The organism is Pseudomonas sp. 20-5, from assembly GCF_056782835.1.
This window is the reverse complement of record NZ_CM165584.1, coordinates 391,998-504,739: the sequence shown is the minus strand read 5'-3', so window position 1 is coordinate 504,739 and position 112,742 is coordinate 391,998. Positions and strand designations below refer to the sequence as shown.

The 112,742-nt window shown below is 67.3% G+C and carries 102 protein-coding genes and 1 riboswitch (2 of these 103 cut by a window edge); of the genes, 54 read left to right on the top strand and 48 right to left on the bottom strand.

What is annotated here, in order from left to right; genetic code table 11:
* Together AC1RB9_RS02305 and AC1RB9_RS02300 are read right to left on the bottom strand one after the other, a co-directional pair.
* On the bottom strand, window positions 1-115 hold the 5' portion of the coding sequence (locus tag AC1RB9_RS02305) for an acyl-CoA thioesterase (RefSeq protein WP_003084686.1). The gene continues 290 nt to the left of window position 1, outside the view; the window shows 115 of its 405 coding nt (coding positions 1-115); its start codon is at window positions 113-115; its stop codon lies off the left edge, out of view.
* A 152-nt stretch (window positions 116-267) separates the two neighbouring features.
* Window positions 268-1,176, bottom strand: coding sequence for a LysR family transcriptional regulator (locus AC1RB9_RS02300; protein WP_003109731.1), 909 nt, complete (start codon window positions 1,174-1,176; stop codon window positions 268-270).
* A gap of 220 nt (window positions 1,177-1,396) precedes the next feature.
* Between AC1RB9_RS02300 and AC1RB9_RS02295 the strand changes: the two genes are divergently transcribed.
* Both AC1RB9_RS02295 and AC1RB9_RS02290 read left to right on the top strand, forming a co-directional pair.
* A complete protein-coding gene (locus tag AC1RB9_RS02295; RefSeq protein WP_003084682.1) occupies window positions 1,397-2,578 on the top strand; it encodes an acyl-CoA dehydrogenase in 1,182 nt (393 codons plus the stop codon).
* A 119-nt stretch (window positions 2,579-2,697) separates the two neighbouring features.
* Window positions 2,698-3,921 carry a CaiB/BaiF CoA transferase family protein gene (locus AC1RB9_RS02290; protein ID WP_003099921.1) on the top strand — a complete coding sequence of 408 codons (1,224 nt, stop codon included), beginning with the start codon at window positions 2,698-2,700 and terminating at the stop codon, window positions 3,919-3,921.
* 406 nt (window positions 3,922-4,327) lie between these two features.
* On the opposite strand, the gene AC1RB9_RS02285 is transcribed toward AC1RB9_RS02290, so the two are convergent.
* Both AC1RB9_RS02285 and AC1RB9_RS02280 read right to left on the bottom strand, forming a co-directional pair.
* Entirely contained in the window at window positions 4,328-5,611 is a 1,284-nt protein-coding gene (locus tag AC1RB9_RS02285) for a Zn-dependent hydrolase (RefSeq protein WP_003084676.1), read from the bottom strand.
* A gap of 58 nt (window positions 5,612-5,669) precedes the next feature.
* Window positions 5,670-7,160, bottom strand: a complete 1,491-nt coding sequence (locus AC1RB9_RS02280) for an NCS1 family nucleobase:cation symporter-1 (RefSeq protein WP_003084674.1) — start codon at window positions 7,158-7,160, stop codon at window positions 5,670-5,672.
* A gap of 615 nt (window positions 7,161-7,775) precedes the next feature.
* Between AC1RB9_RS02280 and hydA the strand changes: the two genes are divergently transcribed.
* The 5 genes from hydA to AC1RB9_RS02255 all read left to right on the top strand — a co-directional run bounded on the left by hydA (window position 7,776) and on the right by AC1RB9_RS02255 (window position 14,644).
* A complete protein-coding gene (hydA, locus tag AC1RB9_RS02275) occupies window positions 7,776-9,215 on the top strand; it encodes a dihydropyrimidinase (protein ID WP_003099919.1) in 1,440 nt (479 codons plus the stop codon).
* A gap of 94 nt (window positions 9,216-9,309) precedes the next feature.
* Window positions 9,310-10,677 (top strand): NAD(P)-dependent oxidoreductase, encoded by a 1,368-nt coding sequence (locus AC1RB9_RS02270; protein ID WP_481864881.1) that lies wholly within the window; start codon window positions 9,310-9,312, stop codon window positions 10,675-10,677.
* On the top strand, window positions 10,674-11,951 hold the full coding sequence (gene preA, locus AC1RB9_RS02265) for an NAD-dependent dihydropyrimidine dehydrogenase subunit PreA (RefSeq protein ID WP_019484388.1): 1,278 nt from the start codon (window positions 10,674-10,676) through the stop codon (window positions 11,949-11,951). Before AC1RB9_RS02270 ends, preA begins: the two co-directional genes overlap by 4 nt.
* A gap of 181 nt (window positions 11,952-12,132) precedes the next feature.
* Window positions 12,133-13,383 carry a cytosine permease gene (gene codB / locus AC1RB9_RS02260; protein ID WP_003084659.1) on the top strand — a complete coding sequence of 417 codons (1,251 nt, stop codon included), beginning with the start codon at window positions 12,133-12,135 and terminating at the stop codon, window positions 13,381-13,383.
* Window positions 13,373-14,644, top strand: a complete 1,272-nt coding sequence (locus AC1RB9_RS02255) for a cytosine deaminase (protein ID WP_003163399.1) — start codon at window positions 13,373-13,375, stop codon at window positions 14,642-14,644. Before codB ends, AC1RB9_RS02255 begins: the two co-directional genes overlap by 11 nt.
* A gap of 36 nt (window positions 14,645-14,680) precedes the next feature.
* On the opposite strand, the gene AC1RB9_RS02250 is transcribed toward AC1RB9_RS02255, so the two are convergent.
* The 4 genes from AC1RB9_RS02250 to AC1RB9_RS02235 all read right to left on the bottom strand — a co-directional run bounded on the left by AC1RB9_RS02250 (window position 14,681) and on the right by AC1RB9_RS02235 (window position 19,609).
* A complete protein-coding gene (locus AC1RB9_RS02250) occupies window positions 14,681-15,301 on the bottom strand; it encodes a TetR/AcrR family transcriptional regulator (RefSeq protein ID WP_003084655.1) in 621 nt (206 codons plus the stop codon).
* Between the two features lie 84 nt (window positions 15,302-15,385).
* Window positions 15,386-16,864 (bottom strand): PepSY domain-containing protein, encoded by a 1,479-nt coding sequence (locus tag AC1RB9_RS02245; RefSeq protein ID WP_003163400.1) that lies wholly within the window; start codon window positions 16,862-16,864, stop codon window positions 15,386-15,388.
* Window positions 16,865-16,874: 10 nt separating this feature from the next.
* The gene (locus AC1RB9_RS02240) at window positions 16,875-19,067 is read right to left on the bottom strand and encodes a TonB-dependent receptor (RefSeq protein ID WP_003163401.1); all 2,193 of its coding nucleotides are present in this window, start codon (window positions 19,065-19,067) and stop codon (window positions 16,875-16,877) included.
* 125 nt (window positions 19,068-19,192) lie between these two features.
* Complete coding sequence (locus AC1RB9_RS02235; RefSeq protein WP_003160904.1) at window positions 19,193-19,609, bottom strand: DUF2946 domain-containing protein; 417 nt, start codon at window positions 19,607-19,609, stop codon at window positions 19,193-19,195.
* Window positions 19,610-19,787: 178 nt separating this feature from the next.
* Window positions 19,788-19,893, top strand: a riboswitch (S-adenosyl-L-homocysteine riboswitch).
* Window positions 19,894-19,915: 22 nt separating this feature from the next.
* Here AC1RB9_RS02235 and ahcY point away from each other — a divergent pair.
* From ahcY to rhlE2, 5 genes are all read left to right on the top strand, one after another.
* Window positions 19,916-21,325 (top strand): adenosylhomocysteinase, encoded by a 1,410-nt coding sequence (ahcY, locus tag AC1RB9_RS02230; protein WP_003099900.1) that lies wholly within the window; start codon window positions 19,916-19,918, stop codon window positions 21,323-21,325.
* Window positions 21,326-21,365: 40 nt separating this feature from the next.
* Window positions 21,366-21,920: an HD domain-containing protein gene (locus tag AC1RB9_RS02225; protein WP_003118822.1), complete on the top strand. Its 555-nt coding sequence runs from the start codon at window positions 21,366-21,368 to the stop codon at window positions 21,918-21,920.
* Window positions 21,921-21,986: 66 nt separating this feature from the next.
* Window positions 21,987-22,835 (top strand): methylenetetrahydrofolate reductase [NAD(P)H], encoded by an 849-nt coding sequence (gene metF, locus AC1RB9_RS02220; protein ID WP_003084639.1) that lies wholly within the window; start codon window positions 21,987-21,989, stop codon window positions 22,833-22,835.
* A 69-nt stretch (window positions 22,836-22,904) separates the two neighbouring features.
* Entirely contained in the window at window positions 22,905-23,975 is a 1,071-nt protein-coding gene (locus AC1RB9_RS02215; protein WP_003084637.1) for a hypothetical protein, read from the top strand.
* A gap of 250 nt (window positions 23,976-24,225) precedes the next feature.
* Window positions 24,226-26,145, top strand: a complete 1,920-nt coding sequence (gene rhlE2, locus AC1RB9_RS02210) for an RNA helicase RhlE2 (RefSeq protein ID WP_003099895.1) — start codon at window positions 24,226-24,228, stop codon at window positions 26,143-26,145.
* A gap of 95 nt (window positions 26,146-26,240) precedes the next feature.
* Here rhlE2 and oprM read toward each other — a convergent pair whose 3' ends face one another.
* From oprM to mexA, 3 genes are read right to left on the bottom strand one after another with little or no spacing between them, the layout of a single operon-like run.
* Window positions 26,241-27,698: a multidrug efflux RND transporter outer membrane channel subunit OprM gene (gene oprM / locus AC1RB9_RS02205; protein ID WP_003084633.1), complete on the bottom strand. Its 1,458-nt coding sequence runs from the start codon at window positions 27,696-27,698 to the stop codon at window positions 26,241-26,243.
* Window position 27,699: 1 nt separating this feature from the next.
* The gene (gene mexB, locus AC1RB9_RS02200; RefSeq protein ID WP_003107312.1) at window positions 27,700-30,840 is read right to left on the bottom strand and encodes a multidrug efflux RND transporter permease subunit MexB; all 3,141 of its coding nucleotides are present in this window, start codon (window positions 30,838-30,840) and stop codon (window positions 27,700-27,702) included.
* 15 nt (window positions 30,841-30,855) lie between these two features.
* The gene (gene mexA, locus AC1RB9_RS02195; protein WP_003118819.1) at window positions 30,856-32,007 is read right to left on the bottom strand and encodes a multidrug efflux RND transporter periplasmic adaptor subunit MexA; all 1,152 of its coding nucleotides are present in this window, start codon (window positions 32,005-32,007) and stop codon (window positions 30,856-30,858) included.
* Between the two features lie 274 nt (window positions 32,008-32,281).
* Between mexA and mexR the strand changes: the two genes are divergently transcribed.
* On the top strand, window positions 32,282-32,725 hold the full coding sequence (mexR, locus tag AC1RB9_RS02190) for an effux pump transcriptional repressor MexR (RefSeq protein WP_003114897.1): 444 nt from the start codon (window positions 32,282-32,284) through the stop codon (window positions 32,723-32,725).
* A gap of 68 nt (window positions 32,726-32,793) precedes the next feature.
* Here mexR and AC1RB9_RS02185 read toward each other — a convergent pair whose 3' ends face one another.
* The 3 genes from AC1RB9_RS02185 to AC1RB9_RS02175 form a co-directional block, all read right to left on the bottom strand.
* Complete coding sequence (locus tag AC1RB9_RS02185) at window positions 32,794-33,369, bottom strand: YceI family protein (RefSeq protein ID WP_003084626.1); 576 nt, start codon at window positions 33,367-33,369, stop codon at window positions 32,794-32,796.
* A gap of 11 nt (window positions 33,370-33,380) precedes the next feature.
* Complete coding sequence (locus tag AC1RB9_RS02180; protein ID WP_003106133.1) at window positions 33,381-33,950, bottom strand: cytochrome b; 570 nt, start codon at window positions 33,948-33,950, stop codon at window positions 33,381-33,383.
* Between the two features lie 180 nt (window positions 33,951-34,130).
* The gene (locus AC1RB9_RS02175) at window positions 34,131-35,621 is read right to left on the bottom strand and encodes a flavin monoamine oxidase family protein (protein WP_003118815.1); all 1,491 of its coding nucleotides are present in this window, start codon (window positions 35,619-35,621) and stop codon (window positions 34,131-34,133) included.
* Window positions 35,622-35,794: 173 nt separating this feature from the next.
* Here AC1RB9_RS02175 and AC1RB9_RS02170 point away from each other — a divergent pair, with 173 nt between their 5' ends.
* The 3 genes from AC1RB9_RS02170 (at window position 35,795) to AC1RB9_RS02160 (ending at window position 39,463) form a co-directional block, all read left to right on the top strand.
* On the top strand, window positions 35,795-37,198 hold the full coding sequence (locus AC1RB9_RS02170; RefSeq protein ID WP_003117900.1) for an adenosylmethionine--8-amino-7-oxononanoate transaminase: 1,404 nt from the start codon (window positions 35,795-35,797) through the stop codon (window positions 37,196-37,198).
* 92 nt (window positions 37,199-37,290) lie between these two features.
* Entirely contained in the window at window positions 37,291-38,013 is a 723-nt protein-coding gene (locus AC1RB9_RS02165) for a 16S rRNA (uracil(1498)-N(3))-methyltransferase (RefSeq protein ID WP_003459277.1), read from the top strand.
* A 34-nt stretch (window positions 38,014-38,047) separates the two neighbouring features.
* Window positions 38,048-39,463, top strand: coding sequence for a hypothetical protein (locus tag AC1RB9_RS02160; protein ID WP_004346594.1), 1,416 nt, complete (start codon window positions 38,048-38,050; stop codon window positions 39,461-39,463).
* Between the two features lie 7 nt (window positions 39,464-39,470).
* Here AC1RB9_RS02160 and AC1RB9_RS02155 read toward each other — a convergent pair whose 3' ends face one another.
* From AC1RB9_RS02155 to pilG, 10 genes are all read right to left on the bottom strand, one after another.
* Complete coding sequence (locus tag AC1RB9_RS02155) at window positions 39,471-40,082, bottom strand: LysE family translocator (protein ID WP_003084610.1); 612 nt, start codon at window positions 40,080-40,082, stop codon at window positions 39,471-39,473.
* A gap of 75 nt (window positions 40,083-40,157) precedes the next feature.
* Window positions 40,158-40,952 carry an AraC family transcriptional regulator gene (locus tag AC1RB9_RS02150; protein ID WP_003117898.1) on the bottom strand — a complete coding sequence of 265 codons (795 nt, stop codon included), beginning with the start codon at window positions 40,950-40,952 and terminating at the stop codon, window positions 40,158-40,160.
* 7 nt (window positions 40,953-40,959) lie between these two features.
* Window positions 40,960-41,466 carry a chemotaxis protein CheW gene (locus tag AC1RB9_RS02145; protein ID WP_003106119.1) on the bottom strand — a complete coding sequence of 169 codons (507 nt, stop codon included), beginning with the start codon at window positions 41,464-41,466 and terminating at the stop codon, window positions 40,960-40,962.
* Window positions 41,463-42,494, bottom strand: a complete 1,032-nt coding sequence (locus AC1RB9_RS02140; protein WP_003118811.1) for a chemotaxis protein CheB — start codon at window positions 42,492-42,494, stop codon at window positions 41,463-41,465. The genes AC1RB9_RS02145 and AC1RB9_RS02140 overlap by 4 nt, the downstream gene beginning before the upstream one ends.
* On the bottom strand, window positions 42,487-49,905 hold the full coding sequence (chpA, locus tag AC1RB9_RS02135) for a chemotaxis signal transduction system protein ChpA (RefSeq protein ID WP_003459273.1): 7,419 nt from the start codon (window positions 49,903-49,905) through the stop codon (window positions 42,487-42,489). The genes AC1RB9_RS02140 and chpA overlap by 8 nt, the downstream gene beginning before the upstream one ends.
* Before the next feature lie 11 nt (window positions 49,906-49,916).
* Entirely contained in the window at window positions 49,917-50,792 is an 876-nt protein-coding gene (gene pilK, locus AC1RB9_RS02130) for a type 4 fimbrial methyltransferase PilK (RefSeq protein WP_003084594.1), read from the bottom strand.
* Window positions 50,793-50,852: 60 nt separating this feature from the next.
* Window positions 50,853-52,901: a chemotaxis chemoreceptor PilJ gene (pilJ, locus tag AC1RB9_RS02125; RefSeq protein WP_003084592.1), complete on the bottom strand. Its 2,049-nt coding sequence runs from the start codon at window positions 52,899-52,901 to the stop codon at window positions 50,853-50,855.
* 84 nt (window positions 52,902-52,985) lie between these two features.
* Window positions 52,986-53,522 (bottom strand): chemotaxis protein CheW, encoded by a 537-nt coding sequence (locus tag AC1RB9_RS02120; protein WP_003084590.1) that lies wholly within the window; start codon window positions 53,520-53,522, stop codon window positions 52,986-52,988.
* A 50-nt stretch (window positions 53,523-53,572) separates the two neighbouring features.
* Entirely contained in the window at window positions 53,573-53,938 is a 366-nt protein-coding gene (gene pilH, locus AC1RB9_RS02115) for a twitching motility response regulator PilH (protein WP_003084587.1), read from the bottom strand.
* A gap of 46 nt (window positions 53,939-53,984) precedes the next feature.
* The gene (gene pilG / locus AC1RB9_RS02110) at window positions 53,985-54,392 is read right to left on the bottom strand and encodes a twitching motility response regulator PilG (protein WP_003084583.1); all 408 of its coding nucleotides are present in this window, start codon (window positions 54,390-54,392) and stop codon (window positions 53,985-53,987) included.
* Window positions 54,393-54,646: 254 nt separating this feature from the next.
* On the opposite strand from pilG, the gene gshB reads away from it, so the two are divergent.
* The 7 genes from gshB (at window position 54,647) to AC1RB9_RS02075 (ending at window position 60,612) form a co-directional block, all read left to right on the top strand.
* Window positions 54,647-55,600, top strand: a complete 954-nt coding sequence (gene gshB, locus AC1RB9_RS02105; RefSeq protein ID WP_003100943.1) for a glutathione synthase — start codon at window positions 54,647-54,649, stop codon at window positions 55,598-55,600.
* A gap of 146 nt (window positions 55,601-55,746) precedes the next feature.
* Window positions 55,747-56,640, top strand: coding sequence for an energy transducer TonB (locus AC1RB9_RS02100; protein WP_003162015.1), 894 nt, complete (start codon window positions 55,747-55,749; stop codon window positions 56,638-56,640).
* A 48-nt stretch (window positions 56,641-56,688) separates the two neighbouring features.
* Complete coding sequence (locus AC1RB9_RS02095; protein WP_003100947.1) at window positions 56,689-57,258, top strand: YqgE/AlgH family protein; 570 nt, start codon at window positions 56,689-56,691, stop codon at window positions 57,256-57,258.
* Window positions 57,258-57,692, top strand: coding sequence for a Holliday junction resolvase RuvX (ruvX, locus tag AC1RB9_RS02090; RefSeq protein WP_003084575.1), 435 nt, complete (start codon window positions 57,258-57,260; stop codon window positions 57,690-57,692). Before AC1RB9_RS02095 ends, ruvX begins: the two co-directional genes overlap by 1 nt.
* Before the next feature lie 111 nt (window positions 57,693-57,803).
* Window positions 57,804-58,316, top strand: coding sequence for a bifunctional pyr operon transcriptional regulator/uracil phosphoribosyltransferase PyrR (gene pyrR, locus AC1RB9_RS02085; protein ID WP_003084574.1), 513 nt, complete (start codon window positions 57,804-57,806; stop codon window positions 58,314-58,316).
* Between the two features lie 23 nt (window positions 58,317-58,339).
* On the top strand, window positions 58,340-59,344 hold the full coding sequence (locus tag AC1RB9_RS02080; RefSeq protein ID WP_003084569.1) for an aspartate carbamoyltransferase catalytic subunit: 1,005 nt from the start codon (window positions 58,340-58,342) through the stop codon (window positions 59,342-59,344).
* Window positions 59,341-60,612 carry a dihydroorotase gene (locus tag AC1RB9_RS02075; protein ID WP_003118805.1) on the top strand — a complete coding sequence of 424 codons (1,272 nt, stop codon included), beginning with the start codon at window positions 59,341-59,343 and terminating at the stop codon, window positions 60,610-60,612. Before AC1RB9_RS02080 ends, AC1RB9_RS02075 begins: the two co-directional genes overlap by 4 nt.
* A 226-nt stretch (window positions 60,613-60,838) precedes the next feature.
* Here the strand turns inward: AC1RB9_RS02075 and AC1RB9_RS02070 are convergent, their stop codons facing one another.
* The 3 genes from AC1RB9_RS02070 to AC1RB9_RS02060 all read right to left on the bottom strand — a co-directional run bounded on the left by AC1RB9_RS02070 (window position 60,839) and on the right by AC1RB9_RS02060 (window position 64,040).
* Window positions 60,839-62,023, bottom strand: coding sequence for a cystathionine gamma-synthase (locus AC1RB9_RS02070; protein WP_003110017.1), 1,185 nt, complete (start codon window positions 62,021-62,023; stop codon window positions 60,839-60,841).
* Window positions 62,020-63,393 (bottom strand): pyridoxal-phosphate dependent enzyme, encoded by a 1,374-nt coding sequence (locus AC1RB9_RS02065; RefSeq protein WP_003459266.1) that lies wholly within the window; start codon window positions 63,391-63,393, stop codon window positions 62,020-62,022. The genes AC1RB9_RS02070 and AC1RB9_RS02065 overlap by 4 nt, the downstream gene beginning before the upstream one ends.
* Before the next feature lie 242 nt (window positions 63,394-63,635).
* Window positions 63,636-64,040, bottom strand: coding sequence for an NINE protein (locus tag AC1RB9_RS02060; RefSeq protein WP_003084560.1), 405 nt, complete (start codon window positions 64,038-64,040; stop codon window positions 63,636-63,638).
* A 153-nt stretch (window positions 64,041-64,193) separates the two neighbouring features.
* On the opposite strand from AC1RB9_RS02060, the gene czcD reads away from it, so the two are divergent.
* Complete coding sequence (gene czcD, locus AC1RB9_RS02055; protein ID WP_003100957.1) at window positions 64,194-65,093, top strand: CDF family zinc transporter CzcD; 900 nt, start codon at window positions 64,194-64,196, stop codon at window positions 65,091-65,093.
* Between the two features lie 7 nt (window positions 65,094-65,100).
* On the opposite strand, the gene pilU is transcribed toward czcD, so the two are convergent.
* Both pilU and pilT read right to left on the bottom strand, forming a co-directional pair.
* Window positions 65,101-66,249 carry a type IV pilus ATPase PilU gene (pilU, locus tag AC1RB9_RS02050; RefSeq protein ID WP_003100959.1) on the bottom strand — a complete coding sequence of 383 codons (1,149 nt, stop codon included), beginning with the start codon at window positions 66,247-66,249 and terminating at the stop codon, window positions 65,101-65,103.
* Window positions 66,250-66,426: 177 nt separating this feature from the next.
* A complete protein-coding gene (gene pilT, locus AC1RB9_RS02045) occupies window positions 66,427-67,461 on the bottom strand; it encodes a type IV pilus twitching motility protein PilT (protein ID WP_003084552.1) in 1,035 nt (344 codons plus the stop codon).
* 214 nt (window positions 67,462-67,675) lie between these two features.
* On the opposite strand from pilT, the gene AC1RB9_RS02040 reads away from it, so the two are divergent.
* The 12 genes from AC1RB9_RS02040 (at window position 67,676) to AC1RB9_RS01985 (ending at window position 77,168) form a co-directional block, all read left to right on the top strand.
* Entirely contained in the window at window positions 67,676-68,368 is a 693-nt protein-coding gene (locus tag AC1RB9_RS02040; RefSeq protein WP_003459261.1) for a YggS family pyridoxal phosphate-dependent enzyme, read from the top strand.
* An 11-nt stretch (window positions 68,369-68,379) separates the two neighbouring features.
* Window positions 68,380-69,201, top strand: a complete 822-nt coding sequence (gene proC / locus AC1RB9_RS02035) for a pyrroline-5-carboxylate reductase (RefSeq protein ID WP_003084546.1) — start codon at window positions 68,380-68,382, stop codon at window positions 69,199-69,201.
* Between the two features lie 10 nt (window positions 69,202-69,211).
* Window positions 69,212-69,805, top strand: a complete 594-nt coding sequence (locus AC1RB9_RS02030) for a YggT family protein (protein ID WP_003084544.1) — start codon at window positions 69,212-69,214, stop codon at window positions 69,803-69,805.
* Entirely contained in the window at window positions 69,802-70,098 is a 297-nt protein-coding gene (locus tag AC1RB9_RS02025; RefSeq protein WP_031628111.1) for a DUF167 domain-containing protein, read from the top strand. Before AC1RB9_RS02030 ends, AC1RB9_RS02025 begins: the two co-directional genes overlap by 4 nt.
* A gap of 107 nt (window positions 70,099-70,205) precedes the next feature.
* Window positions 70,206-72,173 (top strand): dynamin-like GTPase family protein, encoded by a 1,968-nt coding sequence (locus AC1RB9_RS02020; protein ID WP_003459259.1) that lies wholly within the window; start codon window positions 70,206-70,208, stop codon window positions 72,171-72,173.
* Between the two features lie 88 nt (window positions 72,174-72,261).
* A complete protein-coding gene (gene metX, locus AC1RB9_RS02015; RefSeq protein ID WP_003084535.1) occupies window positions 72,262-73,401 on the top strand; it encodes a homoserine O-succinyltransferase MetX in 1,140 nt (379 codons plus the stop codon).
* A 7-nt stretch (window positions 73,402-73,408) separates the two neighbouring features.
* On the top strand, window positions 73,409-74,029 hold the full coding sequence (metW, locus tag AC1RB9_RS02010; protein WP_003084530.1) for a methionine biosynthesis protein MetW: 621 nt from the start codon (window positions 73,409-73,411) through the stop codon (window positions 74,027-74,029).
* Between the two features lie 131 nt (window positions 74,030-74,160).
* Complete coding sequence (locus tag AC1RB9_RS02005) at window positions 74,161-74,580, top strand: DUF4426 domain-containing protein (RefSeq protein WP_003100965.1); 420 nt, start codon at window positions 74,161-74,163, stop codon at window positions 74,578-74,580.
* Window positions 74,577-75,170, top strand: coding sequence for an RdgB/HAM1 family non-canonical purine NTP pyrophosphatase (gene rdgB, locus AC1RB9_RS02000; protein WP_003084527.1), 594 nt, complete (start codon window positions 74,577-74,579; stop codon window positions 75,168-75,170). Before AC1RB9_RS02005 ends, rdgB begins: the two co-directional genes overlap by 4 nt.
* A 120-nt stretch (window positions 75,171-75,290) precedes the next feature.
* The gene (gene hemW, locus AC1RB9_RS01995; RefSeq protein ID WP_003114885.1) at window positions 75,291-76,445 is read left to right on the top strand and encodes a radical SAM family heme chaperone HemW; all 1,155 of its coding nucleotides are present in this window, start codon (window positions 75,291-75,293) and stop codon (window positions 76,443-76,445) included.
* An 80-nt stretch (window positions 76,446-76,525) separates the two neighbouring features.
* Window positions 76,526-76,849 (top strand): DUF3392 domain-containing protein, encoded by a 324-nt coding sequence (locus AC1RB9_RS01990; protein ID WP_003084525.1) that lies wholly within the window; start codon window positions 76,526-76,528, stop codon window positions 76,847-76,849.
* Between the two features lie 61 nt (window positions 76,850-76,910).
* Window positions 76,911-77,168: a hypothetical protein gene (locus AC1RB9_RS01985; RefSeq protein ID WP_003084524.1), complete on the top strand. Its 258-nt coding sequence runs from the start codon at window positions 76,911-76,913 to the stop codon at window positions 77,166-77,168.
* 12 nt (window positions 77,169-77,180) lie between these two features.
* Here the strand turns inward: AC1RB9_RS01985 and AC1RB9_RS01980 are convergent, their stop codons facing one another.
* The 5 genes from AC1RB9_RS01980 to AC1RB9_RS01960 all read right to left on the bottom strand — a co-directional run bounded on the left by AC1RB9_RS01980 (window position 77,181) and on the right by AC1RB9_RS01960 (window position 81,051).
* Complete coding sequence (locus AC1RB9_RS01980; protein WP_003114884.1) at window positions 77,181-78,527, bottom strand: DUF1329 domain-containing protein; 1,347 nt, start codon at window positions 78,525-78,527, stop codon at window positions 77,181-77,183.
* 162 nt (window positions 78,528-78,689) lie between these two features.
* Complete coding sequence (gene trmB / locus AC1RB9_RS01975) at window positions 78,690-79,361, bottom strand: tRNA (guanosine(46)-N7)-methyltransferase TrmB (protein ID WP_003118800.1); 672 nt, start codon at window positions 79,359-79,361, stop codon at window positions 78,690-78,692.
* Between the two features lie 153 nt (window positions 79,362-79,514).
* Window positions 79,515-80,312, bottom strand: a complete 798-nt coding sequence (locus AC1RB9_RS01970; protein WP_003459252.1) for a thiazole synthase — start codon at window positions 80,310-80,312, stop codon at window positions 79,515-79,517.
* A gap of 58 nt (window positions 80,313-80,370) precedes the next feature.
* Complete coding sequence (gene thiS, locus AC1RB9_RS01965) at window positions 80,371-80,571, bottom strand: sulfur carrier protein ThiS (protein WP_003084514.1); 201 nt, start codon at window positions 80,569-80,571, stop codon at window positions 80,371-80,373.
* A 102-nt stretch (window positions 80,572-80,673) separates the two neighbouring features.
* Window positions 80,674-81,051: a DUF423 domain-containing protein gene (locus tag AC1RB9_RS01960; protein WP_003084513.1), complete on the bottom strand. Its 378-nt coding sequence runs from the start codon at window positions 81,049-81,051 to the stop codon at window positions 80,674-80,676.
* 36 nt (window positions 81,052-81,087) lie between these two features.
* Between AC1RB9_RS01960 and mtgA the strand changes: the two genes are divergently transcribed.
* The gene (gene mtgA / locus AC1RB9_RS01955) at window positions 81,088-81,819 is read left to right on the top strand and encodes a monofunctional biosynthetic peptidoglycan transglycosylase (RefSeq protein ID WP_003100972.1); all 732 of its coding nucleotides are present in this window, start codon (window positions 81,088-81,090) and stop codon (window positions 81,817-81,819) included.
* A 4-nt stretch (window positions 81,820-81,823) separates the two neighbouring features.
* On the opposite strand, the gene AC1RB9_RS01950 is transcribed toward mtgA, so the two are convergent.
* The 5 genes from AC1RB9_RS01950 to ftsY form a co-directional block, all read right to left on the bottom strand.
* A complete protein-coding gene (locus AC1RB9_RS01950; protein WP_003084511.1) occupies window positions 81,824-82,429 on the bottom strand; it encodes a hypothetical protein in 606 nt (201 codons plus the stop codon).
* 64 nt (window positions 82,430-82,493) lie between these two features.
* Window positions 82,494-83,348: an RNA polymerase sigma factor RpoH gene (gene rpoH, locus AC1RB9_RS01945; protein WP_003084510.1), complete on the bottom strand. Its 855-nt coding sequence runs from the start codon at window positions 83,346-83,348 to the stop codon at window positions 82,494-82,496.
* Between the two features lie 113 nt (window positions 83,349-83,461).
* Complete coding sequence (ftsX, locus tag AC1RB9_RS01940; protein ID WP_003084508.1) at window positions 83,462-84,469, bottom strand: permease-like cell division protein FtsX; 1,008 nt, start codon at window positions 84,467-84,469, stop codon at window positions 83,462-83,464.
* Window positions 84,469-85,140 carry a cell division ATP-binding protein FtsE gene (gene ftsE / locus AC1RB9_RS01935; protein WP_003084505.1) on the bottom strand — a complete coding sequence of 224 codons (672 nt, stop codon included), beginning with the start codon at window positions 85,138-85,140 and terminating at the stop codon, window positions 84,469-84,471. Before ftsE ends, ftsX begins: the two co-directional genes overlap by 1 nt.
* Window positions 85,137-86,477, bottom strand: a complete 1,341-nt coding sequence (gene ftsY, locus AC1RB9_RS01930; RefSeq protein WP_003459247.1) for a signal recognition particle-docking protein FtsY — start codon at window positions 86,475-86,477, stop codon at window positions 85,137-85,139. Before ftsY ends, ftsE begins: the two co-directional genes overlap by 4 nt.
* A 120-nt stretch (window positions 86,478-86,597) precedes the next feature.
* Between ftsY and AC1RB9_RS01925 the strand changes: the two genes are divergently transcribed.
* From AC1RB9_RS01925 to AC1RB9_RS01900, 6 genes are all read left to right on the top strand, one after another.
* Window positions 86,598-87,995: a M16 family metallopeptidase gene (locus tag AC1RB9_RS01925; RefSeq protein ID WP_003084498.1), complete on the top strand. Its 1,398-nt coding sequence runs from the start codon at window positions 86,598-86,600 to the stop codon at window positions 87,993-87,995.
* Entirely contained in the window at window positions 87,988-89,475 is a 1,488-nt protein-coding gene (locus tag AC1RB9_RS01920) for a M16 family metallopeptidase (protein ID WP_003459246.1), read from the top strand. Before AC1RB9_RS01925 ends, AC1RB9_RS01920 begins: the two co-directional genes overlap by 8 nt.
* On the top strand, window positions 89,475-90,071 hold the full coding sequence (gene rsmD, locus AC1RB9_RS01915; RefSeq protein WP_003142626.1) for a 16S rRNA (guanine(966)-N(2))-methyltransferase RsmD: 597 nt from the start codon (window positions 89,475-89,477) through the stop codon (window positions 90,069-90,071). The genes AC1RB9_RS01920 and rsmD overlap by 1 nt, the downstream gene beginning before the upstream one ends.
* A gap of 2 nt (window positions 90,072-90,073) precedes the next feature.
* On the top strand, window positions 90,074-90,640 hold the full coding sequence (locus tag AC1RB9_RS01910) for a hypothetical protein (RefSeq protein ID WP_003117889.1): 567 nt from the start codon (window positions 90,074-90,076) through the stop codon (window positions 90,638-90,640).
* Between the two features lie 36 nt (window positions 90,641-90,676).
* Window positions 90,677-91,675 (top strand): hydrolase, encoded by a 999-nt coding sequence (locus tag AC1RB9_RS01905; protein ID WP_003084490.1) that lies wholly within the window; start codon window positions 90,677-90,679, stop codon window positions 91,673-91,675.
* Window positions 91,676-91,737: 62 nt separating this feature from the next.
* Complete coding sequence (locus AC1RB9_RS01900) at window positions 91,738-92,148, top strand: GNAT family N-acetyltransferase (RefSeq protein ID WP_003102866.1); 411 nt, start codon at window positions 91,738-91,740, stop codon at window positions 92,146-92,148.
* On the opposite strand, the gene AC1RB9_RS01895 is transcribed toward AC1RB9_RS01900, so the two are convergent.
* Window positions 92,133-92,780, bottom strand: coding sequence for a TetR/AcrR family transcriptional regulator (locus AC1RB9_RS01895; protein ID WP_003084488.1), 648 nt, complete (start codon window positions 92,778-92,780; stop codon window positions 92,133-92,135). The two genes, AC1RB9_RS01900 and AC1RB9_RS01895, sit on opposite strands and share 16 nt — an antisense overlap.
* Before the next feature lie 288 nt (window positions 92,781-93,068).
* On the opposite strand from AC1RB9_RS01895, the gene AC1RB9_RS01890 reads away from it, so the two are divergent.
* From AC1RB9_RS01890 to ggt, 6 genes are all read left to right on the top strand, one after another.
* On the top strand, window positions 93,069-94,499 hold the full coding sequence (locus AC1RB9_RS01890; protein ID WP_003102868.1) for a coniferyl aldehyde dehydrogenase: 1,431 nt from the start codon (window positions 93,069-93,071) through the stop codon (window positions 94,497-94,499).
* Between the two features lie 54 nt (window positions 94,500-94,553).
* The gene (locus AC1RB9_RS01885) at window positions 94,554-95,102 is read left to right on the top strand and encodes a hypothetical protein (protein ID WP_003084486.1); all 549 of its coding nucleotides are present in this window, start codon (window positions 94,554-94,556) and stop codon (window positions 95,100-95,102) included.
* A gap of 55 nt (window positions 95,103-95,157) precedes the next feature.
* A complete protein-coding gene (locus AC1RB9_RS01880; RefSeq protein WP_003102870.1) occupies window positions 95,158-96,753 on the top strand; it encodes a GMC family oxidoreductase in 1,596 nt (531 codons plus the stop codon).
* 148 nt (window positions 96,754-96,901) lie between these two features.
* Window positions 96,902-97,381, top strand: coding sequence for a pantetheine-phosphate adenylyltransferase (gene coaD / locus AC1RB9_RS01875; protein ID WP_003084466.1), 480 nt, complete (start codon window positions 96,902-96,904; stop codon window positions 97,379-97,381).
* 120 nt (window positions 97,382-97,501) lie between these two features.
* Entirely contained in the window at window positions 97,502-97,753 is a 252-nt protein-coding gene (locus AC1RB9_RS01870; protein WP_003084462.1) for a YfhL family 4Fe-4S dicluster ferredoxin, read from the top strand.
* A gap of 127 nt (window positions 97,754-97,880) precedes the next feature.
* Window positions 97,881-99,614 (top strand): gamma-glutamyltransferase, encoded by a 1,734-nt coding sequence (ggt, locus tag AC1RB9_RS01865; protein WP_003121743.1) that lies wholly within the window; start codon window positions 97,881-97,883, stop codon window positions 99,612-99,614.
* Window positions 99,615-99,718: 104 nt separating this feature from the next.
* Here ggt and AC1RB9_RS01860 read toward each other — a convergent pair whose 3' ends face one another.
* From AC1RB9_RS01860 to AC1RB9_RS01840, 5 genes are all read right to left on the bottom strand, one after another.
* Window positions 99,719-100,705: a tetratricopeptide repeat protein gene (locus AC1RB9_RS01860; RefSeq protein WP_003118791.1), complete on the bottom strand. Its 987-nt coding sequence runs from the start codon at window positions 100,703-100,705 to the stop codon at window positions 99,719-99,721.
* Between the two features lie 269 nt (window positions 100,706-100,974).
* A complete protein-coding gene (locus AC1RB9_RS01855) occupies window positions 100,975-101,319 on the bottom strand; it encodes a hypothetical protein (protein ID WP_003084452.1) in 345 nt (114 codons plus the stop codon).
* Window positions 101,320-101,401: 82 nt separating this feature from the next.
* Window positions 101,402-101,980 (bottom strand): lysophospholipid acyltransferase family protein, encoded by a 579-nt coding sequence (locus tag AC1RB9_RS01850; protein ID WP_003117887.1) that lies wholly within the window; start codon window positions 101,978-101,980, stop codon window positions 101,402-101,404.
* 76 nt (window positions 101,981-102,056) lie between these two features.
* Window positions 102,057-102,869: a bifunctional DNA-formamidopyrimidine glycosylase/DNA-(apurinic or apyrimidinic site) lyase gene (gene mutM, locus AC1RB9_RS01845; RefSeq protein ID WP_003142620.1), complete on the bottom strand. Its 813-nt coding sequence runs from the start codon at window positions 102,867-102,869 to the stop codon at window positions 102,057-102,059.
* Between the two features lie 58 nt (window positions 102,870-102,927).
* Entirely contained in the window at window positions 102,928-103,752 is an 825-nt protein-coding gene (locus tag AC1RB9_RS01840; RefSeq protein ID WP_003118789.1) for an HDOD domain-containing protein, read from the bottom strand.
* 215 nt (window positions 103,753-103,967) lie between these two features.
* Here AC1RB9_RS01840 and pfpI point away from each other — a divergent pair, with 215 nt between their 5' ends.
* The 5 genes from pfpI to AC1RB9_RS01815 all read left to right on the top strand — a co-directional run bounded on the left by pfpI (window position 103,968) and on the right by AC1RB9_RS01815 (window position 110,169).
* The gene (gene pfpI / locus AC1RB9_RS01835; RefSeq protein ID WP_003102879.1) at window positions 103,968-104,507 is read left to right on the top strand and encodes a protease PfpI; all 540 of its coding nucleotides are present in this window, start codon (window positions 103,968-103,970) and stop codon (window positions 104,505-104,507) included.
* Between the two features lie 72 nt (window positions 104,508-104,579).
* Window positions 104,580-105,776, top strand: a complete 1,197-nt coding sequence (locus AC1RB9_RS01830; RefSeq protein ID WP_003102882.1) for a class I SAM-dependent rRNA methyltransferase — start codon at window positions 104,580-104,582, stop codon at window positions 105,774-105,776.
* Between the two features lie 327 nt (window positions 105,777-106,103).
* On the top strand, window positions 106,104-107,942 hold the full coding sequence (gene ilvD / locus AC1RB9_RS01825) for a dihydroxy-acid dehydratase (protein ID WP_003084436.1): 1,839 nt from the start codon (window positions 106,104-106,106) through the stop codon (window positions 107,940-107,942).
* A 229-nt stretch (window positions 107,943-108,171) separates the two neighbouring features.
* The gene (locus AC1RB9_RS01820; protein WP_003102887.1) at window positions 108,172-109,557 is read left to right on the top strand and encodes a nucleobase:cation symporter-2 family protein; all 1,386 of its coding nucleotides are present in this window, start codon (window positions 108,172-108,174) and stop codon (window positions 109,555-109,557) included.
* 138 nt (window positions 109,558-109,695) lie between these two features.
* The gene (locus AC1RB9_RS01815; protein ID WP_003102894.1) at window positions 109,696-110,169 is read left to right on the top strand and encodes a metallophosphoesterase family protein; all 474 of its coding nucleotides are present in this window, start codon (window positions 109,696-109,698) and stop codon (window positions 110,167-110,169) included.
* Between the two features lie 15 nt (window positions 110,170-110,184).
* Here the strand turns inward: AC1RB9_RS01815 and AC1RB9_RS01810 are convergent, their stop codons facing one another.
* From AC1RB9_RS01810 to AC1RB9_RS01800, 3 genes are all read right to left on the bottom strand, one after another.
* A complete protein-coding gene (locus AC1RB9_RS01810; RefSeq protein ID WP_003084430.1) occupies window positions 110,185-110,691 on the bottom strand; it encodes a dihydrofolate reductase in 507 nt (168 codons plus the stop codon).
* Between the two features lie 82 nt (window positions 110,692-110,773).
* Window positions 110,774-111,814: a hypothetical protein gene (locus AC1RB9_RS01805; protein ID WP_003112968.1), complete on the bottom strand. Its 1,041-nt coding sequence runs from the start codon at window positions 111,812-111,814 to the stop codon at window positions 110,774-110,776.
* Window positions 111,811-112,742: the 3' portion of a hypothetical protein gene (locus AC1RB9_RS01800; protein ID WP_003102900.1), read on the bottom strand. The gene runs 163 nt beyond the window's last position; only the last 932 of its 1,095 coding nucleotides appear in the window; its start codon lies beyond the right edge, outside the window; the stop codon is at window positions 111,811-111,813. Before AC1RB9_RS01800 ends, AC1RB9_RS01805 begins: the two co-directional genes overlap by 4 nt.

The following is a 112,742-nucleotide window of genomic DNA, read 5'->3' as shown; positions in this document are numbered from 1 at the left end:
TGATCGCGTAGATCGCCGCTTCTTCGTCGATCCAGCGCAGCAGGCTGCCGCCGAACAGGGTGCCGTTGGGGTTGAGATCTTCTGGCTTGACCCACTTGCGGGTGTGGAAATTCATGTGAACTCCTGGTGTGGTGCCCCACGGCCGCCATCCTGGCCGTCGTGGAGGATGCCCGGCGGTATCGCCGCCGCGGCTCCGCGGGACCCGGCGGATCGGCCCGGTCCCGGGGGCGGCGCGTCCTGCCTGCGCCACCCGATGTTCCTGCGCGTTCAGCCCAGCCCGTTGGCCTCGCGGTACTGCCTGGCCTCTTCCACCAGCCAGTCGCGGAAGGCATTGAGCATCGCCGATTCGACCCTGCGCTCGGGAATGATCAGGTAATACGCATTCTCGCTCAAATAGGCATGTTGCATGGGCACGATAAGCCTTCCGTCGGCCAGCTCGTCCTGGATCAGGAAGGGCGGTATGAGGGCCACGCCCATGCCGTGCATGGCCGCCTGGGCAAGCATGGAGAACAGCTCGTAGCGCGGCCCGCTCATGTCGTGGGCGACGTTCAGTCCCTGGGAGTGAAACCACTGGCGCCAAGCGTAGGGCCGGGTGCTCTGCTGCATCAGCGGCAGCCCGGCGACCTGCTCGGCGCTCAGCGTTCGACGCCCGCCCAGCAGCTCCGGGCTGCACACCGGCACCGGATTCTCGCGCATCAGGAAATGCGAGACGGTACCCGACCAGTCGGCGTCGCCGAAGTACAGCGCGGCGTCGAACTCGGTGTCGGCGAAGAGGAACGGGCGGGTGCGGTTGGTCAGGTTGACCGTGACCTCCGGGTGCAGCCGCTGGAAGCGCTTGAGCCGCGGCAACAGCCATTGGGTGCCGAAGGTCGGCACCACCGCCAGTTCGATCGCGCCGCCGCCCTGGTGCCCCATCACCGCCAGGGTGTCGCGCTCCACCGCGTCGAGGCGTACCGCCACCCGCCGGCTATAGGACAGCCCGGCCTCGGTGAGCTTGACCCCGCGCCGCGAGCGACGGAACAGCTCGACACCGAGGAACTCCTCGAGCGTGGCGATCTGCCGGCAGATCGCGCTCTGGGTCAGGGACAACTCCTCCGCCGCCTTGGTGAAGCTCTCGTGGCGCGCGGCGGATTCGAAGCTGACCAGCGCGGCGGTGGAAGGGATCTTGCGTCGCATGGAGGACTCCGGAGTGCCAGTTTCGCATCTATGACGCCCAGGTAACGACTCCTCGCGCCTCTTCAAGGGCATGAAATACGAGACTCATTTTCTCGGAGTGAGAAAATAGCACAAGTGCGTGCGAATTCCTCGTTTGCCGCCCCATTCGCTAGGCTCTTAGGATGCTTCCATTCCGGCTGGCCCACGCCAGCCTCCGCTACCGCTTGACGAGGATGTACGCATGGCCACCAAAGCTAGCTTCAACTGGGAAGATCCCCTGCTGCTGGACCAGCAGCTCACCGAAGAAGAGCGCATGGTTCGCGACAGCGCCCAGCAGTTCGCCCAGGACAAGCTGGCCCCGCGCGTGCTCGAAGCCTTCCGCCACGAACAGACCGACCCGAAGATCTTCCGCGAGATGGGCGAGACCGGCCTGCTCGGCGCGACCATTCCCGAAGCCTACGGCGGCAGCGGCCTCAACTACGTCTGCTATGGCCTGATCGCTCGCGAAGTCGAGCGCGTCGACTCCGGCTATCGCTCGATGATGAGCGTGCAGTCCTCGCTGGTGATGGTGCCGATCCATGAATTCGGCAACGAAGCCACCCGGCAGAAGTACCTGCCCAAGCTGGCCAGCGGCGAATACATCGGCTGCTTCGGCCTGACCGAGCCGAACCACGGTTCCGACCCGGGCTCGATGGTCACCCGGGCGAAGAAGGTCGACGGCGGCTATCGCCTGAGCGGCAGCAAGATGTGGATCACCAACAGCCCGATCGCCGACGTCTTCGTGGTCTGGGCCAAGGATGACGAAGGGCAGATCCGCGGCTTCGTCCTCGAGAAGGGCTGGGAAGGTCTGAGCGCCCCGGCGATCCATGGCAAGGTCGGCCTGCGTGCCTCGATCACCGGCGAGATCGTGATGGACAACGTGTTCGTTCCGGAAGAGAACGCCTTCCCCGAAGTGCGCGGCCTGCGCGGTCCGTTCACCTGCCTGAACTCGGCGCGCTACGGGATCTCCTGGGGCGCCCTGGGCGCCGCCGAATTCTGCTGGCACACCGCCCGCCAGTACGTGCTCGACCGCCAGCAGTTCGGCCGCCCGCTGGCCGCCAACCAACTGATCCAGAAGAAGCTGGCCGACATGCAGACCGAGATCACCCTGGCCCTGCAAGGCTGCCTGCGCCTGGGGCGGATGAAGGACGAAGGCACCGCGGCGGTGGAAATCACCTCGATCATGAAGCGCAACAGCTGCGGCAAGGCCCTCGACATCGCCCGCCTGGCCCGCGACATGCTGGGCGGCAACGGCATCTCCGACGAATTCGGCATCGCCCGCCACCTGGTCAACCTGGAAGTGGTGAACACCTACGAGGGCACCCACGATGTCCACGCGCTGATCCTCGGCCGCGCGCAGACCGGCATCCAGGCATTCTTCTGAGCCACCGAGCAACACCCCGGCGCGCTTTTTCACGGTAGCGCGCCGGCCGCCGGGGAGACGGGCAAGGAACCCGTCTTCCCGGCCATTTCCGTTTCCAGCCCCCAGCAGCGAGAACCGTCATGCCCGGCGCCCTTTCCCATATCCGCGTACTCGACCTGTCCCGTGTCCTGGCCGGCCCCTGGGCCGGGCAGATCCTCGCCGACCTCGGCGCCGAGGTGATCAAGATCGAGCGCCCCGGCAGCGGCGACGACACCCGCGCCTGGGGCCCGCCGTTCCTCAAGGATGCCGAAGGCAACGACACCAGCGAGGCGGCCTACTACCTGTCGGCCAACCGCAACAAGAAGTCGGTGACGGTGGACTTCACCCAGCCGGAAGGCCAGCGCATCGTTCGCGAACTGGCGGCCAAGGCCGACATCCTGCTGGAGAACTTCAAGGTCGGCGGGCTCAAGGCCTATGGCCTCGACTATGAATCGCTGAAGCAGGTCAACCCGAAGCTGATCTACTGTTCGATCACCGGCTTCGGCCAGTCCGGCCCCTATGCCAAGCGCGCCGGCTATGACTTCATGATCCAGGGCCTGGGCGGCCTGATGAGCCTCACCGGGCGCGCCGACAACGAGGAAGGCGCCGGTCCGGTGAAGGTCGGCGTGGCGCTGACCGATATCCTCACCGGGCTGTACTCCTCCACCGCGGTGCTCGCCGCCCTCGCCCACCGCGACGTCAGCGGCATCGGCCAGCACATCGACATGGCCCTGCTCGACGTGCAGGTCGCCTGCCTGGCCAACCAGACCCTCAACTACCTGACCACCGGCGTGCCGCCGCGGCGCCTGGGCAACGCACACCCGAACATCGTGCCGTACCAGGACTTCCCCACCGCCGACGGCGACATGATCCTCACGGTCGGCAACGACAGCCAGTTCCGCAAGTTCGCCGAGCTGGCAGACCACCCGGAATGGGCCGACGACCCGCGCTTTGCCACCAACAAGGCGCGGGTAGCCAACCGCGAAGTGCTGATCCCGCTGATCCGCCAGGCCACGGTACTGCACACCACCGCCGAGTGGATTCTTTCCCTGGAGCGCGCCGGCGTGCCCTGCGGGCCGATCAACGACCTGGCGCAGGTGTTCGCCGACCCGCAGGTGCAGGCCCGCGGCCTGCGCGTGGAGCTACCGCACCCGCTGGCCGGCACGGTGCCGCAGGTAGCCAGCCCGATCCGCCTGTCCGAGACGCCGGTGGAATACCGCAACCCGCCGCCCACCCTCGGCCAGCACACCGACGAGGTCCTCGAGACGCTCCTCGGCCTGGACGCGACCGCGCTGGAAAGGCTGCGCGACGGCAAGGTGATCTGAGCCCCGCGCGCCGCCCCAGCGACGCATCGGCGGACAACGCCCCACCGTACCCCGCGCAGCACCACGTAGGGCGCATAACCGCAACGCGGTTATCCGCCGCCCAGCCGCGCATCGGCGGATAACGCCCCTGGCGTTATTCGCCCTACCGTACCCTGCGCAGAACCGCCACGTAGGGCGGATAACCGCAACGCGGTTATCCGCCGGCCCAGCCGTGCATCGGCGGATAACGCCCCTGGCGTTATTCGCCCTACCGTACCCTGCGCAGAACCGCGACGTAGGGCGCATAACCGCAACGCGGTTATCCGCCGGCCCAGCCGCGCATCGGCGGATAAGGCCCCTGGCGTTATTCGCCCTACCGACCCCGTGTAGAAGGCGGTCGATGCCGGCGCCTCGATGGAAGCGCCACTCAGGCCGCCAGGCGGCCGCCGGCGATCGCCTCGGAGGCCTTGAGCATGGCCCGCAACAGCACCGCGCAGCCGGCGGCCAGGTCGTCGGGGCTGGCGTTCTCGATCTCGTTGTGGCTGATGCCGTTCTCGCAGGGCACGAAGATCATCCCCGCCGGACCGAGTTCGGCGAGGAAGATCGCGTCGTGGCCGGCGCCGCTGACGATGTCCATCTGCGGCATGCCCAGCGCCTGCGCCGCCTCGCGCACCGCGCCGACGCATCCCTGGTCGAAGTACAGCGGCGGGAAATCGGCGGTCGGCACCAGCTCGTATTGCAAGCCATGCTTCTCGCAGGTAGCGGCGATCACCTGGCGGACCTCGGCGATCATCGAGTCCAGGCGCTCCGGTTGCAGATGGCGGAAGTCCAGGGTCATCTTCACTTCGCCGGGTATCACGTTGCGCGAACCGGGATAGGCGTGCAGGCAGCCGACCGTGCCGCAAGCATGCGGCTGATGGCCGAGGGCCGCGCGATTGACCGCCTCGACCACCGCCGCGGCACCGACCAGGGCATCCTTGCGCAGGTGCATCGGCGTTGGCCCGGCGTGTGCCTCGACGCCGCGCAGGGACAGGTCGAACCATTTCTGCCCGAGCGCGCCGAGTACCACGCCGATGGTCTTCTCCTCGTCCTCGAGGATCGGCCCCTGTTCGATGTGCGCCTCGAAATAGGCGCCCACCGGATGTCCGAGACAATCGCGCGCTCCCGCGTAGCCGATGGCGTCCAGCGCCTCGCCTACGCTGACACCGTCGGCATCGCGCTTGGCCAGGGTCTCCTCCAGGGTGAACTTCCCGGCGAATACGCCCGAGCCCATCATGCAGGGCGCGAAGCGCGAGCCTTCCTCGTTGGTCCACACCACCACCTCCAGCGGCGCCTCGGTTTCCACCCCGAGGTCGTTGAGGGTGCGGATCACCTCGAGGCCGGCCATCACCCCGAAGCAGCCGTCGAACTTGCCACCGGTGGGCTGGGTGTCGATGTGGCTACCGGTCATCACCGGGGGCAAGTCCGGGTTACGCCCGGGACGACGGGCGAAGATGTTGCCGACCCGATCGACGCTGACCGTGCAGCCGGCCGCTTCGCACCATTGCACGAAGAGATCGCGGGCCTGGCGGTCGAGATCGCTCAGGGCCAGGCGGCAGACCCCACCCTTGGCGGTGGCGCCGAGGCGGGCGAGATCCATCAGCGATTGCCAGAGGCGCTGGCCATCGATGTGTCGCTGGGTGGATTGCAGGACGTTCCGGGCAGTGCTCATTGTCGTCTCCTCAGGCTTGGAGTAGGTGTCGGCGGCTCGCCGGCCGCCTGTATGCCCATCAGGGCAGCGGTTTGGCCAATGCCGCCGGGCTCCGCGCACGGCGGCCGCAGAGGCCGTAGTAGAGCGCGCCGCCGAGCAGCGAGCCGGTGAACCAGCCGTAGTCGTAGAACCAGTGGAACTGGCGGTTGCCGAGGGCCATGACGGTCAGCGCCACCGGCACCGCGAAGGCGGCGAAGCCGGGCCAGTTCCAGGCCGGGTAGACGTCGTCGCGGTAGAGTCCGGCGAGGTCGAGGCGTTGCCTGCGCACCAGGAAGTAGTCCACCACCATGATCCCCGCGATCGGCCCGAGCAGGCTGGAGTAGCCGAGCAGCCAGTTGGAGTAGACGCTTTCCAGGCTGAGGTCGGAAACGATCCAGCCGAGCTTCTTCAGCAACTCGTGGGCCATCAGCGCCAGGCCGATGAAACCGGTGAGCCAGACGGCGCGGGTGCGGCCGATGAGTTTCGGTGCGATGTTCTGGAAGTCGTTGGTCGGCGAGACGATGTTCGCCGCGGTGTTGGTCGAGAGGGTGGCGACGATGATCAACGCCATCGCCACCGCCACCCAGCCGGGGCTGGGGATGTGGCCGATCAGGCTGACCGGGTCGGAAACCGTCTCGCCCACCAGCGAAGCCGAGGCGGCGGTCATCACCACGCCGAGGGCGGCGAACAGGAACATGGTCAGCGGCAGGCCGAAGATCTGCCCGAGTATCTGGTCCTTCTGGCTACGCGCATAGCGGCTGAAGTCGGGGATGTTCAGCGACAGCGTGGCCCAGAAGCCGACCATCGCCGTCAGCCCGGCCATGAAGTAGCCGGTGACGCTGGCGCCTTCCGGGCGCTTCGGCGGCTGCGCCAGCAGTTCGCTGACCGATATGTGCGGCAGCGCCCACACCAGCAGGCCGAGGCCGACCAGCACCAGCAGCGGTGCCGAGAGTGTCTCCAGCCATTTGATCGACTCCGCGCCGCGCAGCACCACCCACAGGTTCAGCCCCCAGAACAGGAGGAAACCGATCACCTCGCCGGTACCGCCGAGGGCTTTCCAGGCGGGAAAGATCGAACCGAGGAAGAGATGGATCGCCAGCCCGCCGAACAGCGTCTGGATGCCGAACCAGCCGCACGCGACCACGGCGCGGATCAGGCATGGCACGTTGGAGCCGATGATGCCGAACGAAGCGCGCAGCAGCACCGGGAAGGGAATGCCGTAGCGGGTGCCGGCGAAGGCATTGAGGGTCAGCGGGATCAGCACCACCAGGTTGGCCAGCAGGATCGCCAGCAGCGCTTCGCCGACGCTGAGGCCGAAGTAGGCGGTGAGGACGCCGCCGAGGGTGTAGGTGGGCACGCAGATGGACATGCCGATCCACAGCGCGGTGATGTGCCACCTGTTCCAGGTACGCTGTTCCACCCGGGTCGGGGCGATGTCGTGGTTGTAGCGGGGGCTGTCGAGTACGTCGCTGCCGGCGGACAGCTCGACCAAGCCGTCGCGCTCGGTCACTTCCGATCTGCTCTGTTGCATGGGCCTCTCCAGAATTCTTTTAGCTATTCGCTCATCGGGCTAATGCGATGGCCGGAGTACCGCACCACCAGTACTGCACCTCCGGTCCGGACAATGCCGTGGCGGGCGGCACTCAATAAGCGTGCCGAAAACCCCGCGACGTCACTGGGCAGGCCGGTCTACTGGAGGTAACCGACTGATCTGAAACACTTCATCGACAACGTCGGTGACACGCCGACGGGCAGTCCGGCGTGTCACCGGGGGAAATGCGCGAGCCTGTCGCCCCGGTCAGGAACCAAAGGAGTGCAGGCGAACTTTTTTCATCTCCCCACAACCGTTCGAACACGGCTTTCAAGCGGCTGATTTTGCATGGGAAATCTCGACCTTTTTGAATTCTTGTCAAGCGCGTCAAAATGGTGAGAACCCTCACCATTTTGGTGATATTTATTTTTAATTATTTAAAATCAATAAGTTACAAACTCAAACAACCATTTGAAAATAATCTTGCTCAATCGATGATCAGCATCTAGATTCGAATCCTGTCAGCGCTGACAGGATTACAAAAGTCCTCGGCGCATGGCGAAAAAACAATTTCAAGAACCGGCAACGACCGGTCAGCCTGCGAGGAAAGACGGCATGTCCCTGTTGATCCGTGGCGCCACCGTGGTTACTCACGAAGAGAGTTATCGAGCCGACGTGCTCTGTGCCAACGGCCTCATCCAGGCCATCGGCGAGAACCTCGAAACCCCCTCCGGCTGCGACGTCCTCGACGGCGGTGGCCAGTACCTGATGCCGGGCGGCATCGACCCCCATACCCACATGCAGTTGCCCTTCATGGGCACGGTGGCCAGCGAGGACTTCTTCAGCGGCACCGCGGCCGGGCTGGCCGGAGGGACCACCTCGATCATCGACTTCGTCATCCCCAACCCGCGACAGTCGCTGCTGGAGGCCTTCCACACCTGGCGCGGCTGGGCGCAGAAATCCGCTGCGGACTACGGCTTCCACGTCGCCATCACCTGGTGGAGCGACGAGGTCGCCCGGGAAATGGGCGAGCTGGTGGCACAGCACGGGGTGAACAGCTTCAAGCACTTCATGGCCTACAAGAACGCCATCATGGCCGCCGACGATACCCTGGTGGCCAGCTTCGAGCGCTGCCTGGAGCTGGGCGCGGTGCCGACGGTGCACGCGGAGAACGGCGAACTGGTCTTCCACCTGCAGCAGAAACTCCTCGCCCAGGGCCTCACCGGCCCCGAGGCGCATCCGCTGTCGCGTCCGCCGCAAGTCGAGGGCGAGGCCGCCAGCCGCGCCATCCGCATCGCCGAGACGCTGGGTACGCCGCTGTACCTGGTGCATATTTCCAGCCGCGAGGCGCTGGACGAGATCGCCTATGCCCGCGCCAAGGGCCAGCCGGTCTACGGCGAGGTGCTGGCCGGGCACCTGCTGCTCGACGACAGCGTCTACCGCCACCCGGACTGGGCCACCGCGGCCGGCTACGTGATGAGCCCGCCGTTCCGTCCCGTCGAACACCAGGAAGCGCTGTGGCGCGGCCTGCAGTCCGGCAACCTGCATACCACCGCCACCGACCACTGCTGCTTCTGCGCCGAGCAGAAGGCCATGGGCCGCGACGACTTCAGCAAGATTCCCAATGGCACGGCCGGCATCGAGGACCGCATGGCGCTGCTGTGGGACGCCGGGGTCAACAGCGGGCGCCTGTCGATGCACGAGTTCGTCGCGCTGACCTCCACCAACACCGCGAAGATCTTCAACCTGTTCCCGCGCAAGGGCGCGATCCGCGTCGGCGCGGATGCCGACCTGGTGCTCTGGGACCCGCAGGGCAGCCGCACCCTCTCGGCCGCCACCCATCACCAGCGGGTCGATTTCAACATCTTCGAAGGTCGCACCGTGCGCGGCATTCCCAGCCACACCATCAGCCAGGGCAAGCTGCTCTGGGCCGCCGGCGACCTGCGCGCCGAACCCGGCGCCGGACGCTACGTGGAGCGCCCGGCCTACCCGTCGGTGTACGAAGTGCTCGGCCGCCGCGCCGAACGCCAGCGCCCGGTCGCCGTCGAGCGCTGATCCTTCCCGCAATACCGGACCGGCCCGTAGAGGCCGGACGGTGCCGTATTGCCGTTGACTGCCCCGAGAAGAAACCAGAAGAGAGGCTACAACCGTGATCGATTCCCTGAACCACCTCCCCCGTCCGGACGCCGGCGCGGACACGCTCGCCGAGCGCTTCGCCGACCTCGCGCCGCCGCTCAACGCCCGCCAGGCCGCCCTGGAAAGCGCCCGCTGCCTGTACTGCTACGACGCGCCCTGCGTCAACGCCTGCCCGACCGAGATCGACATCCCCGGGTTCATCCGCAGCATCGCCCAGGAGAATGTCCAGGGCGCGGCGCAGAAGATCCTCTCGGCGAACATCCTCGGCGGCAGCTGCGCCCGCGTCTGCCCCACGGAAATCCTCTGCCAGCGGGCCTGCGTACGCAACAACGCCCAGGAATGCGCACCGGTGCTGATCGGCCAGTTGCAACGCTACGCCCTCGACCACGTCGGCTTCGGCGAACATCCGTTCAAGCGCTCGCCGGCCACCGGCAAGCGCATCGCCGTGGTCGGCGCCGGGCCGGCCGGGCTGTCCTGCGCCCACCGCCTGGCCATGCACGGCCACGACGTGGTGCTCTTCGAGGCCCGCGCCAAGGCCGGCGGCCTCAACGAGTACGGCATCGCCCGCTACAAGCTGGTGGACGACTTCGCCCGGCGCGAAGTGGAATTCCTCCTGCAGATCGGCGGTATCGAACTGCGCCACGGCCAGCGTCTCGGCGACAACCTGGCGCTCGGCGCCCTGCACGACGAGTACGACGCGGTGTTCCTCGGCATCGGCCTGGCCGCCAGCAAGCGCCTCGGCCTGGAAGACGAGGACGCCCCCGGCCTGCTCGCCGCCACCGACTACATCCGCGAGCTGCGGCAGAGCGACGACCTGCTCGACCTGCCCGTCGCCGACCGTTGCATCGTCATCGGCGCCGGCAACACCGCCATCGACATGGCGGTGCAGATGAGCCGGCTCGGCGCCCGCGACGTCAACCTGGTCTACCGCCGTGGCTTCGAGGAAATGGGCGCCACCGGCCACGAGCAGGAGATCGCCAAGGCCAGCCAGGTGCGCCTGCTGACCTGGGCCCGACCGGAACGGGTACTGCTTGACGAGCACGGCCGGGTGCGCGGCATGCGCTTCGCCCGCACGCGCCTGGAGAACGGTCGCCTGGGCGACACCGGCGAGCACTTCGAACTGGCCGCCGACGCCATCTTCAAGGCTATCGGCCAGGCCTTCGAAGGCGCCAGCCTGGGCGATCCGCTGGCAGCGCAACTGCGGCGCGACGGCGAGCGCATCCAGGTCGACGGACAGATGCGCACCAGCATCCCCGGCATCTACGCCGGCGGCGACTGCGTGGCGCTCGGCGAGGACCTCACCGTGCAGGCGGTGCAGCACGGCAAACTGGCGGCGGAAGCGATCCACGCCCAACTCATGCTCAACGTGGAGGCTGCGTGATGGCCGACCTGTCTATCGAATTCGCCGGCATCAAGTCGCCCAACCCCTTCTGGCTGGCCTCCGCGCCGCCCACCGACAAGGCCTACAACGTGGTCCGCGCCTACCAGGCGGGCTGGGGCGGGGTGGTCTGGAAGACCCTCGGCGAAGACCCCGCGGCGGTCAACGTGTCGTCGCGTTATTCCGCGCACTTCGGACCGAACCGCCAGGTGCAGGGGATCAACAACATCGAGCTGATCACCGACCGCTCGCTGGAGATCAACCTGCGCGAGATCGCCCAGGTGAAGAAGGACTGGCCGGACCGCGCGCTGATCGTGTCGCTGATGGTGCCCTGCGTCGAGGAGTCGTGGAAATACATCCTGCCGCTGGTGGAAGCCACCGGCGCCGACGGTATCGAGCTGAACTTCGGTTGCCCCCACGGCATGCCCGAGCGCGGCATGGGCGCGGCGGTGGGCCAGGTACCGGAGTACGTGGAGATGGTCACCCGCTGGTGCAAGACCCACTGCTCGCTGCCGGTGATCGTCAAGCTCACCCCCAACATCACCGACATCCGCCAGTCGGCGCGCGCCGCCCATCGCGGCGGCGCCGACGCGGTGTCGCTGATCAACACCATCAACTCGATCACCAGCGTCGACCTGGAGCGCATGGTCGCCCTCCCCGTGGTCGGCACCCAGAGCACCCACGGCGGCTACTGCGGCTCGGCGGTGAAGCCGATCGCCCTGAACATGGTCGCCGAGATCGCCCGCGACCCGCAGACCCGCGGCCTGCCGATCTGCGGCATCGGCGGTATCGGCAACTGGCGCGACGCAGCGGAATTCGTCGCGCTCGGCTGCGGCGCGGTGCAGGTATGCACGGCGGCGATGCTGCACGGCTTCCGTATCGTCGAGGACATGCAGGACGGTCTCGCGCGCTGGATGGACAGCCATGGCTACCAGCGGCTGTCCGACTTCAGCGGCGGCGCGGTGGGCAATACCACCGACTGGAAGTACCTGGACATCAACTACCAGGTGATCGCCCGCATCGACCAGGACGCCTGCATCGGTTGCGGCCGCTGCCATATCGCCTGCGAGGACACCTCGCACCAGGCCATCGCCAGCCTGCCCCGGGCCGACGGTACGCACCGCTACGAAGTGATCGACGCCGAGTGCGTGGGCTGCAACCTGTGCCAGATCACCTGTCCGGTGGAGAACTGCATCGAAATGGTGCCGCAGGACACCGGCAAGCCCTATCTCAACTGGACCCAGGATCCGCGCAACCCTTACCGCGAAGCCTCCTGAACGCAGGGCGGCGCCCGCATCCCCGGCGGACGCCGCCCTGCCGCGCGCCGGCACGCTTCCTGCGTGCCGCTGCGGTCCGACGACGCGCAACGGCGTCTGTCGGATCGACCCGCCTTCGACTACCATTCGCCGCGGCCCGGCCGACGCTCCCGGACGGCCGGCGCCCCACGGAGACTCGCGCATGTCCGCAGACAGCAACTACAGCCAGCAACCGGTCCCGCTGGCGGCGCGCAAGAGCGCGCTGGCCCTGAGCGTGGTGATGCTCGGCCTGACCTTCTTTTCCGCCAGCATGTGGACCGGCGGCACCCTCGGCACCGGCCTGAGCTACGACGACTTCTTCCTCGCCGTGCTGCTGGGCAACCTGATGCTCGGCCTGTACACCGCGATCCTCGGCTTCATCGGCGCGCGCACCGGCCTTTCCACCCACCTGCTGGCGCATTACTCGTTCGGCAGCAAGGGCTCCTGGCTGCCCTCGGCGCTGCTCGGCGGCACCCAGGTCGGCTGGTTCGGCGTCGGCGTAGCGATGTTCGCCATCCCGGTGGCCAAGGCCACCGGCCTCGACGTCAACCTGCTGATCCTGGTCTCCGGGGCGCTGATGACCCTCACGGTGTTCTTCGGCATCGCCGGTCTGACCCTGCTGTCGGCCATCGCGGTCCCGGCGATCGTCGTCCTCGGCAGCTACTCGGTGTGGCTCGCGGTGCGCGACGCCGGCGGCCTGGCGGCGCTGCAGCAGGTGACGCCGAGCGCGCCGCTGAGCCTCTCGACCGCGATCGCCCTGGTGGTCGGCTCGTTCGTCAGCGCCGGCACCCTCACCGCCGACTTCGTCCGCTTCGGCCGCAGCGCGCGTACCGCCGTGGTGGTGTGCCTGGTGGCGTTCTTCCTCGGCAACTCGCTGATGTTCATCTTCGGCGCGGCCGGCGCGGCGGCGGTGGGCAAGTCGGACATCTCCGACGTGATGATCGCCCAGGGCCTGCTGATCCCGGCGATCCTGGTCCTCGGCCTGAACATCTGGACCACCAACGACAACGCGCTGTATGCCTCCGGCCTCGGCTTCGCCAACATCACCGGCCTCTCCAGCCGCTTCCTGGCGATGCTCAACGGCGCCCTCGGCACCCTCGCCGCGCTCTGGCTGTACAACCACTTCGTCGGCTGGCTGACCTTCCTCTCCGCCGCCATCCCGCCCATCGGCGGGGTGATCATCGCCGACTACCTGAGTCGCCGCCGGCGCTACCGCCAGCACCCCTGCGCGGACATCCAGGCAATCAACTGGGCGGCGATCCTCGCCGTCGCCTGCGGCACCGCCGCCGGCCACTGGCTGCCGGGGATCGTGCCGGTCAACGCGGTGCTCGGCGCCGCCATCGCCTACCTGCTGCTCAATCCCCTGCTGAGCCGCAGCCCGAACAAACCAGAAGAGGTCCTCCATGCTGATTGACAACCTGCGCCTGCGCGGCCGCGAAGGTCTCTGGCAACTGCGTGTCGCCGATGGCCGTATCGCCACCCTGGTGCCGATGGAACAGTCCGCCGACGACGCCGGCGAGCGCCTGGACGGCGCCGGCGGTCTTGCCGTGCCGCCGTTCATCGAGCCGCACATCCATCTCGACACCACCCAGACCGCCGGCCAGCCGGAGTGGAACCGCTCCGGCACGCTGTTCGAAGGCATCGAGCGCTGGGCCCAGCGCAAGGCCCTGCTCAGCCACGAGGACGTCAAGCAGCGCGCCTGGCAGACCCTGAAATGGCAGATCGCCAACGGCGTGCAGCACGTGCGCAGCCACGTCGACGTCTCCGACCCGACCCTCACCGCGCTCAAGGCCATGCTCGAGGTGCGCGGCGAAGTGGCGCCCTGGGTCGACCTGCAGATCGTCGCCTTCCCCCAGGAGGGCATTCTCTCCTACCCCAACGGCCTGGAACTGCTGGAGGAGTCGCTGCGCCTGGGCGCCGACGTGGTGGGGGCGATCCCGCATTTCGAATTCACCCGCGAGCTGGGCGTCGAGTCGCTGCACAAGGCCATCGACCTGGCCAAGCGCTACGACCTGCCAGTGGACGTGCATTGCGACGAGATCGACGACGAGCAGTCGCGCTTCCTCGAGACCCTGGCCATGCTCGCCCATCGCGACGGCCTCGGCGCACGGGTCACCGCCAGCCACACCACGGCGATGCACTCCTACAACGGCGCCTACACCTCGCGGCTGTTCCGCCTGCTGAAACTGTCGGGAATCAACTTCGTCGCCAACCCGCTGGTGAACATCCACCTGCAGGGTCGCTTCGACGACTACCCGAAGCGCCGCGGCATCACCCGGGTCAAGGAACTGCTCGGTGCCGGGATCAACACCTGCTTCGGCCACGACGACGTGTTCGACCCCTGGTACCCGCTGGGCACCGCGAACATGCTGCAGGTGCTGCACATGGGCCTGCACGTGACGCAGATGATGGGCTACGACGAGATCGACGGCGGCCTCGACCTGATCACCCGCAACAGCGCCCGCACCCTCGGCCTGCGGGAATACGGCATCGAGGTCGGCCATCCGGCCAACCTGCTGGTGCTGCCGGCCCGCGACGGCTTCGACGCGGTGCGCCGGCAGGTCCCGGTGCGCTACTCGATCCGCGGCGGACGGCTGCTCGCCGAGACGGTCCCGGCGCAGACCACGGTGTTCCTCGAACAGGCGGAAGCGGTGGACTTCACCCGCGCCAGCTGAGCCATCGCCGGAGCCTTCTAGCGAAGGCTCCGCTGCTCAGGGCTCCAATCCGATTCCGCGCAGGACCACGCTGGTCACCGTCTGTACCGCCCTTTCGAACTGCATGTCGCTGAGCGGCTGGTGGCCGTTGAGCACCTCGACCTGGTAGCCGAAGTCGGCGTAGTGCTGGGTGGAGGCCCAGATCATGTAGAGCAGGCTGCTCGGTTCGATCGACAGGATGCGCTTTTCCTCGACCCACTGGCGGATCTTCGCCTCCTTCATCTTGGCCCATTCGTAGAGGCTGTCGTCGAGGGTGGCGCCGAGCAGCGGCGCGCCATGCATGATTTCGTTGGCCCAGACCTTGGAGCCATGCGGGCGGGTGCGCGAATGGTTCATCTTCGCGCGGATATAGCTGGTCAATACCACCCTTGGGTCATCGAACATCTCGAAGCAGAGGGCGTCCTGCTTCCAGACCTCGAGCAGGCCGAGGAGGACGTCGCGGTACAGCTCGTCCTTGGTGCTGAAGTAGTAGTGCAGGTTGGAGCGCGGCAGTTCGGCTTCTTCGGCGATGTTGCCCATGGAGGTGCCGGCGTAGCCTTTTTCGGCGAAGACTTTTTCGGCGGCCAGGAGAATCTTCTCGACGTTGCGGCGGCGGATCTCGATCTTGTGTGTGCCCATGTGCGATCCATTACTGCGAATTCAACCAAGGCTACCAGCAAATCCGGGCGTGCGGCGACGCCCAGTCTTGCCAGGTAGCCCCTCTCAGCGACGCTTCGGACGGCGGCCGCGCAGGCGACGCCAGCCGATCCAGCAGCCGCTGGCGCAGACCACCAGGCCGCCGAGGCTGAAACCGAGCATCCACAGGTCCCACAGCGGACGCCGGGTCAGCAGCGGCAGCCAGTCCCAGCTATGCAACAGGGAAAACAGCCAGCGGCTGCCGCGCCGACCGTCGTCGAGCACGCCAACCACCGCGCCGCTGTAGGGATCCAGGTGCACCCAGGTATGCCGGGGATCGTCGAAACGCAGGCGCCAGACCGGCAGGCGCCGCTCCAGGTAGCCCATCATGCTGTGTTCTTCGCGCGGGTAGTAATAGAAGTCGTAGCGTTCCAACCGTTCGGCCTGCATCGGCACGCCCGGCAGCAGCGCGCGAGCCGCCGCCAGCAGGCGATCCGCGGGTAGCTCGCGGAGGATTTCGCCATCCGCCGTCAGCAGCAGGCTGTTGCCGCTGGCGCTGCGCCCGAGCGCATAGGGCTCGCCGTCGAGCGCCCGCCACTCCAGCTCGCGCACCCGCAACCCGGCGGCACGCAAGCGCCGCAGGACAGCGTCCGCCTCCAGTCCGGCGGGCAGCGCCCGCTCCCAGCTACCGCCCTGGTAGGCCGCGAGGTCGAGCGGCGTGCCGCGGCCGAACAGGTTCCACGGATTCATCGACATCAGCCCGCTGAAGATCCAGCTCAGCACCAGCGCGCCGAAGAGCAGGCCGGCGAGGTGGTGCCAGCGCTGGAAACCGCCCGCATAGGGCGAGCGCGAGCCGCTGCGGTAGGGCTTGCGGAAGCGCCAGCGGAGCAGGCCGACGAGGATGCCGAGGACGGTCGCCAGGGTCGCCAGCAGCGACAGGCCGATCACCAGGTTCGCCCACTGCCCGTCGAACCAGCCGCCGCGCAGCGGATAGAGCCAGTGCAGCCAGGCGCCGAGCCAGTTCCAGGCGCGCTCCCGGCGGCTGGCGTCGCGTACCACCTCGCCGGTCTGCGAGGACAGGTAGAGCAGCCGGCCCTGCTCGTCCGCGGTCTGCACCCGCCATAGCGGCCGGTGCGGATCGAGGTTGCGGGTATGGGTCCAGGCGTCTTCCTCGATCCGCCCTTGCAACTGCATCGGTACTTCGCCGCTGAAGGCACGGGCCGAAGCCAGCACCCTGTCCGCGTCCACCGCCAGCGGTCGGCCGTCGCGCGCCGCCAGCGCACGCGTGCGTCCGTCGGCATCGTCCAGCAGGTAGGTCGGCAGGCCTCCTACGCTGGCCAGCCGGATGCTCCGCGGGGTCTTTCCATCGCCGCCGGCGAGGGCCGTCCGCAGCGGTACGCAGGCCTCGCAGCCGTCCAGCTCGGGCAGGTGGGCCAGGCGTTCCAGCGGAGTCAGCTTGGGATAGCCGACATACAGCATGACCATGCCGGAGACGAACCAGAGCACCATCAGCAGGCAGCAGCCGATGCCCAGCCAGCGGTGCCACAGGTACAGGTAGCGTTTCATCGACGACTCCTCAGAAGCGCGTCTGCACGCTCAGCTCGAAGGTGCGCGGGTCGCCGACGTAGTACAGCGGCGTGCTCTGCACGAAGCGCGCGTAGACCTCGTCGGTGAGGTTGCGCACGCGCCCGGTGATCCGCGTGCGCTCGTCCAGCCGGTAGCTGAGGAAAGTCCCGTAGACCGTATAGGACGGCACGTGCCAGGTGTTGGCGTTGTTGGCGTACACCGAGGACACGTAGCGCGCGTCCACCCCGCCCTGCCAGGCCGGGTCGAAGTCGTAGGTCAGCCACAGGTTGCCGACCCGCTCCGGCACGTTCGGCGGCGTCTTGCCCTTGCGCGAGACGGCGACGCCGCCGACGTTCTCGGTGAACTCGTCGTACTGCGCGTCGACCCAGGCGAAATTGCCCTCGGCCAGCAGCTTCGGGGTGATCCGCAGGGAGGCGGCGGCCTCGATGCCCCTGGAGGTCTGCTGGCCCACCGGCACGCTGAGGTTGGGGTTGTTCGGGTCGGCCACCGAGAAGTCCCGGCGGACGATGCGGTAGGCGGCCAGGGTGGCGCTGCCGCGACCGTCGAGGAAATCGAACTTGCTGCCCAGCTCCCACTGGTCGCCGGTGGACAGGTCGTAGTCGCGGACCTGGCCGAAGCTGGCGCTGGTCAGCACCCCGCCCGGCGGGTCGGCGGCGGTACTGTATTGCAGGTAGACGTTGGCGTGCGGGGTGAACTGGTAGACCAGCCCGGCGCGCCCGGTGACCACGTCCCAGCGCCGTTCGAAGTGTGCGGGATCGCTGGCGGTCACCGTCCGATGGTTGCGCACGTCGAGGTCGAGGTGGTCGTAGCGCAGCCCGGTGACCAGCGAAAGCTCGTCGGTCAGGCCCAGGCGGTTCTCGGCGAACAACGCGCTGGTGCGCACCTCGTTGCTGCGGTCCTTCCGGTGGCCGGGACGCATGCCCGGCAGGTCGTAGAAGTGGCCCGGCTCGAAACTGGCCGGATCGACCGTACCGAACGGCCCGGAGGCGGTACTCGGGAAGCGCGTCTGCTTGTTGATGCTGTAGTCGAAGCCCAGCGCCCAGTCGCTGGCCAGTCCGAACAGCGGCTGGCTGTGCTGTAGCTCGAAGCGGTTGCCGTTGAGCTGCTGGTCGTGGCGCTGGAGGAATGCGTTGGAGCGCACCACCCCGCTGTTGTCGGCGTTGTAGCGGTAGGTCTCGAGGTTGCGGTAATCGCGCTCGGCGTCGTAGTGGTAGAAGGTGTTGCGCCAGCGCGTGCTGTCGCTGACCCGGTATTCGAGGATCGAGCGCAGCCAGCGCACGCGCTGTTCGTAGCGGCCATCGGCGACATTGTAGTTCTCGCGGCGACGGCTCTTGTCGATCTTCAGCTCGCCGGCGTAGGGATTGAGCACCGGCGTGCCCCAGTAGGGGCTGTCTTCCTGCTCGTCCTGGTACTCCAGGGCCAGGGTGTGGGAAAGGTCCGGGGTCAGGTCGCTGAGCAGGGAGAAAGCGACGTTCCACGATTCGCGCGAATTGCGGTCGACGTAGCCGTTGCCGCCGCTGCGGCTGACGTCCAGGCGCACGAAGTGCTTCGGCTCGGGGCCGATGCCCAGGGCCTGGTTGAAGCCGAAGGCGACTTCCGAATCGTCGTAGCTGCCGTAGCGCACCCGGCCTTCCATGAAATCGCCGTAGCGGTCGGCGAGCTTGCTGATGTAGTCCAGCGAGCCGCCGACGGCACCGGCGCCGTTGAGGAAGGAGGACGGACCGCCGACCAGCTCGACGCGGTCGACGATCCAGTCGTCCAGCGGACGCATGGCGCTGCTGTATTGCACCGGAATGCCGTTGAACAACTGGTTGACCTGGTTCGAGCTGAAGCCGCGGTAGGTGACGAAGCCGCCGAAGCCGGGCGGCGCCGAGGCGTTCACGCCGGGCAGGCTGTTGGCGATGTCCTGGGTGCTGCGCAGGCCGCGCCGCTCGAAGCTGGCACGGTTGGCCACGCTTACCGAGCCGGGAGTCTCGCGCAGGCTCAGGCCCAGGCGCGAGCCGCCACCGGCGCTGTCGTCGAGATCGAGGGCCGGCGGGGTTTCCCCGGCGGCGCCGGCGCTGACGGTGAGGGCGGGCAGTTCGGTGGGTTCCTCATCGGCCCAGAGCAAGGCCGGAACGCCGGCCAGGGTGAGGTTGAGACCCAGCGCGAGGACGCGGCGGGCCGTGGAGTGCTTTTTCATCGAGCGATCCTGAAGCAAGGCATGGTGGGCACGCCCGCCTCGCCCGGATGGACAGCGGCGAGCGCTGCGCGGACGAGGCAGGACGGGCGACGGATGCAAATGCCCGGCGCGGCGGGCGTTCAGGATCAGGCGGGGGAAGCGCGCGGGTTGGCCGGCGGCCAGACGTACCGGGGCGGCACCGGCTCGCGCGTGGCGGGCGGGCGGAAACGCGCCTGGCGTCGCCGTTGCAAGCGCCAGGACCAGATCACCCCGAGCGCGACGAACAGCACCAGGGCGCTGCACATCGGGCAGCTCACCGGCAACTGGGGATTGACCGGTACCGGATCGCCGGCGGACCCGTCGTCGGGATCCAGGGATAGCCATTGGCTGGCACCGGCGACGCAGAACAGCCCGACGCTGGCCTTCTGCCCTTTGTCGCTGCCCACTCCCAGCGCCTGCAGGTGCAGGACGCCGCAAGCCAGCGCGTTGACCAGCACGCAGGCACAGAGGGCGAAGCTCAGCCACTGCAGCAGCGGTGAGCGGGAGATGGGAGCGATTCTCATGACCGCGCACTCTAGCATCCTGACACGCAAATTCCCCGCGCTTCTGCGCTGCGGTGCATCGCCGCAGCCCGAGGACGCGACGCACGGCGACGAGCGGCGTATCAGGGGTGACTTGGGAGTTTCATGTGGCGCCGCTATAATCGCCCGCTCAGGCGGCCCTTCGGGTCGCTCCCGCCTTCCGTTCGAGGGGCGCTGCAGCAGGCCTAGGCCTGTCAGGCTCGAACGGAGCGCGCTCTCAGGCCGGCCTCGCCGGTCTGTCAACGCACCAACGGCGCCCATTCGCAGACAACGAATGGAGAGTTACGCATGAGCGCTGTCATGACGCCCGCCGGTTTCACCGACTACAAGGTCGCCGACATCACCCTGGCCGCCTGGGGCCGCCGCGAGCTGATCATCGCCGAATCGGAAATGCCCGCACTGATGGGCCTGCGCCGCAAGTATGCCGGCCAGCAGCCGCTGAAAGGCGCGAAGATCCTCGGTTGCATCCACATGACCATCCAGACCGGCGTGCTGATCGAGACCCTGGTCGCGCTGGGCGCCGAAGTCCGCTGGTCGAGCTGCAACATCTTCTCCACCCAGGACCAGGCCGCCGCCGCCATCGCCGCAGCCGGCATCCCGGTGTTCGCCTGGAAGGGCGAGACCGAGGAAGAGTACGAATGGTGCATCGAGCAGACCATCCTCAAGGACGGCCAGCCGTGGGACGCCAACATGGTGCTGGACGACGGCGGTGACCTGACCGAGATCCTGCACAAGAAATACCCGCAGATGCTCGAGCGCATCCACGGCATCACCGAAGAGACCACCACCGGGGTCCACCGCCTGCTCGACATGCTCAAGAACGGCACCCTGAAAGTCCCGGCGATCAACGTCAACGACTCGGTGACCAAGAGCAAGAACGACAACAAGTACGGCTGCCGCCATAGCCTCAACGACGCCATCAAGCGCGGCACCGACCACCTGCTGTCGGGCAAGCAGGCCCTGGTGATCGGCTACGGCGACGTGGGCAAGGGCTCCTCGCAGTCGCTGCGCCAGGAAGGCATGATCGTCAAGGTCGCGGAAGTCGACCCGATCTGCGCCATGCAGGCCTGCATGGACGGCTTCGAAGTCGTATCGCCGTACAAGAACGGCATCAACGACGGCACCGAGGCCAGCATCGACGCCGCGCTGCTGGGCAAGATCGACCTGATCGTCACCACCACCGGCAACGTCAACGTCTGCGACGCCAACATGCTCAAGGCGCTGAAGAAACGCGCGGTGGTCTGCAACATCGGCCACTTCGACAACGAGATCGACACCGCCTTCATGCGCAAGAACTGGGCCTGGGAAGAGGTCAAGCCGCAGGTGCACAAGATCCACCGCACCGGCAAGGACGGTTTCGACGCGCACAACGACGACTACCTGATCCTTCTCGCTGAGGGCCGCCTGGTCAACCTGGGCAACGCCACCGGCCATCCGAGCCGGATCATGGACGGTTCCTTCGCCAACCAGGTGCTGGCGCAGATCCACCTGTTCGAGCAGAAGTACGCCGACCTGCCGGCCGCCGAGAAGGCCAAGCGCCTGAGCGTCGAAGTGCTGCCGAAGAAGCTCGACGAGGAAGTGGCCCTGGAGATGGTCAAGGGCTTCGGCGGCGTGGTCACCCAGCTGACCCCGAAACAGGCCGAGTACATCGGCGTGAGCGTGGAAGGCCCGTTCAAGCCGGACACCTATCGCTACTAAGCGGACCACGGGGCAGGCGCCATGCGCCTGCCCCGTTCGCATGAGCGCTCCCACGATGTCCACGCACCTCGCCGATCGCTACAACCAGGCCTGGCTGTTCGCCGCCCGCGCCCACCGCAACCAGACCCTCAGCGGCTCGCCGCTGCCTTATCTGGTGCACCTGGGCATGGTCGCCAACGAGCTGCTGGCCGCCGATCGCGACGGTGCCATCGAACGGCTCGGGGAAACCCTGCAGATCGCGGTCCTGCACGACACCCTGGAAGACACGGCGACCTCACCCGAGGAGCTGCGGCAACAGTTCGGCGAGTTCGTCTGTGCCGGCGTGCAGGCCCTGAGCAAGCGCGTGGGCGACGGCCCCAAGCGTTCCCTCGACGACTATCTCCAGGCGCTTGCCGAGGGCCCGGCGCAGTACGCCCTGGTCAAGCTGTGCGACCGCATCACCAACCTGCAGCCACCGCCGCAGACCTGGAACCAGGACAAGATCGCGAACTACCACCAGGAGTCGCAGCTGATCCTCGCTCGCCTCGGCCATGCCCACGCCGCGACGGCCCGACGCCTGCGGGAAAAAATCGAGCACTACCGCCAGTACTACTGAAGTACCCGGCGCTAGTCGGAATCAACAAGAAGAGGCGCGGCCGTGGTCGCGTCCAAGGAACCGATCATGAGTCAGAGCGAACGCCGTTTCAGCTTCGAGTTCTTCCCGGCGAAGACCGAGGCCGGCCATGAAAAGCTGTTGGCCACCGCCCGCAACCTGGCGGGCTACAAGCCCGACTTCTTCTCCTGCACCTACGGCGCCGGCGGATCCACCCGCGACCGCACGTTGAGTACCGTGCTGCAACTGGACGGCGAGGTGAAGGTGCCGACCGCGCCCCACCTGTCCTGTGTCGGCGACTCGAAAGCCGAGTTGCGCGAACTGCTCGGCCGCTACCGCGAGGCCGGCATCCGCCGCATCGTCGCCCTGCGCGGCGACCTGCCGTCGGGCATGGGCATGGCCAGCGGCGAACTGCGCTACGCCAACGAACTGGTGGACTTCATCCGCACCGAGACCGGCGACCACTTCCACATCGAGGTCGCCGCCTATCCGGAAGTCCACCCCCAGGCGCGCAGCTTCGAGGATGACCTGGCGAACTTCGTGCGCAAGGTGAAGGCCGGCGCCAGCAGCGCCATCACCCAGTACTTCTTCAACGCCGATGCCTATTTCTACTTCGTCGAGCGGGTCGCCAAGCTCGGCGTGGACATCCCGGTGGTCCCCGGCATCATGCCGATCACCAACTACTCCAAGCTGGCGCGCTTCTCCGACGCCTGCGGCGCCGAACTGCCGCGCTGGATCCGCAAGCAACTGGAAGCCTACGGCGACGACAGCCGCAGCATCCAGGCCTTCGGCGAGCAGGTCATCAGCGAGATGTGCGAACGCCTGCTGGAGGGCGGCGCACCGGGACTGCATTTCTATACTTTGAACCAGGCCGATCCGAGCCTGGCGATCTGGAAGAATCTCCAGCTGCCACGCTGATACCGCCCACGCGGTTCGGCCCGGCAGCGTATACCGGCAGGGAAGCCTCTCACGCGATCCACGACAGACATGGCCAACTCACGCAAGCATCTGATCTACCTGGTCTACGGGCGACAGACCTACCACCAGGAAGCCCTGTTCAGCATCGCCAGCGCCTTCGCCCACCTCCGCGACGGGGCGGCGCATGGCCTGACGGTCAGGGTCTATACCGACGACCCCAGTCCCTACGCCGGCCTGCCGGTGCAGGTCCGCGAAGTGACGGCCGAGGAGTTGGTCGCCTGGTGCCAACCGCACGGCTATCACTTCCGCGCCAAGCACGTGGCCCTGCGCGACGCCCTGGAAGACGCCGACCAGGCATTGCTGATCGACACCGATACCTTCTTCCACAGTTCGCCCCTGCGCCTGTTCGACCGCATCCAGCCCGGCAGCCTGCTGTGCAACGCGATCGGCGCGCGCTATGGCGAACACCGTAACTTCCCGCTCTACCGCGACCTCTCGCCCTACCTGTTCGAGCGCGGCTGGGCCGACGACGAGATGCACCAGCTCAACTCCGGCGTCATCGGCCTGCCTCGGGAAGAGGCGAAAATACTCGACCGTTCGTTGGAATTAATGGATGAACTCTATCCAATTGCCAACGGTGCCTATACTCTTGAGGAATTCGTCCTGGCCGTCGCCGCCCACAAGCGGCTGGAGCTGGTGGGTTGTACCGACCTGATCCACCATTACTGGAGCCGGAAACAGCTGTTCCGCGCGAAGATCCAGGCCTGGTTGTGCAAGCACGGTTCCTCCCTTCTCAGCGCTGCAGCCCTCGACGACACCCTCAAGGTGACCGATCGACTGCCACGCCCACCGCGTGCCAAGCGTCTGCTGTACAAGCTGGGAACCCTGCCGTTGCCGGCTCCGATGCGCCAGTTCAGTATCGAACTGCTCTACGGTTGCCACGAATACAGTAACGAGTTCGACCGGGCCTGCGGCCCCGTCTGGTGGGAGAAAGCCGCGACCAATGCCATCGAACGCTATCCGCAGGAACCGATTGCGGAACAAATCGAGGATTGGCTGAATCACAGCTTGCTGCGCAACCTCCTTGGCTCCCGGGCCAACGAGATCCGTCAGCATTTGCGCCAGCGTGACCTGCTCTGACCGCAGGCCTCCGTTGACGCTGCCCCCGGCCCCCCCACCCAGGGCCGGGAGCGAACCGGCCAGCGCCCCCGACCAGGTGCGCGGCCATGCCCGCGAGGGCACCCGTTCGACACCGGCCACCGAGCGCATACGCAGCGCCGCGGCCAGACCTTCCGCCCTGGCCGACAGGGCCCGAAGGTAGACAGGAGTTCGCAGAACTTGGTGATTTCACAGCAGCCGGCCTCGCCCCGGCCCATATAGGAAAACCCGCATGTCCTTTTCTTCCCTCGGACTCTCCGAGGCGCTTGCCCGCGCTGTGGAGGCTGCGGGCTACAGCCAGCCCACTCCCGTGCAACAGCGGGCGATTCCCGCCGTGTTGCAAGGTCGCGACCTGATGGTTGCGGCACAGACCGGCACCGGCAAGACCGGTGGTTTCGCCCTGCCGGTACTGGAGCGCCTGTTCCCCGCCGGTCATCCCGACCGCGAACACCGCCACGGCCCGCGCCAGGCGCGCGTGCTGGTACTGACCCCGACCCGTGAGCTGGCCGCCCAGGTGCATGACAGCTTCAAGGTCTACGCCCGCGACCTGCCGCTGAACAGCACCTGCATCTTCGGTGGGGTTGGCATGAACCCGCAGATCCAGGCCCTGGCCAAGGGCGTCGACGTACTCGTCGCCTGCCCCGGCCGCCTGCTCGACCTGGCCGGGCAGAACAAGGTCGACCTGTCCCACGTGGAAATCCTCGTCCTCGACGAAGCCGACCGCATGCTCGACATGGGCTTCATCCACGATGTGAAGAAGGTTCTCGCCAAGCTGCCGCCCAAGCGCCAGAACCTGCTGTTCTCGGCAACCTTCTCGAAAGACATCGTCGACCTCGCCAACAAGCTCCTGCACAACCCGGAACGCATCGAGGTAACGCCGCCGAACACCACGGTCGAGCGCATCGAGCAACGCGTGTTCCGCCTGCCGGCGCCGCAGAAGCGCGCCCTGCTGGCGCACCTGGTAACCGTCGGCGCCTGGGAACAGGTGCTGGTCTTCACCCGTACCAAGCACGGCGCCAACCGTCTCGCCGAGTACCTGACCAAGCACGGCCTGCCGGCCGCCGCGATCCATGGCAACAAGAGCCAGAACGCGCGGACCAAGGCGCTGGCCGACTTCAAGGCCAACGACGTGCGCATCCTGGTGGCGACCGACATCGCCGCCCGCGGCCTGGATATCGACCAGTTGCCCCATGTGGTCAACTACGAGCTGCCCAACGTCGAGGAAGACTATGTCCACCGCATCGGCCGTACCGGCCGAGCCGGACGCAGCGGCGAGGCGATCTCGCTGGTGGCGCCGGACGAAGAGAAGCTGCTCAAGGCCATCGAGAAGATGACCAGACAGCGTATTCCCGATGGCGATGCCCAGGGTTTCGACCCCGAGGCCGTGCTGCCCGAGGTGGCCCAGCCGGAGCCCCGCGAAGCGCCGCAGAAGCAGCCGCGCCGCGACAAGGAACGGCGCAGCAGCCGCGAGCGCAAGCCGAAAGACGCCCAGGCGAGCAACCCCGACAGCAATGTCGCTGCGGCCCAGGACGGTACCGAGAAGCCGGCTGGAAAGCGCCGCCGTCGCGGTGGCAAGAACAAGGAAAACCGCGAGGCCGGCCAAGCGCAGCAGCCGCGGCAGAGCCGCGAAGCGCGTCCGGCCAAGCCCAATCGGCCGCCGGAAGTCGACGGTAATCGCGATCCGGAAGAGTTCCTCGACGACGACTTCGACAATTTCGGCAACCGCGCCGACTACGTCAGCCCCTACCAGGGCCAGGAAAACAAGGGACGCGGACGCCGCGGTGGCCAGCAGAAACCCCAGGGCGGCACCGGCCAGCAGGGTCGTGGCCAAGGCCAGGGCCAAGCTCGCGGCAAGAGCCAGGGCGCCGCTCAAGGCGGCGCTCGCGGTCAGGGTGCCGGCCAGGGCAAGGCGAAGAAACCGCGCGCCGGCAAGCCGCGCGGCCAGGGTCGCGAGAATGCCTCGCGGATGAGCGACGCGCCGCTGCGCGAGCCGTCCGAGTATGGCACCGGCAAGCAGCCGAGCCGCCAGCCGGTGGTGATCAACAAGCGCGACCTGGTGCGCATGGATCGCTTCCCCACCGCCGAGCAGCTCGACGAGCTGGAACCGCGGCGCAAGGGCGAGCGCCCCGCACTGCTGACCCGCAACCGCTAAGGCCGAGCGGGTCCGTGACGCGGACCCGCCGACTTCCGCGAGGATAAAAAAACGCCGACCCTAGGGTCGGCGTTCTTGCATGGCGCGGAAGGCGATCAGGCCTGGGGATCTTCCTTCTTCGCGGTCTGCTGCTGGGTCACGGTCTGCTGGTTCCAGCCGCCGCCGAGGGCCTTGTACAGGTTGACCTCGCTGGTCAGCTGATTGAGGCGGTCGGTGATCAGTTGCTGCTGCGCGGTGAACAGCGAGCGTTGCGCGTCGAGCAGGGTCAGGTAGTTGTCCACCCCCGTGCGATAGCGCTTGTCGGCGAGCTGGTAGTACTCGTCGCTGGCCTTGACCAGATCGCGCTGCGCCTGCAACTGCTCGGTGAAGGTACCGCGCGCGGCCAGGCCGTCGGCGACTTCCTGGAACGCCGTCTGGATCGCCTTCTCGTACTGCGCGACGTTGATGTCCTTCTGGATCTTCGCGTAGTCCAGGCTGGCACGCAGGCTGCCGGCGGTGAAGATCGGCAGGTTGATCGACGGCTGGAACAACCAGGAACCCGAACCGGCGTCGAACAGGCCGGACAGTTGGCGGCTCATGGTGCCGGCGTTGGCGGTCAGGCTGATGCTCGGGAAGAACGCCGCGCGCGCGGCGCCGATGCTGGCGTTGGCAGCCATGAGCTGGTGCTCGGCCTCGAGGATGTCCGGGCGCCGTTGCAGCAGGTCCGACGGCAGACCCGCCGGCACTTCGGTCAGCAGGGTCTGGTCCAGGCCCAGGCCTTGCGGCAGGTTCGCCGGGATCCCGGAGCCCAGCAGCAGGACCAGCGCATTCTGGTCCTGGGCTACCAGGCGGGTGTACTGCGCCAGGGTCGCGCGGGCGCCTTCCACGGCGGTCTGCGCCTGGCGCAGGTCGAGCGCGGAGGCGACGCCGACGTCGTAGCTGCGCTGGGTCAGGTCGAAACTCTTCTGGTAGGTGCCCAGGGTGTCCTTGGTCAGCTGCAACTGCGCCTGGTCGGCCTTCAGCGTCAGGTAGGCGGTCGCCACGCTGGCCACCAGGGTGGTCTGCGCGCTGCGCTGCGCCTGTTCGGTCGCCAGGTACTGCTCCAGGGCCTGGTCGCGCAGGCTGCGCAGGCGGCCGAAGAGATCGAGTTCCCAGGCGGTAGTGCCCAGGGTCACCCCGTACTGGCTGGAAATCGCCGGACTGCCGGTGGTCGACAGGTCGCCCGGCAAACGCTGGCGGGTGCCGCTACCGTCCACGCCGATCCGCGGGAACAGGTCGGCCCGCTGGATGCGGTACTGCGCCCGGAAGGCCTCGACGTTCAGCGCGGCGACCCGCAGGTCGCGGTTGTTTTCCAGCGCCACGCCGATCAGTTGCTGCAACTGCGGGTCGCGGAAGAACTCGCGCCAGCCGATGTCGGCGGCCGGAACGGCCGCCGCGCCGGTGTTCTGCCCGTAGGCCTGCCCTTGCGGGTAGGCCGCGGCTACCGGCGCCTCGGGGCGCTGGTAGTCGGGGATCAGCGAGCAGCCGGACAGAACGACAGCGGCTACCGCCAGGGAAAGGAAGGACCGTTTCATATCATTGCCCCTTTTCGACGGACGCCTGCTGCTTGGACGCCTCGTCCTTGAACAGCGTGCTGACCGCCACGTAGAACAGCGGTACCCAGAAGATCGCCAGGACGGTCGCAGTGACCATGCCGCCGATCACGCCGGTACCGATCGCATGCTGGCTGCCCGAGCCGGCGCCGGTGGAGATCGCCAGCGGGACCACGCCGAGGATGAACGCCAGGGAGGTCATCACGATCGGCCGCAGACGCATGCGGCAGGCTTCGATGGCCGCCTCGACGATGCCCTTGCCCTGCTCGTGCAGCTCCTTGGCGAACTCCACGATGAGAATGGCGTTCTTCGCCGACAGGCCGATGGTCGTCAACAGGCCCACCTGGAAGAACACGTCGTTGGACAGGCCGCGCATGGACGTCGCCAGCAGCGCGCCGATCACGCCCAACGGCACCACCAGCATCACCGAGAACGGAATCGACCAGCTTTCGTACAGGGCCGCCAGGCAGAGGAACACCACCAGCAGCGACAGCGCATACAGCGCCGGCGCCTGCGAGCCGGACAAGCGCTCCTCGTAGGACAGGCCGGTCCAGGAGTAGCCAACGCCTTTCGGCAATTGCTTGACGATCTCCTCGACCGCCGCCATGGCGTCACCGGAACTCAGGCCGGGCGCCGGCTCGCCGAGGATCTCCATCGCCGGCACGCCATTGTAGCGCTCCAGCTTCGGCGAACCGTATTCCCACTTGCCGGTGGCGAAGGCGTTGAACGGCACCATCTCGCCCTTGTCGTTGCGCACGTACCACTTGCTCAGGTCGTCCGGGTTCATCCGCGCGTCCGGCCTGCCCTGCAGGTAGACCCGCTTGACCCGGCCACGGTCGATGAAGTCGTTGACGTAGCTCGAACCCCAGGCGATGGACACGGTGCTGTTGATGTCGGCAAGGGACACGCCGAGGGCGCTGGCCTTCTCGTCGTCGATCTCCAGCTTGTACTGCGGTTCGTCGCTCATGCCGTTGGGGCGCACGCGTTGCAGCGCCGGGTTCTGCGCGGCGAGCATGAGGAACTTGTTGCGCGCCTGGAGCAGGACTTCGTGGCCGACACCCGCCTGGTCCTGGAGGAACAGGTCGAAGCCGGTGGCGTTACCCAGTTCCAGAACCGACGGCGGCGCGAAGGCGAACACCATCGCGTCCTTGAAGCTGAAGAAGTGCATCTGCGCGCGCTTGGCCAGTTCGAACACGCTGTTCTCGCCACCGGGACGCTCTTCCCAGGGCTTGAGCATGATGAACGCCATGCCCGAACTCTGGCCGCGGCCGGCGAAGTTGAAGCCGGTCACGGTGAACACCGAGCTGACCGAAGAGCTTTCCTTCTCCAGCAGGTATTCGCGCATCGAGTCCACCACCACCTGGGTACGCTCGGCACTGGAGCCCGGCGGGGTCTGTACCTGGGCGAACAGTACGCCCTGGTCCTCGTCGGGAAGGAACGCGGTGGGAATGCGGGTGAACATCCAGATCATCCCGGCCACGATCACCACGTAGATCAGCAGGTACGGCGCGCGATGCTTGAGGATCGACGCCACGCCCCGCTCGTAGCCGTGGGTGGTGGAAAGGAACATCCGGTTGAACCAGCCGAAGAAGCCGCCCTTGTGCTCGCCATGGTCGCCTTTCTCGATCGGCTTGAGCATGGTCGCGCAGAGCGCCGGGGTGAGGATCAGCGCCACGATCACCGAGAGGGCCATGGCCGACACGATGGTGATGGAGAACTGCCGGTAGATCACCCCGGTGGAGCCGCCGAAGAACGCCATCGGTAGGAATACCGCCGAGAGCACCATGGCGATACCGACCAGCGCGCCCTGGATCTGGCCCATGGACTTGCGCGCCGCCTCCCTTGGCGACAGGCCTTCCTCGGCCATCACCCGCTCGACGTTCTCCACCACCACGATGGCGTCGTCCACCAGCAAGCCGATGGCCAGCACCATGCCGAACATGGTCAGGGTGTTGATCGAGAAGCCGAACGCGGCGAGCACGCCGAAGGTCCCCAGCAGCACCACCGGTACGGCGATGGTCGGGATCAGCGTGGCGCGGAAGTTCTGCAGGAACAGGTACATCACCAGGAACACGAGGAGGATCGCCTCGCCGAGGGTCTTCACTACCTCATGGATCGAGGCCGAGACCACCGGGGTGGTGTCGTACGGGTAGACCACCTTCATGCCCTGCGGCATGAACGGTTCCAGGTTGGCGATGGTCTGGCGGATCGCCTTGGCGGTATCCAGCGCGTTGGCGCCGGTGGCCAGCTTGATCGCGATACCGGACGCCGGGCTGCCGTTGAACTGCGCGTTGATGCTGTAGTCCTGGCCGCCCAGGCCTACATCGGCGACGTCCTTCAGGCGCACCTGGGAACCGTCGGGATTGACCTTGAGCAGGATGTTCTCGAATTGCTCCGCGGTCTGCAGGCGGGTCTTGCCGATGATGGTGGCGTTGAGCTGCTGGCCCTTGACCGCCGGCAAGCCGCCGAGCTGGCCGGAGGAAATCTGCACGTTCTGCGCCTGGATCGCGCTGCTCACGTCGCCGGGGGTCAGCTGGTAGCTGTTCAGCTTGGCCGGGTCGAGCCAGATGCGCATCGAGTACTGCGAGCCGAACACCTGGAAGTCACCGACGCCCTTGGTCCGCGAGAGCGGGTCCTGGATGTTGGAAACGATGTAGTTCGACAGGTCTTCCTTGGTCATGCTGCCGTCGGTGGAAACCACACCGACCACCATGAGGAAGTTCTTCACCGCCTTGGTCACCCGGATCCCCTGGCGCTGCACTTCCTGCGGCAGTAGCGGGGTGGCCAGTTGCAGCTTGTTCTGCACCTGGACCTGGGCGATGTCGGGGTCGGTGCCCTGTTCGAAGGTCACGGTGATGGTCATGCTGCCGTCGGAGTTACTCTCCGAGGAGATGTAGCGCAGATTGTCGATCCCGTTCATCTGCTGCTCGATCACCTGGACCACGGTGTCCTGCACCGTCTCGGCCGAGGCGCCCGGGTAGCTCACCTGCACGGCGATGGCCGGCGGGGCGATGGCCGGGTACTGGTTGACCGGCAGACTGAGGATCGACAGGCCGCCCGCGAGCATGATCACCAAGGCGATCACCCACGCGAAAATGGGCCTATCAATGAAAAACTTCGACATTACGAATCCCCTTGATCAGCCCTTGCTGTCGGTTTTCGCCGGAGCGGCGTCGGCCTTCTGCGCGGACGCGACATTCTTCGCCGGCACGGTCTTCACCTCGACACCCGGCTGCACGAACTGCAGGCCTTCGGTAATGATCTTGTCGCCGGCGTTCAGGCCTTCGGTAACCAGCCATTTGTCGCCGATCACCCGGTCGGCCTTGATCACCCGCAGCTCGACCTTGTTCTGCGCGTTCACCACCAGCGCGGTAGCCTGGCCCTTGAGGTCGCGGGTCACGCCTTGCTGCGGAGCGAGGATGGCCTTCTGCTTGACGCCTTCCTGCAACTGCGCGTGAACGAACATGCCGGGCAGCAGCTCGTTGTTCGGGTTGGGGAACACGGCGCGGATGGTGACCGAGCCGGTGCCTTCGTCGACGGAAACCTCGGAGAATTCGAGGCGACCTTCCAGCGGGTATTGGCTACCGTCCTCCAGCTTCAGGGAGACCTTCGCCGCGTTGTCGCCGGCGCGCTCCAACTGGCCGCTGGCCAGTTCGCGGCGCAGGCGCAGCAGGGCGGTGGACGGCTGGGTGACGTCGACGTAGATCGGGTCGAGCTGTTGCACGGTGGCCATCGCGTTGGCCTGGCCGTTGGTCACCAGGGCGCCTTCGGTCACCGCGGAACGGCCGATGCGGCCGGAGATCGGCGACAGCACCTTGGTGTAGCGCAGGTTGATCCGCGCCTGCTCCACCGCCGCCTTGGACTGCAGGTAGGCGGCATTGGCGTCGGCGTACTGCTGCTTGCTCACGGCCTGGTCGGCGACCAGCAGCTTGTAGCGCTGGGCCTGCTCCTGGGTCGAAGCCAGGTTGGCCTGGGCGCTCTGGTAGTCGGCCTCGTAGGTGGCGGGGTCGATCTGGTAGAGCTGCTGCCCGGCCTTGACGTCGCTGCCTTCCTTGAACAGGCGCTTGAGGATGATGCCGTTCACCTGGGGACGCACCTCGGCGATGCGGAACGCATTGGTCCGGCCCGGCAGCTCGGTATTCAGGGTCACCGTCTGCGCTTCCAGGGTCACGATCCCGACCTCCGGCGTTTGCGCCGGCGGCGGCGCCTCGCTTTTTCCGCACCCGGAAAGGGCCGAAATCGCGACCAGCAGGGCCGGAACCAGTACACGCATGGCTGGCGTTCGTTGCATAGCGTTGTCCTCATGAGCGAAAGCGGCCGATGCAGCGTGAAGGCGCTGCACCGGCTCGAAGAAGGCAGGCAAAATACTTACATTCATAGGTGTTTGTAAACGTCCGAAAGCCTCGCGTGAAAACACCTGAAACGTTTTAGCTCGATGGCCGGTTATCCACCCGGCGCCATGGCCCATATTCAGAACCTGAAACAAGGTTGATAAGGTCAACTAAAATAAGCAAAATAGTTGACTGGATCAACCACATTTACATTAGGTTTACTCGGCCAAACCAATGAACTACCCCGTGAATCCCGACCTGATGCCCGCGCTGATGGCGGTCTTCCAGCATGTGCGGACGCGCATCCAGAGCGAGCTCGATTGCCAGCGACTCGACCTGACCCCGCCCGACGTCCATGTATTGAAGCTTATCGACGAACAACGCGGGCTGAACCTGCAGGACCTGGGACGCCAGATGTGCCGCGACAAGGCACTGATCACCCGGAAGATCCGCGAGCTGGAGGGAAGAAACCTGGTCCGCCGCGAGCGCAACCCCAGCGACCAGCGCAGCTTCCAGCTCTTCCTCACCGACGAGGGGCTGGCCATCCACCAGCATGCGGAGGCCATCATGTCACGCGTGCATGACGAGTTGTTTGCCCCGCTCACCCCGGTGGAACAGGCCACCCTGGTGCATCTCCTCGACCAGTGCCTGGCCGCGCAACCGCTTGAGGATATTTAAGAACATTCTTTTCGAAGCACAATGAAAAACGCCGGCGATCGCCGGCGTTTTTCGTTTCAGGTATCCGCTTACTGGCGAATGCCTTCGACGGAGAGCAGCAGCTCGACTTCCTGGGATGCCGGGCCGAGGTCCATCTTGATGCCGAAGTCTTTCAGCTTCAGGGTGGCGCTGCCTTCGAAGCCGGCACGGTAGCCGCCCCACGGGTCGTCGCCCTGGCCGATCAGCTTGGCCTTGATGGTGACCGGCTTGGTCACGCCGTTCAGGGTCAGGTTGCCGGTGATGTCGGCGCTGTCGCCGTTGGCCTTCACTTCGGTGGATTCGAAGGTAGCGGTCGGGTTCTTGCTGACGTTGAGGAAATCACCGCTGCGCAGGTGCTTGTCACGCTCGGCATGGTTGGTGTCCACGCTGTTGGTGTTGATGGTCACCTTGACCTTGTCGGCCGACGGGTTCTTCTCGTCGAAGGTGAAGCTGCCGTCGAAGTCGTTGAAGCGGCCGTACAGCCAGCTATAGCCCAGGTGCTTGATGCGGAACTCGATGAAGGCGTGCTGGCCTTCCTTGTCGATCTTGTAGTCCGCGGCCATTGCCTGGCCGGCGGTGAACAGTGCGGAGCCGAGCGCCAGCGCGGCAAGGGTCTTCTTCAGCATGGACATTCTCCTTAACGTGGTTGTTGATCATTCGACGAGCGACCGAGCATGCGCTTTAGGGTCGGGTCGCGGTCGACGAAGTGATGCTTGAGGGCGGCCAGGGCATGGAGGACGGCGAAGACCACCAGCGCCCAGGCCAGGTAGAGATGGATTTCACCCGCGACGTCTGCCTGGTCGGGCAGCCCGCTGAGGGTTGCCGGCACGGAGAACCAGCCGAACACGCTGATCGGTTCGCCGTCGGCGGTGGAAATCAGGTAGCCCGCGACGATCACCGCCAGCAGCAGCCCGTACAGCGCGAGGTGGCCAAGCTTGCTCGCTACCCGCGTGAGCGGACCGTGGTTGGCCGGCGCCGGCGGCGGCGGGCTGACGAAACGCCAGACGATCCGCACCAGCAGGGCAATGGCCAGCAGGATGCCGATGCTTTTATGCAGCGCCGGCGCGGGGTGGTACCAGGGGTCGTAATAGCTCAGTTCGCGCATCCACAGGCCCAGGCCGAACAGGCCGAAGACCACCAGCGCGCTGCCCCAGTGCAGGAACAGGCTGAATACGCCGTAACGGGATGAGGTATTGCGCCACTGCATGAAAAACTTCCTTGAAAAGCGAAGCCTCAAGACTAGCGGCAAATCCATCGAGTTAAAGCAGAAAATTCTGCTTTGAAACATCGATTCACAAGATAGGTTCGCAGGCTAAGAAAAAACCCCGGATTGCGCTGCGAACCGGGAAGCGCAAGGCGCCGGAGCTTCCGGCGCCGGCGAAGGGGATCAATCGAACAGGCGGGTGAACCAGGCGAACGGGTTCTTCTTCTCGCCGCCGGTCGTCGGTGCGGCCACCTTCTCGGCCTTCGCCACCATCGGCGCGCCCTCGATCACCGGCGTCTTGCCGGCATACAGGTCGCGCACCTGGCTGGCCGCGCGCTTGCCGCTACGCAGCGCGCCCTCGATGGTGCCGGGGTACAGCGCATCGGTGTGCTCGCCGGCGAAGGCGACCCGCGACAGCGGCTGTTCCCAGATCCGCCAGAAACGCGTCACCTGGCCCGGACCGTAGGCCAGGTAGGAACCACCGGTACCCGGATCGGCGCTGTAGCGACGAATTTCGTAGCCGGCGAAGGCACCGCGCATCTTCGGATAGAACTTGTTCATGCGGATCAGCACCTGATCGACCATCTGCCGGTCGCCGAAAGCCTGCAGCACGCGGGCGTTGTCGCCGGACAGGTTGATCAGGACGTTGGCGCCGCCTTTCAGCGCCGGCTCGACCCAGATCATGCCCAGGCCCTGGTCGCTGAAGATCTCGCCGGAGAGGCGCGACTTGTCGTCCCACACCGGACGCTTGAACTTCAGCAGGATCTGGTCGCGCCAGCCATAGTTGGTGCCCTTCAGCGCGGACATCTGGGTACCGCTCAGGGACGGGGTCATCTGGATCTGGCCGAGCGCCTTCAGCGGCACGGCGAGAACCACGTAGTCGGCCTTGTAGGTCTCGCTGCCGGCCTTGACGGCGACGCCGTCCTTGGCCTGGACGATGCTCGACACCTTGGATTTGGTCTTGATCGTCTTGATCTGCTTGACGAAGGCTTCCGCCAGCACCTGGCTGCCGCCGGGCAGGCGCGCCGCGCGCAGGTCGCGGTCGTCGACGCCACGGTAGGCGCGGCCCTGCTGGGCGAGGTAGAGCAGCGACAGGCGCGACGGTTCGTCGTAGCGCGAACGGATACGCTGGTTGACCAGCAGGCGCGCGGTCGGCGACAGGTTCAGCTTGTCCAGCCAGCGCGCGGCGTTCATCTGGTCGAGGGCGAACAGGGTATTGCTCGAGGCAGGGTTGAGCGGGTCGGAGATCGATGCCGAGAGATCGTCCAGGGTCGACTCGAAGCGCTTGAGGTCGGCGGCGACGTTCGGCTGCTTGAGCGCGAGATCGCTGCTGCTGTAGTACAGGCCGTCGATCAGGTAGCTGGGGGTGCGGACGAAGTCCGGCGCCGGCACCGGCTTCAGCTTGAAGGTGTCCAGGTAGGCATTGAGCGTGGGCTGGACCTTCTGGTTGCCGACCCATTCGCTGGTGGCCAGGCCGGAACGCCCGCCCACCTGCGGCCGCGCCTCGAGCACCGTGACCTGCCAGCCGTCCTTCTGCAATTCGTAGGCCGCGCTCAGGCCTGCCAGGCCCGCGCCGACGACGATCGCCGTAGGCTGTTTATCCTTGCCCAGCGCCACCGCGCTGAACACCCCCAACATGAGAAACGCCGCGGCGCGCAGCCACCTTAACGACATACCGGACTCCCCAGGAAAAAAGCAAAGACGCAACGGCGCGCAGCATACGCCAGAGCCGTTTGGGCCACCATAGGAGTCCGTCGGCGGCTGCTGTCGGATGTGTCCCAACCCGCCGGGTTGTTCATCTCACCCCCATTGCATAGGCTTTGCCGATCGATCCGAGGAGACAGCCCATGGGCCTTAACGCCGACTGGATGCAGCGCGACCTGAACGTACTCTGGCATCCCTGTACCCAGATGAAAGACCACGAACGCCTGCCGGTGATCCCGATCCGCCGCGGCGAAGGCGTCTGGCTGGAGGATTTCGAAGGCAAGCGCTACATCGACGCGGTCAGTTCCTGGTGGGTCAATGTGTTCGGTCACGCCAACCCGCGCATCAACCAGCGCATCAAGGACCAGGTCGACCAGTTGGAGCACGTGATCCTCGCCGGATTCAGCCACCAGCCGGTGATCGAGCTGTCGGAGCGACTGGTGAAGATCACCCCGCCGGGGCTCGACCGGGTGTTCTACGCCGACAGCGGCTCGGCGGGCATCGAGGTCGCGCTGAAGATGAGCTACCACTTCTGGCTCAATAGCGGCAGGCCGCGCAAGAAGCGCTTCGTCACCCTGACCAACAGCTACCACGGCGAAACCATCGCGGCGATGTCGGTGGGCGACGTGGCGCTGTTCACCGAAACCTACAAGTCGCTGCTGCTCGACACCATCAAGGTGCCCAGCCCGGACTGCTTCCTGCGTCCGGACGGCATGTGCTGGGAAGAACATTCGCGGAACATGTTCGCCCATATGGAGCGCACCCTGGCCGAAGGGCACGACGAGATCGCCGCGGTCATCGTCGAACCGCTGATCCAGGGCGCCGGCGGCATGCGCATGTACCACCCGGTCTACCTCAAGCTGCTGCGCGAAGCCTGCGACCGCTATGGCGTGCACCTGATCCACGACGAGATCGCGGTGGGCTTCGGCCGCACCGGGACGATGTTCGCCTGCGAGCAGGCCGGCATCGCCCCGGATTTCCTCTGTCTGTCCAAAGCCCTCACCGGTGGCTACCTGCCGATGTCCGCGGTGCTGACCAGCGAGACCGTCTACCGGGGCTTCTACGACGACTACCAGACCCTGCGCGCCTTCCTCCACTCGCACACCTATACCGGCAACCCGCTGGCCTGCGCCGCCGCCCTGGCGACCCTGGACATCTTCGAGGAAGACAAGGTGATCGAGGCCAACCGCGCGCTGTCCACCCACATGGCCAGGGCCACCGCGCACCTGGCCGACCACCCGCATGTCGCCGAGGTGCGCCAGACCGGGATGGTCCTGGCCATCGAAATGGTCCAGGACAAGGCATCCAGGACGCCCTACCCCTGGCAGGAGCGCCGCGGCCTGAAGGTCTTCCAGCATGGCCTGGAGCGCGGCGCGCTGCTGCGCCCGCTGGGCAGCGTGGTGTATTTCCTGCCGCCCTACGTGATTACCCCGGAGCAGATCGACTTCCTCGCCGAGGTGGCCAGCGAAGGCATCGACATCGCCACCCGCGACGCGGTCAGCGTGGCGGTCAGCGACTTCCACCCGGACCACCGCGATCCGGGCTGAACGTCGCCGCCCCTTCGTTCCGAGGGGGCCGGTTCCAGCGCCCCGCGGCAGGCAGTAAACTGCGCGCCTGTCGCCACTACCCTCGAATCGCCATGCGCCTGTCCCGCTTCTTCGTCGACCAGCCTCTCTCCCTCGGCCAGCACGACCTGCCCGAGGCCCAGGCCCACTACATCGGCCGCGTGCTGCGGCACGCCACGGGCGACGCCGTGCAACTGTTCGACGGCAGCGGCCGGGAATACCTCGGCGAGCTGGTCGAGGTCGGCAAGAAGAATGTCCGCGTCGAACTCCGCGAGCAGTTCGCCGGCCAGCCCGACTCGCCCCTGCGTATCCACCTGGGGCAAGGCCTGTCGCGCGGCGAGCGGATGGACTGGGCGATCCAGAAGGCCACCGAGCTGGGGGTGGCGGAAATCACCCCGATCGTCAGCGAGCGTTGCGAAGTGCGCCTGAAGGACGAGCGCGCCGACAAGCGCCTGCAGCACTGGCGCCTGGTGGCGATCAGCGCCTGCGAGCAGTGCGGCCGTTCGAGCCTGCCGCTGATCCATCCGCCTCTGGCCCTGGAGGACTGGCTGCGCGGGCGGGACGATGACCTCAGGCTGGTCCTGCACCCTGTGGCCGCCCCCCTGGCCAGCCATGCGCCGCCGTCGCGCCTGGCCTTCCTGGTGGGTCCCGAAGGCGGCCTGAGCGATGCCGAGGTGGAGCAGGCTCAGGCGGCCGGTTTCCACTCCGCGCGCCTCGGCCCGCGAGTGCTGCGCACCGAGACCGCGCCGGTGGTAGCGTTGGCGGTGGCCCAGCAACTCTGGGGCGACTTCACCTGATATCCCTCCCGCCGCTTTACAACGGCGACAGCCAGTGAATACCGTTGCGCAACCCACTTCGCAACGGATCGCACGCATGGACACGCCCGTTACCTTCGATTGGAAGATCCGCCTGCCCGACGTGCTCGGCGTACTCCGCCGAGACTATGCCGGACGCTTCCCGCAGTTGGCCTCCGCCGCACTGGAGACGCTGCTGGAGCGCCTGCGCGACGACCTTCCCGAGGATTTCCTGCCAGCCCTCGGCCAGGAGCTGGAATCCCTCGGACTGGCGTTGGTGGAACGCCTGGACGAAGACGACAGCCTGAACCTGTACGTGGTCGGCGCCCCCCACAGCCAGCGCCTCCTCGATGCACTCGCAGCGCAGGGCCACAACGCCCGCACGCTGCGCCAGGAAAACGCCCCCGAGGGCGCCCGGGCGGCCCTCCCCGCCGCCGCGCCGGCCGGCCTGGCGCCGGCTTCGGCCTACATCTGCCTCGAACACGCCGAGCACCTGGCGCCCGGCCTGGCCATCGCCCGCCTGCCGGGCGAGGACAGCCGCGACCTGCTGGACCTGCGCCAATGGCCCAGGCTGCAACGCCTGCCCGATGGCGCGGAGGAAACCCAGGGCGCGTTGCTCTGCCGGGCCAGTTCGGCGGACGGCCTGCACGCCTGGGTCAGGATGACCCGTTCGGGAAGCCCCTACGCCTGGCTGCATCGCTCCCGCGACCTCGCCTCGTTGACGCCCGAACTACCGCCCTTGCCGCTGCCGCCGGCGCAGTCGTTGCGCCAACGCCGCACCCCGGAACTTGCCATCGGCCTGGCCGGGGACGACCTGCTCCTGGCCGACCGCGGCCTGTTCTTCCTCTATCCGGGCTTCGCCCAGGGCAACGACGAACCGCGGTTGCTCTTCGAGGTGCCGCAAGCGCGGCGCTCCATCGAGAATCCGCCGGCGGTCTTCACCACTCCGGACCAGCGCGTCTGCCTGCTCTCCCGCGGGCAGTTCTTCGAATGGCGCGAGGCACGCATCCAGCCCCTGCCGTTCCCCGTCGGCAAGGATCTGCCCGCCGATCCGGCGCAACCGACCTCGGCGGCGCCCGGGACCATCGTCTGGCTGGAGCGTGAAACGCTCTGCGAAGGCCGGCTCGACAGCGGCGAGATCCGCAGCCACTCGCTGGACGGCCTGGCCGAAGGCCCCTACCTGAAGCTCCAGGCCCTGGACGGAGGCTGGCTGCTCCTGGCGCCGTGGCTGGAACCGCATCGCTCGCGGGACCTCGCCCAGCTCTGGCACCTCGAATCCGGCCGGGCGCTGCGCATCCGCTACGGCGAACTGGACCTGGAGGGCGGACTACAGCACTGGGCGGAGCTGCCCGACGGCCGGATCGTCGTCGGCGACCATGCCCGGCATGTCGACCTCGGCAGGTTCGAAAGCCTGCGCCAACGCCTGCTGCGGCGGCGCCTGGCGCCGGCCTGAGGCGCGTCTACAGCCCGCGCAGCGCCAGTCCCGCCAGGCCGAGCAGGAGCACGCCGCAACCGGCGTAGCTGACGCGGTGCCAGAACAGCGAGGTGTTGCGCCGCAGCCAGTCCACCAGCGCCGCGCAGCAAAAGCACCAGATCAGCGACGAGAGCATGAAACCGGCGAAGAACACCAGCGACTGCGCCTGGTTCGGCGTGCCGTCGACGATCCCCGCCAGGGCGCTGCCGAGGGCACCCCAGTAGACCACGTTCTTCGGATTGGACAGGGAGATCGCCGCGCCGGCGCCGAAGGCGTTGCGCCCCTGCTCGCCGGCATCCTCCGCCGCCAGCGGCGGACTCCAGGCGTCGCGCAAGCCTTGCACGCCGAGCCAGGCCAGGTAGGCGGCACAGGCCAGGGTCAGGGGAATCCGCACCTGCTCGTAGCCCAGCAGCAGCGCCAGTCCGGTAAGCCCGAGCAGGGCCCAGACGGCATCGCCGATCAGCGACCCCAGTTGCACCAGCAACGCCGGGCGGAAGCCGCCGGTCAAACCGCGGCGCAGCGTTTCGCTGAACACCGCGCCAGGGGAAACATTGAAGGCGAAACCGAACAGCAAGGCGGCGAGGAAGATGGCGAGCATGGAACGACGACTCCGTGGTGGGACGTCGGATTATCCCGGCCGGCGGCTCCGCCGACTTGAACCGGATTGCGCAGTTCAGCCGCGCACGGCGCGCTGGTAGCGGCCCGGCGAAATGCCGTAGGCGCTGGTGAAGTAACGGGTCAGGTGGCTCTGGTCGGCGAAGCCCAGGGCGTGGGCCACCTCGCCCACCGCCAGGCCACGGCGCAACAGGCCGAGGGCGCGGCGGGTGCGCAGTTGCATGCTCCACTGGCGCGGGCTGAGCCCGGTGGCCTTCTTGAACGCCCGCAGCAGGTGGTATTTCGACAGGCCCACCTGCTCCGCCATCTCATCCAGGTCCGGCGGTTCGGCCAGGCGCTCGGCGAGCAGCGCCTGCAGGCGGGCGACAGCCGGGCGCCCAGGATCGGCCCTCTGCGGCAAGCGGGTGCCGCTCGCCGCCAGCAGGCGGCCAAGGAAATCCAGCAGGCGCTCCTCGCCCCGTTCGCGGGCGAAACGGTCGCTGGCCAGCAAGGCTTCGATGCTGGCGGCCAACTCGCGGCCCAGCGCCGGACTGCGCAGCAGCGGGCGGTCGAACTCGACGGAGGAAAGATCCAGGCTGCTCGCCAGTTCGGCGGCAGGCAGATAGAGGCTGGCGAAGCGCCAGGGCTGGCCGTCGCGGACGCCGCCGCCCTGGATCTGCCCCGGGTTGTAGAGGGTCAGGTCGCCGCTGTCGGCCTGGAAGGTACGGCCATCCAGCCAGACATCTTCCAATCCGCAGAGGTTGGCGCTGATGACGAACTCGTCGTGGCTGTGCTTCTCGAAGCGGTGCCCGGCCAGGCTGGCGCTGGCGACCTCGAGGGAGGCGCCGATCCGCGCGTGCTGCAGGCCGGCCATGGACGGCTCAGATCAGGCCGGCGTCGGCGAGCTTCTCTTCGAGCCCGGCCAGGTCCGGAATCCGTGCGGTTTCGCCGCCGATGTCCACCGCCGCCAGTTCCAGCGCCGCCAGCGGCGCGGCGGTGCTCGCGAGATTGGCGTCCAGCCGCACCGAGCGCGGAATGCCCTGCACCAGCAGGGCGAGGAACTTCACATGGGGTCGTCCGCCGAGGGCGTTGATGACCACCACCCGCGCGCTGCTGCCGAGCACCGGCTGCTGTTCGCCGCTGGAGGCCGCCTCGAAGGACAGCAGCGGCAGGCGCAGGTCGCGCCAGGCCACCTGGCCCAGGTACCACTGCGGCAGGCCGGCGGCGACCTGCGGGTTGCGATAGGCGATCAGTTCGGCCACGGCGACGTTGGGCAACAGCAGGGTGCGGTCGCTCAGCGGCAGGAGCAGCCCGGTGAGGCTGTCCGGGGTCGGGTTGGCTGGGGTGTTCCGGCTCATGCCATCCTGCTCGATCACGGCCTGGTTCATGTTTCGACTCCTGTCGGCGCGCAGCGTGCGGCCAGATGCTTGACCAATGCCTCGGCCAGTTCGCGGGGGCTGGCATTGAAACTGCTGTAACCGGCTTCGCGCAAGCTGTCCGGCATGCTCGAACAGACGCAACTGTCGGCGCGCTGGGTCCATACCTCGCCACCCTGGCGCCGCACGTAGGCGGCAGCGGCGCTGCCGTCGCTACCCATGCCGCTGAAAACGATCACCCCGCAGTCGGGGCCGAACTGCTGGGCCAGGTTGAGCATCATCTGGTCGATGGACGGGGTGTAGGGTTCCGGCCAGGAACGCTGGCTGCATTTCAGTCGCCCGTCGTGGTGGAAACCGAGCTCGTGCAGCACCGGCACCACCATGACCTCGCCGCAACGCAGCGCTTCACCGTCGCGGACGTTCTTCACATGCCACTGGCTGTGCCGGCCGACTGCCTGCGGCAGGTTCTGCTCGAAGCTGGCATCGATGTGCTGGGCATAGAGGAAACCGATCGGCAGGCCGCCGGGCAAGGCGTCGAGAAATGCCTTCACCGCCGCCGGGCCGCCGAGCGAGGCCGCCAGCAGCCACACCTCGCGGGCCGCTTCGCCGGCCTGCAGCGGCATCGCCGCGAGGTCGCCGGGAATCTCCAGGCGCGGCGGACGCTCCTCGTCGAGCAATGCACCGAGGCTGTCGCCAACGCCATCGCTGGGGTCGCCGATCAAGCGCTTCAGCTTGCCGATCAGCCGCCGCTCCCAGCGCGGGTAATGTTCGGTATGCCGCTCCGGCGCGTGGCCCTCGCCGAACAGCACCGGCGCACGGTCCTGCTCCAGCAGGCTGTCCAGCAGCGGCGAGTCGTCCTGCTGGGTCAGGTCCACCAGCCACAGGTCGGGCGCGCACTCCAGCGCGGCGTCGTCGACCCTGGCCGGGTCGGCGTTGAGCACCACCTCGTAACCATGGCCGAGCAGCGCCTGTTGCAACACGTGGCGCTGCAACGAGGTGTCGGCGATCACCGCGACCCGTGGCGTGACGCGCTCACTCATGCTGGCCGACCAGGGACTGGATGGCTTCGAGCAGCTCGGTTTCCTGGTAAGGCTTGCCGAGGTACTGGTTGACGCCGATGCCCAGCGCGCGCTCGCGGTGTTTCTCGCCGGTCCGCGAGGTGATCATGATGATCGGCAGGTTGCCCAGGCGCTCGTCGTGGCGCACCAGGGTGGCGACCTCGAAACCGTCCATGCGCGGCATCTCGATGTCCAGCAGGAGGATGTCCGGACGGTGCTCCTGGAGCTGGGCGATGGCGTCCACGCCGTCCTTCGCGGTCAACACGTTCATGCCGTTGCGCTCCAGCAGGCGGGTGGTGACCTTGCGCACGGTGACCGAGTCGTCCACCACCATGACCAGCGGCGGCCGCTGCTGCTCGCTTTCGCTCGCCGCCATTTCCTGGCGCAGCGCCAGGCGTTCGCGACGGCTTTCCTGGCCGAGCAGCGCGTGCCGGGAGCGGATGGTCGCCAGCAGGTCGAGGATCACCACCACCCGGCCATCGCCGAGCAGGGTCGCCCCGGAAATCCCGGCGACCCCGGCGAACTGCGGACCGAGGCTCTTCACCACGATCTCGCGGGAACCGGCCAGCGAGTCGACCTGCACCGCCACCGCATGCTCCGAGGAGCGCACCAGGATCACCGGCAAGGGCAGCGACTGGCCGACCAGCTTGGGTTCCTGGCCGTTGTTCAGCAGCTCGCCGAGGTACTTCAGTTCGTAGGACTGCCCGGCGTATTCGAAGCTGGGCGTATCCAGCCCCGCCTCGCCGCGCTGGTCGTAGAGCGCCTCCAGTTCGTAGGGCGAAACCCGCACGATGCCCTCGATGGTGTTCAGCGGCACCGCGTAGAGATCCTCGCCGGATAGCACCATCAGCGCCCGGTTCACCGACACGGTGAACGGCAGCCGCACGTTGAAGCGGGTGCCCTGGCCCGGCTCGGTCTGGATGCTCACCGAGCCGCCGAGCTGCTTGACCTCGGAGTTGGCCACGTCGAGGCCGACGCCGCGCCCGGAGATCTGGGTGACCTTTTCGGCGGTGGAGAAACCGGACTCGAGCACGAACTGCAGCACTTCATGATCGCTGAGGTCGCTGTCGGCGCTCATCAGGCCACGCTCGATGGCCTTGCGCCGTACCGCATCGAGGCGGATGCCGGCGCCGTCGTCGGAGAGGGTGAGGAGAATGTCGCCGCCCTCGCGGCCGATGTTCAGGCGGATCGTACCGTGCTCCGGCTTGCCCGCCGCGCGGCGCGTCTCGCCGGACTCGATGCCGTGGTCCACGGCGTTGCGCAGCATGTGCTCCAGCGGCGCGACGATGCGTTCGAGGACGGTACGATCCATCTCGCCGTCGGCGTTGCCGACCACGAATTCGACCTGCTTGCCAAGCTCGCCGGCCACCTGCCGGACGATCCGCCGCAAACGCGGTACCAGCCGATCGAACGGCACCATGCGGGTGCGCATCAGGCCTTCCTGGAGTTCGGTGTTGACCCGCGCCTGTTGCAGCAGCAGGGTCTCCGCGTCACGGTTCTTCGCCGCCAGGGTTTCCTTCAGGTCGAGAAGGTCGGAGGCCGATTCGAAGAGTGCGCGCGAGAGCTGCTGCAACTGCGAATAGCGGTCCATTTCCAGCGGGTCGAATTCTTCGTAGCCGGCGCGTTCGGCATCGGCCTGGTGACGCGAGAGGATCTGCGCCTGGGTCTCGGTGTCGAGGCGGCGCAACTGGTCGCGCACCCGCTCGATGGTGGACTCCATCTCGCCGAGGGTGAAGCCGACGTCGCTCACCTGCTGCTCGACCCGGCCGCGGAAGATCGAGGTCTCGCCCGCCAGGTTGACCAGGTTCTCCAGCAGTTCCGCCGGCACCTTCACCAGCTCCTGCGGGGCACGTCGGGAAGCGGCCTCCTGGGCCGCCTCCTGGGCCTTGCGCACGAACGGCAGGGTGGTGGCCGGGGCGGCCGGAGGCGCCGCCTCGGCCGCCATGATCGCGCCAGCCGCCGGGGCCAGGCGGGTCAGCTCGGCCAGCGCGGAGGCCACCGCGCGGCCGGTATCGTCGGCCTGGACCAGCGCCTGGGCGGGCTCGGGCCGCTCACCGGCCTCGTCGTCCTCGGCCAGCCGCTCGCGCAACAGGTCGACCTGCCGCTGCAGGCCTTCCAGCCCCGACTGCGCATCCAGCAGCAGGCTGTCCGGCCACGGCGCGCCCTGTTGCTGCGCATCGGTGAGATGCTGCTCGAGGTCGTGGGCCAGGTTGCCCAGCTCGGTCTGTCCGGCCAGGCGCGCACCGCCCTTGAGGGTGTGCAGGATCCGCAGCAGGTCGTCCAGCGGCTGGGCGTCGCCGTTGCCGCCGTCCCAGCGGCCGAGCGCCAGTTCGAGGTTCTCTAGCAGGTCGTCGGCTTCCTCGAGGAAGATGTCGAGGATCTCGCTCTCGTCGGCCGCCGCGCCCTTCGCCGCCAGCGGCTTGAGGCTGACGCTGGTGGGTACGCTCAGTTGCTCGTCGGGATCGCTGCGCAGGCGCCTGATCTCCGCGATCAGCGCCTGCCCGTCGGGCAGCGTGCGGTGGCCACGCACCGCCTCGAGCATCTCGGCCAGCTCGTCGTGGCAGCGCTGCAGCAGGCCGAACAAGGCCGGGCTGGCGCGCAGGCGTCCACCGCAGAGGCCTTCGTAGAGGAATTCAAGCTCATGGGCGAGGTCGCCGATCTCGCCGATCTCGGCCATCCGCGCACCGCCCTTGAGGGTATGCAGGTCGCGCTGCAAGGCTTCCAGTTCGATGGTGTTGTCGACGTCGTCCATCCAGCGCTGCAACGCGGCGGCAGCGCTGTCGAGGATATCGAAGCCTTCCTCGAGGAAGATCTCCACCAGTTCGGGATCGCGCTCTTCGAACGCCTCCGCAGCAGGCGCGGCGGGCTCCTCGACGGCAGGTGCAACGAGTTCCTCGACAGGGCTTTCCGCCTCGCCCGGTGTCGCGGCCTCGGCCACCGGGCCCTGGCGGAACCGGCGGATCGACTGGATAAGGTCGTGCGGGTCGGCCAGGGGCTGGCCGGCGCTCAACTGGTCGAGCTGTTCGGCCAGGCGGTCGTGACAGGCTTGCAGCAATCCGGCCAGTTGCGGGGAGTGCTGGTAACGGCGGTCGACCAGTCCTTCGTAGAGGGCCTCCAGCTCGTGGGCCAGGTCGCCGATCTCGGCGATCTCGGCCATCCGTGCGCCGCCCTTGAGGGTATGCAGGTCGCGCTGCAGGGCGCTGAGCGAAGACAGCGCGCCCGGCTCGGCCTGCCATTGGGCCAGTGCCTGGCCGGCGCTTTCGAGGATGTCCACCGCCTCTTCGAGGAAGATCGACACCATTTCCTCGTCCAGCTCGCGGCCGGGAGCCGGTGCAGGCGCTGCCGGTACGGTCTCCTCGGCAGGCGTCCCGGCCTCTTCGAAGACCGCCTCGGGGAGGGCCGGTTCTTCGTCTTCCGGGGGGAAATCGTCGGCGCCGAGGCTCTCCGGGTCGATGAACGGAACGGCCTCGGCGGCGGGCGCTTCCAACAGCTCCTGCAGGGCCGCGACCCGCTCCGGACGCGGCGTGACCTGCAGGCCGGCGGCGACCTGGTCCATCATCCCGATCAGCGCCTCGTGGGCCTGGCGGGCTTCCTCGAAGAACGCCGGGCTGACCGCCAGGCGGCCTTCCTCGACGGCATCGTAGAGCGCCAGCAAGGCCTGGCAGAGTTCTTCCACCTGTGGCAGCTCGGCATGCCGGGCGCCCCGGTCCAGAGTGCTGAGCTCCTCGCGCAGCGCACTCAGTTCCTGGCGCTCCTGCGGATGCTCGTGCCAGCGCTCGAGCAGGTCCTCGGCGTCCAGCAGGATGTCCATGCCTTCGACGAGGAACGCCTCGATCAGCAACGGATCGCGGCGCTCGCCGGCATCGCTGTAGCGCTCGGCCTCGAGCGAGGCGATGCGTTCCTGGTGCAGTGCCTCGATACGCTCCAGCAACGCGTCGCTGCCGGGGATCGGGTTCAATGGCCGTTGCGCGCCGACCTGCTCCAGGCCGATGCGGAACAGTTGCTCGGCGTCGTGCAGCAACTCGGCTTCGCGCAGGTCGAAGGCGAGCAGGTTGGACTTGTATTCCTTGACCAGTTTTTCCAGCGGCGTGGCGATCTCCGCGATCGGCAGGATGCCGGCCATGTGTGCGCTGCCCTTGAGGGTATGCAGGGCACGCTGCAAGGCATCGGTGACCGGCTGCGGCAGTTCGCGGGCGCAGTCGGCGAGGAAGCCGACCAGGGCCTCGAGATGGGTTTCCGCCTCGTTGGTGAAGATCTCCAGCAGTTGCGGATCGAGCAGTTCGACGTCGCTCTGCGCCTCGGCAGCGGCCTGCGGCGCGTCGGCCAATGGCGGCGCCTGGACGCCGTTGTCCAGGCTCGACGGCTGCTCCGCCCCGGCTTCCGGCGGTACTCCGCCGTCGTCCGGCGCCGGCGGTTCCGGCAGCGGCTCGCCCTTGGCCAGGGCATGCGCGGTGGCCGCCAGCAGGTCGACATCGTCGCGCTGGCGCTGGGCATTGGCGGCGAACTCCTCGACCAGCTCCGGCAACAGGGCCACGACCTGGTCCACCACTCGCTGCACCGGCTCGCTGGCGGCGATGCTGCGATCGAGCACGCGGTTGAACAGGTTCTCTATCGACCAGGCCAGTTCGCCGATCACCAGGGCACGGACCATCCGCCCGCTACCCTTGAGGGTATGGAAGGCACGGCGTACCTCGGTCAGCGCTTCGCGGTCGTCGTGGTCGGCTTTCCAGGCCGGCAGGTAGCGGCCGATGGTCTCCAGGACCTCGCCGGCCTCCTCGATGAAGACCTCGCGCAGTTCCTCGTCCACCGGTTCCTCGTCGGCCGGCGGTGGCAGCAGGCTGACCGGAACGTTCTGCGCCGGCGGGTTGATCGGCTGCACCGGCGCAGCCATCACCTCGGCCAGAGACAGGGCCGGCGCTTCGCTGGCGAGCGCCTCGGCGGCAGGCGGCGCCTCGGCCTCAGCCTCGGGCAATTGCACCTCGGGGAGATCGAGGTCGGAAAGATCCAGTTCCTCCAGGCTCGAGCCCTCCCAGGCGGACACCTCGCCCTCCGCCTCCGGCAAGGCTACATCCAGCGGCAGCGGATCGAGCGCATCGAGAACCAGCTCCTGTTCAGCGGAGCCGTCGAAAGGCTCCAGCGCCGGCAACGGCTCGAGGCTTTCCAGCGGCGCGTCGAAGGACAACGCCGGCTCCTCCAGGCTCAGATCCAACGTCTCGCCGGCCTGCGCCGGCTGCGCCAGGTCATCGCCGAGCCCCCACTGCTCCGGCAGCGACCAGTCCGCCAGGGCCGCCGGCCCGGAGGCCGGGGCCGCATCGGCGGGCAGGTCGAGGCCGGAGAGATCGATCTCGTCGAGGCTGAAATCGTCCAGGCTGCGGGCAGGCGCCGGGGTCGACTGCGGCTGGCCGCTCTCCTCGACCACCTCCGGCAACGCCGGCGGCACTTCGGCGGAATCGTCCAGCGGCAGGTCCAGGGCCAGGTCGAGGGACGGCTCGCCGGCGTCGGGCGCGACTTCGCCAAGGGTCCAGTTGTCGTCGCTGGCCAGCTGCGGGGCATCTTCCCTCGCGGCCTCGGCAGGAGCCGTGTCGGCGGGCGGTTGCTCCGCTGTCTCGGCGACCTCGACGACCGCCTCCGGCCTCTCCGGCTCGGCAGCCGGGGACTCGATGGCAGCGGGCCCGGACAGGCCAGGCTCGGCCGGGGCCGACGAATTCGGTTTCAGCGTATAGCCGAGGTTCGCCAGGCTGTCCTCGGCGACGTCGAGGATCAGGTCGCTCTGGCTGGCATGGTCCTCGCTCAGGCGCTCCAGGTAATACTCGACGCTGGTGATGGCATCGGCCAGGGTATCCAGGCTCTGCCAGTCCGGCACCGCCTTGCGCGCCAGCAGCTGTTCCTGGATATAGCGGTTGCAGGTTTCCAGCAGGGTCGCGGCGCGCTCCAGCGGGATCATCGCCAGGCCGCCGCGGACCTGGGTCAGCAGCTCCGGCACGCGGGCCAGGTGCTCGTGGTTCCACTGCGAGGCGATGAACTCGATGATCGCGTCCTTGGCCTGCTCCAGACCGTTGCGCGCTTCCTTGATCACCAACTGGTGGATCTGCGCCACATCGGTGGTGGGCAGGCGGCTTTCCTCGCTGTTGCGCTCGTCGCCGGGACCGGCCATGCCGGCCAGGGTGGCCTCGACGTAGAGCAACGCGCCGGCGACGTCCATCAGGATCGCGTCGCTCGGCTCGCGGCGGCCCTGGGCCAGGGCGTGGATGACGTCCAACTGGTCGAGGATGACCTTGCGCGGTTGGCCGAAGCCGAGTACCGCCAGGGTATCGGCGATCTGCTTGAGCGGCGCCAGGAGGGCGTCCAGTTCCGAGGGGTGGCCACGGTCGCTGCGCACGAACAGGTCGAGGCTGTCCTTGATCCGCACCAGTTCCTCGCACAAGGCACCGACCACCGAACGCATCGCGTCGCGGTCGGGTCCGGCGAGGCGGGCGCGCTCGGCGTCCACCGTCTCGTGGTCGGGCAGCGCCTCGTCGAGGCGGTACTGTTCCTTCAGAGCGCGGATCCGCGGCGACTGCGAAGGCGCCTTGGCCACGTAGAACAGCAGGTTCTTCACCAGCTCGTCCGGCGCGGCCTGGTTCAGGCCGTCGGCGCCCTGCTCGACCAGGCGCTTGAGTTCGCGGTCGAGCTGGCGCAGCAGGGTGCGCACCGAGGCGCTGTTGACCACGCTACCGTTGGCCAGGCCCTCGACCAGGCCGGAAGCGATGCTCCACAGCGGCCCCAGCGGTGCCTCGCGGCACAGGCCCTCCAGGCGCGCATAGACACGCGCCAGGTAGCCGAGGCTGGTCGCCACGTCCTGGTTGCGCAGCAGGCCGACCAGGGCCATCTGCTGGGTCTGGCGCAGCTTGCGCAGCAAGCCGCCGAGTTCGTCGGTGCGCAGTTGCGCGATGGCCTCGCCGTCCAGTTGCGGCTGGCGCTGCGACAGGTCGGGCGCGAACAGGCTGGTTTCCGAGAGCAGCTTCTCGCCGCGCGCGGCGCGCAGGTCGTTGAGCAGCGGCAGGACCACCATCGGCAGGTCGCGCCGGGCGGTCTGGATCCGGTCGAGGTAGACCGGCAGTTGCAGGATCGCCTGCATCAGCACTTCCAGGGCCTCGCCCTGGTTCGGCACGCGACCGTCCAGCAAGGCCTGGACCAACTGCTCCATTTCCTCGGCGAGCAGGGCCGCGCCGTAGAACTCGACCATCTGCAGGGTGCCCTGCACCTGGTGCACGTAGGTCAGGCAGAACCGCATGCGGGTCGGGTCCTGCGGGTTCTCGACGAACGCTTCCAGCGCCTGGCGCGCCTGTTTCAGGGTTTCGGCGATCTCGCCTTTCACCCATTCCAGAGCGACGTAGTCGTGCCGGTCACCCATAGCCACTCCATTCATGTGCCTGAGTACCCCTTACGGGTAAAGGCCAGGACCCGCTCGTCGGCGACCGGCTCGAGCTCCGGATGGCTCCAGTCGACCACTTCGCCGACCCCGATCACCAGCAAGCCTCCCGGCGCCAGCCGTTCGGCCAACCGGTTGAGGATCTCGCGCCGTCGCCAGCGACGGAAGTAGATCAGCAGGTTCTGACAAAAAATCACGTCCATGCCGGACCAGGGCGCCTTCGCCAGGTCCAGCACATTCAGCCGGGCGCAGCAGACGCGCTCGGTCAGTATCGTTTTCACGCTGAAGCTGCCGTCGGCCTGGCGTTCGCAATAGCGTTCGACCAGTCCGGCCTCCAGTTGCTCCAGCTTGCGGGCCGGATAGTTCGCCTGCCGCGCCCGCTGCAGGGCGTGAAGGCTGATATCCGTCCCGGTGACGCCGAAAAAATCTTCCCGTTCCTGCCCGCGCAACGCCTGCGCGGCGCACATCGCCAGCGAGTAGGGTTCCTCGCCGCTGGAGCAGCCGACGCTCCACAGGGCCCAGGGCCGCGGCATGCCTTCGCGGCGCAGGCGCTCGCCCAGGTAGCGCTCGAGCAGCTCGAAAGACGGGGGATGACGGAAAAAACGGGTTTCCTGGACGGTCAGGCGGTCCAGCAGGGTCGCCCACTCCACTGCGCCACGCGGACCGTCGGTCACCTGGCGGTAGTAGCTGTGGTAGTCGCCGATGCCCAGTTCACGCATGCGCGCGGTCAGGCTGGCCTGCAGGAACGTCCGGCGCTGCTCGTTGAGCACCACGCCGGTGCGGTTCTCCAACAGGACCTGCCAGTCGCGGAACTCCGCTGCCGACATATCGGCCAGCGGCTGCAGTGACCAGACGCCGTTCGCCTGCATGCCGTGCCCCTCGTCCAAGGTGTCGACGCGGCGCCCGCCAGGCGGCCGCCGCGCCTATGCTCAGGCCTGCTCCACGCCCTCCGGCAGTTTGAAGCCGGATACCGAGTTGCGCATCTCGCTCGCCATCTTCGCCAGGTTGCCGATGCTCCGCGCGGTGGCGGTGGTACCGGCGGAGGTCTGCGAGGTGATCTCCTGAATGACGTTCATGGTGTTGGAAATGTGGCCGGCCGACGATGCCTGCTGACGGGCGGCGTTGGAGATGTTCTGGATCAGTGCCGCGAGGGTCTTGGATACCTTCTCGATCTCCTCCAGGGCCACACCGGCGTCCTGGGCCAGGCGCGCGCCGCGGACCACCTCGGAGGTGGTCTGCTCCATCGAGATCACCGCTTCGTTGGTGTCGGTCTGGATGGTCTTCACCAGCGCCTCGATCTGCTTGGTCGCCGCCGAGGAACGTTCCGCCAGTCGCTGTACCTCGTCCGCTACCACGGCGAAGCCGCGGCCCGCGTCCCCGGCCATCGACGCCTGGATCGCGGCGTTCAGGGCGAGGATGTTGGTCTGGTCGGCGATGTCGTTGATCAGGCTGACGATGTCGCCGATCTCCTGGGACGATTCGCCGAGGCGCTTGATTCGCTTCGAGGTGTCCTGGATCTGCTCGCGGATGTTGTCCATGCCGGTGATGGTGTTGTGCACCACCTCGTTGCCCTTGTTGGCGATGGCTACCGAACGTTCCGCTACCGCCGAGGATTCCGAGGCGTTCGCCGATACCTGGTCGATCGACACCGCCATTTCGTTGATCGCCGCCGAGGCGCCGGCGATTTCCTGCGCCTGGTGCTCGGAGGCTTCGGCCAGGTGCATCGCGGTGGACTGGGTTTCCTGGGCCGCTGCGGCCACCTGCACGGCGGTCTGGTTGATGGTCTCCACCAGTTCGCGGAGCTGGTCGATGGAGTAATTGATCGAGTCGGCGATGGCGCCGGTGAAGTCCTCGGTCACGGTCGCGGCCACGGTCAGGTCGCCGTCCGCGAGGTCGGCGATCTCGTCGAGCAGACGCAGGATCGCGGCCTGGTTGCGGTCGTTCTTCTCGGCGGTCTCGGCCAGCCGGCGGTTGGTCTCGCGCACCATCACCAGGCCGATCAGGATGATCGAGGCCAGGGCCAGGGCGCCGAGGACGTAACCGGCGAACAGGTTGATGCTACGCCCGCCGGCCAGGTTCTCGAAGCCGTCGGCCAGTTGCGAGGCCTTGTCCAGCAGGGTCTGCGAAACGCTGAAGATGTTGTTCGCCGCTTCCCGGACCTGGAACAGGTCGGGCGAGGTCTCGAGGATCTCGTCCACCGAACCGGAGACGAACTCGAAGAGTTCGGCGATCTCGTTCAGGCGATCCACCGCCTCGGCGTTGGTCACCTTGGAGATGCTCATCGCCGCGTTGCCTTCCTGCATGCCCTTCAGTACGCGGCCGAACAGGCTGGCGTCGCGGCCGAAGCTGTCGGCGGCCTGCACCGAGTTCTCGTCGCCGGCCAGCACCTTGTTCACCGAGCCGAGGATACGTTCGGCGAGCAGCGACTGGCGCTGGGCGACCGCGACCTGGTCGGCCGGAGCACCGTTCTCCAGCAGGATGTCGACCACCTCTTCGTATTCCACCTGCAGCTGCGGGATGGTTTCGGCGAGGGTCGAGGCCACCTGGTGCAGGGACAGTACGGTCTGTTCGCTGGCGAGGATGGAGTCGGCGTTCTTGCGCAGGCCGTCCCAGTCCTGCTGCACCACGTCCATCTGCGGCTTCACCGCTTCGGGACTGGGCGGCAGGGATGTGCTCTCGTCGCCGTTGACCAGGATGTTCCAGCGTTTCTCGAAGTCGTTGCGCGCATCCTTCAGGAGCTTGAACGCCTCGCCCTTGCCCGCCGCCGCTTCGGTGGCGTTCTTCGCGATCCGCTGCGACAGGACGCGCAGTTCGCCGGCATGGCCGATGTACTGCTTGTCATGGTTCGACTGGGTGTTGAGGTAGGCAAAGTTGGCGAACAGCAACACGATCGAGACGATGAGGACGATGAACAGCCCCGCGATCACCGAGCTGCTGCGCATGCCCGCGAAAAGATTGCCTGCGTTGATTTTCTTCATATTTGGCCCCCGCCCGGACCGACCACGATTACGATTTCCATGTCACGACACGGGCCGGCAGACCGGCCCAACCGGTGAAGCTGTTTATACGGCGACGTCGAGGAAGCCCTGGTGTTGCGCCAGCGCATGCGGGCTGAACACCAGCCACGGCTGCTCTCGATGGAAGACGCCATGAATGAAGGGTTGCAGTGCCGCTTCTAGTGGCGGCAGCTGTTCGCTGAAGGTGTCCACCGGGAAGTGCTGCATGCCGAACACCTCATCGACGATGAGGCCGGCGAACACGTCCAGGTGCTCCACCACCAGCACCCGCCGCTGCTTGCGCAAGGGCGACAGTTCGGTGCCGAGGAAACCGCAGAGGTCCATGATCGGCAGCAGGCGGCCACGTACGTTGGCCACCCCCTTGACCCAGGTCTTCACGCCCGGCAGCTGGGTGTAACGCGGTTCGTGCAGGACTTCGCCGACCTCCCCCATGGGGGCGACGAAGAACCGCCCGCCCATGCGGAAGCCGATCCCGCTCCAGCTCTGCACCGCCTCCTGCTGGGCCGGCAGGCCGGCGGCCAGGCGTCGGCAGCGCTGATCGATGTCGACGAGGAGCTGGAAGGGGGTCTGAACGTCCGACATGCGGGGCCTGGTCTTTCCGGGGTCAGGGTGAGCGATGCGCTGCGACGGGCTCAGCCCGCCAGCACCGCATTGATGGTTTTCAGCAGGGTCTCTTCGTCCACCGGCTTGGTCAGGTAGTCGCGAGCGCCCTGGCGCTTGCCCCAGACCTTGTCGGTCTCCTGGTCCTTGGTGGTGACGATGATCACCGGGATGGCGCTGGTCTCGGCGTCCTTGGTCAATTGACGGGTCGCCTGGAAGCCGTTGAGGCCGGGCATGACGATGTCCATTAGGACCACGTCGGGCTTTTCCTGGCGGGCCAGGGCGACGCCGTCGCCGCCGTTCTCGGCCTTGAGTACCTGGTGACCATGCTTTTCCAGCATGGCGGTCAGCTTGTACATCTCGGTCGGAGAGTCATCAACAATCAAAATACGAGCCATGGGATCCCCATCACGAAATAAGCATCAACGGCCATGCGGCCGGATATCAGGAAACGGCGTCCACCGGGGTGAAGCTGGGTACGTGTGCCTTGATCGCGCCCAGCAGCTCTTCCTTGCTGAACGGCTTGGTGAGGTACTGGTCGGAGCCGACGATGCGCCCCTTGGCCTTGTCGAACAGGCCGTCCTTGGAGGACAGCATGATCACCGGGGTGGACTTGAACGCGCTGTTGTTCTTGATCAGGGCGCAGGTCTGATAGCCATCCAGGCGCGGCATCATGATGTCGACGAAAATGATGTTCGGATGGGTATCGGCGATCTTCGCCAGGGCATCGAAGCCGTCGATTGCCGTGATCACGTCGCAACCGACCTTTTTCAGCAGTGTTTCGGCGGTGCGACGAATCGTTTTCGAATCGTCGATCACCATCACTTTCAAACCGTCGGATTGCTGTTCCATGTTCGCCCTATATCGACTCGGTGAATCATTCTTCTGTGTTTTCTTCAGTGCGCTAACGCCCTGTCACCGACGGGCTGCGACCCAATCGCGGGCCTTTTTAGCACACTCGACGCAACTCTATCCATAATGCCCGGAACAGGCCGGCTTTTTCCTTGACCAAGCGCAAACGGGGCGCCAACCTGAGCGTCAAACCCGCTTGCCACGCGGCCTCCCCGCCGCGACCGGACAACCCACCCCCTTTCGGAGGAATTCCCATGAGCGTACGCCTCGGGATCGTCATGGACCCCATCGCGCGCATCAACTTCAAGAAGGACAGCTCGCTCGCCATGCTGCTGGCTGCCCAGGCCCGCGGCTGGTCGCTGTTCTACATGGAACAGCAGGACCTCTACCAGAAGGCCGGCGTCGCGCGTGGACGCATGCGCCCGCTGAAGGTCTTCAACGATGCCTCCCGCTGGTTCGAACTGGAAGCGGAAAGCGACCAACCGCTGCACGAACTGGACGTGATCCTGATGCGCAAGGACCCGCCCTTCGATAACGAATTCGTCTATTCGACCTACCTGCTGGAACAGGCCGAGCGTGCCGGCGCCCTGGTGGTGAACCGGCCGCAGAGCCTGCGCGACTGCAACGAGAAGTTCTTCGCCACGCAGTTCACCCAGTGCACTCCGCCGACGATGGTCAGCCGGCGATCCGATATTCTGCGCGAGTTTGCCGCCGAGCATCGTGACATCATTCTCAAACCCCTGGACGGAATGGGCGGTTCGTCGATATTTCGTCACCGCGAAGGCGACCCGAACCTCTCGGTGATCCTCGAGACCCTCACCCAGCATGGCAGCCAGCAGATCATGGCACAGCGCTATCTGCCGGAAATCAAGGACGGCGACAAGCGCATCCTGATGATCGACGGCGAACCGGTGCCCTACTGCCTGGCGCGCATCCCCGCCCAGGGCGAGACTCGCGGCAACCTCGCCGCCGGCGGCCGCGGCGTGGCCCAGCCGCTGAGCGAGCGCGACCGCTGGATCGCCGCCGAGGTCGGCCCGCACCTGCGCGAGCGCGGCCTGCTGTTCGTCGGCCTCGACGTGATCGGCGATTATCTGACGGAAATCAACGTCACCAGCCCGACCTGCATCCGCGAGATCGACCAGGCCTTCGACACCCGCATCGGCGACAAGCTGATGGACGCCATCGCCGCCCAGTTGGCTGCCCGCTGAATCGCGCGGGCGGGCCTCGGTCCGCCCGCCTCGGCCCGGCCGATGCGCCACGGCGAGCGACCGCGTGTCCAAGGCGCGGAGTGCGTCATAGACTTTTCCGCCCCCCATCGGCAGACTTCGCCCCACGCCAGCCACCACGATCCGCAATGAACGCCGCCGTCCTCAAGTCCCCCTCCGCCGCTGCCGGCGTCCGCCCGGCGGACCGTTTGGGCTTCACCCTGTTCATCGCAGCCATCCTGCACGTCGCCCTCATCCTCGGGGTGGGTTTCTCCATGCCCGCGCCGAGCCAGATCAGCAAGACCCTGGAAATCACCCTGGCCACCTTCAAGAGCGACAAGGCGCCGGAGAAGGCCGACTACCTCGCGCAGATGAACCAGCAGGGCAGCGGAACCCTGGAGCACAAGGCCGCGCCGAAGACCACCGAGGTCGCGCCGTTCCAGGACAACCAGGTGAAGAAAGTCGCGCCGCCGGCTACGCCGAAGCAGGCCAGGAGCGAAGAGGCGCCCAAGGCCGCGGTGACCACCACCCGCCAGCGCCAGCAGAAGGCACCGAGCAAGACCCAGGCACAGAAGGCCGAGCAGGTCGCCAAGCCGGCGCCGCATTTCGACTCAACCCAGCTGTCGGCGGAAATCGCCAGCCTCGAGGCCGACCTGGCCAAGGAGCAGCAGGCCTACGCCAAGCGCCCGCGCATCCACCGCCTGAGCGCCGCCTCGACCATGCGCGACAAGGGCGCCTGGTACAAGGAAGACTGGCGCAAGAAGATCGAACGCATCGGCAACCTCAACTACCCCGACGAGGCCCGCCGGCAGAAGCTCTACGGCAGCCTGCGGCTGCTGGTGTCGATCAACCGCGACGGCACCATCTACGAGGTGCAGGTGCTGGAGTCTTCCGGCGAGCCGATCCTCGACCAGGCCGCCCAGCGCATCGTCCGCCTGGCCGCGCCCTATGCGCCGTTCAGCGGCGACCTGGCCGACATCGACCGGCTGGAGATCATCCGTACCTGGCGCTTCGAACGCGGCGACCGGCTGTCCAGCAAGTAGCGCCGGCAAGGCTGGCTTTCTCGCGTCCGAAGCAGGACACTAGCGGCCATGAAACAGAGCAGCCCAACCTACCTCAAGCATCATTTCCTGATCGCCATGCCGCACATGGCCGACCCCAATTTCGCCCAGACCGTGACCTACCTGGTCGAACACAACGAGCAGGGCGCCATGGGCCTGGTGATCAACCGTCCCAGCGGCCTCAACCTGGCGGAAGTCCTCGAACAGCTCAAGCCGGACGCCCTGCCGCCGGCGCGCTGCCAGCACATCGACATCTACAACGGCGGCCCGGTGCAGACCGACCGTGGCTTCGTCCTCCACCCCAGCGGCCTGAGCTACCAGTCGACCCTGGAACTGGGCGAGCTGGCGATGTCCACCTCGCAGGACGTACTGTTCGCCATCGCCGCCGGCACCGGCCCGGAAAAGAGCCTGATCAGCCTTGGCTATGCCGGCTGGGAAGCCGGCCAGCTGGAGGCCGAACTGAGCGACAACGCCTGGCTGACCTGCCCGGCGGACCCGGCGATCCTCTTCGACCTGCCGCCCGAGGAGCGCCTCAGCGCCGCCGCCGCGCGCCTGGGCGTCAACCTCAGCCTGCTCACCGCCCAGGCCGGTCACGCCTGATGGCCAGCGACAAGCCGCTGCGCCTGCTGCTGGGCTTCGACTACGGCACCCGGCAGATCGGCGTCGCCGTCGGCCAGGCGGTGACCGGCCAGGCCCGCGAGCTGTGCGTATTGAAGGCGCAGAACGGCGTGCCGGACTGGAACCGGGTGGAAGCGCTGATCAAGGAATGGCAGCCGGACGCCATCGTCGTCGGCCTGCCGCTGAACATGGACGGCAGCCCAAGCGAGATGAGCGAGCGCGCGGAAAAGTTCGGCCGCCGCCTCAACGGCCGTTTCAACCTGCCGGTCTTTACCCACGACGAACGCCTCACGACCTACGCCGCCAAGGGCGAGCGCCTGGCCCAGGGCCAGCGCGACGGCTACCGCGAGCGACCGGTGGACGCCCTGGCCGCCGCCCTGCTGCTGGAAGGCTGGCTGGCCGAACACCCGGATTGACCCATGGCAGCCGGCACGCCGCCGTTTGCCATTATGCTTTCGCCACCGCGGGCGCCTCCCTACAGCGGGCTCTCCCGGCGGCCATCCCATCGATGTCAGCGAGGAGCCACCATGAGCCTACCCAATCCCGCCGAACTCCTGCCGCGCATGGCCAGCGACCTGCGCGCCCATCTCGCCGAGCGCGGCATCGAGCGGCCGCGCTTCGTCGGCATCCATACCGGCGGCATCTGGGTCGCCGAGGCGCTGCTGAGGGAACTGGGCAACCAAGAGCCGCTGGGCACCCTCGACGTCTCCTTCTACCGCGACGACTTCACCCAGAACGGCCTGCATCCGCAGGTCCGCCCGTCGGCGCTGCCGTTCGAGATCGACGGCCAGCACCTGGTCCTGGTGGACGACGTGCTGATGAGCGGCCGCACCATCCGCGCCGCACTCAACGAACTGTTCGACTACGGCCGTCCGGCCAGCGTGACCCTGGTCTGCCTGCTCGACCTGAACGCCCGGGAGTTGCCTATCCGCCCCGACGTGGTCGGCCAGACCCTGTCCCTGGGTCGCGATGAACGGGTAAAATTGGTCGGTCCCGCACCGCTCGCCCTCGAGCGCAAGGTCCTTTCCTCCGCTTCCTGATCCTCTTCACTAGGGCCTGCCCCATGCCGACAGACGCCAAGCGCCCGCTGCAGCTCAACGACCAGGGCCAGCTGCGCCACTTCATCTCGCTCGACGGATTGCCCCGCGAGCTGCTCACCGAAATCCTCGATACCGCCGATTCCTTCCTGGAGGTCGGCGCCCGCGCGGTGAAAAAGGTCCCGCTGCTGCGCGGCAAGACCGTCTGCAACGTGTTCTTCGAGAACTCCACGCGCACCCGCACCACCTTCGAGCTGGCCGCCCAGCGGCTGTCGGCCGACGTGATCAGCCTGAACGTATCCACCTCTTCCACCAGCAAGGGCGAGACGCTCACCGACACCCTGCGCAACCTGGAGGCGATGGCCGCCGACATGTTCGTGGTGCGCCACAGCGACTCGGGCGCGGCGCACTTCATCGCCGAGCACGTCAGCCCCAACGTGGCGGTGATCAACGGCGGCGACGGACGCCACGCGCACCCCACCCAGGGGATGCTCGACATGCTGACCATCCGCCGACACAAAGGGAACTTCGAGCAGCTATCGGTGGCGATCGTCGGCGATATCCTGCATTCGCGAGTAGCCCGTTCGAACATGCTGGCGCTCAAGACCCTGGGTTGCCCGGACATCCGCGTGATCGCCCCGCGCACCCTCTTGCCGATCGGCCTGGAAGAGCAGTACGGCGTGCGCGTGTTCACCAACGCCGACGAAGGCCTGAAGGACGTCGACGTGGTGATCATGCTGCGCCTGCAACGCGAGCGCATGCAGGGTGGCCTGCTACCCAGCGAGGGCGAGTTCTTCAAGCTCTACGGCCTGACCGAGAAGCGCCTGAAGCTGGCCAAGCCGGATGCCATCGTCATGCACCCTGGCCCGATCAACCGTGGCGTGGAGATCGAGTCGGCGGTGGCCGACGGGGCCCAGTCGGTGATCCTCAACCAGGTCACCTACGGCATCGCCATCCGCATGGCGGTGCTGTCCATGGCCATGAGCGGCCAGAACACCCAACGCCAGCTGGAACAGGAGGACGCCGAATGACCATCAGTATCCGAGGCGCCCGTGTCATCGACCCGGCCAGTGGCCTGGACCAGGTCGGCGACCTCCACATCGAGGCTGGCAAGATCGTCGCCATCGGCGCCGCGCCGGCCGGCTTCAGCGCCCAGAAGACCCTCGACGGCGCCGGCCTGGTGGCCGCGCCGGGACTGGTCGATCTGAGCGTCGCCCTGCGCGAGCCGGGCTATGGACGCAAGGGCAACGTCGAAAGCGAGACCCGCGCCGCCGCGGCCGGCGGCACCACCAGCCTGTGCTGCCCGCCCTACACCCGGCCGGTGCTGGACACCCCGGCGGTGGCCGAGCTGATCCTCGACCGCGCCCGCGAGGCCGGCAACGCCAAGGTCTACCCCATCGGCGCGCTGACCCGCGGCTTCGGCGGCGAGCAACTGTCGGAACTGGTGGCCCTGCGCGACACCGGTTGCGTGGCCTTCACCAATGGCCTGCATGGCTTCGCCAGCAACCGCATCCTGCGGCGCGCCCTGGAGTACGCGGCGACCTTCGACCTGACGGTGATCTTCACCTCGCAGGACACCGATCTCGCCGAAGGCGGCCTCGCCCACGAAGGCCCGACCGCCAGCTTCCTCGGCCTCGCGGGGATCCCGGAGACCGCCGAGACCGTGGCCCTGGCCCGCAACCTGCTGCTGGTGGAACAGAGCGGCGTGCGCGCGCACTTCAGCCAGTTGACCAGCGCCCGCGGCATCGAACTCGTCGCCCAGGCCCAGGCCCGTGGCCTGCCGGTGACCTGCGACGTGGCGCTGTACCAGTTGATCCTCACCGACGAAGCGCTGGTGGGCTTCTCCAGCCTCTACCACGTGCAACCGCCGCTGCGCACCAGGGCCGACCGCGAAACCCTGCGCGAGGCGGTAAAGAGCGGCGTGGTACAAGCCATCGCCAGCCACCACCAACCCCACGAGGCGGACGCCAAGAACGCGCCGTTCGCCGCCACCGAGCCGGGCATCAGCGGCGCCGAGCTGCTGCTGCCGCTGGCGATGACGCTGGTGCAGGACGGCCTGCTCGACCTGCCGACCCTGCTCGCCCGCCTCTCCCACGGCCCGGCCCAGGCCCTGCGCCTGCCTGCCGGGCGCCTGGCGGTCGGCCAGGCCGCCGACCTGGTGTTGTTCGACCCGCAGGGTTCGACCCTGGCCGGTGAGAGCTGGTACTCGAAGGGGCAGAACAGCCCGTTCGTCGGTCACTGCCTGCCGGGACGAGTGCGTTACACCCTGGTGGACGGACACCTGACCCACGAGGGCTGATCCCTGCCACCACGAAAAAGCCCGCCATCCGGCGGGCTTTTTCATCTTCGCGTTCGCGATTCCGGGGGCGTATCCGTTGCCGGGGTGGGCGCCCTATCCCAGCCTCTGCCACCAACCCGCCTCAACGGCAGGGCGAATAACGCGGAGCGTTATCCGCCGAGGCATGCTCGCCGGGAACACCCGATGGCCGGCAGCCGCGCCGGTCGGCGCCGCTCCCTGCGGAGCCTCAGATCTTCGCCAGCGCCTGCGCCAGGTCGGCCTGCAGGTCCTCCAGCGCCTCGACGCCCACCGACAGGCGGATCAGCGAGTCACCGATGCCCAGGTCGGCGCGGGTTTCCGCCGGGATGCTGGCGTGGGTCATGATCGCCGGATGCTCGATCAGGCTTTCCACCCCGCCCAGGCTCTCCGCCAGGGAGAAGATCCGCACGTTCTCCAGGAAGCGCCGGGCGCCGGCCAGGTCGCAGCGCAGGTCGAGGGAGATCATCCCGCCGAAGCCACGCATCTGCCGTTTCGCCAGCTCATGCTGCGGGTGCGAAGCCAGGCCGGGGTAGTAGACCCGCGCCACCTGCGGCTGGCGCTCCAGCCACTGGGCCAGGGCCAGGGCGTTGCTGCAATGGCGCTCCATGCGCAGCGCCAGGGTCTTCACCCCACGCAGGGTGAGGAAGGCGTCGAACGGCCCGGAGATGGCGCCCACCGAGTTCTGCAGGAAGCCCAGGCGCTCGCGCAGGTCCGGGTTGTCGCCGACGATGGCGATGCCGCCGATCACGTCGGAATGGCCGTTCAGGTACTTGGTGGTGGAGTGCACCACCACGTCGAAGCCCAGTTCCAGGGGGCGCTGGATGTAGGGACTGGCGAAGGTGTTGTCGGCCACGCTGATGATGCCGCGGGCGCGGCAGAGCTGGGCGATGGCGCGCAGGTCGGTGAGGCGCAGCAGCGGGTTGCTCGGGGTTTCCACCCAGACCATGCGGGTTTCCGGGGTCAGCGCGGCCTCGAAGGCCTGCAGGTCGGTCGGGTCGACGAAGCTGAAGCGATGCCCGGCGCTGCGCCGGCGGACCCGCTCGAACAGGCGGAAGGTACCGCCGTAAAGGTCATTGCCGGAAACGATGTGGGAACCGGCGTCGAGCAATTCCAGCACCGAAGAGATCGCCGCCAGGCCGGAGGCGAAGGCGAAGGCCTGGGCGCCGCCCTCGAGGTCGGCCACGCAGCGCTCCAGGGCCCAGCGGGTCGGGTTGTGCGAGCGGCCGTAGTCGAGCCCCTTGTGTACCCCGGGGCTTTCCTGGATATAGGTGGAGTTGGCGTAGATCGGCGGCATGATCGCGCCGGTCGAGGGATCGGGGGCCTGCCCGGCGTGGATGACCCGGGTCGCAAAGGCCTGGGCCGGGGCGTCGGGATGCTGGTCGTGCTGGCTCATGCGAGCTTTCTCCGCAAATGGTTCAACAGGTCGAAACGGGTGATCAGGCCGTGGAAGCCGCTGGCATCGGCAACGATCGCCACCAGGCCGCGGTCCAGGACCGCCTGCAACTGGGCCAGGCTGGCGCCGGGCGCGAGGGTTTCCGGCGCGGCGTTCATCGCGCTGCTTACCGCATCGCGGAAGCGTGGCGCGTCGGCGTGGACGCCGAGCAGGATATCCGACTCGTCGATCACACCGACCAGTTTTCCATTGTCCAGCACCGGCAATTGCGAAACGTCGGCCAGGCGCATGCGCTGGAAGGCGGTGAGCAGGGTGTCGTCCGGACCGACGCTGATCACCCGGCCCTCCTCGAAGCGCCGCGCGATGATGTCGCGCAGGTCGCCGTAGTGCTTGCGTTGCAGCAGGCCCTGGTCGGTCATCCACTGGTCGTTGTAGATCTTCGACAGGTAGCGGGTGCCGGTGTCGCAGACGAAGCTGACCACCCGCTTCGGCTCCTTCTGCTCGCGACAGAAGCGCAGCGCCGCGGCCAGCAGGGTGCCGGTGGAGGAGCCGCCGGGAATGCCCTCGACGCGCAACAGTTCGCGGGCCATGGCGAAGCTTTCCTCGTCGCTGATGGAATAGGCATGGCGCACGCTGGAGAGGTCGGCGATGGCCGGTACGAAGTCCTCGCCGATGCCCTCCACCGCCCAGGAACCCGGCGTACCCAGGGTGCCGGAGCGGGAGTACTCGGCCATGATCGAGCCCTCGGGATCGGCGAGCACCATCTCCAGCTCCGGCTGGACCTTCTGGAAGAACCGGGTAAGGCCGGTCAGGGTACCGGAGGAGCCGACGCCGACGACGATGGCGTCGAGATCGTGGCCGGTCTGCGCCCAGAGCTCCGGGCCGGTGCCGCACTCGTGGGCCAGCGGGTTGGCCGGGTTGTTGAACTGGTCGGCGAAGAAGGCGCCGGGAATATCCTGCGCCAGGCGCGCGGCAACGTCCTGGTAGTACTCCGGATGGCCCTTGCCGACGTCCGAGCGGGTGATGTGCACCTCGGCGCCCATGGCGCGCAGGTGCAGGACCTTCTCGGTGGACATCTTGTCCGGCACCACCAGCACCACCCGGTAGCCCTTGGCGCGGCCGACCAGGGCCAGGCCGAGACCGGTGTTGCCGGCGGTGGCCTCGACGATGGTGCCACCGGGCCGCAGGCGGCCGTCACGCTCGGCGGCCTCGATCATGGCGACACCGATGCGATCCTTGATGGAGCCGCCGGGGTTCTGCGATTCGAGCTTGAGGAACAGGGTGCAGGGGCCGGTATCGAAGCGCGTCACGCGAACCAGCGGGGTGTTGCCGATCAGGTCGAGCACGGCGGGGCGTGAGTCGGAAGTCATCTTTTCTCCTTTCGGTGTTTCCGCACGGAGCGATACGGTGCGCGGCCTCGTGAGCCATTGCACCTATCCGTTCTGGGGCTTGCAGACCATAGGGGCTGGCGCGCGCGGGCGCCAATAACCTACAGGTAGAACGTTAGAACCTTTGGTTCCTTAAGTCCCGCCGGAGGAATTCCCTGCCGACCGCGGCGACACCCATGAAAAAGCCCGCCGGATGGCGGGCTTCTCGCGTCTGGCGACGAGCCTCAGATGCGCTGCGGCCCGTTGCGCTCGGACACCTGTCCGTTGAGGGTCCAGAAGTCGTAGAGGACGCCGAGGAAGAACAGGCCGCCGGTGAACAGGTAGATGATCCCGGTGATCCACTTGCCCATGTACATCCTGTGCACGCCGAGCACGCCGAGGAAGGTCAGCAGGATCCAGGCCACGTTGTAGTCCAGGTTGCCGCCCTGGAAGCGCCGGTCGGCCTCGCGGTCCATCGACGGGATGAGGAACAGGTCGATGATCCAGCCGATGAAGAACAGGCCGAAGGTGAAGAACCAGATCGTCCCGGTGATCGGCTTGCCGTAATAGAAGCGGTGCGAACCGGTGAAACCGAAGATCCACAGCAGGTAGCCGATGGCCTTGCTATGGGTGTCGTGCTGTTGAGTCATGCGTCCCCCTCGTTCCGTGCGCGGCTGCGGCCGCGCCTGAGCCGCAGGTTAGCGGAGCGGCGGACGCCGCGCCAGAGCGGCCCGGCGCATGACAGTTTTGCAATTGCCTATCCTGTAGGCTGGTGCTGCCGCCACCGCCCCACAGGAGCCGCCATGAGCGCCGGACACGAGCACAGCTTCGCCCAGACCAACTCGACCCGCCTGAAATGGGCGTTGCTGCTGACCGGAAGCTTCCTCGTCGCCGAGGTCGTCGGCGGCATCCTCACCGGCAGCCTGGCGCTGATCTCCGATGCCGCGCACATGCTCACCGACGCCGTGGCCCTGGCCATCGCCCTGGCCGCGATCAACATCGCCAGGCGCCCGACCAACGATCGCCTGACCTACGGCTACCACCGCTTCGAGATCCTCGCCGCGGCGTTCAACGCCTTCCTCCTGTTCGGCGTGGCCTTCTATATCCTCTACGCGGCCTACGAGCGGCTCAACCAGCCGGCGGAGATCCAGTCCGTGGGCATGCTGGTGATCGCCGTGCTCGGCCTGCTGGTGAACCTGGCCAGCATGCGCCTGCTGGCGCCGGCCCAGGGCAACAGCCTGAACGTCAAGGGCGCCTACCTGGAGGTCTGGAGCGACATGCTCGGCTCGCTGGGGGTGATCGTCGCCGCGATCGTGATCCGTTTCACCGGCTGGGCCTGGGTCGACTCGCTGGTGGCGGTGCTGATCGGTTTCTGGGTCCTGCCGCGCACCTGGATCCTGCTGCGCGAGAGCCTGCATGTGTTGCTCGAAGGGGTGCCGAAGGAAATCCAGTTGGCCGAGCTGCGCGAAGCGCTGCTGGGGATTCCCGGCGTGACCGGGCTGCACGACCTGCATGTGTGGTCGATCACCAGCGGCAAGATCAGCCTGACCAGCCATCTGGTGTACGACCCGGCCCTGGTCGATGCCGAGGCGCTGCTGGGAACGGTGAAGGCGCTGCTGCACGACCGCTACGAGATCGAACACAGCACCCTGCAACTGGAAACCTCGGCCTGCGCCCAGGCCGAGGAGCCGCTGGCCTACTGAAGACGGTTCAGCGGAAGCGCCGGCCGGCAGGGTCGTCGTCGGTGATTTCCAGGCTCAGGCCCTGGGTCAGGCTCGACAGGTGGTCGGCGTCGCTTTCCGAACCGAGCTTGATCATCAGACGCAGGTCGTTGGCCGAGTCGGCGTGGGCCAGGGCGTCCTCGTAGGTGATCTCGCCCTGGGTGTAGAGCTGGTACAGCGCCTGGTCGAAGGTCTGCATGCCCTGCTCGGTGGAGCGCTTCATCAGCGGCTTCAGCTCGTGCACCTCGCCCTTGCGGATCAGGTCGGCGGCCAGCGGGGTGTTCAGCAGCACCTCGATCACCGCCCGCCGCCCCTTGCCGTCGGGGGTCGGCACCAGTTGCTGGGCGACGATGGCCTTGAGGTTCAGCGACAGGTCCATCCACACCTGGCCATGACGGTCGGCCGGGAAGAAGTGGATGATCCGCTCCAGCGCCTGGTTGGCGTTGTTCGCGTGCAGGGTCGCCAGGCACAGGTGGCCGGTCTCGGCGAAGGCCACGGCGTGGTCCATGGTCTCCCGCGAGCGCACCTCGCCGATCATGATCACGTCCGGCGCCTGGCGCAGGGTGTTCTTCAGCGCCACCTCGAAGGAGTCGGTGTCCAGCCCCACCTCGCGCTGGGTGACGATGCAGCCCTGGTGCTGGTGGATGTACTCGATCGGGTCCTCGATGGAGATGATGTGCCCGGTGGAGTTCTTGTTGCGGTAGCCGATCATCGCCGCCAGCGAGGTGGACTTGCCGGTGCCGGTGGCGCCGACGAAGATCACCAGGCCGCGCTTGGTCAGCGCCAGCTTCTTGAGGATTTCCGGGAGCTTCAGCTCTTCCAGGGTCGGGATGTTGGTCTCGATCCGGCGCAATACCATGCCCACCAGGTTGCGCTGGTAGAAGGCACTGACCCGGAAGCGGCCGATGCCGCGGGCGCTGATGGCGAAGTTGCACTCATGGTTCTCGGCGAAATCGCGGCGCTGCTGCTCGTTCATCACGCCTAGCACGGTCTCGCGGGTCTGCTCCGGCGACAGCGGCGTCTTGGTCACCGGCATCACCCGGCCGTTGACCTTCATCGACGGCGGTACGCCGGCGGTGATGAACAGGTCGGAGCCGCCCTTTTCCACCATCAGGCGCAGCAGCTTTTCGAATTCCATGATGTTCTCGCTCACTCAGGGGCGCGCCGCGACGGCGAGCCGGATGCGGGCGAGCGGGCGCTGGACGCGCTCGCCGGCAAGGATAGGTAGGAATGCGCCTACGGTACCGCTCTCCCGCTCTTGAATCCTAGACGCAGTTCCGGGATTCGGGCGAAGCGCGGCGGATCGGCGCCAGGATCAGAAGTTTTCCGGGATCTTCGCCTTCTCGCGGGCGTTCTCGCGGCTGATCAGGCCCTTGGCGACCAGGCCCTTGAGGCACATGTCGAGGGTCTGCATGCCCAGCGAGCCGCCGGTCTGGATCGCCGAATACATCTGCGCGACCTTGTCCTCGCGGATCAGGTTGCGGATCGCCGGGGTGCCGATCATGATCTCGTGGGCCGCCACCCGGCCGCCGCCGATCTTCTTGATCAGGGTCTGCGAGATCACCGATTGCAGCGACTCGGAGAGCATCGAGCGAACCATGGCCTTTTCCTCGGCCGGGAACACGTCGACCACCCGGTCGATGGTCTTCGCCGCCGAGGTGGTGTGCAGGGTGCCGAATACCAGGTGGCCGGTCTCCGCCGCGGTCAGGGCCAGGCGGATGGTTTCCAGGTCGCGCATCTCGCCGACCAGGATGATGTCCGGGTCCTCCCGCAGCGCCGAGCGCAGCGCTTCGCTGAAGCCGAGGGTGTCGCGATGCACCTCGCGCTGGTTGACCAGGCACTTCTTCGATTCGTGGACGAATTCGATCGGGTCCTCGATGGTGAGGATGTGGTGGTACTTGGTGTTGTTCAGGTAGTCGAGCATCGCCGCCAGGGTGGTGGACTTGCCCGAACCGGTCGGCCCGGTGACCAGTACCAGCCCGCGCGGGACGTCTGAAACACGTTTGAACACTTCTCCCATGCCAAGCTCCTCCATGGTCAGTACCTTGGAGGGAATGGTCCGGAATACCGCGCCGGCGCCACGGTTCTGGTTGAAGGCGTTGACCCGGAAACGCGCGACGCCCGGCACCTCGAAGGAGAAGTCGGTCTCGAGGAATTCCTCGAAGTCCTTGCGCTGCTTGTCGTTCATGATGTCGTAGATCAGCGCATGCACCTGCTTGTGTTCCAGCGGTGGCAGGTTGATCCGGCGTACATCGCCATCCACCCGGATCATGGGTGGCAGGCCGGCGGAGAGGTGCAGGTCCGAAGCGCCCTGTTTGGCACTGAAGGCGAGCAGCTCGGTAATATCCATGGGACTCCCCAATTACAAGCAAGCAGGTAGAATGCCGCCAAAGCCGCCGTCTCGGACAAGGAAAACACCGGATGAACCAGGGTGCTTCCAGGACACGCGTGGTGTCCTGCGCCAGACGCGGAACCTCGACACTGGAACAGGAAGATGGCCATCGAGGCCGGCGGTTTCGAGGGCGTCGAGCCGACGCCGACCGCACTTCCATAGGGCGCAGGTAATGTCCACGATAGCAGAGAATATTGCAAAGGTTGCCGCGCGCATCCGTGAGGCAGCGCAAGCTGCGGGGCGCGATCCGGCCACGGTCGGCCTGCTCGCCGTGAGCAAGACCAAGCCCGCCGCCGCGGTGCGCGAGGCGTACGCCGCCGGCCTTCGCGACTTCGGCGAAAACTACCTGCAGGAGGCCCTCGGCAAGCAGGCCGAACTGGCCGACCTGCCCTTGAACTGGCACTTCATCGGCCCCATCCAGTCGAACAAGACGCGGCCCATCGCCGAGCATTTCCAGTGGGTGCACTCGGTGGACCGGTTGAAGATCGCGCAGCGCCTGTCGGAGCAACGCCCGGCCGGGCTGCCGCCCCTGAATGTCTGCCTGCAGGTCAACGTCAGCGGCGAAGCCAGCAAGTCCGGCTGCGCCCCCGAGGACCTGCCGGCCCTGGCCGAGGCCGTGAAGCAACTGCCCAACCTCCGATTGCGTGGCCTGATGGCCATCCCCGAACCCACCGCCGAACGCACCGCGCAACACGCCGCGTTCGCCCGCCTGCGCGAACTGCTGCTGGACCTGAACCTTGGCCTGGACACCCTGTCCATGGGCATGAGCGACGACCTCGAGGCAGCCATCGGCGAAGGTGCGACCTGGGTCCGCATCGGTACCGCCCTGTTCGGCGCCCGCGACTACGGCGCGCCGGCTTCTTGAAGGAATCCCCTATGAGCACACCCCGCATAGCGTTCATCGGCGCCGGCAACATGGCCGCCAGCCTGATCGGCGGCCTGCGCGCCCAAGGCGTGCCGGCGGCGCAGATCCGCGCCAGCGACCCGGGCGCCGAGCAACGCGCGAAGATCGCCGGCGAGTTCGCCATCGACGTGGTCGAGTCCAACGCCGAGGCCGTGGCCGACGCCGACGTCGTGGTCCTGTCGGTCAAGCCGCAGGCCATGAAAGCCGTGTGCCAGGCCTTGGCGCCGGCGCTGAAGCCGGAGCAACTGATCGTCTCCATCGCCGCCGGCATCCCCTGCGCCAGCCTCGAAGCCTGGCTCGGCCAGCCGCGCCCGGTGGTCCGCTGCATGCCCAACACCCCGGCGCTGCTGCGCCAGGGCGCCAGCGGGCTGTACGCCAACGCGCAGGTCAGCGCCGCGCAACGCGAGCAGGCCGGGCAGTTGCTGTCTGCGGTAGGCATCGCCCTGTGGCTGGACGACGAAGCGCAGATCGACGCGGTGACCGCAGTGTCGGGCAGCGGCCCGGCGTATTTCTTCCTGCTGATGCAGGCCATGACCGACGCCGGCGAGAAGCTCGGCCTGTCCCGCGAGACAGCCTCGCGCCTGACCCTGCAGACCGCCCTCGGTGCGGCGCAGATGGCGCTGTCCAGCGAGGTCGAGCCGGCCGAACTGCGGCGCCGGGTGACTTCGCCCAACGGCACCACCGAGGCGGCGATCAAATCCTTCCAGGCCAACGGCTTCGAAGCACTGGTGGAGCAGGCCCTGAACGCCGCCAGCCAGCGCTCCGCCGAGCTGGCCGAACAGCTTGGCCAATAAGGAGTAGTCGATGATCGGCCTCAACACCGCTGCTATCTATATCCTCCAGACCCTCGGCAGCCTCTACCTGCTGATCGTGCTGCTGCGCTTCATCCTGCAGCTGGTCCGCGCGGACTTCTACAACCCCCTCAGCCAGTTCATCGTGCGCGCCACCAAGCCGCTGCTGAACCCGCTGCGGCGGATCATCCCCGGCTTCGGTGGGATCGACCTGGCCTCGCTGGTGCTGGCGATCCTGATCCAGCTGGTGCTGATGATCCTGATCCTGATGCTGATGGGCTACGGCGTCGGCGGCTTCATCATGCAACTGCTGATCTGGTCGATCATCGCCGTCACCTCGCTGTTCCTGAAGGTGTTCTTCTTCGCCCTGATCATCAGCGTGATCCTTTCCTGGGTCGCCCCGGGCAGCTACAACCCTGGCGCGCAACTGGTGAACCAGATCTGCGAACCGCTGCTGATGCCGTTCCGCAAGCTCCTGCCGAACCTCGGCGGACTGGATCTCTCGCCGATCTTCGCGTTCCTCGCGCTGAAGCTGATCGACATGCTGGTGATCAACAACCTGGCGGCCATGACCGGCATGCCCCAGCAGTTGAGCATTTTCCTCTGAGCTTCTACCGCTGGGACGGCGAGGACCTGCTCCTCGATTGCCACCTGCAGCCCAAGGCGAGCCGCGACGAGTTCGCCGGGCTGCACGGCGAGCGCCTGAAGATCCGCCTCACCGCACCGCCGGTGGAGGGCAAGGCCAACGCCCATCTGCTGGCCTTCCTCGGCAAGGCCTTCGGCGTGGCCAAGAGCCTGGTGAGTCTCGAAAGCGGCGAGCTGAACCGGCAGAAACGGGTGCGCATCCGCCGTCCGACCCGATTGCCGGAGGAACTGGGGATCGCCGCTCGACCCGCTTGACCGACCTTACGTGCAGGAATGTGAAGCAGGCCAATTGACGCTCCCCCGCTCCCCCGCATAATCCACGCCATCCTTCCCCCGCCGGTCCCGCGCCCTGGAGCCCCTGGATGAGCATGGAAAGACTCAGCCATCAAATCGACGCCTACGTCGCCTGGAAGCGCGAGCTGATGCGGGAAATCACCCGCTATCGCGGCTGGCTGGAGCGCAGCCGGCTGAACAGCCCGGCGGTCGAGGCCAAGCTCGAACGCGCCCTGCGCCAACTGCGCGCGGACCATATCACCCTGGCCTTCGTCGGCGAGTTCTCGCGTGGCAAGACCGAGCTGATCAACAGCCTGTTCTTCGCCGGCTACGGCCAGCGCATGCTGCCGTCCCACGCCGGGCGCACCACCATGTGCCCCACCGAGCTGTTCCACGATCCGCGCGCCGAGCGCAGCTACATCCGCCTGCTGCCGATCGAGACGCGCCTGGCCGACGCCAGCGTCGCCCAGTTCAAGCGCGTGCCGCGCCACTGGGTGAACATTCCGCTGGACACCGGCGACCCGGAGGGCATGGCCCAGGCCTTCGCCCAGGTCGCCAAGACCAAGGCGCTGCCGGTGGAACAGGCGATCCAGCTCGGCTTCCACCCGGATGCCCTGGAAGCCGCCGACGAGCCCGACCAGGTGCGCGTCCCGGCCTGGCGCCACGCCCTGGTCAACTTCGACCACCCGCTGCTGCGCCAGGGCCTGCGGATCCTCGACACGCCTGGCCTGAATGCCCTCGGCAGCGAGCCGGAGCTGACCCTGTCGATGCTGCCCAACGCCCAGGCGATCCTGTTCCTGCTGTCCGCCGACGCCGGTGTCACCGCCTCGGACATGGAAATCTGGCAGAAGTACATCCAGCCACTGCGCGAGGACGGCCACAGCAGCCTGTTCGCCGTGCTGAACAAGATCGACGTGCTCTGGGACGACCTTTCCGGCGAGCGCTTCGTACAGAACGCCATCCGCCTGATCCAGGACGGCACGGCCCGCCAGCTCGGCCTGCAGCGCGGCGACGTGCTGCCGCTGTCGGCGAAGCAGGCGCTGCTGGCCAAGGTCCGCGGCGAACCGGCGCTGCTCGAACGCAGTCGCCTGGATCGGCTGGAAGCGCTGCTCTGCGAGCGCATCGTCGCGCAGAAGGAAGCGCTGCTGGAGAACTCCGTGCTCGGCCAGGTCCTTGGCCTGCTGCACAACAGCCAGCATCTGCTGCGCCTGCGCCTGGAGAAGGTCGAGGAACAGCGCGCGCTGCTCGACGACAAGCAGCGCGACAGCGGCCAACTGCTGTTCGAACTGACCGCGAAGACCAAGGACGACCACGGCCGCCACCACCGCCGCCTGCTCAACCTGAAGACCAACCAGCGCCTGCTGCAGCACCAGGGCGCGACGCTGCGCGAGACGATCCGCAGCGAACGCATGGAACAGCACCTGCAGAAGGTGCGGCGCAACCTCAACGGCAGCCTGACCACGGTCGGCATCAACCAGGCGATCCTGGCGTTCTTCCGCGCGGTGGAGCACGACCTCGACAACCTCGAGCACGAGGCCGGCATGGCCAACCGCATGGTCGCCGCCATCTACCGCCGGCACAACGAGGAGAACCCGCTCTACGCCCTCGACGCGCCGCAGCTACGGGTCCAGCGCTACCAGCGCGAACTGTTGCAACTGAAGAAGAAGGGCGACCAGTTCCGCCTGCAGCTGAAGACCGTGCTTACCGAGCAACGCCTGCTGACCCGGCGCTTCTTCGCCACCCTGGTGCAGGAGGTGGTCGGCCTGCACCAGCGCCTGCGCGAGGAAACCGAGCGCTGGGCCAACGACGCGCTGATGCCGCTGATGCAGCACACCCTGGAAAACAAACAGTTGCTCGAAAGCCACATGCTCCGCCTCAAGGGCCTGGCCCAGGAGACCCAGCAGGTACGCCAGCGCAGCCAGGCCTTCGCCGGGTTCGCCGGGGAATTGCAGGAACAGTTGCGCGAAGCCGGCGACATCCTCCGCCAGTTGCGCCGCCCCTCGCCCCTGCAGCGCCAGGCCAAGGTGGTCAACCTGCCCGGCTCGCAGCGCGCCTGACCCCGCTCCCACGGCGCGCGCCAGCGCGCTTGCCGCTGGGGGCGACGCTCTTTAGACTGGCGCCCTCCTTTGTTCGAGAGCAGGGTCGATGCCCACAGTCTTCCCCGACGACTCCGTCGGTCTGGTCTCCCCCCAGACGCTGCACTTCAACGAACCGCTCGAGCTGACCAGCGGCAAGTCCCTGGCCGAGTACGACCTGGTGATCGAAACCTACGGCGAGCTGAATGCCACGCAGAGCAACGCGGTGCTGATCTGCCACGCCCTCTCCGGCCACCACCACGCCGCCGGCTACCACAGCGTCGACGAGCGCAAGCCGGGCTGGTGGGACAGCTGCATCGGTCCGGGCAAGCCGATCGACACCCGCAAGTTCTTCGTCGTCGCCCTCAACAACCTCGGCGGTTGCAACGGTTCCAGCGGCCCCGCCAGCATCAATCCGGCGACCGGCAAGGTCTACGGCGCGGACTTCCCGATGGTCACGGTGGAAGACTGGGTGCATAGCCAGGCGCGCCTGGCAGACCGCCTCGGCATCCGCCAGTGGGCCGCGGTGGTCGGCGGCAGCCTCGGCGGCATGCAGGCGCTGCAATGGACCATCAGCTACCCCGAACGCGTCCGTCACTGCCTGTGCATCGCCAGCGCGCCGAAGCTGTCGGCGCAGAACATCGCCTTCAACGAAGTCGCCCGGCAGGCGATTCTTTCCGACCCTGAGTTCCTCGGCGGCTACTTCCAGGAACAGGGCGTGATTCCCAAGCGCGGCCTCAAGCTGGCGCGGATGGTCGGCCATATCACCTACCTGTCCGACGACGCCATGGGCGCCAAGTTCGGCCGCGTACTGAAGACCGAGAAGCTCAACTACGACCTGCACAGCGTCGAGTTCCAGGTCGAGAGTTACCTGCGCTACCAGGGCGAGGAGTTCTCCACCCGCTTCGACGCCAATACCTACCTGCTGATGACCAAGGCGCTGGACTATTTCGACCCCGCCGCCGCCCACGGCGACGACCTGGTGCGCACCCTGGAGGGCGTCGAGGCGGACTTCTGCCTGATGTCCTTCACCACCGACTGGCGTTTCTCGCCGGCCCGCTCGCGGGAAATCGTCGACGCCCTGATCGCGGCGAAAAAGAACGTCAGCTACCTGGAGATCGACGCCCCGCAAGGCCACGACGCCTTCCTCATGCCGATCCCCCGGTACCTGCAAGCCTTCAGCGGTTACATGAACCGCATCAGCGTGTGAGGATCCGATGCGCGCCGATCTCGAAATCATCCAGGAATGGATTCCCGCCGGCAGCCGCGTCCTCGACCTCGGCTGCGGCGACGGCGAACTCCTGGCCTGGCTGCGCGACCACAAGCAGGTCAGCGGCTACGGCCTGGAGATCGATCCCGACAACATCGCCCGTTGCATCGAAAACGGGGTGAACGTGATCGAGCAGGACCTCGACAAGGGCCTGGGCAACTTCGCCAGCGACAGCTTCGACGTGGTGGTGATGACCCAGGCGCTACAGGCCGTGCACTATCCGGACAAGATCCTCGAAGAGATGCTGCGGGTCGGCAAGACCTGCATCATCACTTTCCCCAACTTCGGCCACTGGCGCTGCCGCTGGTACCTGGCGCGCAACGGCCGGATGCCGGTCTCCGAGTTCCTGCCGTATACCTGGTACAACACGCCGAACATCCATTTCTGCACCTTCCAGGACTTCGAGCGCCTGTGCCGCCAGTTGCGCATGCGCGTGCTCGACCGCCTGGCCGTAGACCGTGACCACCGGCATGGCTGGGCCAGCCGGCTGTGGCCTAATCTATTGGGTGAGATTGGAATCTACCGGGTCACCGGACCCGGAGTGCAGACCCGCAACCTCGCCGTCTAGGAACGCGCCAGGCTGCGGGCCAGGGCCGGGCGCCCCTCCGCTCGTCCTCGGGAGAGCGCTGCCGAAGCCGGCCAAGGCCGCCGGCAGCAGACCATGGACAACGTCCATGCCACCTTTCAGGAGAAACCATCATGCGCCGCTTCACCGCTTTCGTCCTCGGCCTCTGCCTGAGCCTGCCGGTCCTCGCCGAGCAGGTGCAGCGCTTCGGCGACCTGGACGTCCACTACAACGTGTTCAACTCCAGCTTCCTCCAGCCCAACGTGGCCAGCGCGGTCGGCCTGGTACGCAGCAAGGCGCAGGGCGTGATCAACGTGGTGCCGATGGAGAAAGGCAAGCCGGTAGAGGCCGCCGTGACCGGCTCGGCCAAGGACCTGACCGGCAAGGTCATCCCCCTGGAGTTCCGCCGAGTCAGCGAGGAAGGCGCCATCTACAACCTGGCGCAATTCCCGATCAGCCAGCGCGAGACCCTGGTCTTCACCATCAAGGTCGAGGCCAAGGGCGAACCTGCGCAAACCTTCAGTTTCAACAAGGAAATCTTCCCGGACGAATGATCAAGCTCGAACAGCTGGTGCTGGCCAGCCACAATGCCGGCAAACTCAAGGAACTCCAGGCCATGCTCGGCGCCAGCGTGAAGGTGCGCTCGATCGGCGAGTTCAGCCAGGTGGAACCGGAGGAAACCGGTCTTTCCTTCGTCGAGAACGCCATCCTCAAGGCACGCAACGCCGCACGCCTCTCCGGCCTGCCGGCGCTGGCCGACGACTCCGGGCTGGCGGTGGACTTCCTCGGCGGCGCGCCGGGCATCTACTCGGCGCGCTATGCCGACGGCCGGGGCGACGCGGCGAACAACGCCAAGCTGCTGGAGGCCATGAAGGATGTCCCGGACGCCGAGCGCGGCGCACAGTTCGTTAGCGTGCTGGCGCTGGTGCGCCACGCCGACGACCCGCTGCCGATCCTCTGCGAGGGCATCTGGGAAGGCCGCATCCTCCGCGAAGCCCGCGGCGCCCACGGCTTCGGCTACGACCCGCTGTTCTGGGTGCCGGAACGCGACTGCTCCAGCGCCGAGCTGGCGCCCGAGGAGAAGAACCGCCTCAGCCACCGAGCCCGCGCCATGGCCCTGCTCAAGCAGCGCCTGGGTCTCTGAGCCGCAACCGCCGGCGGCGCCCCCGGGCGGCGTCGGCACGGCGTTTCGTCCGGCCGCCTTGGAGGTTGGCCGAACTCATGCCACGATAGCGCCCCGAAACCGCCTCCACCCCGCCCCGCCGTGACCCAAGCCACCCCGTTCCAGCTCCCGCCCCTGGCCCTGTACGTGCACATCCCGTGGTGCGTGCGCAAGTGCCCGTATTGCGACTTCAACTCCCACGCCGCTGGCCCGGAGCTGCCCGAAGAGGCCTATGTCGACGCCCTGCTCGCCGACCTGGAGCAAGACCTGCGCCATGTCCACGGCCGGCGCCTGGGTTCGATCTTCTTCGGCGGCGGCACGCCCAGCCTGTTCTCGGCCAAGGCCCTGGGCCGGCTACTGGAAGGCGTCGAGCGCAGGGTCGGCTTCGCCGACGGCATCGAGATCACCCTGGAAGCCAATCCCGGCACCTTCGAACAGGTCAAGTTCGCCGACTACCGGCGCCTCGGCATCAATCGCCTGTCCATCGGCGTGCAGAGCTTCCAGGCCGACAAGCTGCAGGCCCTGGGGCGCATCCACGACGGCGCCGAGGCAGTGCGCGCCGCCGACATGGCGCGCCAGGCCGGCTTCGACAACTTCAACCTCGACCTGATGCACGGCCTGCCCGGGCAGAGCCTCGACGACGCCCTGGCCGACCTGCGCCAGGCCCTCGCCCTGGCCCCCACGCACCTCTCCTGGTACCAACTGACCATGGAGCCGAACACGGTGTTCTGGAGCCAGCCGCCGGAGCTGCCCGAGGACGACATCCTCTGGGACATCCAGGAAGCCGGCCAGGCCCTGCTCGACGAGCACGGCTACCGCCAGTACGAGACCTCCGCCTACGCCCGCGACGGCCTGCGCGCCCGGCACAACCTGAACTACTGGAGCTTCGGCGACTTCCTCGGCATCGGCGCCGGCGCCCACGCCAAGCTGAGCGCGCCGGACGGACGCATCGTGCGGACCTGGAAGACCCGCCTGCCGAAGGACTACCTCAACCCGCAAAAGGCCTTCCAGGCCGGCGAGCGCCCGCTGGAAGCGGCCGACCTGCCATTCGAGTTCATGATGAACGTGCTGCGCCTGGTCGACGGCGTCCCCGCCGCGCTCTACCCGCAGCGCACCGGCCAGCCACTGGCGGCGATCGCCGATGCCTGCGCCGCCGCGCGCGACGCCGGGCTGCTCGCCGACGACCCGCAGCACCTGCGTCCCAGCGAACGCGGCCAGCTGTTCCTCAACGACCTGCTGCAACATTTCCTGCCGTGACGACGGATGCACGCCCATCCGTGCCGGCAGGCAGGTAAACTCCGCCGACCGACACGCCGATTCGTTACAAGGAACCCTCGATGGATTACGCGCTGGACCTGATCGCCACCCTGTCGCGCTGGAGCCGCAGCCACCTGTCGGACATTTCCCTGGCCATCATGGCCACCCTGCTGGTGCTGTTCGGCCCGGCGATCAACGCCTGGGTACAGCAGCGCATCGGCAGCCTCAACTTCGTCTTCCGCACCCTGCTGTTCGTGTTGATCTGCGCGGTCGGCTACGGCCTGGCGATGGTCTTCGTCACCCCCTGGCTGGCCAAGGGCCTCGGCTACTTCAACAACTACACCCTGGCGCCCGTGCTCCTGCTAGTGTTCTTCGTGATCGGCATGATCGCCGATCGCAGCTGAGCCCCCGGTCTCCCGGCGGCCAGCGCCGTCCCCAAGAGCGTCATGGCCTCCGGGAGCCCGCATGAAACCGATCAAGCACCTCTACCTGCATTTCACCGACGGCCAGCGCCTGTCGCTGCGCTTCCCGCGCCAGCAGGACGACCCGGCCGAGGTTGCCCGCAGCATCCGTCAGCAACTGGACACGCCCTATCTCAGCGTCGAGGTCGACGGCGACCTGCTGCTGATTCCGCGGGACAGCATCAAGTACCTGCAGATCAGCCCGGCGCCGGCGCGCCTGGACGACGACGGCACGCTACGCGGCGCCGAGCTGATCGTCTGAGGGCCGTCCGCCTCAGTTCCCCTCCCGGCGCAGCGCCTGCGGGGTGAAGTCGCGCGGCCCGACCTGCACGCCGAAGTCGTACATCGGCTCGTTGTTGTCCAGCCCATCGACGAAGTAGCGGCCGCCCTTGAAGTCGTAGATCGCTTCCAGGGTGCTGGAGACCAGCGGCACATCGTAGTAGTTGATCGGATGGACTTCCTGGGCCCGGGTCAGCACGCCATCCTTGTCGTAGATGTCGGCGGCGAGGATCTGCCAGCTGTCTTCGTCGAGGTAGAAGCGGCGCTTGGCGTAGGGATGGCTGAAGCCCTTGCGCAGGGTCGCCTCGACCACCCAGACGCGATGCAGCTCGTAGCGCAGCAGGTCGGGATTGATGAAGCGGCTCTTGAGTATGTCGCCATAGGCGAGGCCCTTCTGGTGCACCGCGTAGCTGTTGTAAGGCACCAGCATCTCGCGCTTGCCGAGCAACGCCCACTCGTAGTGGTCCGGTGCACCGTTGTAGACATCCACGGTGTCCGCCGTGGCCATGCCGTTGGTATCCGGCTGCAGGCTGTCGTAGGCCAGGGTCGGCAAGCGGCGCACGCGCCGCTCGCCACGGTTGAAGCGCCAGGCCTTGCGGATCGACAGCACCTGGTCGAGGGTTTCCTGCACCACCAGCGCCGAACCGGCCAGGCGCGCCGGCGCGACCACCTTGTACTTGTAGTAGAACAACGTGTTGTCGAGGTTCTCCGGGATCATCCCCTCGCGGCCATAGACGAAGTACAGGTAGCGGTCGAGCTTGAGCAGGTTGTAGCTGCCGTTGGCCAGCACCGCCGCCTGGTTGGTCTGCAGGTGCAGTTGCTCGCCGCGGTAGCGCATGATGTGGTTCCAGATCGCTTCCTGGCCGCTCTGCGGCAGGGGGAAGGGCACGCCGGCGGCAGCGCCCTGCACGCCGTTGCCGTCGGCGATCAGCTCGGCGCGGCTGGCGTTGGCGCGGGTAGCGTCGTACAGGCGCTGCGGCAGGGATGCGCTGCGGCGGGTGGGGAAGACCCGCAGGTGGTAGTCCGGGTTGGCCTGCAGCAAGGCCTGGGTGCCCGGCGTCAGCAGCGCCTGGTAGGCGGCCATGTTGCGGCTGTCGAGGACCAGGCGCGGACGATCGGCGGCGAACGGGTCGAGGTGATGCATGCCGGGCCGGTAGCCGGCCGGCGCCTGGGTGATGCCGCCGGTCCAGGGCGGGATGCTGCCATCGGCGTTGCCGGCCCGCTCCGCCCCCAGCGGGGTCAGGTCCTGGTCCAGGCGTGCGGCCTGGACTTCGTCTACCTTGGCCTGCGCCGCCCAGGCGCAACCGGCCCCGAGCAACAGGATGCCCAGTTTCTTCAACACAGCAGTCTCCTTTGCAGCCGGCCGAGCCGTGCCGCTCTTATTATTGGATCCGGCCGAAGCCGGGAAACGTGCAGCTTGAAGGTGAGGTCCGCCGGGTGTTCCCGGTCTGCTTGGAGTCCCGGCGCCGGTTCGGCGCCAGGGGTACGTCGCTGGTGCGGTGGATCAGTCGACGCGCTCGAACTTGAGGTCCCAGACGCCATGTCCCAGGCGCTCCCCGCGCCGCTCGAACTTGGTCACCGGACGCTCTTGCGGGCGCGGCACGAAGCGGCCGTCTTCGGCCTGGTTGCGGTAGCCCGGCGCCGCGCTCATGACGTCCAGCATGTGCTCGGCATAGGGCTCCCAGTCGGTGGCCATGTGCAGCACGCCGCCGACCTTCAGCTTGCGCCGCACCAGTTCGGCGAATTCCGGCTGGACGATCCGCCGCTTGTGGTGGCGCTTCTTGTGCCAGGGATCGGGGAAGAACAGCAGCAGCCGATCGAGGCTGGCGTCGGCCACGCAGTGGCGCAGCACTTCCAGCGCGTCGCAGCTATACACCCGCACGTTGCCCAGGCCCTGGGTCAGCAGGCCGTTGAGCAGCGCGCCGACGCCCGGCTTGTGCACCTCGACGCCGATGAAGTCGATGTCAGGCGCGGCGGCGGCCATTTCCAGGGTGGAATGGCCCATGCCGAAACCGATCTCGAAAGTCCGCGGCGCCTGGCGACCGAAGATCGCGTCGAAGTCCTGGACCTCATCGCTCAGTTCCAGGCCGAACTTCGGCCAGCCCAGGTCGAGGCCACGCTGCTGGCCTTCGGTCATGCGCCCGGCGCGCATCACGAAGCTCTTCACGGTGCGCATCGGCCGTGCTTCGTCGTGTTCCGCCAGGGAGTCCTGGGCCGGGGATTGCGGGGTATCGCTCATGGAAAAGAAAACCTTGCTAGAGACAGAAGGGCGGGCTGCCTGCCGGACGCTTCCCGCATCCGGCGGACAGCCCGCCCCAGGTAGTCGGTATCAGTCGATCAGGCCGTCCAGCGGCGACGAGGCGCTGGCATACAGCTTGCGCGGCATGCGTCCGGCCAGGTAGGCGAGACGACCGGCGACGATCGCGTGCTTCATGGCCTCGGCCATCATCACCGGGTCCTTGGCATGGGCGATGGCGGTGTTCATCAGCACCGCCTCGCAACCCAGCTCCATGGCGATCGCTGCATCGGAAGCGGTGCCCACGCCGGCGTCGACCAGCACCGGGACCTTGGCTTCCTCAAGGATGATGCGCAGGTTGTAGGGGTTGCAGATGCCCAGGCCGGAGCCGATCAGGCCGGCCAGCGGCATCACCGCGATGCAGCCGATCTCGGCCAGCTGGCGGGCGATGATCGGGTCGTCGCTGGTGTACACCATCACGTCGAAGCCGTCCTTCACCAGTTGCTCGGCGGCCTTGAGGGTCTCGACGACGTTGGGGAACAGGGTCTTCTGGTCGGCGAGGACTTCCAGCTTGACCAGGTTGTGCCCGTCCAGCAGCTCGCGGGCCAGGCGGCAGGTGCGCACGGCCTCGACCGCGTCATAGCAGCCGGCGGTGTTCGGCAGGATGGTGTAGTGATCCGGCGGGATCACATCCAGCAGGTTCGGCTCGCCGGGATTCTGCCCGATGTTGGTGCGCCGCACCGCCACCGTGACGATCTCCGCTCCGGAGGCCTCGATGGCCCGGCGGGTCTCGTCGAGGTCCTTGTACTTGCCGGTCCCCACCAGCAGGCGCGAGCCATAGGTACGGCCGGCGATGACGAAGGGGGTATCGGTACTGGATGCTTGGCTCATCGGATGACTCCTGGATGGAAAGGCTTGCGGGGCCGATGGAAGGGTTCGGGGGCCAGGCCTAGCCGCCGCCGATGGCGTGGACGATCTCCACGCGGTCGCCATCCTTGAGCGCGGTGCTGGCGTGCTGGCTGCGCGGCACGATATCCAGGTTCAGCTCGACGGCCACGCGGCGGCCGCCAAGCTCCAGGCGGGCCAGCAGGTCCGCGACGCTCTGCGCGTCGGGCAGCTCGAAGGGCTCGCCGTTCAGTTGAATCTGCATGGCTGGACGGTCACGAAAGTGAAAGGGAGCGGCATTCTAGCCCGATCCACCCCGATGACCAAGGCGCCTTGTCGACAAGTGCGCCGCCTGAGGCAACCGGTCTCAGGCGTTGCCCAGGCGCCAGGCGGCCAGCCCCAGGCACAGCCAGCCGGCGAGGAAGGAGACGCCGCCGAACGGGGTGACGATGCCGAGCTTGCCGATGCCACTTAGGGTCAGCAGGTAGAGGCTGCCGGAGAACAGCAGGATGCCCAGCGTGAACAGGCCACCCGCCGCGCTCACCAGGCGGCCGTCCAGGCGGGTGGCGAGCAGCGCCACGCCGAACAGCGCCAGGGCATGGATCAACTGGTAGTGCACGCCGGTCTGGAATACCGCCAGGTACTCGGCGCTCAGCTGCTTCTTCAGGCCGTGGGCGGCGAACGCCCCGAGGGCCACGCCGGTGAAACCGAAAAATGCCGCCAACAACAGGAAGGGACGAAGCATGGACAAGACTCCGGTGATAGCATCCAGCCCGCTATAATGGCCGCCCCCTTCTTCCAAGCCAAGCCGCGCATGTTGCGATCCCTGTTCCGCCGCCTGTTCAAGTACCTGCTCTGGTTCATGGCCGCCAGCGTCGTGCTGGTCGCGGTCCTGCGCTGGGTGCCGCCACCGGGGACCATGGTCATGGTCGAACGCAAGGTCGGCTCCTGGGTCGACGGCCAGCCCATCGACCTGCAGCGCGACTGGCGCTCCTGGGAGCAGTTGCCGGACAGCCTGAAGGTCGCGGTGATCGCCGGCGAGGACCAGCACTTCGCCGAGCACCACGGCTTCGACCTGCCGGCCATCCAGCAGGCCCTCGCGCACAACGAACGCGGCGGCAGTATCCGCGGCGCCAGTACGCTCAGCCAGCAGGTGGCGAAGAACGTCTTCCTCTGGTCCGGGCGCAGTTGGCTGCGCAAGGGCCTGGAGGCCTGGTTCACCCTGCTGATCGAGACGCTCTGGACCAAGCAACGGATTCTCGAGGTCTACCTGAACAGCGCCGAATGGGGCCCGGGCGTCTTCGGCGCGCAGGCTGCGGCACGCTATCACTTCGGCCTCGACGCCGAGCGCCTGAGCCGCACCCAGGCCAGCCAGCTCGCCGCGGTGCTGCCCAGCCCGCTGAAATGGAGCGCGGCCAGGCCGGGCCCCTACGTACGCCAGCGCGCGGCCTGGATTCGCCAGCAGATGTGGCAGTTGGGCGGCGACGACTACCTGCTGCGCCTGGAGCGCTGAAAGCTCAACGCGGCGGTTTTTCCAGGGCCTGGCGCGGCACCGCGAGCATCAGTCGCAAGTCGTCGTCCGGCAGGTGCGCGGTCAGGCCCAGTTGCGGATAGACCCAGGCCTCGCCCTGGGCCAGTTGCAGGCGCAGGCGCGGCTGGCCGAGACTGGCCAGCAGCCGCTCGGCACCGACCCTGCCTTCGGGAATCATGCTCAGCGCCACGATCGGCTTGTCGCCCAACTGTCCTTCCAATCCGGCGCTCAATGGCTGCGGCGCGCTGCCAGGCTGCAACGCAGATGCCCGCTGCAGGCTCAGTTGCTCCTCGGCGCTCAGGCCCAGCTCGCCTTCCACCTGCCAGGGGCCGCCGTCGCCCAGCAGGCGGCCACGGAAGGCCAGGCGCACGCCATCTAGGCGCGGGTCCACCCACAACTCGCCATCCACCGCGTCGTGCAGCTGGCGCAGGGTCAGGGCGTTGTCCGCCAACGGCGCCAGCACCTGCTCCTGCCAGTCGGCCAGCCACGGCAACGGTCGCGCCGGTTCCGGCGTACGGACCAGCCAGGCGCCGACGACGAAGGTCAGGACCGCCAGCGACAGGTAGAACAGCCAGCGGGTATTGCGCGGCATGGGATTCCTCCGGGCAGAAAAAAACCGCACCCTTGCGGGGTGCGGTTTTCGCGAGGCGCGGCGATCAGGCGAGAATCCGCCCTTTCAGCTTGCTCATGGCGTTCTTTTCCAGCTGCCGGATACGCTCGGCGGAAACGTTGTACTTTTCCGCCAGGTCGTGCAGCGTGGCCTTCTCCTCGGACAGCCAGCGCTGCTGGAGAATGTCGCGGCTGCGCTCGTCGAGGCCTTCCAGCGCCTCGTGCAGGTTGGCGCTGGAGCTGTCGCTCCAGTCGGCGTCTTCCAACTGGCGCGCCGGGTCGTAGCGGTGGTCTTCGAGGTAATGCGCCGGCGACTGGTAGGCGCTCTCGTCGTCCGCGTCGGCGGCCGGGTCGAACGCCATGTCCTGGCCGGTCAGGCGGCTTTCCATCTCGCGCACTTCGCGGGGCTCGACCCCCAGGCTCTCGGCGACGCGATGGACTTCCTCGTTGTTCAACCAGGCCAGGCGCTTCTTCTGGCTGCGCAGGTTGAAGAACAGCTTGCGCTGCGCCTTGGTGGTGGCGACCTTGACGATCCGCCAGTTGCGCAGGATGAACTCGTGGATCTCCGCCTTGATCCAGTGCACGGCGAAGGACACCAGGCGAACGCCCATTTCCGGGTTGAAACGCTTCACGGCCTTCATCAGGCCGACGTTGCCTTCCTGGATCAGGTCGGCCTGGGCCAGGCCGTACCCCGAATAACTCTTGGCGATATGAACAACGAAGCGCAGGTGCGCCAACACCATCTGCCGCGCCGCTTCCAGGTCTTGCTGATAGAAGAGGCGTTCGGCCAGTTCACGCTCCTGTTCCGGCGACAACAGCGGAATGCTGTTCACCGAGTGCACGTAGGCTTCCAGGTTTGCGCCTGGAACCAAGGCATGTACAGGTTGCAAAGAAGTGGTCATGCGAATCCTCCGATTCACGAAACTCGCGCAGTGTAGCACTCGGATATCTGACTGCAAGCGGGTGTATAAGTTCCTTTACAGCGACCCGCTGGCCGGTCGTGATCCGCCTGTCCTCAGCGCGGCGCCAGCTCGCGCAGGTGGCGGGCCACGGCCAGCCAGGCGCCGACCCAGCCAAGCAGCACCGCGCCAACGGTCAGCGACAGGCCGTCGTCCAGCGGCACGCCCTGCAGGCCGAAGTCGCTGCCGTACAGCCCTGAAAGGTTGACCACCGAACCGTTCAGCCAGTTCAGCGAATAGGCCAGCAGCGCCCAGGATAGGATGCCCGCGCCCAGGCCGTACAACGCGCCCATGTACAGGAATGGCCGGCGCACGTAACCGTCCGTCCCGCCGACCAGCTTGATCACCTCGATTTCGTTACGGCGATTTTCGATGTGCAGGCGGATGGTGTTGCCCACCACCAGCAAGAGGGTCAGCACCAGCAGGATGGTCAGGCCGAAGACGAAGCGTTCGCCGAGCTTGAGGATCGCGCTCAGGCGCTCGACCCATACCAGGTCGAGCTGCGCCTGCTGCACATGAGGCAGCTCCGCGAGCTGCTGGCGCAGTGCCTCCAGGCCGGCCCGGTCGATCTGCTTGGGCGTGACCGAGATCACCGGCGGCAGCGGGTTCTCCGGCAGCTCCTTGAGCGCTTCGCCCAGGCCGGACTGTTCCTGCAATTCGCTGAGCGCCTGCTCGCGGCTGATCAATTGGGCCTCGATCACGTCCGGCAGGCGCTCGATCTGCTCGCGCAGGTCCTGGCCCTGATTTTCGCTGGTCTTCAGGTCGAGGAACAGGGATATCTGCGCCGCCCGCTGCCAGGAGCCGCCGAGCCGTTCGACATTGTTCAGCAGCAGCGAGAGGCCCATCGGCAGGCTCAGGGTGATACCCATCACCAGGCAGGTGAAGAAGCTGCCGAACGGGTGGCCGAACAACCGGCGCAGGCTGTCCACCAGGCTGGCGCGATGGCTTTCCAGGTAGGCGCTGAACGAGCCGCTCCAGTCGGTCTGCTCCTGGCTCGGTTTCTCGCGGGTCTTGCGTTCCGGTGCGCCCTCTTCGGGGCCACGGGGAAGATCGTTGGCGCTCATCAGGCCTCATCCTCACGGTCAGCGATGATCCGGCCACGCTGCAGGGTCAGCATGCGATGGCGCATACGGGCGATCAGGGCCAGGTCGTGGCTGGCGATCAGTACGGTGGTGCCCAGGCGATTGATATCCTCGAACACGCCCATGATTTCCGAGGCGAGTCGCGGGTCGAGGTTGCCGGTGGGTTCGTCCGCCAGCAGCAGGGCCGGCTGGTGGACGATGGCGCGGGCAATGCCGACCCGCTGCTGCTGGCCGGTGGAAAGGTCGGAAGGCAACGCCTCGCCCTTTTCCTTCAGGTTCACCCGCTCCAGGGCCGAGGCCACGCGCTTGGCGATCTCCGGCTTGGGCATGCCGAGGATCTGCAGCGGCAGGGCGATGTTGTCCGCCACCGTACGATCGGTGAGCAGTTGGTGGTTCTGGAACACCACGCCGATCTGCCGGCGCAGGAAAGGGATCTGCGCGGTGGTGATGCGCCCCAGGTCCTGGCCGCCGAGCAACAGCTTGCCGCTGGTCGGTCGCTCCATCGCCAGGATGAGGCGCAGCAGGGTGCTCTTGCCGGCGCCGGAGTGGCCGGTGACGAAGAGGATCTCGCCACGGTGCACGCGGAAGGACACCTCGTGCAGGCCTACGTGGCCGTTGGGATAGCGTTTGCCGACCTGCTCGAAGCGGATCATGCGTTCTCCCGCTCTGCGAAGAGTGCCTGGACGAAGGCGTCGGCCTCGAAGGTACGGAGATCGTCGATCCCCTCGCCGACACCGATATAGCGGATCGGCAGGCCGAACTGCTTGGCCAGGGCGAAGATCACCCCGCCCTTGGCGGTGCCGTCCAGTTTGGTCAGGGCCAGGCCGGTCAGCTCCACCGCGAGGTTGAACTGCTTGGCCTGGTTGATGGCGTTCTGCCCGGTGCCGGCGTCGAGCACCAGCAGGACCTCATGGGGCGCCGTCTCGTCCAGCTTGCCGATCACCCGGCGCACCTTCTTCAGCTCCTCCATCAGGTTGTCCTTGGTATGCAAGCGTCCGGCGGTATCGGCGATCAGCACGTCGATGCCGCGGGCCTTGGCGGCCTGCACCGCGTCGAAGATCACCGAGGCGGAGTCGGCGCCGGTGTGCTGGGCGATCACCGGGATACGGTTGCGCTCGCCCCAGACCTGCAACTGCTCCACGGCGGCAGCGCGGAAGGTGTCGCCGGCGGCCAGCATGACCTTCTTGCCCTCGAGTTGCAGCTTCTTCGCCAGCTTGCCGATGGTGGTGGTCTTGCCCACGCCGTTCACCCCGACCACCAGGATCACATAGGGCTCGCGCGCGACGTCGACCTGCAACGGCTGCTCCACCGGGCGCAGCAGGCTGGCCAGCTCTTCCTGCAGCGCCTTGTACAGCGCGCCGCTGTCGGCCAGCTCCTTGCGCGCCACGCGCTTGGTCAGGTTCTGCACGATCAGGGTGGTGGCCTCGACGCCGACGTCGGCGGTCAGCAGGCGCGTCTCGATGTCGTCGAGCAGGTCGTCGTCGATTTCCTTGCGGCCGAGGAACAGGCTGGCCATGCCTTCGCCGATGCTGGCGCTGGTCTTGGACAGTCCCTGCCGGAGGCGGGCGAAGAAGCCCGGCCTGGTCGCCGGCTCGCTGACTGCCGGAGCGGCGGCCAGCGGCGCAACGGGCCCGGGCTCGGGCTCGGGCTCGGCAGCCAGGATGGGTTCGGGTTGCGCGACGGGCGCCTCGGGCCGGGGCGAATGCTCCTCGGCCGACGCTGGCTCGTCACTGGCGAGCGGTGCTTCGGCAACCGGCGCCGGCTCGGCCGGCTCGGCGGCGGAGGGCTGCTGCCGACCTGGCTGTTCTGTCAGGGATTGCGCCACGTCATCGGCAGGCGCGCGCTGCTCGGCGGCCGCTGTCTCGGAGACCGGCTCGACAGGCTGATCGGCAGGCTGCTCGCCGGCTTGCGGCTTTTTCCGCCACCAGCCGAACAGACCTTTCTTTTCCCCGCCCTGCGGGGCCTTCTTGTCATCGTTGGAACCAAACATGAATGCTTGTATCTCAAGGGAGCGGCACGGGACGTGGCCGCCCGGAAAACGGATGGGTATCCTAGCATCTCCTCGCCCGACGGGGCTAAGGGTCCTGCCCCGCAGTGACCTGAGACCCCGGTGGCGGCACGAAAGGTCCAGATCACCATGAAAACCCCAGCTCGCCGCCGCGTCGGCCTGCTCCTAGCCAGCCTTTGTCTCCCGCTTTTCGCCCAGGCGGCGGAAACCCAGCCCACCCACGAGTTCAGCCTCGACAACGGCCTGAAGGTCATAGTGCGTGAAGACCACCGCGCCCCGGTGGTGGTTTCCCAGCTCTGGTACAGGATCGGCTCCAGCTACGAGACACCCGGGCTCACCGGCCTGTCCCACGCCCTCGAACACATGATGTTCAAGGGCAGCCGCAAGCTCGGCCCGGGCGAAGCCTCGCGGGTGCTGCGCGACCTGGGTGCGGAAGAGAACGCCTTCACCACCGACGACTACACCGCCTATTACCAGGTCCTGGCCCGCGACCGCCTGCCGGTGGCGCTGGAGATGGAAGCCGACCGCATGGCCCACTTGAGCCTGCCGGCCGACCAGTTCAAGAGCGAGATCGAGGTGATCAAGGAGGAGCGCCGCCTGCGCACCGACGACAATCCCAACGCCCTCGCCTTCGAGCGCTTCAAGGCCGCCGCCTACCCGGCCAGCGGCTACCACACCCCGACCATCGGCTGGATGGCCGACCTGCAGCGCATGACCATCGACGACCTGCGCCACTGGTACGAATCCTGGTACGCGCCGAACAACGCCACCCTGGTAGTGGTCGGCGACGTCACCGCCGACGAGGTCAAGACCCTCGCCAAGCGCTACTTCGGCGAGATCCCCTGGCGCCAGCTGCCGCCGGCGCGCAAGCCGCTGGAACTGGCCGAGCCCGGCGAGCGCCGGCTCAAGCTGTACGTACGCACCCAGCTGCCGAACCTGATCATGGGCTTCAACGTGCCCAGCCTGGGCAGCAGCGAGAACCCTCGCGAAGTCAACGCCCTGCGCCTGATCGGCGCGCTGCTCGATGGCGGCTACAGCGCCCGCCTGGCCTCGCGCCTGGAGCGCGGCGAGGAGCTGGTCGCCGGCGCCTCCACCTACTATGACGCGTTCAACCGCGGCGACAGCCTGTTCGTCCTCTCGGCCACGCCGAACGTGCAGAAGGGCAAGACCCTCGAGCAGGTCGAGGCCGGTCTGTGGAAGCAGCTCGATGACCTCAAGCAGAACCCGCCCAGCGCCGCGGAGATCGAGCGCGTGCGCGCGCAGATGATCGCCGGGATGGTCTACGAGAAGGACTCCATCGCCGCCCAGGCCAGCAGCATCGGCCAGCTGGAAAGCGTCGGCCTGTCCTGGAAGCTGATCGACCAGGACCTGGAGGCCCTCAAGGCAGTGACTCCGGACGATATCCAGAAAGCCGCCCGCACCTATTTCACCCCGTCGCGCCTGACCCTGGCGCAAGTGCTGCCTGTGAAGGCCGAGGAAAAGGAGGCCCGTCATGAGTGAGCGCACAGGGCTGCGTTATGGCCTGCTCGGCCTGATCGTCATCGCGTTGCTGGCCGCGCTGGCCTATTTCGTCGCGCGTCCCCCCCAGACCCCGGCGGCGGCCCATGCCGCGGCGGTCGAGGAAAACCAGTTGCAGTCGCTGAAGGACGTCGCCAAGCAGGCGCCGGTCCATCGCAAGCTGGACATCCAGGAATGGAAGACCGCCGAAGGTGCCAAGGTACTGTTCGTCGAAGCCCATGAACTGCCGATGTTCGACCTGCGCCTGACCTTCGCCGCCGGCAGCAGCCAGGACGCCGGCACCCCCGGCCTGTCGATGCTGACCAACGCCATGCTCAACGAAGGCGTGCCGGGCAAGGACACCACTGCCATCGCCGCCGGCTTCGAGGACCTCGGCGCCTCGTTCAGCAACGGCTCCTACCGCGACATGGCGGTGGCCGGCCTGCGCAGCCTGTCCGATGCCGACAAGCGGACCCAGGCGCTGAAGCTGTTCGAACAGGTGATCGGCCAGCCGACCTTCCCCGAGGACGCTCTGGCACGCATCAAGAACCAGGTCCTGGCCGGTTTCGAGTACCAGAAGCAGAACCCCGGCAAGCTGGCCGGCCTGGAGCTGTTCAAGCGCCTCTATGGCGAGCATCCCTACGCGCACTCCAGCGACGGCGACGAAAAGTCCGTTCCAACGATCAGCCGCGAACAATTGCAGGCGTTCCACAAGAAGGCCTACGCCGCCGGCAACGTGGTCATCGCGCTGGTCGGCGACCTCTCGCGGCAGGAGGCCGAAGCGATCGCCGCGGAAGTCTCCAAGGCGCTGCCCCAGGGCCCGGCGCTGGCCAAGACCGTCCAGCCGGAAACGCCCAAGCCCGGCCTGACGCACATCGACTTCCCCTCCGAGCAGACCCACCTGATGCTCGCCCAGCTTGGCATCGACCGCCAGGATCCCGACTACGCGGCGCTCTACCTGGGCAACCAGATCCTCGGCGGCGGCGGCTTCGGCACCCGCCTGATGGACCAGGTGCGAGAAAAGCGCGGCCTGACCTACGGCATCTATTCCGGCTTCACCGCCATGCAGGCACGCGGTCCGTTCATGATCAACTTCCAGACCCGCGCCGAACTCAGCGAGGGGGCGCTGAAGCTGGTCCAGGACATCGTCCGCGACTACCTGGCCAACGGCCCGACCCAGAAGGAACTGGACGACGCCAAGCGCGAACTGGCCGGCAGCTTCCCGCTGTCCACCGCGAGCAACGCCGACATCGTCGGCCAGCTCGGCGCCATCGGTTTCTACGGCCTGCCGCTGGACTACCTGGAAAGCTTCCTCAAGCAGGTCGAGGGACTCAGCGTCGAACAGGTCAGGAGCGCCATGGCCAAGCACCTGGACGCCGACGCCTTCGTCATCGTCAGCGCCGGCCCGAGCGTGCCGCAGAAACCCCTGCCGCCACCCACCGCCAAGCCGGCCCAGCAACCCAGCGGCGTTCCGGAGCATTGATGAGTAAACCTACTGCGAAAGCCCCCGGCCGCCACGGCGGCCAGGGACAGCTGCGGATCATCGGTGGCGAATGGCGCAGCCGGCGTTTCGTCTTTCCCGACGGGCCCGGCCTGCGACCGACCCCGGACCGGGTCCGCGAGACCCTGTTCAACTGGCTGGCACCCTATGTCGAAGGCGCACGGGTGCTCGATCCCTTCGCCGGCAGCGGCGCGCTGTTCCTCGAGGCGTTGTCGCGCGGCGCCCGCGAAGGGCTGGCCCTGGATACCAACGGCGAAGCGGTGGCGGCCCTGCGCAACCACCTCGACGCGCTCAAGTGCGGCACCGCCCAACTGGTCCTCGGCGATGCCGTGCGCTACCTGGGAAACCAGGCTCCGAGCACCTTCGACCTGGTGTTCCTCGACCCGCCGTTCCATCAGAACCTGCTGCAGGACGCCTGCCGCCTGCTCGAAACCCGCGGCTGGCTGAACCCCGACGCCTGGATCTATACCGAGAGCGAGAGCGTCCCCTCGTCCCTCGGCCTGCCCGGAAACTGGCGGCTGCACCGGGAAAAGAAAGCCGGCAACGTACATTACGCGCTCTGGCAGCGGGGAGCCTGAGGATGAGCCCGGCTTCCGCGAGCATTCGCCAACGCCTGCTGGCGCTTGGCGAGCCTTGCGCGGCGCAACCCGCCGCCGACTGGCAGGGCGATATCGCCCTGCCCGCCGAGCTGGAGCGTTTCTACCGCGAGGTCGGCCCACTCGACTGCACCCTGGAGAGTGCCGGCAACCCATTTTTCCTGCCGTCCCTGGCCCGCCTCTGGCAGCGCCAGGCCGGCTATCGCTGGCACGGCATCAGCGGCGAGCGCCTGTCGGGCTGGCAGGACGACTGGCTGGTGGTGGCCGACCAGGGCGCCGACCCGTTCATCCTCGAGACCGGCAGCGGGCGCATACTCTTCGACCTGCATGGCGGCAGGGGCTGGGACCCGGCCCCGTGCTTCGACGACCTGTGGCAGATGGCGGCCAGCCTGGTCTGCTTCGGCGAGGTCTGGAGCGGCGCCGGCGAGGACATCCTGCTGGACGACTGCAGCGTCGCGCCCCGCTATCGGCAGCAGCTCGTCGACGAACTGCAACCGATCCTCGGTTCGCGCCAGCGGGCGGAGGACCTCGCCGACGAGTTCGGCTGGTAAGCTGGTGGCCACACCACCACCGCCCATGACCTGCGCATGACCGCGTCCCCGACCTTCCAGCCCGCCTGGTGGCTGCCCAATCCGCACCTGCAGACCCTGTGGAGCCCGTTCTTCCGCCGCGGGCCGACCCTGGAACGGCAGCGCGAACGCCTGTGGCTGGCCGATGGCGACTTCATCGACCTCGACTGGGCCGGCCCGCACGATGCCGAGACCCCGCTGGTGCTGGCGCTGCACGGCCTCACCGGGTCATCCTCGTCGCACTACATCCTCGGTCTGCAGCGCGCCCTGCTGGAGCGCGGCTGGGCCAGCGTGGCGCTGAACTGGCGCGGTTGCTCGGGGGAGCCGAACCGCCTGCCGCGCGGCTACCATTCCGGGGTCAGCGACGACCTCGCCGAGGTGGTCGCGCACCTGCGCGCCAGGCGCCCGCAAGCGCCGCTGTACGCGGTCGGCTATTCGCTGGGCGGCAACGTGCTGCTCAAGTACCTGGGCGAAACCGCTGGGGACTGCCCGCTGCTCGGCGGCGTCGCGGTGTCGGTGCCGTTCCGCCTGGACGAGTGCGCCGACCGCATCGGCCTGGGCTTTTCCCGGGTCTACCAGGCGCACTTCATGAAGGCCATGCTGGCCTACGTGCAGGACAAGCAGCGGCTGTTCGGCGAGCAGGGCCAGGCGGAAGGCCTGGCCGCCCTGCAACGCCTCGGTCCGCTGGAGGGCATGCGCACCTTCTGGGACTTCGACGGCCGGGTCACCGCGCCGCTGCACGGCTTCGCCGACGCCAGGGATTACTATCGGCGCGCGTCCAGCCGCTACTACCTGCCGGACATCCGCACGCCGAGCCTGATCATCCATTCCAGCGACGACCCCTTCGTGTTCGCCCGCAGCCTGCCCGATCGCAGCGAACTGGCACCCTGCACCGAGCTGGAGCTGCACGCCCGCGGCGGTCACGTCGGCTTCGTCGACGGCTCTCCGCGCCAGCCCACCTACTACCTGGAACGACGCATCCCCGACTGGCTGGAGGCCCGCCTGCGACAGCACTGAGCTGGCCGGCGTCCGGCGACGGGCGGCAGAATAGGAACAGGCTGAAGGAAAAAGGGGGGCGAATGGAACTGACGCTGCGGCACAACCCGATGCTCGACGACGCCGACTGCGAGGCGATCCTGGCGATCCACGCGGCGGTCGGCTGGGACCGGCGCATGCCGCCTGCCGAGCTACGCACGCTGTACCAGCATTCCGGGTATTCCCTGCTGGCCGAACGCGACGGCCGCCTGGTCGGCCTGCTGCGCGCCGAGGAAGAAACACCGATTCGCGTCTGGCTGGCGGAAATCGCCGTGCTGCCCGGCGCACAGAGCAGCGGCGTCGGCGCAGCCCTGCTGCGGCGCTTCGCCGAGGATCACCGCGGCGCCTACCTGTTCACCGACGCCACCCTCGGTACCGAAGCCTTCTTCCGCCGCCACGGCATCCACATCCAGCAGGTGCTGGAGAAAACCCTGCGCGATCAGAGCGGCACGTAGAGCCGCTCGGAAATCCCGTCCACCGCATCCTGGGCCTGCGCCTCGATGTGCCCGCTCTCCAGCGCCAGCACCTGGTAGATGCCGCGACGCAGTTGCGCCTCGCTGAGGTCGCCGTCGAGATCGAGGGTGGTGCAGAGGAAGCGCACCCAGGAGGTGAGGATGATCCAGGCGTTGAGGGTCAGGGCCTCCAGCTGGGTCTCGTTCATCCGCAGGATGCCGGCCTCGGTGAAGCCCCGGTAGATCGCCTTGGCGTTGACCAGGCAACGCTGGGCGAAGGCGCGGTAGCGCGCCGCCAGCTCCGGGTCGCTTTCCAGCAGGTGCTCGAGGTCGCGGTGGAGGAAGCGGTAGCGCCACATCGCGGCCAGTAGCGCTTCCAGGTAGAAGGTCTTGTCGTCCACCGTCAGACCCCGCCCTTCGGGCAGGCGCAGGAAGCTCTCGACGTGGCTTTCGTACTCGGCGAACAGCTCGGCGATGATCGCCTGCTTGTTCGGGTAGTGGTAGTAGAGGTTCCCAGGCGATATACCCAGGTGGGTGGCGATATGGTTGGTGGTGACGCTGCGCTCGCCCTGGGCGTTGAACAGTTCCAGGCTGGCCTGGGCGATGCGATCGCGGGTCTTGATGCGTGGTGCCATGGGGACGACGGGCTCGTTCGGGTAACGGTGCGGGGCGCGCCCCGCCGTGACAGCGTAGAAGGTACACAAAGCCGGCCGCCCGGGTCAGCCCCCGGGGCGGCGGCCGGCGACCGGCCCGCCTTTCGTTGGGTACGCAAGCGCCGGGCTGGCAGGCATGCTGTTTGACACTTTAGAGTATTTACTCTAGAAATCCAGCGACGCAGCGAAATTCATCGGACCGAACCAGGTCCGCCATAACGACAGACGCGCGGCCACGCAGCCGCCCACGCTTCGCCGAGGAGCCAGCCCATGGTCGCCGATATCGCCTACCTGCAGCAGAGCCAGCAGGAAATCAACCAGCTCGAAGCCCTCTTCGCCCGCCAGCGCGCCGCCTACCTGGCGCAGCCGATGCCCGACGCCACGCAGCGCGTGCAGTGGCTGAAGGCCCTGCGCGACCTGCTGTTCAAGGAACAGCAGGCACTGATCGAGGCCATCGACCGGGACTTCAGCGCGCGCTCCGCCGACGAGACCCTGCTCGCCGAGATCATGCCCAGCCTGCACGGCATCCACTACGCCGCCAAGCGCGTGAAGAAATGGATGAAGCCCGCGCGCCGCGCGGTCGGCCTGCAATTCCAGCCGGCCTCGGCCCAGGTGGTGTACCAGCCGCTGGGCGTGGTCGGGGTGATCGTGCCTTGGAACTATCCGCTGTTCCTCTCCATCGGCCCGCTGACCGGGGCCCTCGCCGCCGGCAACCGGGTGATGATCAAGATGAGCGAGTCGACCCCGGCCACCGGGCGCCTGCTCAAGGACCTGCTGGCGCGGATCTTCCCCGAGGACCAGGTCGCCGTGGTGCTAGGCGAGGTAGACGTCGGCGTGGCCTTTTCCAAGCTGCCGTTCGACCACCTGCTGTTCACCGGCGCCACCAGCGTCGGCAAGCACGTGATGCGCGCCGCCGCCGAGAACCTGACCCCGGTCACCCTGGAGCTGGGCGGCAAGTCGCCGGCGATCGTCTCCGACAGCGTGCCGATGAAGGACGCCGCCGAGCGGATCGCCTTCGGCAAGAGCCTCAACGCCGGGCAGACCTGCGTCGCGCCCGACTACGTGCTGGTACCGAGCCGGCGCGTCGAGGAATTCGTCAGTCAGTACAAGGAGGTGGTCCAGGGCTTCTTCCCGCGTCTTTCGGACAACCCCGACTACACCGCGATCATCAACGAGCGCCAGCTCGGCCGCCTCCGGGGCTATCTCGACGACGCCCGCGAGAAGGGCGCGACCCTCGTCCCGCTGTTCGCCGAAGGCCAGCAACGGCGCCTGCCGCAGACGCTGCTGCTGAACGTCAGCGACGACATGAAAGTGATGCAGGAGGAAATCTTCGGCCCGCTGCTGCCGGTGATCCCCTACGAGCGCCTGGAAGACGCCCTGGCCTACGTCAACCAGCGCCCGCGACCGCTGGCCCTGTACTACTTCGGCTACGACAAGGCGCAGCAGCAGCGCGTGCTGCACGAGACCCACTCAGGCGGTGTGTGTCTGAACGACACCCTGCTGCATGTCGCCCAGGACGACATCCCGTTCGGTGGCGTCGGTCCCTCCGGCATGGGCCACTACCATGGCCACGAAGGCTTCCTCACCTTCAGCAAGGCCAAGGGCGTGTTCAGCAAGCCGCGCTTCAACGCCGCGCGAATGATCTACCCCCCCTACGGCAAGTCGATCCAGAAGCTCGTCTACAAGCTGTTCGTGCGCTGAACCGGGGCGCGTGCGGCGCCCCCTCATTCCTACGCTGCAGGTGACATAACAACAATGAGCGACACCACCCTTGAAAGCGCCGGCCTGTCCCGACGCAGCCTGATGAAAGTCGGCCTGATCGGCGGCGCCTTCCTCGCCACCGCGGGCGTCACCGCCAGCCTCACCGGCTGTTCGGCGGAGAAACCGGCGAGCGGCCTGGAAAAGGTCCGCGAATCCGACCTGCCGTTCCTCCGTGCGCTGCTGCCGGTGATGCTGCTCGGCGCGGTTTCCGCCGAGCAGATGCCGAAAGCCGTGGAGGGCGCGATCCAGAGCCTCGACCACAACCTGGCGCGGCTCTCCCCGGAGATGTTCAAGCTCACCCAGCAACTCTTCGACGTGCTCGCCCTGCCGCTCACCCGTGGCCCGCTGACCGGTATCTGGGGCAGTTGGGAGAACGCCAGCGGCGACGACGTGCGGGCATTCCTTTCGCGCTGGGAAAACAGCTTCATCGGCCTGTTGCGGATGGGCCACAGTTCGCTGATGCAACTGGCGATGATGGCCTGGTACGCCCGCCCCGAGGCGTGGGCCCATTGTGGCTACCCCGGACCGCCGAAGATCGCTTGAGCCGCCCCCGGAACAATACGAAGAGCCCGAAGCCGCCTAGCCTGAGAGTGCATTCATGCCTGTACCCGATCTGTTCGCCGAGGGCCTCGCCCGCGGCTGGAAAACCTACAACGGCTCGCGCCTGGACGACGACCTGGAGCTGGAGGCCGACGTGGTCGTGGTCGGCACCGGCGCCGGCGGCGGCACCACCGCGGAAATCCTCAGCGCCGCCGGCCTGAAGGTGCTGCTGGTGGAAGAAGGCCCGCTGAAGACCAGCAGCGATTTCAAGATGCAGGAGGCCGACGCCTACCCCGAGCTGTACCAGGAAGGCATCGGCCGGATGAGCAAGGACGGCGCCATCACCATCCTCCAGGGCCGCGCCGTGGGCGGCACCACCCTGATCAACTGGACCAGCAGCTTCCGCACCCCGGAACCGACCCTGCAGCACTGGGCCCAGGTCTACGGGGTCAAGGGCCACAGCGCGGAGGACATGGCGCCCTGGTTCGAGAAAATGGAGCAGCGCCTGCACGTGGCGCCCTGGGCGCTGCCGCCGAATGCCAACAACGACGTGATCCGCCTGGGCTGCGAGAAGCTCGGCTATCACTGGAAGGTCATCCCGCGCAACGTCCTCGGTTGCTGGAACCTCGGCTACTGCGGCATGGGCTGCCCGGTCAACGCCAAGCAGTCGATGCTGGTCACCACCATCCCGGCGACCCTCGACAAGGGTGGCGAGCTGCTCTACCTGGCGCGCGCCAACCGGCTGCTGCTGGACGGCGACAAGGTGACGGGCCTCGAATGCCTGGGCATGGATGAGCGCTGCGTGGCGCCCAACGGCCGCCGGATCAGGGTCCGGGCCAGGCACTACGTGCTCTCCGGCGGCGGCATCAACACCCCGGCGATTCTTCTCCGCTCGAAGGCGCCTGATCCGAGCCAGCGGGTCGGCAAGCGCACCTTCCTGCACACGGTGAATTTCAGCGCGGGGCTGTTCGACCGGGTGATCAACCCCTTCTACGGCGCACCGCAGTCGATCTACTCCGACCATTTCCAATGGGACGACGGTGTCACCGGACGCATGTCCTACAAACTGGAGGTGCCGCCGCTGCAACCGTCGCTGGCCTCGGTGCTGCTCGGCGGCTTCGGCAGCGACAACGCCCTGCGCATGGAACAGCTACCGCATACCAACATGATGCTCGCCCTGCTCCGCGACGGCTTCCACCCGGACAGCGCGGAGGGCTCGGTCGGCCTGCGCGGCGACGACACCCCGGTGCTCGACTACCGAATGACCGACTACACCTGGGACGGTATCCGCCGTGCCTTCCATACCATGGCGGAGATCCAGTTCGCCGCCGGCGCCCGGGAAGTGCGGCCGGTGCACAGCGACGCGCGTAGCGCGAAGAACCTGCAGGAGGCGCGCGGGATCATCGACGGCCTGCGCCTGGAGATCTACCGCACGCGCCTGGGCAGCGCCCACGTCATGGGCGGCTGCGCCATGGGCGAAGACCCGGCCGTGGCGGTGGCCGACAGCCTCGGCCGCCATCACCACCTGCGAAACCTGTCGATCCACGACGGCTCGCTGTTCCCCACCAGCATCGGCGCCAACCCGCAGCTCTCGGTCTACGGTCTTACCGCGCAACTGGCCAGCGCGCTGGCCGAACGCCTGGCCAGGGCCTGAACCGCCGCCGGGCCGGCCGCGCGCCGCGGCAGCCGGCCCGGCGCCATCAGACCTATGGGCTAAAGGCCGATGGCCCGTGCGTCTTGGCCGCACGGGCATCCCTGCGCTACCATCCGATTCCCTTACGAAACCCTGCCAGGACGTAGCGATGAACCGAGTGCTGTACCCAGGCACCTTCGATCCCATCACCAAGGGTCACGGCGATCTGATCGAACGTGCTTCACGGCTTTTCGACCATGTGATCATCGCGGTCGCCGCCAGCCCCAAGAAGAACCCCCTGTTCAGCCTGGAACAGCGGGTGGCGCTGGCCCAGGAGGTCACCAAGCACCTGCCGAACGTCGAGGTGGTGGGCTTCTCCACCCTGCTGGCGCACTTCGTCAAGGAGCAGAAGGCGAATGTCTTCCTCCGCGGCCTGCGCGCGGTTTCCGACTTCGAGTACGAGTTCCAGTTGGCCAACATGAACCGCCAGCTCGCCCCCGACGTGGAAAGCATGTTCCTCACCCCGTCGGAGAAGTATTCCTTCATTTCCTCGACGCTGGTCCGGGAAATCGCCGCTCTCGGCGGGGATATCAGCAAGTTCGTGCATCCGGCCGTGGCAGACGCCCTGGCGGAACGTTTCAAGCGCTGATCCGCGTCTCTTCGCCGGCCTCCCGTCGGCGCCCCGCGTGCACTGCGGGCGCCGATGCGGCACAATTCCGCTATTCCCGTTACCGATGCCGTGGCTGTCCGTCGCGGTTGGAGTTGTTAGATGTCCCTGAAAATCACTGACGATTGCATCAATTGCGACGTCTGCGAACCCGAATGCCCGAACGGCGCGATCTCGCAAGGCGAAGAAATCTATGTGATCGATCCCAATCTCTGCACCGAGTGCGTCGGCCACTACGACGAGCCGCAGTGCCAGCAGGTCTGTCCGGTGGACTGCATTCCCCTCGACGACGCCAATGTCGAGAGCAAGGACCAGTTGATGGAGAAATACCGGAAGATCACCGGCAAGGCCTGATCCCCGCCGGCGCCTGTCCTTCAGGGACGGTTCGCGCCCCGTCCGACGCGCTTTTGGCTATCCTTGGCAATCCAGTCTGAGGCGTTCGCGGTCCCGTCCCGCGAACGCCGCTGAACAGTGAGCCGCCATGTCCTTCCTGAACCTGCCCGTCCGTACCCTGGTCGCCGCCTGCGGCCTGTCCCTGCTCAGCCTCGCGGCGCATGCCGACAGCTTTCGCGGCGACGCCCACGCACCGCAGCAGGCCGCCGTCGCCACGCCGCATCCGGCCGCGACCGTCGCCGGCCTGGAAACCCTGGCCAATGGCGGCAACGCCTTCGACGCCGCGGCGGCCATCGCCGCTGCCCTGGCGGTAGCCGAGCCTTACGGCTCGGGACTCGGCGGCGGTGGATTCTTCCTTCTGCGCCAGGCCGGTGCGCAGCCGACCTATCGCTTCCTCGACGCCCGCGAGCGCGCGCCGAAGGCCGCCTACGCCGACATGTACCGGCGCAATGGCAAGGTCGACCCCAGGCTGTCCGTCGACGGCCCGCTGGCGGCGGCGATCCCCGGCCTGCCGGCGGCGCTGGTCGAATTGAGCAGCCGCTACGGACGCAAGCCCCTGGCCGACAATCTGGTGCCGGCGATCCGCCTGGCGGTGGATGGCGTATCCGTCGACCGGATCTACCGTGACCGCGCCGCCATGCGCCTGGAAGCGATGCGCAAGGACCCGGAAACCGCGCGGATCTTCCTCGACAAGGGCGGAATCCCCGACGAATGGAACCTGCTCCGCCAACCGCAGTTGGCACGTACCCTGGAACGCCTCGGGCGCTACGGGCGGATCGGTTTCTACGAAGGCGAGACAGCGGACAAGCTGCTCACCGGGGTCCGCGCCGGCGGCGGCATCTGGAGCGCGGCCGACTTGCGCGACTACCGGGTGATCGAACGCCGCCCGCTGGAGGTGAAGCTGGCCAACGGCCGCGAACTGATCAGCGCACCGCCGCCCTCGGCCGGCGGCGTCGCCCTGGCGCAGAGCCTGCAGATGCTGGAACAGCTGCCGTGGCAGAAGGCCGAGCCGGTACAGCGTGCCCATTACGTGCTGGAGGTCCTGCGCCGTGCCTACCGCGATCGAGGCCTGCTCGGCGACCCGGACTTCGTCGCCAACCCGCTGCCCAGTTTGCTGGCGCCGGACTACCTGAAGCGCCTTGCCGCCGGCATCGACCCGCGCCGCGCCACGCCCAGCTCGGCGCTGCCGGAGGCGCCGGCCTGGCGCGAAGGCGACCACACCACCCACTTCGCGGTGATCGATGCCCAGGGCAACGCGGTGGCCGCCACCCTCTCGGTGAACCTGCCGTTCGGCGCCGCCTTCACCGTTCCCGGTACCGGCGTGGTGCTGAACAACGAGATGGACGATTTCGCCGCCGACACCCAGGGCGCCAACAGCTACGGCCTGGCCGGCAGCCAGGCGAACGCGGTGGCGGCCGGCAAGCGCCCGCTGTCGAGCATGAGTCCGAGCTTCCTGGAAAGCCCGACCGACTTCGCCGCCTTCGGCACCCCTGGCGGCAGCCGCATCCCGAGCATGGTTCTGATCTCCATGCTGCAGTACTTCGACGGTCGCCCGGTCGGCCAATGGGTCGCCGCGCCGCGCTACCACCACCAGTACAAGCCGGACGTCGTCGAGTACGAACCGCGCGCCTTCAGCGATGCCGAGGCCGCCGAACTGCGCCGGCGCGGCTATCAGCTCAAACGCCTGGAGCGCAGCTACGGCAACCAGCAGGTGCTCTACTGGGACAAGCGCAGCGGCCGCGTCGACGCCGCCAGCGACCCGCGCGGGATCGGCTACTCGTCTCTGTCCCTGGAGGCGCAAGCGCAGCCTCGGCCGCACTGAACAAACGAGAGACAGCGCTCAAAGAATGTTCGACGATCTCACCCAGATAGGCGCCGCGTAGGGATTTCGCCGACGAGTCCAGCTGGCAATCCAGGCGGCGTGCCTCACTGGCTCGCCGCTTCAACCGCCTGCTGCGCATCCTCCGCACTGGCTTCCACCGCCTCCGGGTCAGACGGGGCGCCCTCCATGCCTCGGCCGGAGTGCCGGCGATCGGCGGCACCGGAGCAGTCGGCGACACCGGACAGCTCTCCATCCAGCGCAGCATGAATCCAGTTTTCCAGGCGGGTGTACCAGGCTGCGTTCGCGGCGCTCTCCAGCCAGGCAATGGCATCCGCATCCTGCTGCTGTGCGGCCTTTTCCAGCCAGAGCCGTGCTTGCAGCTTGTTCATCCCGGCACCTGAACCGTTCCAGTAGGCCTCGCCCACCTTGAACTGGGCACGGGCATCTCCCTGGGTCGCAGCCTTGCAGAACCACTGGAAGGCCTTTTCCCGGCTGCCGGCATAACGGTCCAGCAGGGCGGCTTCCTCGTCTGAAGTGGCGGAATAGACGCCTTGCGAGTCGTCCAGGTAGAACCATCCCAGATTGGTTTCGGCGTCTTCGCTACCGCTGGCCGCCGCGCGTTCGAACCAGGTCCCGGCCTTCACCCGGTCCTGGTCGACCCCTTCGCCTCTCCAGTAGAGAACGCCCATTTCATTCTGGGCGGCGGCATCCCCCTGCTCCGCGGCCTTCCGGAACCAGCGTGCCGCCTCGGTCTTGTCCTGTGGCCCGCCGTCACCATCGCGATAGAGCATGGCCAGTTGGATCTGCGCGCGGACCATCCCCGCAGCGGCCGCCTTGCCCCACCATTCGCGCGCGCTGGCGTAGTTCTGTTGCTGGTAGAAGTAGGCGCCGAAATCGAACAGCGCCTGCGGCTCCCCCGTCTCGGCGGCCTGGCGGAGGCGGGTGAATTCGGCGAACAGTTCATCGCCGCGCTTGTCGCCCTGCTCGGCCTTGGACTGCTCCTTGGCGAGGTCGGACACCGCATCCTCCGCCCAGGCGAACGAGGGTACGGCAAGAGCAAGGACGGACAGGAACACCCACTGACTGAACATACGCGAAATCCTTATCTTGGTTGAGTCGGTCGGCCACCCCTGGTCGACCTTGTGACCTTGCTGGTCAGCAGGACACTGTCACCATCGGAGAGTCCGATCAAGTGCCGCGAACGGTCCGTGCGGAACATCTGTCATCGGCCGATGCGGCGCTATAGCTGCCGCCTGCCGTGGCGGAAGAAAAGACTTAGCCCAATCTCCGTGCCCCCTGCAATGCATCGAGAAAACAAAAAGCCGGTCGATGACCGGCTTTTTTTCATTCCGTTGGAAACTCAGCTTTCGTCGTGGTTATAGCCGCTGGTGGTGCAGCCCAGGCAACGGACGAAGGCTTCCTTGCCCGGATCGACCACCAGCGCCTGGCCGGCCTTGCCGACGCTGCCGCTGGCCGCGGTGAACGGCAGGCTGACCACGAAGGCCACCGCCCCGACGGCCGTGGCGGCGATCAGGAAGGGACGGGCGATGAGCAGATCGCCGATCATGGCGTACGCGGGGGGCGCTTCGACGGTGTACATCGGGTCGCCGCTGGCGTTTTCCTGCACGGCATCCGCCAGCGCGGGCATGGACGAGAGCCCGGTGGTCAGCGCCAGCACGAGCGCGGTGGTGCGAAACAGGTTCATGGAGGCGGTCCTTTCTGGTTTTTGGTTGGGCAGATATCGCCTAACTATAACAGCGCTGCGGGTAGTGCCAGCGTGACCGCCTTCAATCGCCGAGGAATGCGTAGTGCGGCTTTTTCGGGATGAACGGCCGGTAGAAGCCGATCAGGCTGCACAGGTCGGCGTCCTCGTTGCCGGTCGGCCAGAAGAGTTCGCCGATGACGATCCGCCGGTTTTCGTAGTCCAGCGCCGCCGGTACCACCGGTACGCCGGCGCCACGGGCGATGTGGTAGAAGCCCATGCGCCAGCGGTCGACCTTCTTGCGCGTGCCTTCCGGAGCGATGATCAGCATGAACTCGCGGTGCTCGCGGAAGGCCTGGATCGCCTGGTCCACGGTATTCAGCTTCAGGTGGCGCTGGATCGGGATACCGCCCCAGCGCCGCATCAGGCCGCCCAGCGGGCCGTTGAACAGGGTGTGCTTGCCGAACCAGCGGGCGTTCAGGCGCAGGACGAACTTGGCGGCGAGGAAGGCCACGAAGTCCCAGTTCGAGGTGTGGTGGGCGCCGATCACCACGAACTTGTCGAGCGCGGGCAATTGGCCCTCGATCTTCCAGCCGGAGAGTTTCAGCATGGCATGGCCGAGCGACTCGACCAGGGTGTTGCGAGGCAGGTAATTGCCGGACATCGTGCACCTTTCTTATGGCAGGCCGCTCACCGTGGCGGCCCTTCTTGTGGCGGTAGAGTATGCGCGGCGCGGCGCTTCAGCGTTGGCAGCGCGGGCAGTACACGCTGGCGCGCTGGCCTAGGCGGATCTCGCGCAGGGTGCTGCCGCAGACCTTGCAGAACTCCCCGCCACGGCCATAGACGAACAATTCCTGCTGGAAGTAACCGGGCTGGCCGTCGCCGCCGACGAAATCGCGCAGGGTGGTGCCGCCGCGCTCGATGGCGATCGCCAGGATCCGCTTGATCTCCTCCGCCAGGCGCAGGTAGCGCGCCTTGGAGATGCTCCCGGCGGGCTTGCGCGGATCGATGCCGGCGGCGAACAGCGCTTCGCTGGCGTAGATGTTGCCGACCCCGACCACCACCGCGTTGTCCATGATGAACGGCTTGACCGCCATGCTCCGCCCGCGCGACAGCTCGAACAGACGCTGGCCGGCGAAAGCGTCGGTCAGCGGTTCCGGGCCGAGGTTGCGCAGCAGCTCGTGTTCCAGTGGCGCCAGGCTCCAGAGCATGGCGCCGAAGCGCCGCGGATCGGTGTAGCGCAGGGCCATGCCCGAGGCCAGCTCGATGTCGACGTGCTCGTGGCGACTGGCCGGGGTGCCGCTCTCCACCAGCCTCAGGCTGCCGGACATGCCCAGGTGGCTGATCAGCGTACCGGTCTCGGCGCCCAGCAGCAGGTACTTGGCGCGGCGCTCGACGCTGACGATGCGTTGTCCGGATAGGCGCACGTCCAGGTCTTCGGGAATCGGCCAGCGCAGGCGCCGCTCGCGCACGATCACGCGCTCGACGCGCTGGCCTTCGAGGTAGGGGGCGATGCCCCGGCGGGTGGTTTCGACTTCGGGTAGTTCGGGCATGGCGGCAGCAATCCGGTTGACCGCGGCACCTTAGCAGGAAGCGCCGCGGCGCGGCCAGTCAGTAGCTGCCCTGGCCGACGCCCAGCTCGAGGATCGAGCCCTTGAGGTTCTCGAAGTCGTAGTCGGTGAGCCCGACGTAGTCCAGCACCAGCGCGCCGATGCTGTTCCATTCGTGGTCTTCCGGCTGGTTGCCGAGGACCCGGTGCGAACCGCAGATGTGCTCGGCCATCTTCAGGATCGCCAGCAGGTTCTTCAGTTGGGTATCGCGGGCCGATTCGTCGCCGAAGATCGACAACGCGTTGTGGTGGTTGGCGATCGCCTCGCAGACGTGCTCCGGCAGGCGCCAGGAGCGCGCGGTGTAGTAGCCGACCACCGCATGGTTGGTGTTCAGCACGCGGTTCTCGGTGTCCACCACCCGGCGTTCGTCGCTGGCGGCGGCGTAGGCCTCTTCCAGCACCGCCATGTAGTGCGGGAAGCGCTTGAGCATCAGCGGGATGCCGCAATTGTGGAACAGGCCGAGAGCGTAGGCTTCGTCCACCGATTCGTAGCCGATCCGCTTGGCCAGGCTCAGGCAGCTCATGGCCACGTCCTGGGCGGTGTCCCAGAAACGGTTGAGGGTGACGATGGTGTCGTCGCTCATCTCACCCTTGATCGACTGGGCGTTGATCAGGTTGATCACCGAACGACTGCCCAGCAGGTTCACCGCGCGCTGGATCGAAGTGATGCGATTGGCCAGGCCGAAGAACGGCGAGTTCACCAGTTTCAGGAGAGCCCCGGAAAGGCCCGGGTCCTGGCTGATCAGCCTGGCAATGTTCTTCAGGTCCGGATTGGGCATGACCTGCTCCATCTGCAGGTCGACCATGATCTGGGGTTGCGGCGGCACGCTGATGCCTTGCAGGGCCTGGCGGATCTGCTCGGCGGTGAGTTCTTGGACCATGAGGACGGAGGCGAAAGTTGACGGTGCGCGCAGTTTACCCGGAGAACCCCGCCATGGGGCGGGCTTCTACCGGAAAAGCGGCGCCAGGCAACGGACATGGAACTTTTCCCGCAGCCGCCAGGGTCGGAATGAATACCCCTTCTGATATCGGGAGACATGCCATGACCCAATCCCTGCACGGCAAGGTCGTCGCCGCCCTGGTGACCGACGGTTTCGAACAGGTCGAACTGACCGGTCCGAAAAAAGCCCTGGAAGACGCCGGCGCCACGGTAAGGATTCTTTCCGACAAGGCCGGCGAGGTGCGCGGCTGGAACCATCACCAGCCAGCCGAGGCCTTCCGCGTCGACGGCACCTTCGAAGACGCCAGCCTGGACGACTACGACGCCCTGCTGCTGCCCGGCGGGGTGATCAATTCCGACCAGATCCGCAGCCTGGCCAAGGCCCAGGAACTGGCGATCCGCGCCGAACAGGCGAGCAAGCCGGTGGCGGTGATCTGCCACGGCGCCTGGCTGCTGATCTCCGCCGGACTGGTGCAGGGTCGTACCCTGACCAGTTGGCCGTCGCTCAAGGACGACATCAACAACGCCGGCGGCCACTGGGTGGACCAGGAGGTAGCGGTGGACGGCAAGCTGGTGAGCAGCCGCAAACCCGAAGACATCCCGGCCTTCAACCGTCGATTCATCGAAATCCTCGCCGGCTGAACGTCCCGCGTTCGCGCAGCGGCGAATCCCGTCGCTGCGCTATAATCGCGCTCTTTTGCCGGAGCCTTTCCCATGACCCTGCCCAGCTTGCGTCTCAAAGCCAACGCCGAGCGCCGCCTGCGCGCCGGCCACCTGTGGGTCTACAGCAACGAGGTGGATGTCGCCGCGACGCCGCTGAATGCCTTCGCCGCCGGCGACCAGGCGGTGCTGGAAATGGCCAACGGCAAGCCGCTGGGCATCGTCGCGCTGAGCCCGAACAATCTCATCTGCGGCCGCCTCATTTCCCGTGATACCAAGCACGTTCTCGACAAATCGCTGCTGGTTCATCGCATCAACATCGCCCTCAGCCTGCGCGAGCGGCTTTTCGACAAGCCGTTCTACCGGCTGGTCTACGGCGATTCCGACCTGCTGCCCGGCCTGGTGGTCGATCGCTTCGGCGACGTGCTGGTGGTGCAACTGGCGTCCGCAGCCATGGAACTGCGCAAGGACGAGGTGCTCGCCGCCCTGCTGCAGGTGCTCAAGCCCGCCGCCGTGCTCTGGAAGAACGACTCCAGCGCGCGCGACGCCGAGGGCCTGGAACGCTACGTGGCCAATGCCTACGGCGAAGTGCCGGAGTGGGTCGCCCTGGAAGAGAACGGCGTGAAGTTCGAGGCGCCGGTGCTGGCCGGGCAGAAGACCGGCTGGTTCTACGACCACCGCATGAACCGTGCGCGCCTGGCGCCCTACGTGCGGGGCAAGCGGGTCCTCGACCTGTTCAGCTATATCGGTGGCTGGGGCATCCAGGCCGCCGCCTTCGGCGCCAGCGAAGTGATGTGCGTGGACGCGTCCGCCTTCGCCCTCGACGGCGTCGAGCGCAACGCGGCACTGAACGGCGTGGCGGAGAAGGTCGCCTGCGTCGAGGGCGACGTGTTCGAGGCCCTGCGCGAGCTGAAGGCCGCCGACGAACGCTTCGACGTGGTGATCGCCGACCCGCCGGCCTTCATCAAGCGCAAGAAGGACCTGAAGAACGGCGAGGCCGCCTACCGCCGTCTCAACGAACAGGCCATGCGCCTGCTGAGCAAGGACGGCATCCTGGTCAGCGCCTCCTGCTCGATGCACCTGCCCGAGGACGACCTGCAGAACATCCTGATCGGCAGCGCCCGCCATCTCGACCGCAACATCCAGCTGCTCGAGCGCGGCGGCCAGGGCCCCGACCATCCGGTGCACCTGGCGATCGCGGAAACCCGCTACATCAAGAGCCTGACCTGCCGGCTGCTGCCCAACGGCTGAGCCCGTCCCGGCGGATGAGCGCCTGCGTTCATCCGCCCTACGGCCACCGCCGCTCATGGCGCGACGGGCGGCGCAAGACGCCAGCCGGGTCGCGACGCGCCGCTCCGCCGACCGCCAGCCTTCCCCATTCGCCCGCTCTGGGCTTAGAATCCGGGCATTCCTCGCCAATCATCCCCCGGCGGGCAGTGAGCCCAGGCCGTCGCCAATGGTGACCCCATTCAGACCCCGGCCAACTCCGTACACTCGGCTATTCCCCGTTTGCATCCGGTTCCTTCGACGCTCACGATACAGTCATAACCCGAACCTGATTAGCCGCAGGAAATCGTCATGCCCGATTACCGCTCGAAAACCTCCACCCACGGCCGCAACATGGCCGGCGCCCGCGCCCTCTGGCGCGCCACCGGGATGAAGGACGAAGACTTCAAGAAGCCGATCATCGCCATCGCCAACTCCTTCACCCAGTTCGTGCCCGGCCACGTGCACCTGAAGGACCTCGGCCAACTGGTCGCCCGCGAGATCGAGAAGGCCGGCGGCGTGGCCAAGGAATTCAACACCATCGCCGTCGACGACGGCATCGCCATGGGCCACGACGGCATGCTCTATTCGCTGCCGAGCCGGGAGATCATCGCCGACTCCGTGGAATACATGGTCAACGCCCACTGCGCCGACGCCATCGTCTGCATCTCCAACTGCGACAAGATCACCCCCGGCATGCTGATGGCCGCGCTGCGCCTGAACATCCCGGTAGTGTTCGTCTCCGGCGGGCCGATGGAAGCCGGCAAGACCAAGCTGGCCAGCCACGGCCTGGACCTGGTCGATGCCATGGTGGTGGCCGCCGACGACTCCTGCTCCGACGAGAAGGTCGCCGAGTACGAGCGCAGCGCCTGCCCGACCTGCGGCTCCTGCTCCGGCATGTTCACCGCCAACTCGATGAACTGCCTGACCGAGGCGCTCGGCCTGTCGCTGCCGGGCAACGGCTCGACCCTGGCCACCCACGCCGACCGCGAGCAACTGTTCCTGCGCGCCGGGCGCCTGGCCGTGGAACTCTGCCAGCGCTATTACGGCGAAGGCGACGACAGCGTGCTGCCGCGCAACATCGCCAACTTCAAGGCCTTCGAGAACGCCATGACCCTGGACATCGCCATGGGCGGCTCGACCAATACCATCCTGCACCTGCTGGCCGCCGCCCAGGAGGCCGAGGTGCCGTTCGACCTGCGCGACATCGACCGCCTGTCGCGCAAGGTGCCGCAACTGTGCAAGGTGGCGCCGAACATCCAGAAGTACCACATGGAAGACGTGCATCGCGCCGGCGGCATCTTCTCCATCCTCGGCGAACTGGCCCGCGGTGGCCTGCTGCACACCGACGTCCCCACCGTGCACAGCCCGAGCATGGCCGACGCCATCGCCCAGTGGGACATCACCCAGACCCGCGACGAAGCCGTGCACACCTTCTTCAAGGCCGGTCCGGCGGGCATCCCGACCCAGACCGCGTTCAGCCAGAACACCCGCTGGCCGAGCCTGGACGACGACCGCGCCGAGGGCTGCATCCGCAGCGTCGAGCATGCCTATTCCAAGGAAGGCGGGCTGGCCGTGCTCTACGGCAACATCGCTCTCGACGGCTGCGTGGTGAAGACCGCCGGGGTCGACGAGTCGATCCACGTGTTCGAAGGCAGCGCGAAGATCTTCGAAAGCCAGGACGCCGCGGTGAAAGGCATCCTCGGCGACGAGGTGAAGGCCGGCGACATCGTGATCATCCGCTACGAAGGACCGAAGGGCGGGCCGGGCATGCAGGAAATGCTCTATCCGACCAGCTACCTGAAGTCCAAGGGCCTGGGCAAGCAGTGCGCCCTGCTCACCGACGGACGCTTCTCCGGCGGCACCTCGGGCCTGTCCATCGGTCACGCCTCCCCGGAAGCCGCCGCCGGCGGCGCCATCGGCCTGGTGCAGGACGGCGACAAGGTGCTGATCGACATTCCCAATCGCTCGATCAACCTGCTGGTCAGCGACGAAGAACTCGCCGCACGCCGCGCCGAACAGGACAAGAAGGGCTGGAAGCCGGCCGCGCCGCGTGCCCGCCGCGTCAGCACCGCGCTCAAGGCCTACGCCCTGCTCGCCACCAGCGCCGACAAGGGCGCGGTACGCAACAAGGCGCTGCTGGACGGCTGAATCGTCCAGCGACGAAAAAAGCCCGGTCCCGCGCCGGGCTTTTTCATTCACGCGTACGCGCGCCGAATGGCGGATAACCGCAAGCGGTCATTCGCCCTACCGCTCACCCACGCTCCAACCGCAGGGCGCATACGCCACCGGCGTTATCCGCCGACATGCGGCGCAGCCAGGCCTGGGCGAGACCGCGTTCGCCCAGTAAAATCGCGCTCTTTTTCCCCGGACCGCCACCATGAGTTCCCTGCAAAGCCCGTCGGACGCCAGCGCCCGCAACGACCTGGTCTATGGCCTGGACGACCGTCCCAGCGCTCCCATCGCCCTGCTCGCCGCCCTCCAGCACCTGCTGGCGATCATCGTGCCGATCGTTACCCCTGGCCTGCTGATCTGCCAGGCGCTGGGCGTATCGCCGCGCGACACCAATCTGATCGTGTCGATGTCGCTGGTGATCTCCGGCATCGCCACCTTCGTCCAGTGCAAGCGCTTCGGCCCGTTCGGCGCCGGACTGTTGATCGTCCAGGGCACCAGCTTCAACTTCGTCGGCCCGCTGATCGCCGGCGGGGCGCTGATGGTCAAGCAGGGCACGCCGGTGGAAAGCGTGATGGCGGCGATCTTCGGCGTGGTCATCGCCGGCTCCTTCGTCGAGATGGGCATCTCGCGCATACTGCCGTTCGTCAAGCGGCTGATCACCCCGCTGGTGACCGGCATCGTCGTGCTGATGATCGGCCTGACCCTGATCAAGGTCGGCCTGATCAGCATGGGCGGCGGCTTCTCGGCGATGTCCAACGGCACCTTCGCCAACGGCGAGAACCTGCTGCTGTCCGGCGTGGTGCTGGGCATCATCGTGGTGCTCAACCGCATCCCGGTGGTATGGATGCGCAGTTGCGCCATCGTCATCGCCCTGGCCGTCGGCTACGCGCTGGCCGGCTACCTCGGTCGCCTGGACTTCACCGGCATGCACCAGGCCGAGCTGTTCCAGGTACCGACCCCGCTGCACTTCGGCCTGGACTTCTCCTGGCCGCTGTTCATCCCGATGCTGGTGATCTACCTGGTCACCTCCCTGGAAGCCATCGGCGACGTCACCGCCACCAGCAAGGTGTCGAAGCAACCGGTGGAAGGCCCGCTGTGGATGCAGCGGATCAAGGGCGGCGTGCTGGTCAACGGCGCCAACTCGTTCCTCGCCGGTATCTTCAATACCTTCCCCAGTTCAGTGTTCGCCCAGAACAACGGGGTGATCCAGCTCACCGGCGTGGCCAGCCGCTACGTCGGCCTGTGGATCGCCGCCATGCTGGTCCTGCTCGGCCTGTTCCCGAGCGTCGCCGGGGTCATCCAGGCGGTGCCGGAACCGGTACTGGGCGGCGCGGCGATGGTGATGTTCGGCGCGGTGGCCGCTTCGGGCATCAACATCCTCGCCGGCATCCAGCTGGACCGCCGTGCCCTGCTGATCATCGCCGTATCCCTGGCCCTCGGCCTGGGCGTTTCGCAGGTGCCGGAGTTCCTCGCGCACATGCCCGCGGCGCTGCGCAACGTGCTGGAATCCGGGGTCGCCACCGGCGGCATCTGCGCCCTGCTGCTGAACTGGTTCCTGCCGGAAAGCCCGGTCCAGAAGGCCGGACACTGATAGGGGCGGCGCCACCTCCGGGTGGCGTCGCGGTTTTCGCCGAAGGGTTTTCGTACCCGGCCAATGGTTGGGTATGATCGACGGCATGGCCATGCCCGTCGGCCACCCTCTTCCGTCCCGCAACCCGGACCCGCGCCCATGCCCCAGTCCCGCCGCCCGTTGCGCATCGGCCTGATCGCCGACACCCATGGCCTGCTCCGGCCCGAGGCGCTGGAACGGTTGCGCGGCTGCGACCAGTTGATCCATGCCGGCGACATCGGCAAGCCGGAAATCCTCGCCGAGCTGGAACGCCTGGCGCCGCTCTCGGTGGTGCGCGGCAACAACGACACCCAGGACTGGGCGGCGGACATCCCCGAGCGCCTGCTGCTGAAGATCGGCCGGCTGACCCTCTATGTGCTGCACGACCTCAAGCGACTCGACCTCGACCCGGCCGCCGAAGGCATCGACGTGGTGGTCGCCGGACATTCGCACAAGCCACTGAAGGAAGAGCGCGACGGCGTGCTCTACCTCAACCCGGGCAGCGCCGGGCCGCGGCGCTTCAGCTTGCCGATCGGGATCGGCGTGCTGGAAGTGGCGGGGAAGAAGATCGAGGCGGAGCTGATCACCCTCTGACCCCGCCTGGAACCGTCAGCGGCGCTCCCATACCTCGAAGGCGTAGGCAGGCGCATCGTCAGCCGCGGCGTGTTCGATGCTCGACGCCAGGCGCCAGGCCGCACCATCGATCTCGGGGAAAAAGGCGTCGCCCTCCGGCGCCAGGCCAACCCGGGTCAGGTAGAGACGCGCGGCGCGCGGCAAGGCCTCGGCATAGAGCTGGGCGCCGCCGATCAGCATCAGTTCGTCGGCGTCCTCCGCCTGCGCCCACGCCTCGGCGCGCGCCAGCGCGGCGTCCAGGCTGGCGAACACTTCCGCACCCTCCAGTGCCAGGCCGGCCTGGCGGCTGACCACCAGGTTTAGCCGGCCCGGCAGCGGCCGACCCAGCGAGTCCCAGGTCTTGCGCCCCATGATCACCGGCTTGCCGAGGGTCATCGCCTTGAAATGCTTGAGGTCGGCCGGCAGGCGCCAGGGCAGGCGGTTGTCGATGCCGATCGCGCGGTTCTCGCCAAGGGCGGCGATCATCGCCAGCGGTCGTGCCATGGGGTTACCTCATCGTGGAAGGACAAAGGCGCGAGGATAAACACTCGCGCCGGCGGACTCCAGGCCAACTGTGCGGGCCGGCCTACAAGGGATTGGCATACGGCGGCACCTGCATGAAGAAGGTGCCATCCTCGTTGACCTGGGTGGTGCCGGTCGCCAGCACCTTGCGGTAGTCCTGCAGGTTGAAGGTCAGCACCTGGTCCGGGGTCTCGGTCTTCAGCAGCACCTGGGCGTAGGTGATGAGGATTTCGAAGATCTTCAGGTCGCCCGACTGTAGCCAGAGGAAGGATGGGCCCGCCGCGGCCGGCGGGCTGAACACCGGCGACGGCTGGCCGGGCGCCTGGGAGAAACGCAGGTGCAGCCCCTGGTCGTCGAGCCAGGCCTCCTGTACGTGGCCGTCGATGCCCAGCAGCGGGAAGACCTTGCGGTAGTCCAGGCGCATGGCGCTGCCCACCAGGCTCGCCCCCGGCCGATCGAGGCTGACCAGCGCCGACATCGGCAGGCCGACCAGGCTCATCGCCCCGTACAGCGGCAGACCGATCACCCTCAACTGGTCGGGCCGATAGACCAGCGCGCCGCTGGCCGCGTCCACCTCCACGCCGCCGCCCAGCCGCAACGGCAGCCAGGGCCCTACGCCGAGCGGACGCACCCGCCCCTCCACCTCCAGGCGTCCCGCCGCACTGCTCATGCGGAAGTCCTTCAACATGGTCCCGTCGTAGGCGAGGATGTGCTCGTTGAACAGGTTGGCCAGTTGCCGCGGGCTGAGCAGCACCTCGCCCTCCATCACCTGGAAATGCATGTCCTGCGGACGGTCGAAGTCCACCGGCTGGCCGGCCCGGTTCGGCACCAGCCAGCCCTTCACCTCGGGCACGTGGAAACCGATGTTGCCGCGCAGGTACATGTCCACGTTGCGCAGCAGTATGCCGACGCCATCCTGGCCGGAATCCGCCGGCCCGGCCGTACGCATGGGCAGCGGCACCGGCGCCGGCGGGACCTGCCGGTACCAGCCCTCGCGCAGCAGGGCCAGTTCGCGCTGCTGCCGGTCGATGGCGCTTTCGGCCTGGGCCGCGCTGGCCGCCAACAGGCAACAGCCAAGCAGTACGCCCCACGGACGCCGGCTCACAGCCGTGCCTCCAGCGGCGCCGGCGCCTTCACCGGCGACACGGCGATCTGCACCATGCCGTCCTCGCGCAGGCGGATCACGCCGTTCTGCAGTTGCCGCCGGTAGTCGTAGAGATTGAACAGCAGCGGCTGCCCCGGGCTGAGGCTGGTGAACAGGGCATAGGCCTTGACCAGCACGGTGCGCGCCATCTTGATATCGCCGCCCTCGATGAACATGTAGCTGTCCGGCGCCCGTAATGCCGGCCATTGCAGGTCGGCCAGGGAGTCGCCGAGGGCGAGTTGCATGCCGCCGTCGGCCAGGGCCAGGCGACTGACGCGGAAGTCCAGGCGCGGCGGCGGGAACAATCCGTCGAGGTCGACGCGGATGCGGTTGCCGACCAATTCCATGTGCCGGGTCTTCAGCTTCAGCACCTCGGACATCTCGATCGAGGCCGCCGCCAGCGACGAAGTGACCTCGACCCCGTCGACGAAAATCCGCCGGGGTACCAGGGTCACCTCCAGCGGACCGCTCAGCTCGATCTCGGTGAGCATCCGCAGCGGCCGCCAGCGCCCCTTGCGCAACAACTCGCCACGCACTTCCTGGCCGTCCTTGCGGGTGTTCATACTGAGGTTGCGCACGGCCGCGCGGGACGCAGCGAGGTCCTGGTTGAGCAGGGTCGCCAGGGTGGCGTCGCTGACGAATATCTCGCCGGCCTGGATCCGCGCCACCATCGCCGTCGGATCGTCGAGCGACAAGGGCGCGCCGGGACGAGTCGGCTCCATGCGGATCAGCATGCGCTGGATGAAGAAACCGATGTCGTCGTGCAGGCGGAAGTCGGTATCGGCGATCCACAGTCGCGAACTCGCCGATCCCGAGCCGCGGGCGCCGACGCTCGCCTCCAGCGTGCGCGGCGGCACGGCGCTCATCAGGCTGTCCGGCTGGCGTCCCC

Excerpts from the sequence above, each read along its gene's own strand:
- mtgA (WP_003100972.1), top strand. The coding sequence starts at position 81,088 with ATGGCCGCCCCCTTCTTCCAAGCCAAGCCGCGCATGTTGCGATCCCTG.
- ahcY (WP_003099900.1), top strand. The coding sequence starts at position 19,916 with ATGAGCGCTGTCATGACGCCCGCCGGTTTCACCGACTACAAGGTCGCC.
- trmB (WP_003118800.1), bottom strand. The coding sequence starts at position 79,361 with ATGCGCACCGTGAAGAGCTTCGTGATGCGCGCCGGGCGCATGACCGAA.
- AC1RB9_RS02215 (WP_003084637.1), top strand. The coding sequence starts at position 22,905 with ATGGCCAACTCACGCAAGCATCTGATCTACCTGGTCTACGGGCGACAG.
- ftsX (WP_003084508.1), bottom strand. The coding sequence starts at position 84,469 with ATGAGCGCCAACGATCTTCCCCGTGGCCCCGAAGAGGGCGCACCGGAA.
- AC1RB9_RS02070 (WP_003110017.1), bottom strand. The coding sequence starts at position 62,023 with ATGAGCCAGCACGACCAGCATCCCGACGCCCCGGCCCAGGCCTTTGCG.
- AC1RB9_RS02040 (WP_003459261.1), top strand. The coding sequence starts at position 67,676 with ATGTCCACGATAGCAGAGAATATTGCAAAGGTTGCCGCGCGCATCCGT.
- rpoH (WP_003084510.1), bottom strand. The coding sequence starts at position 83,348 with ATGACCACTTCTTTGCAACCTGTACATGCCTTGGTTCCAGGCGCAAAC.
- metF (WP_003084639.1), top strand. The coding sequence starts at position 21,987 with ATGAGTCAGAGCGAACGCCGTTTCAGCTTCGAGTTCTTCCCGGCGAAG.
- AC1RB9_RS02280 (WP_003084674.1), bottom strand. The coding sequence starts at position 7,160 with ATGCAACAGAGCAGATCGGAAGTGACCGAGCGCGACGGCTTGGTCGAG.
- proC (WP_003084546.1), top strand. The coding sequence starts at position 68,380 with ATGAGCACACCCCGCATAGCGTTCATCGGCGCCGGCAACATGGCCGCC.
- AC1RB9_RS02240 (WP_003163401.1), bottom strand. The coding sequence starts at position 19,067 with ATGAAAAAGCACTCCACGGCCCGCCGCGTCCTCGCGCTGGGTCTCAAC.
- pilH (WP_003084587.1), bottom strand. The coding sequence starts at position 53,938 with ATGGCTCGTATTTTGATTGTTGATGACTCTCCGACCGAGATGTACAAG.
- AC1RB9_RS01985 (WP_003084524.1), top strand. The coding sequence starts at position 76,911 with ATGAAACCGATCAAGCACCTCTACCTGCATTTCACCGACGGCCAGCGC.
- AC1RB9_RS02255 (WP_003163399.1), top strand. The coding sequence starts at position 13,373 with ATGCTGATTGACAACCTGCGCCTGCGCGGCCGCGAAGGTCTCTGGCAA.
- metW (WP_003084530.1), top strand. The coding sequence starts at position 73,409 with ATGCGCGCCGATCTCGAAATCATCCAGGAATGGATTCCCGCCGGCAGC.
- AC1RB9_RS02140 (WP_003118811.1), bottom strand. The coding sequence starts at position 42,494 with ATGAGTGAGCGCGTCACGCCACGGGTCGCGGTGATCGCCGACACCTCG.
- AC1RB9_RS02165 (WP_003459277.1), top strand. The coding sequence starts at position 37,291 with ATGCGCCTGTCCCGCTTCTTCGTCGACCAGCCTCTCTCCCTCGGCCAG.
- AC1RB9_RS01885 (WP_003084486.1), top strand. The coding sequence starts at position 94,554 with ATGAGCGACACCACCCTTGAAAGCGCCGGCCTGTCCCGACGCAGCCTG.
- ftsY (WP_003459247.1), bottom strand. The coding sequence starts at position 86,477 with ATGTTTGGTTCCAACGATGACAAGAAGGCCCCGCAGGGCGGGGAAAAG.
- AC1RB9_RS02095 (WP_003100947.1), top strand. The coding sequence starts at position 56,689 with ATGAAACAGAGCAGCCCAACCTACCTCAAGCATCATTTCCTGATCGCC.
- AC1RB9_RS02245 (WP_003163400.1), bottom strand. The coding sequence starts at position 16,864 with ATGAAACGCTACCTGTACCTGTGGCACCGCTGGCTGGGCATCGGCTGC.
- pilJ (WP_003084592.1), bottom strand. The coding sequence starts at position 52,901 with ATGAAGAAAATCAACGCAGGCAATCTTTTCGCGGGCATGCGCAGCAGC.
- AC1RB9_RS02020 (WP_003459259.1), top strand. The coding sequence starts at position 70,206 with ATGAGCATGGAAAGACTCAGCCATCAAATCGACGCCTACGTCGCCTGG.
- AC1RB9_RS02175 (WP_003118815.1), bottom strand. The coding sequence starts at position 35,621 with ATGTCGTTAAGGTGGCTGCGCGCCGCGGCGTTTCTCATGTTGGGGGTG.
- rhlE2 (WP_003099895.1), top strand. The coding sequence starts at position 24,226 with ATGTCCTTTTCTTCCCTCGGACTCTCCGAGGCGCTTGCCCGCGCTGTG.
- AC1RB9_RS01895 (WP_003084488.1), bottom strand. The coding sequence starts at position 92,780 with ATGGCACCACGCATCAAGACCCGCGATCGCATCGCCCAGGCCAGCCTG.
- AC1RB9_RS02235 (WP_003160904.1), bottom strand. The coding sequence starts at position 19,609 with ATGAGAATCGCTCCCATCTCCCGCTCACCGCTGCTGCAGTGGCTGAGC.
- ilvD (WP_003084436.1), top strand. The coding sequence starts at position 106,104 with ATGCCCGATTACCGCTCGAAAACCTCCACCCACGGCCGCAACATGGCC.
- AC1RB9_RS02225 (WP_003118822.1), top strand. The coding sequence starts at position 21,366 with ATGAGCGCTCCCACGATGTCCACGCACCTCGCCGATCGCTACAACCAG.
- mutM (WP_003142620.1), bottom strand. The coding sequence starts at position 102,869 with ATGCCCGAACTACCCGAAGTCGAAACCACCCGCCGGGGCATCGCCCCC.
- AC1RB9_RS01880 (WP_003102870.1), top strand. The coding sequence starts at position 95,158 with ATGCCTGTACCCGATCTGTTCGCCGAGGGCCTCGCCCGCGGCTGGAAA.
- AC1RB9_RS01830 (WP_003102882.1), top strand. The coding sequence starts at position 104,580 with ATGACCCTGCCCAGCTTGCGTCTCAAAGCCAACGCCGAGCGCCGCCTG.
- mexB (WP_003107312.1), bottom strand. The coding sequence starts at position 30,840 with ATGTCGAAGTTTTTCATTGATAGGCCCATTTTCGCGTGGGTGATCGCC.
- AC1RB9_RS01950 (WP_003084511.1), bottom strand. The coding sequence starts at position 82,429 with ATGCCGCGCAATACCCGCTGGCTGTTCTACCTGTCGCTGGCGGTCCTG.
- AC1RB9_RS02290 (WP_003099921.1), top strand. The coding sequence starts at position 2,698 with ATGCCCGGCGCCCTTTCCCATATCCGCGTACTCGACCTGTCCCGTGTC.
- AC1RB9_RS01890 (WP_003102868.1), top strand. The coding sequence starts at position 93,069 with ATGGTCGCCGATATCGCCTACCTGCAGCAGAGCCAGCAGGAAATCAAC.
- pilU (WP_003100959.1), bottom strand. The coding sequence starts at position 66,249 with ATGGAATTCGAAAAGCTGCTGCGCCTGATGGTGGAAAAGGGCGGCTCC.
- pyrR (WP_003084574.1), top strand. The coding sequence starts at position 57,804 with ATGAGCCTACCCAATCCCGCCGAACTCCTGCCGCGCATGGCCAGCGAC.
- AC1RB9_RS02170 (WP_003117900.1), top strand. The coding sequence starts at position 35,795 with ATGGGCCTTAACGCCGACTGGATGCAGCGCGACCTGAACGTACTCTGG.
- AC1RB9_RS01815 (WP_003102894.1), top strand. The coding sequence starts at position 109,696 with ATGCCCCAGTCCCGCCGCCCGTTGCGCATCGGCCTGATCGCCGACACC.
- rdgB (WP_003084527.1), top strand. The coding sequence starts at position 74,577 with ATGATCAAGCTCGAACAGCTGGTGCTGGCCAGCCACAATGCCGGCAAA.
- AC1RB9_RS02100 (WP_003162015.1), top strand. The coding sequence starts at position 55,747 with ATGAACGCCGCCGTCCTCAAGTCCCCCTCCGCCGCTGCCGGCGTCCGC.
- AC1RB9_RS02180 (WP_003106133.1), bottom strand. The coding sequence starts at position 33,950 with ATGCAGTGGCGCAATACCTCATCCCGTTACGGCGTATTCAGCCTGTTC.
- AC1RB9_RS01855 (WP_003084452.1), bottom strand. The coding sequence starts at position 101,319 with ATGAACCTGTTTCGCACCACCGCGCTCGTGCTGGCGCTGACCACCGGG.
- thiS (WP_003084514.1), bottom strand. The coding sequence starts at position 80,571 with ATGCAGATTCAACTGAACGGCGAGCCCTTCGAGCTGCCCGACGCGCAG.
- codB (WP_003084659.1), top strand. The coding sequence starts at position 12,133 with ATGTCCGCAGACAGCAACTACAGCCAGCAACCGGTCCCGCTGGCGGCG.
- AC1RB9_RS02155 (WP_003084610.1), bottom strand. The coding sequence starts at position 40,082 with ATGCTCGCCATCTTCCTCGCCGCCTTGCTGTTCGGTTTCGCCTTCAAT.
- AC1RB9_RS02065 (WP_003459266.1), bottom strand. The coding sequence starts at position 63,393 with ATGACTTCCGACTCACGCCCCGCCGTGCTCGACCTGATCGGCAACACC.
- AC1RB9_RS02005 (WP_003100965.1), top strand. The coding sequence starts at position 74,161 with ATGCGCCGCTTCACCGCTTTCGTCCTCGGCCTCTGCCTGAGCCTGCCG.
- AC1RB9_RS01900 (WP_003102866.1), top strand. The coding sequence starts at position 91,738 with ATGGAACTGACGCTGCGGCACAACCCGATGCTCGACGACGCCGACTGC.
- czcD (WP_003100957.1), top strand. The coding sequence starts at position 64,194 with ATGAGCGCCGGACACGAGCACAGCTTCGCCCAGACCAACTCGACCCGC.
- coaD (WP_003084466.1), top strand. The coding sequence starts at position 96,902 with ATGAACCGAGTGCTGTACCCAGGCACCTTCGATCCCATCACCAAGGGT.
- AC1RB9_RS01960 (WP_003084513.1), bottom strand. The coding sequence starts at position 81,051 with ATGCTTCGTCCCTTCCTGTTGTTGGCGGCATTTTTCGGTTTCACCGGC.
- AC1RB9_RS02145 (WP_003106119.1), bottom strand. The coding sequence starts at position 41,466 with ATGAACCAGGCCGTGATCGAGCAGGATGGCATGAGCCGGAACACCCCA.
- ruvX (WP_003084575.1), top strand. The coding sequence starts at position 57,258 with ATGGCCAGCGACAAGCCGCTGCGCCTGCTGCTGGGCTTCGACTACGGC.
- AC1RB9_RS02300 (WP_003109731.1), bottom strand. The coding sequence starts at position 1,176 with ATGCGACGCAAGATCCCTTCCACCGCCGCGCTGGTCAGCTTCGAATCC.
- gshB (WP_003100943.1), top strand. The coding sequence starts at position 54,647 with ATGAGCGTACGCCTCGGGATCGTCATGGACCCCATCGCGCGCATCAAC.
- AC1RB9_RS02075 (WP_003118805.1), top strand. The coding sequence starts at position 59,341 with ATGACCATCAGTATCCGAGGCGCCCGTGTCATCGACCCGGCCAGTGGC.
- pilG (WP_003084583.1), bottom strand. The coding sequence starts at position 54,392 with ATGGAACAGCAATCCGACGGTTTGAAAGTGATGGTGATCGACGATTCG.
- pfpI (WP_003102879.1), top strand. The coding sequence starts at position 103,968 with ATGACCCAATCCCTGCACGGCAAGGTCGTCGCCGCCCTGGTGACCGAC.
- AC1RB9_RS01905 (WP_003084490.1), top strand. The coding sequence starts at position 90,677 with ATGACCGCGTCCCCGACCTTCCAGCCCGCCTGGTGGCTGCCCAATCCG.
- AC1RB9_RS01990 (WP_003084525.1), top strand. The coding sequence starts at position 76,526 with ATGGATTACGCGCTGGACCTGATCGCCACCCTGTCGCGCTGGAGCCGC.
- AC1RB9_RS01920 (WP_003459246.1), top strand. The coding sequence starts at position 87,988 with ATGAGTGAGCGCACAGGGCTGCGTTATGGCCTGCTCGGCCTGATCGTC.
- oprM (WP_003084633.1), bottom strand. The coding sequence starts at position 27,698 with ATGAAACGGTCCTTCCTTTCCCTGGCGGTAGCCGCTGTCGTTCTGTCC.
- AC1RB9_RS01860 (WP_003118791.1), bottom strand. The coding sequence starts at position 100,705 with ATGTTCAGTCAGTGGGTGTTCCTGTCCGTCCTTGCTCTTGCCGTACCC.
- AC1RB9_RS02250 (WP_003084655.1), bottom strand. The coding sequence starts at position 15,301 with ATGGGCACACACAAGATCGAGATCCGCCGCCGCAACGTCGAGAAGATT.
- metX (WP_003084535.1), top strand. The coding sequence starts at position 72,262 with ATGCCCACAGTCTTCCCCGACGACTCCGTCGGTCTGGTCTCCCCCCAG.
- AC1RB9_RS02150 (WP_003117898.1), bottom strand. The coding sequence starts at position 40,952 with ATGGCCGGCCTGCAGCACGCGCGGATCGGCGCCTCCCTCGAGGTCGCC.
- AC1RB9_RS02185 (WP_003084626.1), bottom strand. The coding sequence starts at position 33,369 with ATGCTGAAGAAGACCCTTGCCGCGCTGGCGCTCGGCTCCGCACTGTTC.
- rsmD (WP_003142626.1), top strand. The coding sequence starts at position 89,475 with ATGAGTAAACCTACTGCGAAAGCCCCCGGCCGCCACGGCGGCCAGGGA.
- pilT (WP_003084552.1), bottom strand. The coding sequence starts at position 67,461 with ATGGATATTACCGAGCTGCTCGCCTTCAGTGCCAAACAGGGCGCTTCG.
- ggt (WP_003121743.1), top strand. The coding sequence starts at position 97,881 with ATGTCCTTCCTGAACCTGCCCGTCCGTACCCTGGTCGCCGCCTGCGGC.
- AC1RB9_RS02060 (WP_003084560.1), bottom strand. The coding sequence starts at position 64,040 with ATGACTCAACAGCACGACACCCATAGCAAGGCCATCGGCTACCTGCTG.
- AC1RB9_RS02120 (WP_003084590.1), bottom strand. The coding sequence starts at position 53,522 with ATGTCGGACGTTCAGACCCCCTTCCAGCTCCTCGTCGACATCGATCAG.
- AC1RB9_RS02295 (WP_003084682.1), top strand. The coding sequence starts at position 1,397 with ATGGCCACCAAAGCTAGCTTCAACTGGGAAGATCCCCTGCTGCTGGAC.
- chpA (WP_003459273.1), bottom strand. The coding sequence starts at position 49,905 with ATGGGTGACCGGCACGACTACGTCGCTCTGGAATGGGTGAAAGGCGAG.
- mexR (WP_003114897.1), top strand. The coding sequence starts at position 32,282 with ATGAACTACCCCGTGAATCCCGACCTGATGCCCGCGCTGATGGCGGTC.
- ftsE (WP_003084505.1), bottom strand. The coding sequence starts at position 85,140 with ATGATCCGCTTCGAGCAGGTCGGCAAACGCTATCCCAACGGCCACGTA.
- AC1RB9_RS01870 (WP_003084462.1), top strand. The coding sequence starts at position 97,502 with ATGTCCCTGAAAATCACTGACGATTGCATCAATTGCGACGTCTGCGAA.
- mexA (WP_003118819.1), bottom strand. The coding sequence starts at position 32,007 with ATGCAACGAACGCCAGCCATGCGTGTACTGGTTCCGGCCCTGCTGGTC.
- AC1RB9_RS02080 (WP_003084569.1), top strand. The coding sequence starts at position 58,340 with ATGCCGACAGACGCCAAGCGCCCGCTGCAGCTCAACGACCAGGGCCAG.
- hydA (WP_003099919.1), top strand. The coding sequence starts at position 7,776 with ATGTCCCTGTTGATCCGTGGCGCCACCGTGGTTACTCACGAAGAGAGT.
- AC1RB9_RS01810 (WP_003084430.1), bottom strand. The coding sequence starts at position 110,691 with ATGGCACGACCGCTGGCGATGATCGCCGCCCTTGGCGAGAACCGCGCG.
- AC1RB9_RS01820 (WP_003102887.1), top strand. The coding sequence starts at position 108,172 with ATGAGTTCCCTGCAAAGCCCGTCGGACGCCAGCGCCCGCAACGACCTG.
- pilK (WP_003084594.1), bottom strand. The coding sequence starts at position 50,792 with ATGCAGGCGAACGGCGTCTGGTCACTGCAGCCGCTGGCCGATATGTCG.
- AC1RB9_RS01850 (WP_003117887.1), bottom strand. The coding sequence starts at position 101,980 with ATGTCCGGCAATTACCTGCCTCGCAACACCCTGGTCGAGTCGCTCGGC.
- AC1RB9_RS01970 (WP_003459252.1), bottom strand. The coding sequence starts at position 80,312 with ATGAGCCAAGCATCCAGTACCGATACCCCCTTCGTCATCGCCGGCCGT.
- AC1RB9_RS02285 (WP_003084676.1), bottom strand. The coding sequence starts at position 5,611 with ATGAGCACTGCCCGGAACGTCCTGCAATCCACCCAGCGACACATCGAT.
- AC1RB9_RS02030 (WP_003084544.1), top strand. The coding sequence starts at position 69,212 with ATGATCGGCCTCAACACCGCTGCTATCTATATCCTCCAGACCCTCGGC.
- AC1RB9_RS01910 (WP_003117889.1), top strand. The coding sequence starts at position 90,074 with ATGAGCCCGGCTTCCGCGAGCATTCGCCAACGCCTGCTGGCGCTTGGC.